97 protein-coding genes, 3 tRNA genes and 1 other RNA gene (2 of these 101 only partly in view) are annotated in these 114,962 nt (G+C 70.7%); 51 read left to right on the top strand and 50 right to left on the bottom strand.

Annotated elements, in window-relative coordinates:
- The 5 genes from ACYVNR_RS14110 to ACYVNR_RS14130 all read right to left on the bottom strand — a co-directional run.
- Positions 1 to 1,197: the 5' portion of a mannitol dehydrogenase family protein gene (locus tag ACYVNR_RS14110; RefSeq protein ID WP_461048724.1), read on the bottom strand. 321 nt of this gene lie to the left of the window's left edge; only the first 1,197 of its 1,518 coding nucleotides appear in the window; the start codon lies at positions 1,195 to 1,197; its stop codon lies off the left edge, out of view.
- A gap of 88 nt (positions 1,198 to 1,285) precedes the next feature.
- Positions 1,286 to 2,065 carry an SDR family oxidoreductase gene (locus tag ACYVNR_RS14115; protein ID WP_461048726.1) on the bottom strand — a complete coding sequence of 260 codons (780 nt, stop codon included), beginning with the start codon at positions 2,063 to 2,065 and terminating at the stop codon, positions 1,286 to 1,288.
- Positions 2,062 to 2,886: a carbohydrate ABC transporter permease gene (locus ACYVNR_RS14120; protein ID WP_045190754.1), complete on the bottom strand. Its 825-nt coding sequence runs from the start codon at positions 2,884 to 2,886 to the stop codon at positions 2,062 to 2,064. Before ACYVNR_RS14120 ends, ACYVNR_RS14115 begins: the two co-directional genes overlap by 4 nt.
- Positions 2,883 to 3,836, bottom strand: coding sequence for a carbohydrate ABC transporter permease (locus ACYVNR_RS14125; protein ID WP_052677267.1), 954 nt, complete (start codon positions 3,834 to 3,836; stop codon positions 2,883 to 2,885). Before ACYVNR_RS14125 ends, ACYVNR_RS14120 begins: the two co-directional genes overlap by 4 nt.
- Before the next feature lie 99 nt (positions 3,837 to 3,935).
- Positions 3,936 to 5,300: an ABC transporter substrate-binding protein gene (locus tag ACYVNR_RS14130; protein ID WP_045190753.1), complete on the bottom strand. Its 1,365-nt coding sequence runs from the start codon at positions 5,298 to 5,300 to the stop codon at positions 3,936 to 3,938.
- Positions 5,301 to 5,539: 239 nt separating this feature from the next.
- Here ACYVNR_RS14130 and ACYVNR_RS14135 point away from each other — a divergent pair, with 239 nt between their 5' ends.
- The 4 genes from ACYVNR_RS14135 (at position 5,540) to ACYVNR_RS14150 (ending at position 10,336) form a co-directional block, all read left to right on the top strand.
- Positions 5,540 to 6,580, top strand: a complete 1,041-nt coding sequence (locus ACYVNR_RS14135) for a helix-turn-helix transcriptional regulator (protein WP_082080894.1) — start codon at positions 5,540 to 5,542, stop codon at positions 6,578 to 6,580.
- A 144-nt stretch (positions 6,581 to 6,724) separates the two neighbouring features.
- Positions 6,725 to 8,284, top strand: coding sequence for a Re/Si-specific NAD(P)(+) transhydrogenase subunit alpha (locus tag ACYVNR_RS14140; RefSeq protein ID WP_461048730.1), 1,560 nt, complete (start codon positions 6,725 to 6,727; stop codon positions 8,282 to 8,284).
- Between the two features lie 6 nt (positions 8,285 to 8,290).
- Positions 8,291 to 9,679 (top strand): Re/Si-specific NAD(P)(+) transhydrogenase subunit beta, encoded by a 1,389-nt coding sequence (pntB, locus tag ACYVNR_RS14145; protein ID WP_045190751.1) that lies wholly within the window; start codon positions 8,291 to 8,293, stop codon positions 9,677 to 9,679.
- 102 nt (positions 9,680 to 9,781) lie between these two features.
- Positions 9,782 to 10,336: a hypothetical protein gene (locus ACYVNR_RS14150; protein WP_461048732.1), complete on the top strand. Its 555-nt coding sequence runs from the start codon at positions 9,782 to 9,784 to the stop codon at positions 10,334 to 10,336.
- A gap of 61 nt (positions 10,337 to 10,397) precedes the next feature.
- Here the strand turns inward: ACYVNR_RS14150 and ACYVNR_RS14155 are convergent, their stop codons facing one another.
- From ACYVNR_RS14155 to ACYVNR_RS14165, 3 genes are all read right to left on the bottom strand, one after another.
- Positions 10,398 to 11,897 carry an amino acid permease gene (locus ACYVNR_RS14155; RefSeq protein ID WP_045190750.1) on the bottom strand — a complete coding sequence of 500 codons (1,500 nt, stop codon included), beginning with the start codon at positions 11,895 to 11,897 and terminating at the stop codon, positions 10,398 to 10,400.
- Between the two features lie 82 nt (positions 11,898 to 11,979).
- Positions 11,980 to 12,777: a PH domain-containing protein gene (locus tag ACYVNR_RS14160; protein ID WP_461048735.1), complete on the bottom strand. Its 798-nt coding sequence runs from the start codon at positions 12,775 to 12,777 to the stop codon at positions 11,980 to 11,982.
- Positions 12,778 to 12,795: 18 nt separating this feature from the next.
- The gene (locus tag ACYVNR_RS14165) at positions 12,796 to 12,966 is read right to left on the bottom strand and encodes a hypothetical protein (RefSeq protein ID WP_458799420.1); all 171 of its coding nucleotides are present in this window, start codon (positions 12,964 to 12,966) and stop codon (positions 12,796 to 12,798) included.
- A gap of 140 nt (positions 12,967 to 13,106) precedes the next feature.
- Here ACYVNR_RS14165 and ACYVNR_RS14170 point away from each other — a divergent pair, with 140 nt between their 5' ends.
- Positions 13,107 to 14,096, top strand: coding sequence for a small ribosomal subunit Rsm22 family protein (locus ACYVNR_RS14170; RefSeq protein ID WP_461048737.1), 990 nt, complete (start codon positions 13,107 to 13,109; stop codon positions 14,094 to 14,096).
- Positions 14,097 to 14,132: 36 nt separating this feature from the next.
- On the opposite strand, the gene upp is transcribed toward ACYVNR_RS14170, so the two are convergent.
- Complete coding sequence (gene upp / locus ACYVNR_RS14175; protein WP_045190748.1) at positions 14,133 to 14,771, bottom strand: uracil phosphoribosyltransferase; 639 nt, start codon at positions 14,769 to 14,771, stop codon at positions 14,133 to 14,135.
- Positions 14,772 to 14,788: 17 nt separating this feature from the next.
- Here upp and ACYVNR_RS14180 point away from each other — a divergent pair, with 17 nt between their 5' ends.
- The 8 genes from ACYVNR_RS14180 (at position 14,789) to ACYVNR_RS14215 (ending at position 25,679) form a co-directional block, all read left to right on the top strand.
- On the top strand, positions 14,789 to 15,292 hold the full coding sequence (locus ACYVNR_RS14180) for a nucleoside deaminase (protein ID WP_461048739.1): 504 nt from the start codon (positions 14,789 to 14,791) through the stop codon (positions 15,290 to 15,292).
- A gap of 10 nt (positions 15,293 to 15,302) precedes the next feature.
- Positions 15,303 to 15,392 (top strand) — tRNA-Ser (locus tag ACYVNR_RS14185).
- 282 nt (positions 15,393 to 15,674) lie between these two features.
- Positions 15,675 to 16,331, top strand: a complete 657-nt coding sequence (locus ACYVNR_RS14190) for a response regulator (RefSeq protein WP_461048741.1) — start codon at positions 15,675 to 15,677, stop codon at positions 16,329 to 16,331.
- Positions 16,332 to 16,345: 14 nt separating this feature from the next.
- On the top strand, positions 16,346 to 17,680 hold the full coding sequence (locus tag ACYVNR_RS14195; RefSeq protein ID WP_461048743.1) for a sensor histidine kinase: 1,335 nt from the start codon (positions 16,346 to 16,348) through the stop codon (positions 17,678 to 17,680).
- Between the two features lie 380 nt (positions 17,681 to 18,060).
- Entirely contained in the window at positions 18,061 to 19,164 is a 1,104-nt protein-coding gene (locus tag ACYVNR_RS14200) for an AfsR/SARP family transcriptional regulator (protein WP_082080888.1), read from the top strand.
- Positions 19,165 to 19,274: 110 nt separating this feature from the next.
- Positions 19,275 to 24,575 carry a peroxidase family protein gene (locus ACYVNR_RS14205; protein ID WP_461048746.1) on the top strand — a complete coding sequence of 1,767 codons (5,301 nt, stop codon included), beginning with the start codon at positions 19,275 to 19,277 and terminating at the stop codon, positions 24,573 to 24,575.
- Between the two features lie 181 nt (positions 24,576 to 24,756).
- Positions 24,757 to 25,299, top strand: a complete 543-nt coding sequence (locus ACYVNR_RS14210; RefSeq protein ID WP_045190744.1) for a hypothetical protein — start codon at positions 24,757 to 24,759, stop codon at positions 25,297 to 25,299.
- Positions 25,296 to 25,679: a hypothetical protein gene (locus ACYVNR_RS14215; protein WP_461048748.1), complete on the top strand. Its 384-nt coding sequence runs from the start codon at positions 25,296 to 25,298 to the stop codon at positions 25,677 to 25,679. Before ACYVNR_RS14210 ends, ACYVNR_RS14215 begins: the two co-directional genes overlap by 4 nt.
- Before the next feature lie 81 nt (positions 25,680 to 25,760).
- On the opposite strand, the gene ACYVNR_RS14220 is transcribed toward ACYVNR_RS14215, so the two are convergent.
- Complete coding sequence (locus ACYVNR_RS14220; RefSeq protein WP_461048751.1) at positions 25,761 to 26,399, bottom strand: NAD(P)-dependent oxidoreductase; 639 nt, start codon at positions 26,397 to 26,399, stop codon at positions 25,761 to 25,763.
- A gap of 175 nt (positions 26,400 to 26,574) precedes the next feature.
- Between ACYVNR_RS14220 and ACYVNR_RS14225 the strand changes: the two genes are divergently transcribed.
- Together ACYVNR_RS14225 and ACYVNR_RS14230 are read left to right on the top strand one after the other, a co-directional pair.
- Complete coding sequence (locus tag ACYVNR_RS14225; RefSeq protein WP_461048753.1) at positions 26,575 to 27,990, top strand: alkaline phosphatase PhoX; 1,416 nt, start codon at positions 26,575 to 26,577, stop codon at positions 27,988 to 27,990.
- A 172-nt stretch (positions 27,991 to 28,162) separates the two neighbouring features.
- Positions 28,163 to 28,999, top strand: a complete 837-nt coding sequence (locus tag ACYVNR_RS14230) for a helix-turn-helix domain-containing protein (RefSeq protein WP_461048754.1) — start codon at positions 28,163 to 28,165, stop codon at positions 28,997 to 28,999.
- 98 nt (positions 29,000 to 29,097) lie between these two features.
- Here ACYVNR_RS14230 and ACYVNR_RS14235 read toward each other — a convergent pair whose 3' ends face one another.
- Complete coding sequence (locus ACYVNR_RS14235) at positions 29,098 to 30,675, bottom strand: helicase HerA-like domain-containing protein (RefSeq protein WP_461048756.1); 1,578 nt, start codon at positions 30,673 to 30,675, stop codon at positions 29,098 to 29,100.
- A 51-nt stretch (positions 30,676 to 30,726) separates the two neighbouring features.
- Here ACYVNR_RS14235 and ACYVNR_RS14240 point away from each other — a divergent pair, with 51 nt between their 5' ends.
- Together ACYVNR_RS14240 and ACYVNR_RS14245 are read left to right on the top strand one after the other, a co-directional pair.
- A complete protein-coding gene (locus ACYVNR_RS14240) occupies positions 30,727 to 31,023 on the top strand; it encodes a type II toxin-antitoxin system VapB family antitoxin (protein WP_045190738.1) in 297 nt (98 codons plus the stop codon).
- Positions 31,024 to 31,047: 24 nt separating this feature from the next.
- On the top strand, positions 31,048 to 31,614 hold the full coding sequence (locus ACYVNR_RS14245) for a LytR C-terminal domain-containing protein (protein WP_458799430.1): 567 nt from the start codon (positions 31,048 to 31,050) through the stop codon (positions 31,612 to 31,614).
- Between the two features lie 28 nt (positions 31,615 to 31,642).
- Here the strand turns inward: ACYVNR_RS14245 and ACYVNR_RS14250 are convergent, their stop codons facing one another.
- Genes ACYVNR_RS14250 through ACYVNR_RS14260 form a run of 3 tightly spaced genes read right to left on the bottom strand, consistent with a single transcriptional unit; the run spans position 31,643 to position 34,727 of the window.
- Complete coding sequence (locus ACYVNR_RS14250; protein WP_461048759.1) at positions 31,643 to 32,683, bottom strand: hypothetical protein; 1,041 nt, start codon at positions 32,681 to 32,683, stop codon at positions 31,643 to 31,645.
- 60 nt (positions 32,684 to 32,743) lie between these two features.
- Complete coding sequence (gene argF / locus ACYVNR_RS14255; RefSeq protein ID WP_461048761.1) at positions 32,744 to 33,763, bottom strand: ornithine carbamoyltransferase; 1,020 nt, start codon at positions 33,761 to 33,763, stop codon at positions 32,744 to 32,746.
- A 43-nt stretch (positions 33,764 to 33,806) separates the two neighbouring features.
- Positions 33,807 to 34,727 (bottom strand): MBL fold metallo-hydrolase, encoded by a 921-nt coding sequence (locus ACYVNR_RS14260; RefSeq protein WP_461048763.1) that lies wholly within the window; start codon positions 34,725 to 34,727, stop codon positions 33,807 to 33,809.
- A gap of 80 nt (positions 34,728 to 34,807) precedes the next feature.
- Here ACYVNR_RS14260 and ACYVNR_RS14265 point away from each other — a divergent pair.
- Positions 34,808 to 34,895 (top strand) — tRNA-Ser (locus tag ACYVNR_RS14265).
- 77 nt (positions 34,896 to 34,972) lie between these two features.
- Here ACYVNR_RS14265 and ACYVNR_RS14270 read toward each other — a convergent pair.
- Positions 34,973 to 35,518, bottom strand: a complete 546-nt coding sequence (locus ACYVNR_RS14270; RefSeq protein WP_461048765.1) for a hypothetical protein — start codon at positions 35,516 to 35,518, stop codon at positions 34,973 to 34,975.
- A 121-nt stretch (positions 35,519 to 35,639) separates the two neighbouring features.
- Between ACYVNR_RS14270 and ffs the strand changes: the two genes are divergently transcribed.
- An RNA gene (gene ffs, locus ACYVNR_RS14275) (signal recognition particle sRNA small type) lies at positions 35,640 to 35,736 on the top strand.
- 17 nt (positions 35,737 to 35,753) lie between these two features.
- On the opposite strand, the gene ACYVNR_RS14280 is transcribed toward ffs, so the two are convergent.
- Positions 35,754 to 36,827 carry a LacI family DNA-binding transcriptional regulator gene (locus tag ACYVNR_RS14280; protein WP_461048767.1) on the bottom strand — a complete coding sequence of 358 codons (1,074 nt, stop codon included), beginning with the start codon at positions 36,825 to 36,827 and terminating at the stop codon, positions 35,754 to 35,756.
- 75 nt (positions 36,828 to 36,902) lie between these two features.
- Between ACYVNR_RS14280 and ACYVNR_RS14285 the strand changes: the two genes are divergently transcribed.
- Entirely contained in the window at positions 36,903 to 38,141 is a 1,239-nt protein-coding gene (locus ACYVNR_RS14285; protein WP_461048769.1) for an MFS transporter, read from the top strand.
- A gap of 78 nt (positions 38,142 to 38,219) precedes the next feature.
- Here the strand turns inward: ACYVNR_RS14285 and ACYVNR_RS14290 are convergent, their stop codons facing one another.
- The 6 genes from ACYVNR_RS14290 to egtB all read right to left on the bottom strand — a co-directional run bounded on the left by ACYVNR_RS14290 (position 38,220) and on the right by egtB (position 44,435).
- Positions 38,220 to 39,428, bottom strand: coding sequence for a GNAT family N-acetyltransferase (locus ACYVNR_RS14290; RefSeq protein WP_461048771.1), 1,209 nt, complete (start codon positions 39,426 to 39,428; stop codon positions 38,220 to 38,222).
- 48 nt (positions 39,429 to 39,476) lie between these two features.
- On the bottom strand, positions 39,477 to 40,877 hold the full coding sequence (locus tag ACYVNR_RS14295) for a hypothetical protein (RefSeq protein ID WP_461048773.1): 1,401 nt from the start codon (positions 40,875 to 40,877) through the stop codon (positions 39,477 to 39,479).
- The gene (locus ACYVNR_RS14300; RefSeq protein WP_461048775.1) at positions 40,877 to 41,533 is read right to left on the bottom strand and encodes an ABC transporter ATP-binding protein; all 657 of its coding nucleotides are present in this window, start codon (positions 41,531 to 41,533) and stop codon (positions 40,877 to 40,879) included. The genes ACYVNR_RS14295 and ACYVNR_RS14300 overlap by 1 nt, the downstream gene beginning before the upstream one ends.
- Before the next feature lie 76 nt (positions 41,534 to 41,609).
- Positions 41,610 to 42,071, bottom strand: a complete 462-nt coding sequence (locus ACYVNR_RS14305; RefSeq protein ID WP_461048777.1) for a DUF3817 domain-containing protein — start codon at positions 42,069 to 42,071, stop codon at positions 41,610 to 41,612.
- Between the two features lie 76 nt (positions 42,072 to 42,147).
- Entirely contained in the window at positions 42,148 to 43,128 is a 981-nt protein-coding gene (egtD, locus tag ACYVNR_RS14310; protein WP_461048779.1) for an L-histidine N(alpha)-methyltransferase, read from the bottom strand.
- Positions 43,125 to 44,435: an ergothioneine biosynthesis protein EgtB gene (gene egtB / locus ACYVNR_RS14315; protein WP_461048781.1), complete on the bottom strand. Its 1,311-nt coding sequence runs from the start codon at positions 44,433 to 44,435 to the stop codon at positions 43,125 to 43,127. Before egtB ends, egtD begins: the two co-directional genes overlap by 4 nt.
- 184 nt (positions 44,436 to 44,619) lie before the next feature.
- Between egtB and ACYVNR_RS14320 the strand changes: the two genes are divergently transcribed.
- The 4 genes from ACYVNR_RS14320 (at position 44,620) to nicT (ending at position 50,205) form a co-directional block, all read left to right on the top strand.
- Positions 44,620 to 47,370 (top strand): DNA polymerase III subunit gamma and tau, encoded by a 2,751-nt coding sequence (locus tag ACYVNR_RS14320; RefSeq protein ID WP_461048783.1) that lies wholly within the window; start codon positions 44,620 to 44,622, stop codon positions 47,368 to 47,370.
- 158 nt (positions 47,371 to 47,528) lie between these two features.
- On the top strand, positions 47,529 to 48,287 hold the full coding sequence (locus tag ACYVNR_RS14325; protein WP_045190725.1) for a class I SAM-dependent methyltransferase: 759 nt from the start codon (positions 47,529 to 47,531) through the stop codon (positions 48,285 to 48,287).
- Positions 48,288 to 48,346: 59 nt separating this feature from the next.
- Positions 48,347 to 49,021, top strand: a complete 675-nt coding sequence (locus tag ACYVNR_RS14330) for a lysophospholipid acyltransferase family protein (protein WP_045190801.1) — start codon at positions 48,347 to 48,349, stop codon at positions 49,019 to 49,021.
- Between the two features lie 59 nt (positions 49,022 to 49,080).
- Positions 49,081 to 50,205, top strand: coding sequence for a Nickel transporter NicT (gene nicT / locus ACYVNR_RS14335; protein WP_461048786.1), 1,125 nt, complete (start codon positions 49,081 to 49,083; stop codon positions 50,203 to 50,205).
- A 27-nt stretch (positions 50,206 to 50,232) separates the two neighbouring features.
- Here the strand turns inward: nicT and ACYVNR_RS14340 are convergent, their stop codons facing one another.
- Positions 50,233 to 51,486 carry an aminotransferase class I/II-fold pyridoxal phosphate-dependent enzyme gene (locus ACYVNR_RS14340; RefSeq protein WP_461048788.1) on the bottom strand — a complete coding sequence of 418 codons (1,254 nt, stop codon included), beginning with the start codon at positions 51,484 to 51,486 and terminating at the stop codon, positions 50,233 to 50,235.
- A gap of 74 nt (positions 51,487 to 51,560) precedes the next feature.
- On the opposite strand from ACYVNR_RS14340, the gene recR reads away from it, so the two are divergent.
- From recR to ACYVNR_RS14360, 4 genes are all read left to right on the top strand, one after another.
- A complete protein-coding gene (recR, locus tag ACYVNR_RS14345) occupies positions 51,561 to 52,160 on the top strand; it encodes a recombination mediator RecR (RefSeq protein WP_458799462.1) in 600 nt (199 codons plus the stop codon).
- Between the two features lie 116 nt (positions 52,161 to 52,276).
- The gene (locus tag ACYVNR_RS14350; RefSeq protein ID WP_045190798.1) at positions 52,277 to 52,885 is read left to right on the top strand and encodes a DUF5063 domain-containing protein; all 609 of its coding nucleotides are present in this window, start codon (positions 52,277 to 52,279) and stop codon (positions 52,883 to 52,885) included.
- Between the two features lie 157 nt (positions 52,886 to 53,042).
- Complete coding sequence (locus ACYVNR_RS14355) at positions 53,043 to 54,314, top strand: aspartate kinase (protein ID WP_045190723.1); 1,272 nt, start codon at positions 53,043 to 53,045, stop codon at positions 54,312 to 54,314.
- Between the two features lie 67 nt (positions 54,315 to 54,381).
- Complete coding sequence (locus ACYVNR_RS14360; RefSeq protein WP_461048791.1) at positions 54,382 to 55,494, top strand: WD40/YVTN/BNR-like repeat-containing protein; 1,113 nt, start codon at positions 54,382 to 54,384, stop codon at positions 55,492 to 55,494.
- 49 nt (positions 55,495 to 55,543) lie between these two features.
- Here ACYVNR_RS14360 and ACYVNR_RS14365 read toward each other — a convergent pair whose 3' ends face one another.
- Positions 55,544 to 55,840 carry a hypothetical protein gene (locus ACYVNR_RS14365; protein WP_461048793.1) on the bottom strand — a complete coding sequence of 99 codons (297 nt, stop codon included), beginning with the start codon at positions 55,838 to 55,840 and terminating at the stop codon, positions 55,544 to 55,546.
- A 161-nt stretch (positions 55,841 to 56,001) separates the two neighbouring features.
- Here ACYVNR_RS14365 and ACYVNR_RS14370 point away from each other — a divergent pair, with 161 nt between their 5' ends.
- Entirely contained in the window at positions 56,002 to 56,205 is a 204-nt protein-coding gene (locus ACYVNR_RS14370; protein ID WP_045190721.1) for a hypothetical protein, read from the top strand.
- 49 nt (positions 56,206 to 56,254) lie between these two features.
- Entirely contained in the window at positions 56,255 to 57,289 is a 1,035-nt protein-coding gene (locus ACYVNR_RS14375; protein WP_461048795.1) for a DNA topoisomerase IB, read from the top strand.
- A gap of 113 nt (positions 57,290 to 57,402) precedes the next feature.
- Here ACYVNR_RS14375 and ACYVNR_RS14380 read toward each other — a convergent pair whose 3' ends face one another.
- Positions 57,403 to 58,860: an MDR family MFS transporter gene (locus ACYVNR_RS14380; protein WP_461048797.1), complete on the bottom strand. Its 1,458-nt coding sequence runs from the start codon at positions 58,858 to 58,860 to the stop codon at positions 57,403 to 57,405.
- A 144-nt stretch (positions 58,861 to 59,004) separates the two neighbouring features.
- On the opposite strand from ACYVNR_RS14380, the gene ACYVNR_RS14385 reads away from it, so the two are divergent.
- The 5 genes from ACYVNR_RS14385 to ACYVNR_RS14405 all read left to right on the top strand — a co-directional run bounded on the left by ACYVNR_RS14385 (position 59,005) and on the right by ACYVNR_RS14405 (position 69,736).
- Positions 59,005 to 60,150 carry a carboxylate-amine ligase gene (locus ACYVNR_RS14385; protein ID WP_461048799.1) on the top strand — a complete coding sequence of 382 codons (1,146 nt, stop codon included), beginning with the start codon at positions 59,005 to 59,007 and terminating at the stop codon, positions 60,148 to 60,150.
- A gap of 184 nt (positions 60,151 to 60,334) precedes the next feature.
- Positions 60,335 to 62,086 (top strand): copper resistance CopC/CopD family protein, encoded by a 1,752-nt coding sequence (locus ACYVNR_RS14390; RefSeq protein WP_461048801.1) that lies wholly within the window; start codon positions 60,335 to 60,337, stop codon positions 62,084 to 62,086.
- 193 nt (positions 62,087 to 62,279) lie between these two features.
- Positions 62,280 to 62,768: a hypothetical protein gene (locus ACYVNR_RS14395; RefSeq protein ID WP_461048803.1), complete on the top strand. Its 489-nt coding sequence runs from the start codon at positions 62,280 to 62,282 to the stop codon at positions 62,766 to 62,768.
- Entirely contained in the window at positions 62,765 to 67,558 is a 4,794-nt protein-coding gene (locus ACYVNR_RS14400; protein ID WP_461048805.1) for a multicopper oxidase domain-containing protein, read from the top strand. The genes ACYVNR_RS14395 and ACYVNR_RS14400 overlap by 4 nt, the downstream gene beginning before the upstream one ends.
- 30 nt (positions 67,559 to 67,588) lie before the next feature.
- Positions 67,589 to 69,736, top strand: coding sequence for a PKD domain-containing protein (locus ACYVNR_RS14405; RefSeq protein ID WP_045190712.1), 2,148 nt, complete (start codon positions 67,589 to 67,591; stop codon positions 69,734 to 69,736).
- Between the two features lie 33 nt (positions 69,737 to 69,769).
- Here ACYVNR_RS14405 and ACYVNR_RS14410 read toward each other — a convergent pair whose 3' ends face one another.
- From ACYVNR_RS14410 to ACYVNR_RS14420, 3 genes are all read right to left on the bottom strand, one after another.
- Complete coding sequence (locus ACYVNR_RS14410) at positions 69,770 to 70,453, bottom strand: hypothetical protein (RefSeq protein WP_045190711.1); 684 nt, start codon at positions 70,451 to 70,453, stop codon at positions 69,770 to 69,772.
- Positions 70,454 to 70,593: 140 nt separating this feature from the next.
- Positions 70,594 to 70,670, bottom strand: a tRNA-Pro gene (locus ACYVNR_RS14415).
- A gap of 126 nt (positions 70,671 to 70,796) precedes the next feature.
- On the bottom strand, positions 70,797 to 71,735 hold the full coding sequence (locus tag ACYVNR_RS14420; RefSeq protein ID WP_045190710.1) for a metallophosphoesterase: 939 nt from the start codon (positions 71,733 to 71,735) through the stop codon (positions 70,797 to 70,799).
- 80 nt (positions 71,736 to 71,815) lie between these two features.
- On the opposite strand from ACYVNR_RS14420, the gene ACYVNR_RS14425 reads away from it, so the two are divergent.
- Positions 71,816 to 72,271 carry a GatB/YqeY domain-containing protein gene (locus tag ACYVNR_RS14425; RefSeq protein WP_045190709.1) on the top strand — a complete coding sequence of 152 codons (456 nt, stop codon included), beginning with the start codon at positions 71,816 to 71,818 and terminating at the stop codon, positions 72,269 to 72,271.
- A 116-nt stretch (positions 72,272 to 72,387) separates the two neighbouring features.
- Here the strand turns inward: ACYVNR_RS14425 and ACYVNR_RS14430 are convergent, their stop codons facing one another.
- Positions 72,388 to 74,820 (bottom strand): transglycosylase domain-containing protein, encoded by a 2,433-nt coding sequence (locus ACYVNR_RS14430; RefSeq protein ID WP_045190707.1) that lies wholly within the window; start codon positions 74,818 to 74,820, stop codon positions 72,388 to 72,390.
- 283 nt (positions 74,821 to 75,103) lie between these two features.
- Between ACYVNR_RS14430 and ACYVNR_RS14435 the strand changes: the two genes are divergently transcribed.
- A complete protein-coding gene (locus ACYVNR_RS14435; RefSeq protein ID WP_045190706.1) occupies positions 75,104 to 75,409 on the top strand; it encodes a WhiB family transcriptional regulator in 306 nt (101 codons plus the stop codon).
- 86 nt (positions 75,410 to 75,495) lie between these two features.
- Here the strand turns inward: ACYVNR_RS14435 and ACYVNR_RS14440 are convergent, their stop codons facing one another.
- The 3 genes from ACYVNR_RS14440 to ACYVNR_RS14450 form a co-directional block, all read right to left on the bottom strand.
- Entirely contained in the window at positions 75,496 to 76,671 is a 1,176-nt protein-coding gene (locus ACYVNR_RS14440; RefSeq protein ID WP_461048810.1) for an ArsA family ATPase, read from the bottom strand.
- Positions 76,668 to 77,714 carry an ArsA-related P-loop ATPase gene (locus ACYVNR_RS14445; protein WP_458799493.1) on the bottom strand — a complete coding sequence of 349 codons (1,047 nt, stop codon included), beginning with the start codon at positions 77,712 to 77,714 and terminating at the stop codon, positions 76,668 to 76,670. Before ACYVNR_RS14445 ends, ACYVNR_RS14440 begins: the two co-directional genes overlap by 4 nt.
- A 110-nt stretch (positions 77,715 to 77,824) precedes the next feature.
- Positions 77,825 to 78,706: an alpha/beta hydrolase gene (locus tag ACYVNR_RS14450; RefSeq protein WP_461048812.1), complete on the bottom strand. Its 882-nt coding sequence runs from the start codon at positions 78,704 to 78,706 to the stop codon at positions 77,825 to 77,827.
- Here ACYVNR_RS14450 and ACYVNR_RS14455 point away from each other — a divergent pair.
- The 5 genes from ACYVNR_RS14455 to ACYVNR_RS14475 are packed head-to-tail and all read left to right on the top strand — an operon-like array spanning position 78,705 to position 81,676.
- Complete coding sequence (locus tag ACYVNR_RS14455; RefSeq protein ID WP_142179199.1) at positions 78,705 to 78,860, top strand: DUF4177 domain-containing protein; 156 nt, start codon at positions 78,705 to 78,707, stop codon at positions 78,858 to 78,860. The genes ACYVNR_RS14450 and ACYVNR_RS14455 overlap by 2 nt on opposite strands.
- Positions 78,861 to 78,872: 12 nt before the next feature.
- On the top strand, positions 78,873 to 79,337 hold the full coding sequence (locus tag ACYVNR_RS14460; RefSeq protein WP_458799495.1) for a RidA family protein: 465 nt from the start codon (positions 78,873 to 78,875) through the stop codon (positions 79,335 to 79,337).
- A gap of 14 nt (positions 79,338 to 79,351) precedes the next feature.
- On the top strand, positions 79,352 to 80,188 hold the full coding sequence (locus ACYVNR_RS14465; RefSeq protein WP_045190796.1) for an NUDIX hydrolase: 837 nt from the start codon (positions 79,352 to 79,354) through the stop codon (positions 80,186 to 80,188).
- A 40-nt stretch (positions 80,189 to 80,228) separates the two neighbouring features.
- Positions 80,229 to 81,026, top strand: coding sequence for an MBL fold metallo-hydrolase (locus tag ACYVNR_RS14470; RefSeq protein ID WP_045190700.1), 798 nt, complete (start codon positions 80,229 to 80,231; stop codon positions 81,024 to 81,026).
- Positions 81,023 to 81,676, top strand: a complete 654-nt coding sequence (locus tag ACYVNR_RS14475; RefSeq protein WP_461048815.1) for a nucleoside/nucleotide kinase family protein — start codon at positions 81,023 to 81,025, stop codon at positions 81,674 to 81,676. Before ACYVNR_RS14470 ends, ACYVNR_RS14475 begins: the two co-directional genes overlap by 4 nt.
- Positions 81,677 to 81,727: 51 nt before the next feature.
- On the opposite strand, the gene ACYVNR_RS14480 is transcribed toward ACYVNR_RS14475, so the two are convergent.
- From ACYVNR_RS14480 to gntA, 3 genes are all read right to left on the bottom strand, one after another.
- Positions 81,728 to 82,405, bottom strand: a complete 678-nt coding sequence (locus tag ACYVNR_RS14480; RefSeq protein ID WP_045190795.1) for a Crp/Fnr family transcriptional regulator — start codon at positions 82,403 to 82,405, stop codon at positions 81,728 to 81,730.
- A gap of 78 nt (positions 82,406 to 82,483) precedes the next feature.
- Entirely contained in the window at positions 82,484 to 83,212 is a 729-nt protein-coding gene (locus ACYVNR_RS14485; RefSeq protein WP_461048818.1) for a DUF1989 domain-containing protein, read from the bottom strand.
- Complete coding sequence (gene gntA / locus ACYVNR_RS14490) at positions 83,209 to 84,042, bottom strand: guanitoxin biosynthesis heme-dependent pre-guanitoxin N-hydroxylase GntA (RefSeq protein ID WP_461048820.1); 834 nt, start codon at positions 84,040 to 84,042, stop codon at positions 83,209 to 83,211. The genes ACYVNR_RS14485 and gntA overlap by 4 nt, the downstream gene beginning before the upstream one ends.
- Positions 84,043 to 84,288: 246 nt before the next feature.
- Here gntA and nth point away from each other — a divergent pair, with 246 nt between their 5' ends.
- From nth to ACYVNR_RS14515, 5 genes are all read left to right on the top strand, one after another.
- A complete protein-coding gene (nth, locus tag ACYVNR_RS14495) occupies positions 84,289 to 84,948 on the top strand; it encodes an endonuclease III (protein ID WP_458799572.1) in 660 nt (219 codons plus the stop codon).
- Entirely contained in the window at positions 84,945 to 85,685 is a 741-nt protein-coding gene (locus tag ACYVNR_RS14500; RefSeq protein ID WP_461048822.1) for an NUDIX hydrolase, read from the top strand. The genes nth and ACYVNR_RS14500 overlap by 4 nt, the downstream gene beginning before the upstream one ends.
- Entirely contained in the window at positions 85,685 to 86,887 is a 1,203-nt protein-coding gene (locus tag ACYVNR_RS14505; protein WP_461048824.1) for a MarP family serine protease, read from the top strand. The genes ACYVNR_RS14500 and ACYVNR_RS14505 overlap by 1 nt, the downstream gene beginning before the upstream one ends.
- Positions 86,888 to 86,957: 70 nt before the next feature.
- On the top strand, positions 86,958 to 87,941 hold the full coding sequence (locus ACYVNR_RS14510; protein WP_458799509.1) for a magnesium transporter CorA family protein: 984 nt from the start codon (positions 86,958 to 86,960) through the stop codon (positions 87,939 to 87,941).
- A gap of 20 nt (positions 87,942 to 87,961) precedes the next feature.
- A complete protein-coding gene (locus ACYVNR_RS14515) occupies positions 87,962 to 88,741 on the top strand; it encodes a GNAT family N-acetyltransferase (protein ID WP_461048826.1) in 780 nt (259 codons plus the stop codon).
- A 74-nt stretch (positions 88,742 to 88,815) separates the two neighbouring features.
- Here ACYVNR_RS14515 and ACYVNR_RS14520 read toward each other — a convergent pair whose 3' ends face one another.
- Genes ACYVNR_RS14520 through ACYVNR_RS14535 form a run of 4 tightly spaced genes read right to left on the bottom strand, consistent with a single transcriptional unit; the run spans position 88,816 to position 92,348 of the window.
- The gene (locus ACYVNR_RS14520) at positions 88,816 to 89,208 is read right to left on the bottom strand and encodes a universal stress protein (protein WP_461048828.1); all 393 of its coding nucleotides are present in this window, start codon (positions 89,206 to 89,208) and stop codon (positions 88,816 to 88,818) included.
- Positions 89,205 to 90,758, bottom strand: coding sequence for a tripartite tricarboxylate transporter permease (locus ACYVNR_RS14525; RefSeq protein WP_461048830.1), 1,554 nt, complete (start codon positions 90,756 to 90,758; stop codon positions 89,205 to 89,207). The genes ACYVNR_RS14520 and ACYVNR_RS14525 overlap by 4 nt, the downstream gene beginning before the upstream one ends.
- Positions 90,758 to 91,303 carry a tripartite tricarboxylate transporter TctB family protein gene (locus tag ACYVNR_RS14530; RefSeq protein ID WP_082080882.1) on the bottom strand — a complete coding sequence of 182 codons (546 nt, stop codon included), beginning with the start codon at positions 91,301 to 91,303 and terminating at the stop codon, positions 90,758 to 90,760. Before ACYVNR_RS14530 ends, ACYVNR_RS14525 begins: the two co-directional genes overlap by 1 nt.
- A 1-nt stretch (position 91,304) precedes the next feature.
- Positions 91,305 to 92,348: a Bug family tripartite tricarboxylate transporter substrate binding protein gene (locus ACYVNR_RS14535; RefSeq protein WP_045190790.1), complete on the bottom strand. Its 1,044-nt coding sequence runs from the start codon at positions 92,346 to 92,348 to the stop codon at positions 91,305 to 91,307.
- A 101-nt stretch (positions 92,349 to 92,449) separates the two neighbouring features.
- Between ACYVNR_RS14535 and ACYVNR_RS14540 the strand changes: the two genes are divergently transcribed.
- Entirely contained in the window at positions 92,450 to 94,156 is a 1,707-nt protein-coding gene (locus tag ACYVNR_RS14540) for a sensor histidine kinase (protein WP_461048833.1), read from the top strand.
- Entirely contained in the window at positions 94,153 to 94,830 is a 678-nt protein-coding gene (locus ACYVNR_RS14545) for a response regulator (RefSeq protein WP_461048835.1), read from the top strand. The genes ACYVNR_RS14540 and ACYVNR_RS14545 overlap by 4 nt, the downstream gene beginning before the upstream one ends.
- Before the next feature lie 95 nt (positions 94,831 to 94,925).
- Here ACYVNR_RS14545 and ACYVNR_RS14550 read toward each other — a convergent pair whose 3' ends face one another.
- A complete protein-coding gene (locus ACYVNR_RS14550) occupies positions 94,926 to 96,167 on the bottom strand; it encodes an Ig-like domain-containing protein (RefSeq protein WP_461048837.1) in 1,242 nt (413 codons plus the stop codon).
- Positions 96,168 to 96,815: 648 nt separating this feature from the next.
- Between ACYVNR_RS14550 and ACYVNR_RS14555 the strand changes: the two genes are divergently transcribed.
- Together ACYVNR_RS14555 and ACYVNR_RS14560 are read left to right on the top strand one after the other, a co-directional pair.
- Positions 96,816 to 101,312, top strand: coding sequence for an OmpL47-type beta-barrel domain-containing protein (locus tag ACYVNR_RS14555; protein ID WP_461048839.1), 4,497 nt, complete (start codon positions 96,816 to 96,818; stop codon positions 101,310 to 101,312).
- A gap of 109 nt (positions 101,313 to 101,421) precedes the next feature.
- Entirely contained in the window at positions 101,422 to 101,721 is a 300-nt protein-coding gene (locus tag ACYVNR_RS14560; RefSeq protein WP_461048841.1) for a DUF6907 domain-containing protein, read from the top strand.
- Here the strand turns inward: ACYVNR_RS14560 and ACYVNR_RS14565 are convergent.
- The 10 genes from ACYVNR_RS14565 to ACYVNR_RS14610 all read right to left on the bottom strand — a co-directional run.
- Positions 101,699 to 102,334: a response regulator gene (locus ACYVNR_RS14565; RefSeq protein ID WP_461048843.1), complete on the bottom strand. Its 636-nt coding sequence runs from the start codon at positions 102,332 to 102,334 to the stop codon at positions 101,699 to 101,701. The two genes, ACYVNR_RS14560 and ACYVNR_RS14565, sit on opposite strands and share 23 nt — an antisense overlap.
- On the bottom strand, positions 102,331 to 103,767 hold the full coding sequence (locus ACYVNR_RS14570) for a sensor histidine kinase (protein ID WP_461048845.1): 1,437 nt from the start codon (positions 103,765 to 103,767) through the stop codon (positions 102,331 to 102,333). The genes ACYVNR_RS14565 and ACYVNR_RS14570 overlap by 4 nt, the downstream gene beginning before the upstream one ends.
- A gap of 140 nt (positions 103,768 to 103,907) precedes the next feature.
- Positions 103,908 to 105,623 (bottom strand): PxKF domain-containing protein, encoded by a 1,716-nt coding sequence (locus ACYVNR_RS14575; RefSeq protein ID WP_461048847.1) that lies wholly within the window; start codon positions 105,621 to 105,623, stop codon positions 103,908 to 103,910.
- Between the two features lie 416 nt (positions 105,624 to 106,039).
- Positions 106,040 to 107,977 carry a hypothetical protein gene (locus ACYVNR_RS14580; protein ID WP_461048849.1) on the bottom strand — a complete coding sequence of 646 codons (1,938 nt, stop codon included), beginning with the start codon at positions 107,975 to 107,977 and terminating at the stop codon, positions 106,040 to 106,042.
- 175 nt (positions 107,978 to 108,152) lie between these two features.
- Positions 108,153 to 108,980 carry a serine hydrolase gene (locus ACYVNR_RS14585; RefSeq protein WP_461048851.1) on the bottom strand — a complete coding sequence of 276 codons (828 nt, stop codon included), beginning with the start codon at positions 108,978 to 108,980 and terminating at the stop codon, positions 108,153 to 108,155.
- A gap of 1 nt (position 108,981) precedes the next feature.
- A complete protein-coding gene (locus tag ACYVNR_RS14590) occupies positions 108,982 to 109,893 on the bottom strand; it encodes an alpha/beta fold hydrolase (RefSeq protein ID WP_461048853.1) in 912 nt (303 codons plus the stop codon).
- A 19-nt stretch (positions 109,894 to 109,912) separates the two neighbouring features.
- On the bottom strand, positions 109,913 to 110,416 hold the full coding sequence (locus tag ACYVNR_RS14595; protein WP_461048855.1) for a phage holin family protein: 504 nt from the start codon (positions 110,414 to 110,416) through the stop codon (positions 109,913 to 109,915).
- 148 nt (positions 110,417 to 110,564) lie between these two features.
- Complete coding sequence (locus tag ACYVNR_RS14600; protein WP_461048857.1) at positions 110,565 to 111,839, bottom strand: hypothetical protein; 1,275 nt, start codon at positions 111,837 to 111,839, stop codon at positions 110,565 to 110,567.
- A gap of 85 nt (positions 111,840 to 111,924) precedes the next feature.
- The gene (gene nhaA, locus ACYVNR_RS14605) at positions 111,925 to 113,289 is read right to left on the bottom strand and encodes a Na+/H+ antiporter NhaA (protein ID WP_461048859.1); all 1,365 of its coding nucleotides are present in this window, start codon (positions 113,287 to 113,289) and stop codon (positions 111,925 to 111,927) included.
- Between the two features lie 565 nt (positions 113,290 to 113,854).
- On the bottom strand, positions 113,855 to 114,962 hold the 3' portion of the coding sequence (locus ACYVNR_RS14610; RefSeq protein WP_461048861.1) for a hypothetical protein. 227 nt of this gene lie beyond the right edge of the window; 1,108 of the gene's 1,335 nt are visible here — the last part of the coding sequence; its start codon lies off the right edge, out of view; it ends in the stop codon at positions 113,855 to 113,857.

Raw genomic sequence — 114,962 nt, forward strand, 5'->3', positions numbered from 1 at the left:
GACGAGCCACTTGGGGATGCGGTCGGACGACTCGGCGCAGAGGCGGGCGAGCGTGTCACGCACCTCCGGGTTGGCGAAGCGCTCGATGAGCTGGTGCCGGTACGCTTCGAGGTCGACGCCGGGCACGTCGGGGAGCGTCGGGCTGCCCTCCCGCTCCATGTAGCCGAGCAGGAAGTCGACGAAGAGCGGGTCCTGGCAGACCTCGTGCGCGTAGCGGTAGCCCGAGAGGTAGCCGAGGTAGCAGAGCGCCTGGTGGCTCGCGTTGAGCAGCCGCAGCTTCATCAGCTCGTACGGCACGACGTCGTCGACGAGCTGCACGCCGGCGTCCTCGAAGGGCGGGCGCCCGTCGGTGAAGTGGTCCTCGAGCACCCACTGCGTGAACGGCTCGCAGACGACGGGCCACCCGTCCTGCACGCCGAACTCGTCGGCGAGCCGGTCGATGTCCTCGGGCGCCGTGACCGGGGTGATGCGGTCGACCATGCCGTTGGGGAACTGCACGTGCTCGTCCATCCAGTCGGCCAGCCCGGGGTCCTTGAGCCGCGCGAACGCCGTCATCGTCCTGCGCGCGACGTCGCCGTTGCCGGGGAGGTTGTCGCACGACATGACGGTGAACGGCGTCTGGCCGGCGGCTCGCCTCGCCGCGAGCCCGGCGACGACGTAGCCGAAGACGGTGCGAGGGACCGCGCCCTCCTCGAGGTCGGCCCGGATCGCGGGGTCGTCGGCGTCGAACTCCCCGGTCACCTGGTTGACGAGGTAGCCGCCCTCGGTGATCGTCAGGGACACGATGCGCGTGCGTGGGTCGGCGAGCCGGTCGACGACGGCCTGCGGGTCGTCCGGTGCGAACAGCATCTCGACGATGCTGCCGATGACGCGCGGTTCCCGGTGCCCGTCAGGGTGCTTGACGACCAGCGTGTAGAGCCCGTCCTGCGCGGTGAGCGTGTCGACGATCCGGCGGTCGTGGGGGAGGGCGCCGACACCGCAGATGCCCCATTCGAGGGCCTCGCCCCTCTCCATGAGCCGGTCGAGGTACATGGCCTGGTGCGCGCGGTGGAAGCCACCGACGCCGAAGTGCACGATGCCGGGGGTGACCGTGCTGCGGTCGTATGCCGGCCTGCCCACCTCCGGCGGGAGGGCGGCATACGTGCTCGCCGACAGCCGCGCGGGTGGCGACGGCAACGGTGCAGGCGTGGTGGTCATGGGTCCTCTTCGTGATCTCGAAGGCTGAGGTGGGGTGGGAGACCTCGTGGCAGGAGGCGAGTCCGTCGCCACGGGGTCGACGCGGGCGTCAATGGACCTCGGACATGCTCCACATGGTCCACAGCTCGGTCCGCATCCTCCGCGGCTGGCGCAGGGTGTACGTCACCGCCTGCGCGATGTCGGACGGCTCCATGAAGTCACCCTCGGACGGGTCACGGTCGCCGAAGCGTCCGTCGGCCGCCGCAAAGGCCGTGTTGACGCCGGCCGGGGCGATGGTCGTCGTACGGATGCCCTCGCTGCGCAGCTCACGGTCGAGGGCGTAGCCGAGGTTGATCTGCGCGCCCTTGGTGGCGGCGTACACCGCCTCCTTGCCCCCGCCGATCAGGAGTCCGGCCACCGAGCCGATGATGACGATGTCTCCGCCGTCGCCCTGGGCCCGGAACTGGCGCACGGCGGCCCGGGCCAGCCAGACGGTGCCCTTGACGTTGACGTCCACCATGAGCGACACCTCGTCCGCGGTGTAGTCGAGCAGCCCGCCGTAGAAGCCCACGGCCGCGTTGGCGACCACGGAGTCGATGCGGCCGAAGGCTGCGACGCCGGCGTTGACGAGCGCGTCTGCCGTGGCCTCGCCCCTGACGTCGCCGACGTGGGTGGCCAGACGTTCCTCGTCCCACTGGTCGCGCAGCGGGGCGAGCGCGTCGGGCCGCAGGTCCCCGGCGACGACGCGGCCGCCGGCTTCGAGCACCAGGCGGGCGATGGCGCCGCCGATGCCGCCGCCGGCGCCGGTGACGACGACGACCGTGTCCTCGAGACTGCGCGCCTCGTCCCTGGCGGTCCTGCCGTCGGGTCGCACTGCTGTTCCGGTCACTTGATCGCTCCCATCGAGAGGCCACGGACGAGCTGCTTCTGCGCCACCCAGCCGGCGATGATGACCGGCAGCGCGGCAATCGTCGCGGCGGCCGAGAGGACGGCGAGGAACTGGCCTCGACCGTCGACGAAGCTGCCGAGGAACGGCGGGGTGGTGCGGGCGGCCGAGCTGGTCAGCAGCAGCGCGAGGAAGTACTCGTTCCACGCGAAGATGAAGCTGATGAGAGCCGCGGCCGCGACGCCGGGGAGCACGAGCGGCAGGACGATCCGCACGATCTCGCGGAACATGCCGGCACCGTCGACGCGGGCCGCCTCGATGATCTCGAACGGGACCTCGAGGAGGAACGACCGCATCATCCACACCGTCACGGGCAGGTTCATGGCGCCGTAGACGATCGCGAGGACGTAGATGTTGTCGAGCAGCCCGACGGTCTTGAAGATCATGAAGAGTGGCAGCACGATCGCCGCGAGGGGCATGAACCGGGTCGAGATGAAGAACGAGAGCGAGTTCTGCACGTTCTTCACCCGTCGGATCGAGAGCGCGTACGCCGCCGGGATCGCCAGCAGGACGGAGATGATCGTCGAGGTCACCGCCGCGGTCAGCGAGTTCTGCAGGTAGCCGGCCATCCCGCGGTCCATGGCGAGCTGGTAGCCCTCCGTCACGGGCTTGAAGATGAACGACGGGTTGATGGACGACGCCAACGACTCCGGCTTGAACCCGTTGAGGAACATCCACAGCACGGGGAAGAAGAAGATGAGGACGAGGATCCAGGTGACGAGGGTGACGAGGGCCCCGCGAGCCGAGCGGGTCGAGCTGTTCATCGGCTTCCTCCTGCCATGAAGACCTTGAAGACGCTCTTGAGCGCGATGGTCGCGACGATGATCGTGAGGATGACGGTCACGACGCCGTATGCCGCCGCCTGCCCGACGTCGAGGCCGATGAAGGCCCGCTCGTAGAGGAGGTAGGCGAGGGTCTTCGTGCCGCCCGTGCCCTTGGTGAGGATCGCGATCGGGTCGAAGACCTGGAGGATGATGACCGAGCCGAGGAGCACCCCGATCTCGATGTACATCCGCAGGTGCGGCAGCGTGATCCAGGTGAAGGTGCGCCAGGTCCCCGCCCCGTCGACCTGGGCGGCCTCGAGGATGCCCTTGTCCTGGCCCTGGAGCCCGGCCAGGAGGATGAGCATCATGAACGGCGTGAACTGCCACGTCAGCACGATGACGACCGTCATCATCGGGTGCTCGGTGCTCCACGACACCACCGGAAGGTGCAGCGCCCGGAAGAGCCAGTTCAGCATCCCGATGTTGGTGTCGAACATCGAGTACTTCCAGATGAGCGCGGCGGCCGCCGGCATGATGAGGAACGGCGTGATCATCAGCGTGCGGGCCACGGCCCGACCGTGGAACTGGCGGTCGAGCAGGACCGCGAAGAGCAGGCCGAAGAGGACTGCGAGGGTCACCGAGAAGGCGGTGATGAGCACCGTGGCGACGATCGAGGGCCACAGGTCACCCGAGGTCAGGGCGCTCGTGTAGTTGTCGAACCCCGCGAAGGCTCGCTCGTTGGGGTAGAGCAGGTTCCACTTCGTCAGCGAGAAGCCGATGGTGGTGAGGAACGGGATCTGCGTGAGCAGGATGAGGAAGATGACCGCCGGCAGCACCAGGCTCCGGTTCCTCCAGAGCTCCTTGCGCTGCAGCCGGCGCTTGTCCGTGGCGGTCACGGCTCGGACGTCGTCCAGCTCGGTCGGTTGCGTGGTGGTCGTGGTTGTCGTCATGTCGGCACTCCCTTGTGCGGCTCGTGCGACTGCGGGTCGGGGAAGGTGGGTGGGGCCGGGTCCGGGGCGTGCCGGACCCGGCACCACGTCACGGGGACGTCACTTCTTGTGCTTGTCGCCGGCCTGCTGGGCGATGCTCTGGCACTTGCCGAGGGCGTCGTCGATCGTGCCGCGGTTGGCAAGGTAGTCAGCGACGAGCTGGGCGCACTGGTTGCCGACGTCCTGGAACTCGGGGATCGAGACGTACTGGATGCCGACCCAGGGCTGCGGGTTGACGCCCGGCTGCTTCGGGTTGACCGAGCTCATCACGTCGAGGGTGATGGGCGCGTACGCCTTGGCTGCGTCCTTGTACTCGGGCAGCTCGTAGGTCGAGGTGCGCGAGCCCGGCGGGACGTTGGACCAGCCGATCTTCGTGCCGACGAGCTTGATGTAGTCCTTGCTCGTGGCCCACTTGACGAACTTGACCGCCGCGTCCTTCTGCTTCGTCGACGCGGGGATGGCGAGGTTCCAGCTCCAGAGCCAGCCGGACTCCTTCGTCTTGTTGACCGGCATGTGGGCGTAGCCCATCTTGCCCTTCACCGGTGAGTCGGCTGCCTCGAGCATCGAGGCGGCGACGGAGGCGTCGGCCCACATCGCGGCCTTGCCCTCCTTGAGTGCGGTGAGGCACTCGTTGAAGCTGTACGAGACCGGGTCCTTCTCGCCCGAGTCGTCGAGCATCTTCTTGTAGAAGCTGACGGCTTCCTTCCACTCCGGGGTGTTCACCGTGGCCTTCCAGCTGCTGTCGTACCAGCTGCCACCGAACGTCTGCACGACGGTGGTGAGGGGGGCGAAGAGGTCTCCCCAGCCGGGCTTGCCGCGCATGCAGATGCCCGCCCTGTCAGGGGTGTTGACCTTCTTGGCCGCGTCGGCGACCTCTTGCCACGTCGGGTTCTGGGACAGCTTGACGCCGGCCTTGTCGAGAACCTCCTTGTTGTACATGAGGATCGAGGACTCGCCGTAGAACGGCACCGCGAAGAGCTTGCCGTCGAAGGTGTTGACGTCGCGCACCGGCGGGAGCAGGTCGTTCACGTCGTAGGACGCGTCCGACTGCAGCTCGGGGGTGAGGTCGACGAGCCACCCGTTGGATCCCCACTGGGGCGTCTCGTAGGCACCGATGGTCACGATGTCGTACTGGCCGGCGCCGCTCGCGACGTCCGCCGTCACGGCGGCGCGGAGGTCTCCCTCCTCCATGACCTGGAAGTTGACCTTCGTGCCGGGGTTGGCCTTCTCGTACTCGGTCTTGAGCTTCTCCATGTCCTTCATCTGGCCGTTGTTCACGGTGGCCACGTTGAGGGTGACGGATCCGCCGCCGGCCCCGGTGGACCCGCCACCGGACTGCACCGCCCCGGACGAACAGGCCGCCACCGTCATGGCCACTGCCACGGCGCCCGTCCCCAGCGCGAGCATGCGCTTGTTCGCAAGCATTCCCAACTCCTTTGGTAGGCATTTCTCGTTCCGTCAGCCCGGTCTGCGAGTCCGGTGGGGCAGGCGCGCCCCGAGCGGATGTGAGATCCGCTGGCGTTCTTGACGAGAACTTGCCGGAACGGTAATGAGGCGGACTCGTGCTCAACAACGCCGTCAGCCCTCAGTCATTGATACGATTTTTCGCGAGGGTGGTGGCAGCATGGGACACATCGGTCACGGCCCCGCATGAGATGGTGACGATGAAGTCCCACGCGGCGCAGGAGGCGAAGATTTCGTATCGATCGGACCGGGAATCCCACGCTGCTGATGCCGGTCGGCGCGACGCGGAGGCCGCGCGCTCCCTGACGTCGGAGGCGATCCTGGGCCAGGCGGTGCGGCGCGAGTACATCCCGCACCACCCCCAGGCCTCGATCCGGGTGCTGACCCACGACTTCCCGAGCGAGATCTGCGGCTGGGGCGCGCACCCCGAGTACGAGATCCACCTCATCACCAAGACCCGGGGCAGCTTCATCGCCGGCGACCACATCGGCACCTTCGCACCCGGCCACGTGAGCCTGATCGGGCCCAACCTGCCCCACGACTGGGTCAGCGACCTCGACGAGGGCCAGGTCGCCGTCGACCGGGACGCCGTGATCCAGTTCAGCGACGAGTGGATCCGCGGGGTCATGGGGCTCATCCCCGAGCTGGCCGAGGTCTCGGAGATGCTGCAGCGGTCCACGCGGGGGCTGGTCTTCTCGGGCGCCACCGCCTGGCGTGGCGCCGAGACGATCCTTGCGTGCGTGCACAGCCACGGCACCGAGCAGATCGGTCACCTGCTCAAGCTGCTGGCCCTCTTCGCGCACGCGCCCACGGACGAGTACGAGCTCGTCGCGAGCGAGTGGATGGGCCGTCCGACCGACGCCGCCTCGCGCGACGCGGGCGAGGCTGGGCTCAGCTACATCTTCGACAACCTCACCGGTGACATCCGCCTGTCGACGGCCGCTCGACTGGCCTACATGTCCGAGCCGACGTTCTCCAAGTACTTCAAGACCGCGACCGGCATGACCTTCTCGAGCATGGTCAAGAAGCTGCGCATCGCCTATGCGCGAAGGCTGCTCGACACCACCGAGGACTCCGTCGCCCAAGTGGCCGCTCTGAGCGGCTACAACAACATGGCGAACTTCAACCGGCAGTTCCTCGCCGAGGTCGGCACGACGCCGACGGCCTACCGGAGGCTCGAGTCCGACCAGAAGCCGCCGCCAGAAGTGTTCAGCCTCAACCGGCGCGCGCCGTCGCCCTGACGGCGCGCCCCCTCACTGTCGGAGACGTCCCCGCTCGCCGGGCGTCGCTCTGGTGTGATGTGGCTGGCAGAGCAGCCGCCACCCGTGCGTCGTGCCGTAGGTTCGTGAACCAGTGCCCTCTGACCGAGTGCGAAGGAGCCCAGCGTGCAGATCGGTGTCCCCCGCGAGACGCGTGCCCGCGAGACGCGGGTTGCCGCGACGCCCAAGACCGTCGAGGCGCTCGTCGGTCTCGGCTACGACGTCGCCGTCGAGACGGGGGCGGGTGACAGGGCGAGCTTCTCGGACGAGGCGTATGCCGCCGCGGGGGCTCGCGTGGTCGACCGCGCCGAGGCGTGGGGCTCGGACATCGTGCACAAGGTCAACGCCCCGTCCGACGACGAGATCCCGTTCCTGCGCCCGGGCACGGTCCTCGTGTCGCTCATGGCGCCGGCGATCAGCCCCGACCTCGTCGAGAAGCTGCGCGCCTCCGGGGTGACGGCCATGGCGATGGACGCGGTGCCCCGCATCAGCCGCGCCCAGTCGCTCGACGTGCTGTCGTCGATGGCCAACATCGCCGGCTACCGCGCCGTGGTCGAGGCCGCGCACGAGTTCGGCTCGTTCTTCACCGGCCAGGTGACGGCGGCCGGGAAGGTGCCTCCCGCCAAGGTGCTCGTCGCCGGGGCCGGCGTCGCCGGGCTCGCCGCCATCGGCACGGCCCGCTCGCTCGGCGCCATCGTGCGCGCGACCGACGCGCGAGCCGAGGTCGCCGAGCAGGTCGAGTCGATGGGCGCCGACTTCCTCCCGGTCGTGATGCCCGAGGTCGACGAGGCCGCCGCGTCCAGCGACGGCTACGCCAAGGAGATGGGCGAGGAGTACAACCGCCGGGCCGCCGAGCTGTATGCCGCGCAGGCCCCCGACGTCGACATCATCGTCACGACCGCTCTGATCCCGGGCCGACCGGCGCCGCGGCTCATCACCGCCGACATGGTGGCGACCATGAAGCCCGGCTCGGTCGTCGTCGACATGGCAGCGAGCAACGGCGGCAACGTCGAGGGCTCCGTCGCCGACGAGCTCGTCGTCACGGCGAACGGCGTCAAGATCATCGGCTACACCGACCTCGCGGCGCGGCTGCCCACGCAGGCCTCGCAGCTCTACGGAACCAACCTCGTCAACCTCATGAAGCTGCTGACGCCGGGCAAGGACGGGCAGCTCGTGCTCGACTTCGACGACGTGGTCCAGCGCAACATGACCGTCGCCCGCGACGGGGAGCTGCTGTGGCCGCCACCGGCGATCCAGGTCAGCGCGGCCCCGGTCGCGGCCTCGCCCGCCTCGACCAAGAAGGTCGCGAAAGAGCCTGAGCCACCGAAGGACCCGCGACGAAGGTACGTCGGGATGGCGATCGGCGCCGTGGTGTTCGCACTCGTCGCCGCGTTCTCGCCGGCCAGCTTCCTCGGGCACTTCACCGTCTTCGCCCTGGCGGTCGTCGTCGGCTACTACGTCATCGGCCACGTGCACCACGCCCTGCACACGCCGCTCATGTCGGTGACGAACGCGATCAGCGGCATCATCGTGGTCGGTGCGCTGATCCAGCTCGGCCAGTGGGCCGGCGGGATGTCCGGGGCGATCCTCGTGCTCGCCTTCCTCGCGACGCTCATCGCCAGCATCAACATCTTCGGTGGCTTCCTCGTCACGCGCCGCATGCTCACGATGTTCCGGAAGGGCTGACCGCACATGGACATCGCACTCATCAGCGCGGCATACATCGTCGCAGCCCTTCTCTTCATCCTTTCTCTCGCGGGCCTGTCGAAGCACGAGACGGCCCGCGACGGCAACGTCCTCGGCATGATCGGCATGGGGCTGGCGCTCGTCGCCACGCTGTGGCTGGCGCTGCGCGGGTCGAGCGCCCTCAACTGGCTGCTCATCGCCGTCGCCATGGCGATCGGTGCTGCGATCGGCATCTGGCGCGCACGCATCGTCGAGATGACCGGGATGCCCGAGCTCATCGCGATGCTGCACAGCTTCGTCGGTGCGGCCGCGGTGCTCGTCGGCTTCAACACCTATCTGGCCACCGGCTCGGACGGCTCAGGGGGCTCCGACGGGGTGCACCTCGTCGAGATCTTCCTCGGGGTGTTCATCGGTGCCGTCACCTTCACCGGGTCGATCGTCGCGTTCCTCAAGCTGTCAGCGCGGATCTCGAGCAAGCCGCTGATGCTGCCGGCCCGTCACTGGCTCAACCTGGCCGCCCTCGTCGTGTCCGCCGCCCTGCTCGTGTGGTTCGTCGCGTCGCACTCGATCGTGCCGCTCGCCGTCATGACCGCGATCGCGCTGGCGTTCGGCTGGCACCTCGTCGCCTCGATCGGCGGGGGCGACATGCCGGTCGTCGTGTCGATGCTCAACAGCTACTCCGGGTGGGCTGCGGCCGCCGCCGGCTTCATGCTCGGGAACGACCTGCTCATCGTCACCGGCGCCCTGGTCGGCTCCTCCGGTGCGTACCTGTCGTACATCATGTGCAAGGCGATGAACCGGTCGTTCGTGTCGGTCATCGCCGGCGGCTTCGGCTCCGACGGCGCCGTGAGCAACACCGACGTCGACTACGGCGACCACCGCGAGACGAACGCCGACGAGGTCGCTGACCTGCTGACCCACGCGTCGTCAGTCGTCATCACGCCCGGCTACGGGATGGCGGTGGCCCAGGCGCAGTACCCCGTCGCCGACCTCACCGCCAAGCTGCGCGAGCGTGGCGTCGACGTCCGCTTCGGCATCCACCCGGTCGCCGGGCGCCTCCCGGGGCACATGAACGTGCTCCTCGCCGAGGCCAAGGTGCCCTACGACATCGTGCTCGAGATGGACGAGATCAACGACGACTTCCCCGAGACCGACGTCGTGCTCGTCATCGGCGCCAACGACACGGTCAACCCGGCTGCGGCGGAGGACCCGACCTCGCCGATCGCGGGCATGCCCGTGCTCGAGGTCTGGAACGCCAAGGAGGTCGTCGTCTTCAAGCGCTCGATGAACGCCGGCTACGCGGGCGTGCAGAACCCGCTCTTCTTCCGCGACAACTCGGCCATGCTCTTCGGCGACGCCAAGGAGCGGGTCGAGGACATCATCAAGGCCCTCTGACCTACCGGTCCCGCCCCACCTCCTCGGCTCTTGCTCCCCTCGGAGGAGCAGGTTCTGAGTCGGCCTATCGGTTCTTGCTCCCCTCAGAGGAGCAGGTCCCGAGTGCACGGGCCGGACCGTCAGCTGATTCCGCTGTCGGCGGGGGCTGCGACGATCGGCCGCATCGAGTCCGGGGCGATGCGCGTCGACACCGCGACGCTCGCAGCGATCCTGTCAACGGCAGGGCTCCGGCTCGCCGTGCTCGACGTCAACGGGACGGAGGTGCCGCCGATCCCGCGCGACGTCCTGCGAGACCACGCCGGCAGGCGCCTGCCGAGCCACCTCGACGCCCGACCGCCCGTCGACGAGCCCGCCGACCGGGGCATCGACCCCCGCCGGGGCGGACCGCCAGCGCTGGCATGGTTCGAGCACCGCGACCGGCGACGTAGGCGCCGGGCGCGCGCCGGAACCCCGACGGACCACCCGACCGTGAGCGGCATGCGCGAGGACAAGGCGGCGGTGCGCCGTCGCGCGCTCGCGGCAGCGGCGGCACGGGCAGTGACTCACCCGATACCGGAGTGCGTCTGCCTCGACGGCTGCTTCGAACGCGCCTGCCTTCCCCGGTGCCCGTGCCAGTGCGAGCCCGAGCGGCCGGTCTGGGAGCGGATCACGCAGTGAGCCCGTCCGCGGTGGCGGACGGGCTCACGTGGTCGCCGCCGGTTCGGCGGCGGAGGTGCGGTCAGCGTTCGCTGAGCATCTCGGGCCTGCCCTCCAGGCCTGCCTCGGGCTCGCCCTTGGCGAGTTTGCTGTTGTGGCGGGAGTAGGCGAAGTAGATGAGGAATCCGATGGCCATCCACACGATGAAGCGGATCCACGTCTCGATCGACAGGTTGAGGATCAGGTAGAAGCACAGCAGGGCCGACAGCCACGGGACGACCGGGCTGCCGGGCACCTTGAAGGCGCGCTTGAGGTCGGGGCGACGCTTGCGCAGGATCGGGATGGCGATCGAGACGAGCATGAAGGCGGTCAACGTGCCGATGTTGACCATCTCCTCGAGCTTGCCGATCGGCGTCAGCGCGGCGATGAGCGCGACGACCGAACCGATGATGATCGTCAGCTTGACCGGGGTGCCGGTGCGCTCGTTGGTGCGGCCGAGACCGCTCGGGATGAGGTGGTCGCGGCTCATCGCGAACGTCACGCGGGTCGCGCCGATGAGCAGCGTCATGACGACCGTCGTCAGACCTGCGACGGCGCCCGCCGAGATCAGCGTTGCGTAGCCGTCCTTGCCCACGGACGTGAAAGCCGAGGCCAGCGCTGCGTCCGGGTCGATCTTGTTGTACTTGACCATGCCGGTGATGACGAGCGAGACCGCCATGTAGAGCACGGTGCAGATGACGAGCGAGCCGATGATGCCGATGGGCAGGTCGCGCTGCGGGTTCTTCGCCTCCTCGGCGGTGGTCGCGACGACGTCGAAGCCGATGTAGGCGAAGAACACGACCGCGGCGCCGCTCATGATGCCGAGCACGCCGAAGGTGACCGGTTCCACCCCGGTGATCGCCTGGAACAGCGGGGTCGTCAGGCCGGACGCCGCCTCGCCGGCCTGCGACGGCGGGATGAACGGCGTCCAGTTGTCGCGGTTGATGAAGCCGATGCCGGCGAAGATCACGAACAGGACGATGAAGAGCTTGATGGCGACGAGCACGAGGTTGACGCGCAGCGACTCCTTGATGCCGATGGCGACGAGGGTGGTCAGCAGGGCGATGAGGATGAACGCCGGCAGGTCGAAGTGCGAGCCGGGCGCCAGACTCTCGGGCCAGGTGAGGCCGAGCTGGTCGAGCAGCTTCACGAGGTACGTCGACCAGCCCTGGGCCACGACGCTCGCGCCCAGCATCAGCTCGAGCAGCAGGTCCCAGCCGATGATCCAGGCGATGAGCTCGCCGAGGGTCGCGTACGAGAACGTGTAGGCGGAGCCCGAGATGGGCACCGTGGACGCGAACTCCGCGTAGCAGAGGGCGGCGAGACCACAGACCACGGCACCGACGACGAACGACAGGGCGATGGCGGGACCTGCGTAGTCCTTGGCCGCCCGGCCGGTCAGCGTGAAGATGCCGGCGCCGATGATGACGCCGACACCGAAGACGGTGAGGTCGAGGGCTGACAGACGCCGTTTGAGGTGGTGGTCGGATTCGTCGGCCGAGGCCATCGAGGCCTCGATCGACTTGGTGCGAAAGACACTCATGAGTACCTCCGGGCGGGTCGTCGCTGACTGACGGATCAACCCAAACTAGCGGTGTGCGGCGGCTGCCTGCGAGCCCCGACCGTCACGTGTCCGACTGGGGCCAGATGGGGCCGGTGTCGGCCCCCCGCCGGCGGCGCCTGAGGTCGTCGCTCTCGTAGACGGTCTCGGGGCGGGTCGTCGGACGCTGGATGGGCACCGCCCGCGAGTAGGAGTCGAGGCGGTCCTGGATCGGGTTGTGGGTGCGGTGGACGTCGGGGTAGCTCGTGCTGCCGGGGGTGATCGGGCTCGACGGTGGCGTGGGGCTGCCCGGGCCGGTCGTGTCGTCGGGGAACTCGTCGTCGAGCTCCTGGAAGTCCTCGTCGCCGGGGGGCGGGACGATGTGGAAGATCTCGGCGCAGATGTCGCGGTAGGTCTGGTCGGGGTCGGGCACCCACTTGACCTCGCGCAGGGCCTGGTCCTGGCCGGCGCTCTCGAGGACGAACTTGCCGTAGCCGAGGAACTGGCCTGGGATGGAGCGCACGTAGCTCATGTCGGTGACCTTGAGCAGCGGCATCATCGCGACCTTGTGCGTGATGAGCCCGAAGCGCAGCAGCAGCCGCTTGTCGGTCGCGACGAACCAGTTGTGGTGCCAGTCGAGGATGCACCACAGCAGCCGCGCGAAGAGGACGAAGAAGAGCCACCAGAAGATCGTGCCGAGGGCCTGGGTCGACTTCGTGACGTTGGAGTCGACCCACACCGCGGCGACGAAGCCGAGCAGGGTGGTGACGGCAGGCTCGGCGAGCTTGGCCCAGTGCGCACGAACGGCGGTGACCAGGTTCTCGCCCGGGAGCAGGATCGGCGCGAGCCCCGCCGGGATCTCGGTGCTGCGTCGCGCTGACATGGCCTCAGTCTGCTCGCATCACCGGTTCAGCAGTGAGCTGAAGAACCGCAGGATGGCGTTGAAGCCGTCGACCAGCACGCCCCAGATGTTGCTGACGATGTCGGCAGCCTTGTCAGGGGAGGTGAAGACGGCATACACGAAGAACGCCAGGATGATGATCAGGATGACCTTCTTGGCCTTGGGGCCCATGGTGTGTCGCTCCTTGGAGGGAAGGTGGCGCAGGCTGCCCTGACAGCCCCACGGCACAGGGGTGGGACCAGTGTGCCGCACGTGGCAGGTGGGGTGCCGGATGGGCTGTGACCCCGCGTGTCCGCGGCTATCCTCCTCGGGTGTCGCGAACGCCAGCGTATGCCGCCCAGCTGCGAGACGCGCTGACGCGCGCCGTCCGCGGGGTGAGCGAGCGCGACCTGGCCCGTGCGACCGAGGCTCTGGTCTCGCGCTACCGATCGGTGGCCCCGGCCACCGCCCCGATCCTCGCCTCGGACGTGCACGTCGCCGCGTATGCCGCCTACCGGATGCCGGCCACGCACGCGGCGCTCTCACGCGTGCTGCGTGACCTGGCGGCACGTGGCCTCGAGCCTCGGTCGCTGCTCGACCTCGGCGGAGGCACCGGCGCGGCGGCCTGGGCTGCCGCCGGCGCCTTCGACAGTCTCGAGGCGGTGACGGTGCTCGACCAGGTCGAGGCCGCGCTCGCCCTCGGTCGCGATCTCGTGCGGGAGGCGCCGTCGGAGGTGCTGGCCCGTGCGACCTTCGCACGCGCCGTCGCCGGTGACTGGCCGCAGCTCGAGGCCGACCTCGTCACCGTCTCCTACGTGCTCAGCGAGCTCGAGGAGCGCGCGCAGGAGACTCTCGTGGCGGACGCCATGCAGCGAGGGCGGGTTGTCGTCGTCGCCGAGCCGGGCACTCCCGACGGCTACGCGCGCGTGCTCCGCGTGCGGGCCGCGATGATCGCCGAGGGGTGGACGGTCCTCGGACCGTGCCCGCACGAGGACGGGTGCCCGCTCGTGGGCACCGACTGGTGCCACTTCGCCGCCCGCGTCAACCGGTCGGCAGAGCATCGGCGGCTCAAGGGCGCCGACCTGTCCTACGAGGACGAGAAGTTCTCGTGGGTCGCTGCGGCGCGCCCCGGCGTACTGGAAACCGAAGCGGGAGAGGCGAACTCCGGCCGCATCCTGCGACACCCGTTGAAGCGCAAGGGTTTCGTCGAGTTCCAGGTCTACAGACCCGACGGCACGGCCGGGCGTGAGGTCGTGTCGAAGAAAGCGGGAGAGCGCTACCGCGCCGCTCGCGCCGCCGAGTGGGGCGACACGCTTCCCTGACCGCTGACCCGGCCCGGCGGCATACGCAATGAGCCGTCAGACGACGCCGTAGAGACGGTCACCCGCGTCGCCGAGCCCGGGCACGATGTAGCCCTTCTCGTTCAGCCGCTCGTCGACCGTGCCGAGCACGACCTTGACCGGGACGTTGAGCTTCTCGGTCTCGGTGCGGAGGTGCTCGACGCCCTCGGGGGCCGCGAGCAGGCAGACGGCGGTGATGTCGTCGGCGCCGCGGTCGACGAGGAACTTGATCGCGTCGGCCATCGAGCCGCCCGTGGCGAGCATCGGGTCGAGCACGAAGACCTGCCGGCCGGTGAGGTCGTCGGGCAGGCGGTTCGCGTAGGTCACCGGCTCGAGGGTCTCCTCGTTGCGCTGCATCCCGAGGAATCCCACCTCGGCGCTGGGCAGCAGGTTGACCATGCCCTCGAGCATGCCGAGACCGGCGCGCAGGATCGGCACGATGAGCGGCTTCGGGTTGCTCAGCTTGATGCCCGTCGTCGGCGCGACCGGCGTCTCGATCTCGAAGGGCTCGACCCGGACGTCACGCGTCGCCTCGTAGGCCAGGAGCGTCATGAGCTCCTCGGCGAGCCGGCGGAAGGTGGGGCTGTCGGTCCGCTTGTCGCGCAGATACGTGAGCTTGTGGGCGATGAGCGGGTGGTCTGCGACGTGGACGTCCATGGGTGGAAACTTAGCGCGTGGCCAAGCGATCCGAGACCCCCGGCAAGAGCCCCGTCCCCTCGCCCGAGACGTATGCCGCCTGGATGGGCCAGGCGCTCGAGCTCGCCGCGGCTGCGGCCGGGTCCGAGGACGTGCCCGTCGGAGCCCTCGTGGTCGACGCCGCCGGCAAGGTGGTCGGCCGCGGACGGAACGTGCGCGAGGAGCGCGGCGACCCGACGGGGCACGCGGAGATGGTGGCGCTGCGCGAGGCGGCCCGGTCCGTGGACGGCTGGCGGCTCGACGGCTGCACGCTCGTCGTGACGCTGGAGCCGTGCGTCATGTGCGCCGGCGGGGCCATGGCGGCCCGGTTGGACCGGGTCGTCTTCGGGGCCTGGGACCCCAAGGCAGGGGCGTGCGGCTCGGTCTGGGACCTGACCCGCGACCCGCTCGCCACGCACGTCGTCGACGTCGTCGGAGGCGTGAGGGCCGAGGAGTCGGCCGCCCTCCTGGTCGATTTCTTCGAGGGGCGCAGGCTCGGGTAAGGTCTCTCCCGGTGGCGTGTCCGAGCGGCCTAAGGAGCACGCCTCGAAAGCGTGTGTGGGGGTGACTCCACCGTGGGTTCAAATCCCACCGCCACCGCCAGTCAAATGCAGAAGCGCCGGTCCGAGCCTCAGGGCTCGGACCGGCGTTTCTCGTCCTAGTCTCATGCTGGAAATGCCGGTCAACCCTTCAGGGTCCGCGCACTGGCTCTGCAGTCTGTCCGTCTGTGCCACAGGAAATTTCGCCCCAAAGGGGACCCTGACCAGACAATCCTGAGACGTGCCTCGGAGCCGTCGACATACTGGGGCTGGATGGCCGCAGGCGCGCAGGAGCGCGTGGCGGAGGCGTGGGGGAAGTTGGCACGAAATGAGTCTGCTCGCGAGCTTGGAACCCCGACCGGTGGCGCTCGACGCGTCGGTCCGAGTGCTGGTGGTCGACGACCATGAAGCCGTCGCCTGGGCCATCGGGGTGGCCATCGGCCTGGAGGAGGGCGTGACATACGTCGGGTCGTCCTCGAGCGCTGCGCACGCTCGAAGGGCAGTCGCCGACCTCCAGCCGGATGTCGTGGTCATGGACGTCAACCTGGGCGACGAGGACGGCATCGAGCTGGCGGCCGAGCTGATCCGCGACAACCCGCAGCTGCACGTCATCGTCCTGACGGGAGACGGTGACGAGGCGAAGCTGCGGCGGGCTGCCGATGCGGGGGTGGGGGCGTTCCTGTTCAAGGACGGTTCGTTCGGTGACGTCCTCGGCGCGATCCGTGCACCGAGCCGGGACGGGCTGGTCGTCCACCCCAAGGTCTTGCGCGAGATGCTCCGGTGCTCGGCACCGGCTCCCGTGCATCCGCCGCTCACGGTCCGAGAGAAGGAAGTGCTCACGCTCCTGTCCCAAGGCCAGAACGTCGCCTCGATCTCCGGGCGCCTCGGGATCACCCGTCTCACCTGTCGTGGGTACGTCAAAAACCTGCTCGCCAAGCTCCAGGTCCACTCCCAGTTGGAGGCGGTGGCGACCGCAAGGAGGTTCGGCCTGATCGGTCCCTGACCGTGCGCACCCGAGTGCCTGATCCGGCTGCCGGCAGCACAGGGGCGGTGCGCCGCCGGGTCGTCAGGCGCGTCGTCTGGTCGACGCTGCTGCTGCTCGTCCTGAGTGCCGCGGGCGTGAGCCTGGCTGTCAATGCCGCCGCGGGCGACATCGCCATCCGGGATGCCAGTCTGCACGGCAGCTCCTTCGCCCGCTACGTCGTGGCTCCCCTCGTCAACTCCGCTGTGCGCCGGGGAGATACAAGGGCGTTGGCTCACCTCGACGCCGTCCTGAAGAGTCCGTTGAGGGACGGCGCGATGGTCCGCATCAAGATCTGGGACCAGGACGGTCATGTGCTCTGGTCCGACGCGGGTGCGCTGGGTCAGGAGACGTTCGAACTCGAGCCGGAGGAGGCCGCACTCTTCGGCACGGACGGGGTCGTCGCGAGCGTCTCGGACCTCACCAAGGAGGAGAACGCCACCGAACGCGGCTTCGGCAACCTCGTCGAGGTCTATGCCGCCGCACGGGACGCCGAGGGTGGGGCGATCGTCGCGGAGTCCTACTGGAACAGTGACCGCATCCGCCAGGACGGGATCGTCATCTCAGAGCACATCCTCCCTCTCGGCCTGTCCGCCCTCGCCCTCGCGCTGCTGGCCGTGATCCCGCTGGCGCTGTCGCTCGCCAGGCGGGTGGACCAGGCCCAGGCGGAACGAGCGTCACTTCTTCGTCACGCCCTGGCCGCCTCGGACATGGAACGACGCAAGATCTCGCGTGAGCTGCATGACGGGCTCATTCAGGACCTGACCAGCCTCGGCTACGCGCTGCCTGCGGTGGCTTCCGGCCTGTCCTCGGGCGGGCCCAACGAGGCAGACGGGATCCTTCGCACTCTCTCCGAGCGGCTGCAGGGCGACATCGCATCCCTGCGCGGCGTCCTGGCCGACATCTACCCGGTCAGCCTGACCCGTGAGGGTCTCGCGGTGGCGACGGAGCAACTGGCCGAGCCGCTTCGCTCCCAGGGCGTCGAGGTGCTCGTGGACGTCGACCCGGCTCTCGACTCGGTGTCCGAGGAAGCCGTCCAGCTGGCGTACCAGGTGATCCGGGAAGGGCTGCGCAACGTCGCGAAGCACGCTCGGGCGACGTCCGTCAGGGTCGTCGCAGGTCCGGTCGGGGAGGGCGTCGTCGTGGTCGTCGAGGATGACGGCAAGGGCGGCCCGTTCCCGCCGCCGGGACGTGGACACCTGGGCCTTCGGCTCCTGGAGGACTGCGCGGCCGATGTCGGGGGATACGTGAAGCTCGGACCCGCCAGCACTGGCGGCGCACGCCTGGCGGCGCACTTCCCGCAGACGTTCGCGTGGTCCTCGGACCGATGACGTACGCCGTCTCGCGCCGAGCGTGCGCCTGACCCCTCAGATTGGGGTGCGTCACACCCCGCCGTCGTAGATGAGCCGCACCCCAGCCGGGTGCTGTTGCGACTCAACGCTGCTCATCACCATGAACCCATGGGGAACGCGTACGGCTGGTGGTGGGGAGCCTCGGTGTGCCCGGCCCTGCCCGCCGGACCGAGAGCCGCAAGTCCCACGGCATCGGAGCCCACAGGCGCAGGCTGCCCAACCCCCCGGGGGCAGCCCGGACTCTCGAGTCACGACGCACGGGATCACGGTGCGTCCCCCACGTGGGCGCCTCGCGGCGGCCGGCCAGGTCGGCGGCAGTGCTGCCGACCTGGCCGTGCTGCGTCTCTGGAACGGCACGCATGAGACCGGAGAGCCGCGAGCCGGCGCACGTGGCCGCAGTGGGCGACGAGGCGCCCCTCGCCGTGCAGATCTCGCTGCTCGGAGGCTTCCGGGTCCAGGTGGCCGGCAGCGTGCTGGGTCCGCGCCAGGTGGGCGGTTCGAAGCCTCGGCGTCTCCTCATCGCCCTGGCGCTGGCGCGCGGAGCGCCGGTGTCCAAGGACCGCCTGGTTTCGATGCTGTGGGACGCGGGGGCGCAGGGGCAGTCGACAGCGAACATCGAGACGTACGTCTCGCTCCTCCGCAAGCATCTGCCCACGGCAGGTCCGGCGCGTGAGGGGCCGATCGCGACAGGCTTCGGAAGCTACTCGCTCGACCTGGGCCGCGTGGACGTCGACGTCGTCGCTCTCGCCGAGGACATGTCCTGGGCCCTGGACGCCTCCATCACCCCCGAGACAGCGCTGCCCGTTCTGCGACGAACGCTCGCGAAGGCCCAGCTGCCACTGCTGCCAGAGGAGTTCGAGGCTCGGTGGCTCGAGGACGCCCGTCGAGAGCACGAGCGTCAGACGGGCGAGTGGCTCGTCGCGGCCGCCGAGAAGGTCCTCGCCATCGCGCCCAGAGAGGGTGCGCAGTGGGCGCGCCGGGCGATCGAGGCCGACCCCTTGGACGAGGGCGCCTGGTACGCGTACCTGCGATGCAAGGAAGTCGCCGGCCAGTACGCGGAGGGTCTTCGGGCGTACGACATCTGCCGCCGGCAGTTCAGCGAGGAGCTGGGCTGCGCCCCAGGTCCTCGCCTGCAGGGGATCTACGCCCGGCTGCTAGGGGACTCGTTCGACGCGGACCAGGACCTCGAGCAGCTCATCGCGGCGGTCATCCGTCTGCACGGCTACGCCGTCGGTGAGCAAGTCGGCGATCCGATCGCCTCCCGGGACGGCAGACCGCGACTGTCCGTCGACCAGGCGCGACGAGCGCTCGTCGCCCTGCTGCGCCGCGCACCCATGGCGCCCGCGACCGGTCTCGCCGCGCCGACAGCCGGAGACGCGGTCCGTTCGCATCACCGGCAGCCACAGCGTCCGCCCACGACCGTGTGGCGGATCCGAACCACTCACGAGGCAGGTGTGCAATGAAGTGTTCCATCTGGCAGACCCTCGGCCGGGCTCCCGGCCGAGCGGTCCATGCTGCTCGGGTCTCCGGGCATCGTCATCTGCGCCCCTCGCTCACCATGCGCTTTAGCCGCGTGGCAGCAGGTGTCGCGTTCGTCATCCCGGTGGCCATGGTCGTGCCCTCGGTCGCCACGCAAGCAGCGGTGGCACCCGTGGGCAACGGGTTCGTGGTGACTGCTGGTGACCTGAGCTTCATCCTCAAGCAGATCAAGATCGCCGAGCGTCACTCGGCGACGTGGACCGCCTCCAACCCGTGCGGCACCCTCGTGGGCCCGGCCTCCGACCAGATCCCCGACCGGCTCACGTCCTACGGCCTGCGCACCACCGACGGGTCGTGCAACAACCTCTTCTCCGGCCGCGAGACGTTCGCCGCCGCCGACCAACCGTTCCCGCACCTTGCATCGCCGATCTTCCGCGACGCCGAGCCGATCACGTCATCCTTCCCCGTGGGGGCGCCAGGACCGACGAGCTACAAGCAGTTCTCGCCCGGCAACGTCGTCGTGGATTCGCAGCCGAGGACGGCGAGCAACCTGATCGTCGACCAGACGTCCACCAACCCGGCCGCCGTCGCAGCCGCTGGGTTCCCGGTGCGCACGCAGGGCAACCCCGGCACGTTCCCTTGCACGACGGACCCGGACCCGACGGCACTCCCGCCGGTCGACGGCATACCGGCAGGGTGCGTGCCGTCGCACCAGACGCTGTTCATCCCGAACGTGACCACCGACGTGGGCCTGTCGCCGCCGTTCAACTCCATGTTCACCTTCTTCGGTCAGTTCTTCGACCACGGCGTCGACCAGACGGTCAAGGACCAGGGCACCGTGTTCGTGCCGCTCAAGACCGACGACCCCTTGCGCACCCTCGGCCCCGACGGCAAGGCCGGCACCGGCGACGAGGTCCCGGCCTCGCAGGCCTTCATGGTGCTCTCCCGTGCCCAGGTGAGGCCCGGACCCGACGGGATCCTCGACGACAACCCGGCCACCCCGGTCGACGAGAGCGCCGACAACATCCCAGCCGACAACACCGACTCCCCGTGGGTCGACCAGAGCCAGACCTACACCTCGCACTCGTCGCACCAGGTCTTCCTGCGCGAGTACTCCCTCGTCGCCGGCAAGCCCGTCTCGACGGGCAAGTTCCTTGACGGCATCCCCACCGACGACCCGTTGCCCTGTGCCGCCGGTACGACCTGCTACAACGACGGAAACGCCACCACGGGCAGCATCTCCACGTGGGCCTCGGTGAAGAAGCAGGCCGCGCAGAAGCTCGGACTGCTCCTCGTCGACCGTGACGTGACGAACGTCCCCATGCTCGCCACCGACCCCTACGGCAACTTCCTCCCCGGCTCGGCGCGCGGGCTGCCCCAGTACGTGACGACCACAGGGCTCATCGAGGGGAACCTCGCCGCCCCCGTCGCAGTGCCCGGCAACGCGGTGCACTTCAACACGCCGTTCCTCACGGACATCGCGCACAACGCCGACCCGTCGCCGCAGGACGCGGACCACGACCCGCTGACGCCGCCCGTGGCCCCGACGCCGGACGCCGACAGCGTGGCGTCGGCCGACTTCGCGGCCCAGCCCGCCGGCACCTACGACGACGAGATGCTCAACGACCACTTCGTGTGTGGCGACGGTCGCTGCAACGAGAACATCGCGTTGACGACGATCCACCAGATCTTCCACTCCGAGCACAACCGTCTGGTCGACGACGTCACCAGCACGCTCAACGACCCGGCCAACGCCGCTCTGCTGGCGGACTTCCAGGCGCCCCACACGGTCAACGGCGTGGATGTCAGCTATGGATTCGGCGGCCGTCTCTTCCAGGCCGCCCGCTTCGTCACCGAGATGGAGTACCAGCACCTGGTCTTCGAGGAGTTCGCGCGCAAGATGGTGCCGGCGATCCGGCCCTTCCACGTCTACTCCCCGGACATGAACCCCGCCACCGAGGCGGAGTTCGCCCACGCCGTCTACCGCTTCGGACACTCGATGCTCGACGACGACGTCGCCCGCATCGACACGAACCCCGACGGCTCGACCCTGGACAACAGCATCCCGCTGCTGACCGCGTTCCTGAACCCCCCGGCATACTTCGACAACTCGGTCGATTCGGCACACGCGGTCTACACCCCCGCCCAGGCGGCGGGCGCGATCGCCATGGGTTCGTCCGACCAGGTCGGCAACGAGATCGACGAGTTCGTCACTGAGACCCTGCGCAACAACCTGCTGGGCCTGCCGCTCGACCTGCCGACCCTCAACATGACGCGCGCGCGTGATGCGGGGGTGCCGCGGCTCAACGAGTTCCGCCGAGCGGTGTTCGCGGACACCAACGACGGCCAGCTCGCGCCGTACACGAGCTGGCAGGACTACGGCCAGCACCTGAAGCACCCCGAGTCGCTGGTCAACTTCGTCGCCGCCTACGGCCTGCACCCCAGCATCACCGGTGCCACGACGCTCCAGGGCAAGCGTGACGCGGCCCGCGCCATCGTCGACCCGCGCCCGGTGCTCGCCGGCCCGGACGGCATCCTGGGCACCGGCGACGACATCCCCGCCGACGTCCAGCCGGCAGACGCCGCTGACTTCATGTTCAGCAGCGGCACGTGGGCCAGCGACGCCAACGGCCGGACGACCACCGGTCTGGACGACGTCGACCTGTGGGTGGGCGGCCTCGCCGAGGTCACCAACCTCTTCGGCGGCCTGCTCGGCACCAGCTTCAACTACGTCTTCCAGACGCAGCTGGAGAAGCTCCAGGACGGCGACCGGCTCTACTACCTGGCGCGCACGCCCGGCATGAACCTGCGCACGCAGCTCGAGGGCAACTCCTTCTCGGAGATGATCCAGCGCAACACCGACGGCACGAACACCTTGAAGGCCGACGCGTTCGCCACCGCCGACTGCAAGTTCCAGCTGTCCGCCATCACGGCATACAGCGGTCTCGCGACGATCACGCCGGCACCGCTGGGACCGATCACCAGTGCCGGTGCCGTCAACGACGACCCGAACACGCCGGACTGTGACGAGAACCAGCTGCTCGTGCGCTCGCCGGACGGCACGGTGTCGTACCGGCAGCGCAACAACATCGACCCGCCCGGCATCAACGGCCAGTCCGTCTACAACGGGACCGCCGCGGTTGACAAGGTCAAGGGCGGCAACGACAACGACACCTTCTGGGGTGGCGACGGTGCCGACGTCATCGACGGCCAGGGCGGCGACGACATCGCGCTGGGCGGCAACGGCGACGACATCCTGACCGACCTCGACGGTGCCGACGTGCCCAAGGGTGGCCCGGGCAACGACGCCATCGACGCCGGCCCCGGGGACGACATCCCCATGGGCAACGAGGGCCAGGACTTCATCAACGGCGGAGCCAACGACAACGAGTCGTTCGCCGGTCCCGGCAACGACTTCGTCATCGCCGGTCAGGGCGCCGACGCCGTCTTCGGAGACGGGGGGGACGACTGGATCGAGGGCGGCTCCGGGCAGGACCTGCTCCAGGGCGACCACGGTGCCCCGTTCTTCGACGACCCCGCCGAGACGGCTCCCGGCAACGACATCTTCGTCGGTCAGGTCGGCGAGAACGACTACGACGCCGAGGGAGGCGACGACGTGATGGCCCAGAACGCTGCCGTCGACCGCAACGCCGGCGCTGGTGGGTTCGACTGGGCGATCGGCCAGTACAACACCGTCGCCCAGACGGACGACATGATGCTCAACAACAACCTGGGCGGCCTGCCGATCCAGCTCGTGGTCAACCGTGACCGCTGGCAGGAGACCGAGGCCGACTCCGGGACGTCGTTCGACGACTCGATCAAGGGCACCGACGGCGTGCTGGCTGTCCCGAGGTTGATCGACGCCACGACCGGAGGCTTCTCCGGCTGCGACGCCATCGACCAGGCAGGCATGGCCCGAATCGGTGGGCTGTCCGACATCCTGCCGCCCGTCGCCCAGTGGCAGGGCACCGCAACCGCGGTCGCCGCACTGTCCGCCTCTGGCAGCTGCCCGCTCACCGGCCCGGTCTGGGGCGAGGGTGACATCCTCCTCGGGGGCGGCGGCAGCGACACCATCGAGGGCCGCGCCGGCGACGAGATCATCGACGGTGACCGCTACCTCTCGGTGCGGATCAGCTATCGCAGCAACCCGGCCGATGCCTCGACCGAGACGGGCACGACCGACCTGATGGAGAACAAGGCGATTCCAGCCACCGCGGTCGACCCGTGGGGTCCGGGCTCGACAGGCATGACGCTCCAGCAGGCAGTGTTCGCGGGGATCGCCCACCCGGGCAACCTCGTGGCCGTGCGAGAGCTCAAGACGGCTTCGGCAGACCCGACCGCCGTGGACACGGCCGTCTTCTCCGCGGCTTCGACCGCGTACACCATCACCGCCAACGCCAACGGCAGCATCACCGTCGACAGCAACGGTGGCGCGGACGGCATCGACACCCTGTGGAACGTCGAGCGGCTGCGGTTCACCGACACGACCATCACGGTGGCCGTGCCGGCAGCACCGACGATCACCAGCCTGGTTCCGGGCAACGGTTCCGTGACCGTCAACTTCACGGGGCCGGCCTCCGCCAGCAGCTTCACGGTGAAGGCGTTCCTCGGGACCGACGTCTCCGTGGCACCGGTGCGGACGGTCACCGTTCCGGGCACCGCGAGCTCGGCCCTGGTCACCGGGCTCACTAACGGCACGCTGTACACCTTCACAGTGGCGGGCGTGAACCAGTTCGGAACCGGCCCTGCCGTCTCCGGCACGGCCACCCCGGTGGCGCCCACCGCTCCTGCCGCTCCGACCATCGGTACGGCAACGCGGGGCAACGCGAGCGCGACCGTCACGTGGACCCCGGTGGGCACGGTGTCGGCTCCGCTGTCCTCGATCACGTCGTTCCGGGTCGAGGTGCGGCTCGCGGCAACCGGTGGACTCGTCCGAACGGTCACCGTTACCCCGGGGACAGCGACGTCCACCGTCGTCACGGCCCTGACCAACGGGACGAGCTACCAGTTCCGGGTCGCCGCCGTGAACGCCGTCGGGACGGGCCCGTTCTCGGCCCTGTCCAACGTGGTGACCCCTGCCACCGTGCCGGGTGCCCCGGTCATCGGGACCGCCCTGCCCGGCACGCCGGGCGGCGCGATCACCGCGACCGCGAGATGGAGTGCGCCCGCGAACAACGGCGGCTCGGCCATCACCGGCTACGTCGTCACCGCTCTCCGGCTCAACGCGGCCGGCGCCGTGCTCGGCACGACGGTGTCGGCCACCCAGCCGGCCGGGGCGACCCAGCTGGTCATGACCCTGCCCGTGGTCGGGAACTACCGGTTCACGGTGCAGGCGATCAACGCAGTAGGAGGCGGCGCCCAGTCGGCCCGCTCGAACCTCGTGGCCGGCAGGTAGCCCTTGCGGCTCACTGGAAAGGGAGCGGAGGGTGGCGGCCGAGCGGTCGCCACCCTCCCGCATTCCTCGTTCACGGGACGATGCGGCACCTCGGCGGTGTCGTGGGGAAGTCAAGCGGGTACGGCACAGTCCTCACCGGAACGCGCCACCCGCGGTGGCGCCAGGAGCCACAGGGACGACCATGACGGCATACAGCACGATCGTGCGTGCGACGCACGTCCTCACGAACGCGGCCTGGTTCGGCGGCTCCCTGGCAGGAGCGGTCGCGCTGAACCCGGCCGCACGCCAGGGCGACGACGCACGCGAACGGGCCGAGATCGCCGACGAGGGGTGGCGACGGTGGGGGCCCGTGCAGGGGGCCGCGATCGCGCTGCACCTGCTGAGCGGCGTGGCGATCCTGGCCGACAACCGGCGACGAGTCCTCGAGCACAAACCCACGACGGCGGCGGTCATCCTCAAGACGGCGCTGACCGGGACCGCGATCCTCGTCAGCGCGGAGGCCTACCGCTCGGGTGCCGAGCTCGGCCAGGCGACGGAGCGCGCGCAGACGGATGCAACCGCCGCGGCCAAGGCGCGCGCCCTGGCGAAGCGGATGAGCTGGTTGCAGTGGGCCACTCCCGCGGCCACCAGCGGCCTGCTCGTGCTCGACGCCCTGCTGGGCGAGCAGCAGCGTGGAGCAGCAGGGTTGCTGGACGCGCCGTCGACCGTGCGGCGACGGTCATGAAGCACGAGTTCGAGTTCTCCTTCGAGGGCCGCTACCGGTTGCCGGCGCTCGCCTTCGGCGTCACGCCTGCGACGGCGCGAGTCGTCGTCGACGAGGACGAGCTCCTCGTGCGTTTCGGGCCATGGCTGCTCCGCACGCAGCGGGCCAACATCGCCGGCACGCAGGTCAGTGGTGGCTACGCCTTCCACCGCACGGCGGGGCCCGCGCACCTGTCGCTGACCGACCGCGGGGTCACGTTCGCGACGAACTCGAGGCGAGGGCTGTGCATCTCGTTCCACGATGCCGTTCCCGCCATCGAGCCCACAGGGGTCCTCCGCCACCCGGGAGCGACGGTGACAGTCACCGACCCGGACGCCCTCGCTGCCGTCCTCGCCGGGTAGCTGCAGAATCCGGGCGGTCCACTGGCACAGGCGAACCCGCTGACTGCGAGCACGCTGCTGGTCGGGGGCCGATGGCTGCGATCAGTAGGCGACGCTCATGTGCGCACGGTGCCGGGTCGGGCGGTCGATCTCGTCGACGATCGCCGCAGCGAAGTCCGCTCCGGAGATGTTCGAGCCGCCGTCCTCGTCGACGAGCGCGACGTCGTCGCCGACCCTGTAGCGGTTGGTCCGCTCACCGGCTGCCCAGGCGCCGTACCCGGCGGCGGGGCTGACGAAGACCCAGTCGAGACCTTCGGGGGCTTCCTCGGCGAGCAGGACGCGGGTCGCCTCCCCTTCGAGTGCCTCGTCGCGGAACTGCTCCGGGATCTCTCCGTCCACGAAGCGCGGCGCCCCCGGCTCGGGGCGCAGAGAGCTGTACCCGCCGACCTGGATGTACCGCGCACCCGCCGCGGCAGACTGCTGGGCCAGTTCGCGGTAGACGTCCACCAGACGCCCGGACATGTCACCGCGCGGCGACAGCGCCGCCACGACCGCGTCGGCTCCGGGGATCACCTGACCCGCGACCTGCTCGACGGGACCGGTCTCGTAGTGGACGCCCTCGACCGGGTCCTTCGGCTCCGACCGGCTCACCGACACGACCCGGTGACCGCGTGCCGATGCCTCGCGGACGACGTTGCCGCCCGTGTAGCCCGTGCCCCCGAAAACGACGACCGTTGCCATCAGGACCTCCATGCTCGACAAAGATGGTTGAGTCATCAACTTACCCCGCGCCCGGCCGGGCGACCAGGTCGTAGGCCGCGAATCGTTCACCGGCCCGCCATCCGGAGTTGGCGCGACGTGAAGCGATCCAGCATGGACTGGGCCTCGACCATCGAACGTCTGAAAGGCGCGCCCCATGACCTCCTCCCTCAACCGCCGCGGCTTCCTGGGCGGTGCCGCCGCCACTGGCCTCGGCATCGCGATCACCGGCAGCATCGACGTCCTCGCCGGTGGCGGCAGCGCCCTCGCGGCGCCGCGCTCGTCGGTCGGCTACGGCCCGCTCGTGCCCGACCCCAAGGGCCTGCTCTCCCTGCCGGCCGGCTTCTCCTACAAGATCGTCACCCAGAGCGGCGTGACGCCCACCGCCGACGGCATCCCGGCCGCGAGCGACCCGGACGGCACCGGCGTCTTCGCACGCGGCACTGGTTCCACGCTCGTCAACAACCACGAGATCGGCGGCAGCGAGCCCTTCCCGGTCCCGGTCCTCGCCGGCCTCACCTACGACGAAGGCGCCCGCGGCGGCACGTCCAACATCGACGTCGACGCCGACGGCAACCGCGTACGCGAGTACACGAGCGTTGCCGGCACCCACAACAACTGCGCCGGCGGCGAGACCCCGTGGGGCACGTGGCTGACGTGCGAGGAGACCGAGCAGCGCGCCGGGGGACGCTACCTCAAGGACCACGGCTACGTCTTCGAGGTCGACCCGAGCAGCCAGGAGGCGAACGTCGGCAAGAGCCCGGTCCCGCTGAAGTTCCTGGGCCGCTTCTCGCACGAGGCCGTCGCCGTCGACCCCGAGACCAATGCGGTCTACGAGACCGAGGACGCAAACGGCCCCCACGGCCTCTACTTCCGCTGGACGCCGCCCGCAGGGTTCGTCGGTGGCAAGAACGCGCTTCGGGAGCTCGCCCTCTCCGAGGGCGGCGACACCGCCGGTCAGCTGGAGGCCATGAGCTGCTACCGCGGTGACCGGCACATCCCCGACCTGTCGCTCGCGACGCAGGCCGGCACGCGCTACAGCGTCGTGTGGAAGCCCGTCCCCGACCGCGACGCGCGCACGACCTCGGTGCGCAAGCAGTTCGCCGACGACGAGATCACCCGCAGCCGCAAGCTCGAGGGTGCCTGGTGGGGCGACGGTGGCGCGTACTTCGTCGCCAGCTTCGCCCGCAACAGCGACGGCAGCACGAACGAGCACGACGGCCAGGTCTGGTTCTACGACCCGAAGACCGAGACCGTCACGCTGAAGACGATCTTCGCGGTGAACCCCGACCCCGACGTCGACACCGACAACTACGACGGCCCCGACAACATGACCCTCTCGCCCTACGGCGGCATCATCCTCGCCGAGGACGGTGAGGGCATCCAGCACCTCGTCGGGGTGACCGACGAGGGCAAGTCGTACCCGCTGGCGCGCAACGAGCTCAACGGCAGCGAGTTCACCGGGCCGGCCTTCAGCGCCGACGGGCGGGTGCTCTTCGCGAACATCCAGTCCCCCGGCTACGTCTTCGCCATCACCGGTCCGTGGGCGCGCCCGAGCAACGCGAGGGCCTGAGTCCCCGGAGGGTCTGACCCGGCGCACCCGAGCGCGGGGGAAGGGCTGTCGGTCCGTCACGGACCGGCAGCCCTGCTCGCGTCCGCCGTCTGCCGTCCGCCGTCCGCAGCCCGCCCGACGCGGCACCGGCGTCCGGTCCCCGATCACCCGCCCCACTGGCAGGATGGCCGCCATGACCACGGACGTCCCCCTGAGCGTGCGCACCCCGTCACCCCTGGGCGAGTTCCTGCGCGCTCGCCGCAAGGAGCTGGCGCCTGAGGACGTCGGTATCAAGCGCGCCAAGGGACGCCGTCGGGTGGGGCTCAGCCGCACCGAGGTGGCCGAGCTCGCGAACATCTCCGTCGCGTACTACGACCTCATCGAGCGCGGCCGCGACCTGCGCCCGAGCAAGAGCGTCATCGACGGTCTCGCCCGCGCGCTCAAGCTCACCACCGACGGACGCTCCCACCTGCACGCCCTCGCCTCCGGCACCCCCTCGCGCCGGCCCCAGGCGCCTGAGGAGCTCACCGAGGAGCTCGAGGAGCTGCTCGACTCGATACACCCCAACCCGGCATACGTCGTCGGCGCCCGCTGGGACGTGCTCGGCGCCAACCACACGGCCTGCCAGCTCTTCACCGACTGGGAGAGCAAGCGGAGCAAGCGTGAGCGCAACCTGCTGTGGTTCTACTGCTGCGACCCGGCGGCGCGCAGCCTCTTCGTCGACTGGGAGCAGGAGGCCGCCGACCAGCTGGCGCTCTTCCGCGAGGCGTACGCCCGTCACCCCGACGACCCCTCGTTCAAGCGTGTGCTCGACGAGGTCTTCAAGGCCAACCCGGCCACCGTCGAGTGGTGGGAGCGCCACGACACCGACCCGACTCGCGGCCGCACCAAGCGGATTCGCCTCGACACCGGTCAGGTCATCCAGCTGCGACAGCTCGTGCTCTCGGTCGCCGACGAGCCCGACATCCGCGTCATCAGCTACTTCGCCGACGTCGACGGCGACCTCGACGACATCGAGCTCGACCTGTAGCCCGCACCGCAGCGTGCGCGACTGCGGTCACCAGCGGCCCGTGCACCGACGTGCACGTGCCGCGACCGCGCACAGCGGCGGCCCCGTGGGGCTCCTGCTCAGCGGCGGCGGGTGCCGAAGATGCTGCGGGTGATCTCGCGGCCGATGACGGTGCCGGCCGAGCGGAGCATCGACTTGAACGCCGAGCTGCCGGTGACCTGCTGGATGAGGCTGGGCTCCTCCTTGGGGGCGCGCTGCCTGGGTGCTGGAGCCGGGCCCGGGGCGGGTGTGGGCGCCGGCGCGGCCTGCTGCTGCGCGGGCTCCGCCTGGAGACGCTTGGCTAGCAGCTCGTACGCGGACTCGCGGTCGACGACGGCGGCGTACTTGGTCTTGAGCTGCGAAGCGTTGATGACGGCGTCCATGGTCGCCTGCGGCGAGGGGTCCATGAGCGAGTTGGGCGCCTTCATCCGCGTCCACGCGACCGGCGTCGGCACACCCTTGTCGGAGAGCACCGTGACGACGGCCTCGCCGATGCCGAGGCTCGTCAGGAGCTTCTCCATGTCGTATGCCGTGTGCGGGTAGGTCGCGATGGCCTGCTTGAGCGCCTTGGCGTCGTCCGGCGTGAAGGCCCGCAGGGCGTGCTGCACGCGGTTGCCGAGCTGCGCGAGCACGCCGGACGGCACGTCCTTGGGCGACTGGGTGACGAAGAAGACGCCGATGCCCTTGGAGCGGATGAGGCGCACGGTCTGCTCGATCGCGTCGAGGAACGCCTTGCTCGCGTCGTTGAAGAGCAGGTGCGCCTCGTCGAAGAAGAAGACGAGCTTCGGCTTGTCGACGTCGCCTTCCTCGGGCAGGTCGTGGAAGAGGTCGGCGAGCAGCCACATGAGGAACGTCGAGAACAGCTGAGGACGGTCCTGCACCTGCGGCAGCTCGAGGCAGGAGATGATCCCCTTGCCGTCGGGGGCGGTGCGCAGCAGGTCGCTCGTCTCGAACTCGGGCTCACCGAAGAAGGCGCCCGCGCCCTGGTCCTCGAAGGTGATGAGGTTGCGCAGGATGACGCCGGCCGTCGCGCTCGAGAGGCCGCCGAGCTCCTTGAGGTCGGCCTTGCCCTCGTCGGAGGTGAGGTGGCTGATGACGGCGCGGAGGTCCTTGAGGTCGAGCAGCGCCAGGCCGTTCTTGTCGGCGTAGTGGAAGATCAGCCCGAGGCTGCTCTCCTGCGTGTCGTTGAGACCGAGCACCTTGCTGAGCAGGGTCGGGCCGAAGCCGGTGATGGTGGCGCGGATGGCGCTCCCGCTGCCCTTGCCGCCGAGCGTGTAGAACTCGGTCGGGTATGCCGTCGCGGCCCACGGCATGCCGACGTCCGTCGCGCGGGCCGTGATCTTGTCGCCTCCCTCACCGGGCGTGGCGAGGCCCGACAGGTCGCCCTTCATGTCCGCGAGGAAGACCGGGACACCCTGGTCGGCGAGCTGCTCGGCCATCAGCTGGAGCGTCTTCGTCTTGCCCGTGCCTGTGGCGCCGGCGACGAGCCCGTGCCGGTTGAGCACGCTGAGCGGGATCTGCACCGGCGCGTCGGCGTGGGCCTGCCCGTCGACGACCGCGGCCCCCAGCTTGAGCACCCCGCCCTCGAACGCGTACCCCGCGCGGATCTCGTCGAGCTGGCTGCTGTCGGCGGACTCCGAGGCCGGTGTCTGGGTCACCTGTCGAACTCTAGCCGTCACCCTGACATCTTCGATGTCTATGCTGACCCGGTGATTTTCAAGGCCGTCGGCGACTCCCGACCGTACCCCGACCACGGATTCGAGACGACCAAGGACTGGTCGAACGTCCCACCCCGGGTGGTGCAGCTCGGCGAGCTCATCACCACGAAGAGCACGCTCGACCTGCGCAACCTCCTCGCCGACGACTCGACGTTCTACGGCGACCTGTTCCCGCACTGCGTCGAGTGGGAGGGCCAGCTCTACCTCGAGGACGGCCTCCATCGAGCCTTGCGCGCCGCGCTGCAGCAGAGACCTGTCCTCCACGCCCGAGTCCTCGTACTCTCCTGACACGGCCGCTCGACGGGGGCGCCGATGAGCGAAGGAGGGCGGATGCCGGACGCGGCCAGGGACGCCGGCCAGGACGCTGACCGCACGTACCACGTGCGCCGGCAGCGCCGGTCGGCGATCGTCATCGCGCTCGTCCTGCTCAGCATGGCGGGGGCGTTCTACTACGCCTCCACCTACTTCCGCGACACCACGCCCAAACCCGGCCCGTGCACGACGGTGCCGCCGCAGCAGCCGCTCAGGCCGCTCGACGTCAGTCTCAACGTCTACAACTCGACGAACCGTGCCGGACTGGCGCGGACCGTGGCCAATGCCGCCGCCGACCGTGGCTTCAAGGTCAAGGCCGTGGCCAACGACCCGAAGAAGGCCACGGTCAAGCAGGTCGCCCAGATCCGCTACGGCCCCGAGGGGGCGGCGTCGGCGCGACTGGTCAGGGCCCACGTGCCCGGCGGTGTCTTCGTCAACGACAAGCGCAAGGGTGACACCGTCGACCTGGTCGTGGGTCAGGCGTGGAAGTCCTTCGGCAAGGTGCCGGTCGAGGCCGAACCGACGCAGACGCTGCGCCAGTGCCCGACCGTCACCGTCGAGCCCTGACGGTTGGGCGGAGGAGGGGATGGGGACTTCAGGGGGCGTAGGGGATTCGCTTCCAGGAGAGGGTCCGCTCGGCCCCGGGCCTGTTCACGGTGACCTCGAGGAAGTTCGTCGCGTTGGCCTCGCCGTCGACGGTGACCCGCGTCAGGTTGTCGGCCGAGCCACGCACGCCGTAGAAGGTGAGCCACGGCGAGCCTGAGGCGAGGGGCTGGTCGACGTTGTAGCGGTGGCTGTCGCCATCAAAGAGGTAGACCTCGCCGTCGAACCGCCCGGACTCGTCGACGATCGCCTGCACGAGCGGGTTGAACGCGGAGCTGCCCTCGGGAGTCGGAGTGAAGGTCGGGTCGAACATGTCGGCCTGCTGGAAGAGCACGACCGCCCGGTCGTGCTTCTGCCGGGCAGCCGCGAAGGTCGAGCGCACGAGGTCGATCGACGCGTCCATGCGGGAGCGTTCCTCGGCGAGCTGCTCGGGTGTCGGTCTGGTCTCGCCGATGCCGGACCACGGCACGAGGTCGTTGTTGCTGCCCACGACGTGCAGTGCCGCGATCGACAGGCCTTGGCGCCGGAAGGACACGTTCTCCGGAAAGCCTTGAGCTGCTTGAGATTCCACCTTCATCGGCCTCGAGCCGAGGGTCTGCCCGGGAGTGGCGAAGAACGTGCTGCGCACGGCTTGGAGCCGCTCGAGCGGGTGGTAGCGGCCGGCGGCCGGACGATGGCAGTCGGTCCACTCGTTGTCACCGGGCGCGTAGACCAGGGGCGCGACGAACCGGTCGAACTGGGCCCGGATCATCGCGTTGTACTCGTCGGTGCACGGCGACGAGCCGTTCTTGATGTCGCCGACGTGGACCGCGAAGCCCAACTCGGGCTCGGCGTTGATCCGGTCGACCTTCGACGGGAACGCTGCCACCTCGGCTGCGCCGTAGGGCACGTCGCCGATGACGGCGAACGCGAAGTGCCCCTCCCTGGCCTGACCGGGCGCCTCGGCCGCGGCCGCGGTGCCCGCGGCCAGCGCCGGCAGTGTGAGAAGAGCGGCAGCCGTGGCCGCGAGGGCAGAGGTGCGAAGGATGCGCATGCACCCAGTTCTGCCGCACGCGGGTGAACGGGGAGGGGGTGGCCGGGTGAACGCCTTCCGTCAGAGCAGGGTCATGGTCGCCACCATGAGGGCCTTGATGGTGTGCATGCGGTTCTCGGCCTGGTCGAAGACGACCGAGGCGTCGGACTCGAACACGTCGTCGGTCACCTCGAGCTCCTTGAGGCCGAACTGCTCGTGCACGTCCCGCCCGACCTTCGTCTCGAGGTCGTGGAAGGCGGGCAGGCAGTGCATGAACTTCACCCGCGGGTTCCCTGTCGCCGCAAGCATTTCCGCGTTCACCTGGTATGGGGTGAGCGTCTCGATGCGCTCGGCCCAGACCTCCTTGGCCTCGCCCATCGACACCCACACGTCGGTGTGCACGAAGTCGACGCCGCGTACGCCCTCGGCCACGTCCTCGGTGAGGGTGACCCGCGCACCCGACTCGGCGGCATACCTCCTCGCGATGGCGACCACGGCGTCGGACGGCCACAGCGACCGGGGCGCGACGATGCGCACGTCCATGCCGAGGATCGCGCCCGTGACGAGGAGGGAGTTGCCCATGTTGAAGCGCGCGTCGCCGACGTACGCGTAGGCGATCTGGTCGTCGGGCTTGCCCGCGTGCTCGCGCATCGTCAGGGCGTCGCAGAGCGACTGCGTGGGGTGCCAGTCGTCGGTGAGGCCGTTCCAGACGGGGACGCCGGCGAAGGCGCCGAGCGTCTCGACGACGTCGTGGCCCGCGCCGCGGTACTGGATGCCGTCGTAGAAGCGCCCCAGCACGCGGGCGGTGTCCTTGGCGGACTCCTTGTGGCCGATCTGCGAGCCGCTCGGGTCGAGGTAGGTGGTGCTGGCGCCCTGGTCGGCGGCGGCCACCTCGAAGGCGCAGCGGGTGCGCGTCGAGGTCTTCTCGAAGACGAGCGCGATGTTCTTGCCGGCCAGTCGTCGCTGCTCGCGACCCGCGCGCTTGGCTGCCTTCAGTTCGGCGGCGAGGTCGAGCAGTGCCCGGAACTCGTCGGCGGTGAGGTCGATCTCCTTTAGCAGGTTGCGGCGGTGCAGCCCCGAGAGGGCGGTGACGGCGGTCATCGGCCGATGCTTTCAGCCGCGGGGCGCGCGGGGCAATCCGGTCTCAACGGGACCGGCCCAGCAGCCAGCGCGCCCGCTCGAGCAGGGCGCGCGCCTGGAGCGGCACGACCACCCGAGGACCGTCCCCGATGCAGAACACGACGTCGTCGAACCGGTGGATGCCCGGGCGGTGGGCGACGGTCCGGAAGGCGTCGCGGACGGCCGCCAGCTGGGCGACGGTCATCAAGGGCGGCGGTTCGTCGGGCTGGTAGCGGGAGCCGAGGGCGTAGTCACGCCCCGGCCGGCCGGTCATCTCGACGTGGCAGCCGAGCACGTGCGTGACCTCCCGATCACGGGCGAAGGCGACGAGGCGGTCGAGGGTGTCGAGGAGGGCGTCGGAGTCCTCGACGTAGATGCGCCCCGGGTAGACGGTGTCGCCGGTGTGCAGCAGGCCGGTCGTCGGGTCGAGGACGGCGATCGAGGCCGCGTGGTGGCCGGGGATGCCGAACACCTCGAGCACCCGGTCGCCCAGGTCGAACGTGACCACCTCCGCCGGCCAGTCGGTGAAGCCGAAGTGCGCGCGCACGGCTGCGACGTCGTGCCCGACGACGGTCGTGCGGGGCCGGTCGGCGAACGCCGCGTCGCCCGCGACGTGGTCGCCGTGCCCGTGGGTGTGGGCGACGACGAGGCCGTATGCCGTGTCGCGGGCTCCGGCGGGCGCGTGGCCCTCGATGAGCCGGTCGACCGTGCGCCGCAGCTCGGTGCCGTCGACGGCACCGGTGTCGAGCAGCAGCGCCCGCTCGGTCCCGAGGAGCAGGAGGATGAACGGTGCCTCGAAGGTGAGGTCCTTGCTCTGGCGGATGAGGCACGTGCCGGGTGAGAGCGCGTGGACCTGCAGCGGCGGGTCGTGGCGGCGCCGCGGGGACGGGGCGCCGTGGATCCATTGGACGGCGGTGTCGACGGGGACCCGTTCGCGAGGGGGCATGGCCGTGATTCTGCTCCTGCCCGACGTCGTCGGCGACGCCGATTTCTTGTGCGGGGTCAGCCTCCGGTAACCTGCGCGACGGAGGATTCGCATAGTGGCCTAGTGCGCACGATTGGAAATCGTGTTGGGATAAAACCCTCGGGGGTTCAAATCCCCCATCCTCCGCCAACGCAACAGCCCCGCCGCGCCCCGCGCGGCGGGGCTGTTGCGTTGGTGAAGGCTCCCGGTCCGGGGAGGGGCCTCGGTCACTCGTGGCCGAGGAGCAGCTCGCCCAGCAGGAACGCCAGCACGAAGCTGCCGGCGAACAGCGGGAGCATGATGACCGGCAGCGCGCGCTCACGGCGCACCGTGACGGCCCCGACTCCGAGGGCCGCGGCCGCCACACCGAGCAGGAGGCTGACCTCGCCGACGGGCGTGAGGATCAGCGCGACGCCGACGACGACGCAGGCCAACGCTGCCCAGCCGGCAACGCTGCTGGGCAGCACGCTGAGCCGTTCTCCCCGGGCGTGGACGACGCGGACGACCACCATGACCAGGGCCAGGAAGAGGAGCGCGAAGCCGGCCGTCCAGCACACCTCGGCCGCGGTGGAGTCCGGCACCAGGAGGGCGACGGCCGCCACGACGAGGCCGGGGACCGCCAGCCCGATCGCGGCTCGGCGCTCCCGACGCTGTCGGGGAGGCGAGGGCGGTTCCGGGCTGAGTGGCTTGTTGCGGGGCTCGTTGCGGGGCTCGTTGCGGGGCTCGTTGCGGGGCTCGTTGCGGGGCTCGGGGCGGTGCTCGACGGTCGACATGACGACCTCCTTCGGTGCCTCCACGCTCGCCGGCCTCTTCGGGACGGCGCCAGAGGCCAAGGTCCTCGGCCCGAGCAGGGGCCGGATTTCCGGCTGACGAAGGCGGCGGCATACACTCGCTGTCGGCACCCCGCGTGGTGGTACCTCTCCGAACTCCCCCAGGGCAGGAATGCAGCAAGGGTAGGAGAGCTCTTCCAGGTACGCGGGGTGTCCCTTTTCCCGGGGGTCACCCTCGTCAGGGGGGAGGGCCCGTCGTCGTGCCTTCACGCAGCGAGACGGGAGCGGTGGCGCTGCGCGGTCGCGCGCCGTCGAGGCGGCGGCGCACGAGCCGGCCGATCATCCGGCCCCGCTCGCGGCCCCGCTGGTCCACCGTGGTGATGCGGTGCGGCAGCCACGGCAGGTCGACGCCGTCGAAGCCGGTCACGCTGAGGTCGTCGGGGACGCGAAGACCCAGCTCCTCCGCGGCGATGATGACTCCCGCCGCGATGACGTCGGACTGGGCGACGATCGCCGTGGGCCGGCGCGACTCGGGCACGTCGAGCAGGGCCCGGCCGGCGACGATGCCGCCTTCGACCGACGAGCCGTCGCTCGTCTGGACGACGGTGGCGTCCGGCCCGAACACGTCCCTGAAGCCGAGCAGGCGTCCGATCGACGGGATGCCGGCGTCCTTCTCGACCGCGAGCTCCTCGCGGACCGGGCCGGGCTCGCCGGTGCCGGCCAGCGGCATGGCCACCGACGCGACCCGCCGGTGCCCCAGCGCCTGGACGTGTCGCGACACCTCGGCGAACGAGCCGCGCTCGTCGATGCGCACCTGGGTGATGCGGCGGTCGGCGGGCACACCGGTGCTGAACATCGGTATGCCTCGTGCTGCGAGGTGCTCGACGGCGGGCTGCTCGCCGGGACCGCAGAGCGAGAACACGAGGGCGTCGAGGGCCAGTCCGGCGAGCTGGGGGACGACGGATGCCGGGTCGCCGCTCGGCTGGGCGAGCAGCAGCATGCCGGTCGGCACCCGCTCGAGCTCCTCGGCGAGGCCGTCGAGCACGGCGACCGCGAACGGGTCGCGGAACGCCTGCTGGAGGCGGCCTTCGACGAGCACGGCGACGGCGCCGGCCCGGCCCTGTCGCAGCGAGGAGCCGAGGGGGTTCGGACCGGTGAAGCCGAGCTCGGCCGCGGCGGTCCGGACGCGCTCGGCGGTGGCCGCGGCGACGGGCCCCTTGCCGCTGAACACGAGCGAGGCCGTCGACACCGAGACGCCGGACCGCTCGGCGACGTCGCGGAGCGTGGGGCGGGCTTGACCTGCGGCGACCATGGGGGCATGCTATCGAAACGATTCGAGTCGAAACGATTCGAGAGTCGTGCAGACCGTACCTGAGAGGCTTGTCGCATGTCCGCCGCCAGCGCCCCGCCGGCCACCACCGTCCGCACCGCCCGGACCGCCCGGACTGCCGTCTTCACGGCGTTCGCCATCAACGGCGCCGCCTTCGCGGCCTTCGCGTCCCGCGTGCCCGACCTCAAGCACGAGCTGGCGCTGTCTGCCGGAGAGCTCGGTGTCACCCTGCTCGCGGCATCGCTCGGCTCGGTGCTCGGACTGCCTCTCTCCGGCTGGATCGTGCACCACCTCGGCGCGGCTCGCACGCTGCTCGGGGCGGCCCTGACCCAGGGCGCCGGCCTCGTCGCCGTGGGCATCGGCGTCACCGAGCTGCAGAACCGCGGCGTCGTCATGGCCGGGCTCTTCCTCGTCGGCATCGGCACGGGTGTGTTCGACGTCGGCATGAACCTCGAGGGTGCCTCCGTCGAGCGGCTCTTCGGTCGCGCGATCATGCCGCACTTCCACGCGGCTTTCAGCGGCGGCACCGTCGTCAGCGCCCTCGTCGGAGCCGGGCTGTCGGCGCTGCAGGTGTCGATCGCTGCTCATCTGGTCGGGGTCGTCGTGATGCTCCTGCTCGTCACGCCGTGGTTCTTCAAGGCGTTCCTGCCCCGCTCGGTCGAGGTCGACGAGGAGGGCAGCGAGGTCAAGCAGAAGGCCGGCATCGGCGCCGCCTGGCGCGAGCCGCGCACGCTGCTCATCGGCGTCGTCGTGCTCGCGGCGGCCTTCACCGAGGGCACCGCCAACGACTGGGTGGCCGTCGCGCTGTCCGACGGCTACGGCCTCGAGCGCTGGCTCGGCGTCGTCGGCTTCGCGGTGTTCCTCACCGCCATGACCGCCGGTCGCCTGCTCGGCACCCGGCTGCTCGACCAACGCGGCCGCGTCCCGGTGCTGCGGGTCCTCTTCGTCTCGGCCGTCGTCGGCTGCGTGCTCGTCGTCTTCGGCGGCCCGGTGCTGGCCTTCGTCGGTGCGGCCGTCTGGGGCGTCGGCGCGAGCCTCGGCTTCCCGGTCGGCATGAGCGCGGCCGCGGACGACCCGGCACGCGCCGCCGCTCGCATGAGCGTCGTCTCGACGATCGGCTACACCGCGTTCCTCGCCGGACCACCCCTGCTCGGCTTCCTCGGCGACCACGTCGGGGTGCTGCACTCGCTGCTCGTCGTGGGGGCCATGGCCGTCATCGCCCTGCTGGCCCTGCCGGCCGTCCGCGAGCCCGAGCCGGCCGCGGCCACGCCCGAGAAGACGACCCGCCCCGCCTGACCCGCCCACCCAGCCCGGTCGAGAGAACGCCTCGTCGCCGACCGAGGCCCTGATCGCCTTCTCGACGGTGGGGTGGGTTCAGAAGTACTCGGTGATGTAGGGCGTCGAGGCGAAGACGGCGTCGAGGGCGGCGTCACCGTCCGGGGAGCCGCCCGAGGCGAGGCCGGCCTGGCGCAGGCGCGACACCGACCACCCGCACCACAGTGCCGAGAGTCCCCGGGCGCCGACCCGCAGCGCGGAGGCATCGGCCGCCTCGTCGCACGTGGCCGTGCCGCGGCCGGCAGCCACCGACAGCGTCCACGCGCCGGAGTTGACCGGAGCCTCGGTGTCGTCGACGACGAGCGCGGCCTCGACCGCGGCGTGGGCCGCGAAGCCCCGGGCCGCGAAGCCCCGGGCCCCGAACGCTGCGGTCAGGTCGACGACCCGGCCCATCCACGGCGTCTGGCGCACCTCGCTCGCCGCCATCCCGCCGACGGCGAGCGTCACCGGGTCACGCGGGTCGAGGTAGGTGTGCACCGTCGGGGCCGCGGACGACCCCGATCCCACGATGCCCCAGAGCGCCGCTGCGGACTCGACCGAGCCGGCCACGAGGTGCTCGACGGTGACGGCGCCGTCGGACAGCTCGTAGACGACGAAGCCGTCGTCGGCGACATAGCTGATGAGCTCGTCGCGCTCGAGCATGCCGCGGAACGTCTCCGCGGACGGGACCATCGGGCCGCTGGCGCCGTGCCGCACCTGGGCCTCGCGCGTGAGGCCCTCCATCAGCTCGGCATCGTCGGGCTTCGCCGGGCGCACCGCGGATGCGCCTGTGCCGGTGGACCGCCCGGCACCTGCCGAGCCGAGGTCGCGGAGGAGGTGGCCGGCATACGTGGTCCTCGTCTGGGTGCCGCCGATCTCGTAGCCCGAGCGGCGGTAGAGCGTCGCGGTCGTCGGGAAGAGGCACGACACCACGTCGCCGAGCTCGCCCATGCGCGTGACCAGGGCCCGGGTGAGGGTGGTCGCCACGCCGGCGCCGCGGGCGCTCGGCTCGACGTAGACCCCGGCGACGCCGCCCATGCGCAGGTGGCGGCCGCCCCAGGCCTGCTCGAAGGGCCGGATGCGACCGGCGCCGAGCACCCGGTCGGACTCGTCGACCACCGCGAGCATGCGGCCGCCCAGCGTCTCGGCCGAGACGCGCCGCCACCAGTCCTCGCCGCCGATGCCGAGCGGACCGAACGACCGGTTGCGGATCGAGAGGATGGCAGGCAGGTCCGACTCGACGACGTCACGGGTGCGCAGCGGGCTCATGGGCCCGAACCCAACCACACACGAGGGACGGCCGCGAGCCGTTGCCGCTCAGGCCCGGTGCAGGTAGGTGAGGCGCCGCACCCTGGAGAACGCCCACGCCAGCAGCCCGTAGGCGACCCAGCTGATGACGGCCAGCCAGGAGTAGCGGCCGGCCTTGGTGAGCACCGCCACGAGCGAGCCCATGACGACCACGACGAGGGCCGGCATGGCGTACCAGGCGACGACCATCTGCGGCTGCAGGGAGAACGTCGGCGACCCTCGGAACGCGGCCATGACGTTGCCGGCCACGACCAGCACGAGGACGAGCAGCAGGGAGAGCCCGGCGCTCGCCGGCACCGGTCCGAGGAACGCCGCCACACCCGCCCAGACCCCGAGCACGACCGCGGTCAGCGCGGTCGGCGTGACCGCGTGCGCCGCCGCCTCGGTGACCTCGTTGGCGCCGAGCAGGGAGGGGACACCGACGTTGTCGGCCTGCAGCCGCAGCCCCTCGGCCCACGCGCCGAAGCCGAGGTAGAGCGGCAGGAGACCGATCGTCGCGGCGATGCTCGGCGCGGCCGGCTGGACGAAGGCCCAGGTGACGATGGCGCCGCCGAGGGCGGTGAGCCCGAGCCCCGAGAGGAAGGTGCCGGGGGTGCGGCGCAGCCCGAGCACGTCCCGACGCACCAGCACCCCGAAGGGTCGGCCGGCGCGCAGCCTCGCCGTACGCCCGTGGTGCACCGGCCGGGTGAGGGCCAGTCGTGCGGTGCGCAGGTTGCCGGTGAGCGCCGACCCCGCGAGGGTCGACGTGTTCGCCGAGTGGGCGCGCAGCGACTCGGCGTGCAGCTCGCGCAGCGCGTCGGGAACCCGCCAGAGCAGGCTGAGGCTGCGGTCCGGCCCGGGCCAGGAACGCACCTGCGACCACAGCCACAGGCGGCTCGCGAGCACCCCGAGGGCCGTGCCGGCCACGGTCGTCGCCGCCATCGTCACGAGCCCGGCGACGCCGGCGAACGCGAGCCCGGCCCCGATGGTCAGCCCGCTCAGGGCTCCGACGAAGAGCCCGCCGGCGGCGGCGTAGCGCCACCACCGTCGCAGTGCCAGGGCGCGGTCGAGGGGCGCACCCAGCACGAGGTCGATCCACGGCATCGGCGGCACCACCGGGCCGCGGAACCGCCCCGCGAAGACGACCGCCCCGAGGAGCGCGAGCACCGACGCGACGAGCAGGGCCACCGCGACGGGGGAGCGCAGCTGCTGCCCCAGCCGGGCGGCATCTGACGTGCGGAACACCGTCTGCGCGATGGGGAACCCGTAGACGAGGGCGCCGAGGAAGAGGACGTAGCCGGCATACAGGCCCTGCCGTCGGGCCTTGCGCGCGGCCTCGCCGCCGATCACCCAGTCGGCCTGCCCCAGCAGCTCGTGGTCGTCGTAGTCGACGTCGAGGTGCTCGGCCCCGTCGCGTGCGTCCGCCGGCATCAGCGCGCGGGGACGACGTCGACGACGTGGTCGGCGAGGCTCGCCGTGAGGTCCGGGTCGTGGCAGGCCATGACGACCGTCGTGCCGCCCGACGTGCGCTCGCGGATGAGCTCGGCGACGACCTGGCGCTTCGTCGTGTCGAGCCGCTGCTCCGGCTCGTCGAGCAGCACGACGGACGAGGGCCGCGCGAAGGTCAGGGCGAGGCGGAAGAGCTGCTCCTGGCCCGACGAGAGCTCGTGCGGGAAGCGGTCGTCGAGGTGGGCGATGCCGAGCCGGTCGAGCAGCGCGAGTCCGCGGTCGTCGGACGTCGCCGGCTCGCCGCCCCACGTCGAGTCGATGAGGACGAGGTGGTCGATGAGGGTGAGGTCGCGGTAGGTCGTCGGGGCGCCCAGCAGGGCGGCCACGGCGCCGCGCACCGCCCGGTCGCGCTCGTCGGCCTCGCGGCCACCGATCGTCGCGGTCCCCGTGGTGGGCACGAGCAGGCCGCCGATGATGCGCAGCAGCGTCGTCTTGCCCGACCCGTTGGGGCCGCGCAGCACGACGCACTCGCCGGGGTCGGCGCGCACGTCGGTGGGCAGCAGCAGGGCGGTCTCGTCGATCGTCTTGCCGACGCCCTCCGCGCGGACCTCGCCACTCAGCACCGCGACCGCGGCCATCTCGTCTCCTCGCCGTCCAGCCGTGGCTCGGTGCCAGGCTCACGACACCGTATGCCGTCTGGCTGGGTGAGGAGTGTCAGCCCTGCGTGCCGACGGGCGGCCCCACGACCAGGGCCACGCCGGTGAGGGCGAGGACGGCGACCACACCGACACCCACCGCCACGAGCGGCCGGGCGAGCAGGGCCGCGACCGCGCGCTCCGCCGGGTTGGACGGCGTCTCGCCGTCGCGGCCGAGGCGCCAGCCGCCCTCGAGCCGGCCTCGCCGCTCGAGGCGGCGCTCCCACCAGACGGTGAGGAACGGGGGCACGGCGCTGAGCAGGCCGAGCACGCCCTCGCGAGCGGTCCAGCGCTGGTTGACCCAGAGCAGGAGCGTGACCAGGCAGTAGGCGATGAAGACGACGCCGTGGGCCAGGCCGAAGACCTTGACGCCGAGCTCGGTCGTCTTCGTGACGTACTTGAGGACCATGCCGAGCAGCAGCAACGCCCAGGTGACCACCTCCGCGGCGGCGAGGCGGCGGTACAGGGTGCGAGGGGTCATGCGGGGTGTCTCCTACGTCGTGTCGTACTCGAGGCCCCAGTCTCACCCACGCCCCGCCGGATCGCCCAATCGACCCTCAGCCGTCGCGGCGGGCGAGGGTGAGGGCGAAGTCGCCGTCGGGGTCGGTCCACCCGCGCTCGACCGTGAAGCCCGCGGCGCCGAGCTCGTCGCGCAGGCTCTCGGGCCGGAACTTCGTCGAGATCTCGACCCGGATCTCCTCGCCGTGCGCGAGGTCGAAGACCAGGTCGGCGCCCGGGATCGTGACGCGCTGCGGCATGTCGGCGCGCAGCCGGAGGTCCATGCGCTCCTGCCGGGGGTCCCAGAACGGCACGTAGGAGAAGGCGTCGACGTCGAAGTCGGCGCCCAGCTCGCGGTTGAGCACCCGCAGGCAGTTGGTCACGAACTGCGCGGTGACACCGCGGCTGTCGTCGTAGGCGGCGATGAGCCGGTCGGCGCTCTTGACGAGGTCGGTGCCGAGCAGGAACCAGTCGCCCGGCTCGAGGCTGTCGTGCAGGGCCCCGAGGAAGGCCGCCCGCTCCTCGACGTAGAAGTTGCCGATGGTGCCGCCGAGGAACGCCACGAGGCGCCGGTCGCCCCGCGGCAGGTGGCCGAGGTGCAGCGTGAAGTCGCCGACGAGGGCCTCGACCCGCAACGACGGGTAGCGCTCGGAGAGCATGGCCGCGGCGTCACGCAGGGTCTGCTCGGAGACGTCGACCGGGACGAACCGCTCCAGGCGACCCGTCGAGGTGAACGCGTCGAGCAGGGTGCGCGTCTTGTCGCTCGTGCCGCTGCCGAGCTCGACGAAGGTCGTCGCGTCGCACGCCGCCACGATGTCGTCGGCATGCGCTCGCAGGATGGCCCGCTCGCGCTCGGTCGGGTAGTACTCGGGCAGGCGGGTGATCTCGTCGAAGAGGTCGGAGCCCGCGTCGTCGTAGAGCCACTTCGGCGGCAGGGTGCGCGGCTGCGACCCGAGCCCGCGGCGTACGTCGGAAACCAGTGAGCCTTCAGCCCAGTCGGGGTCGAGCGCCACCGTCACGACCGGCTCGCGGCGCGTCACGACCGCACCCCGCCGTCGGCGAGACGCACCCCGGACAGCGCCCATCGCGAGCCCGGTGGGAAGAAGTTGCGGTAGCTGGCCCGGGCGTGGCCGGCAGGCGTCAGCGCGCAGCCGCCGCGCAGCACCATCTGGCCGGACATGAACTTGCCGTTGTACTCGCCGATGGCGCCCGCCGGTGGGTGGTAGCCGGGGTAGGCGAGGTACGCCGAGGACGTCCACTCCCAGCAGTCGCCGTAGACCTGGCGCAGGTGCCCGGTCGCGGGACCGGCCGGGCGCGGGTGGAAGCTCTGCAGGTCGGCGAGGTTGGCGCCGCTCGAGGGCGGCTCGGCCTGCCCGTCGGCGATCACCCCGTGCTCCCACTCGCCCTCGGTGGGCAGCCGCTTGCCGGCCCACGTGGCGTACGCGTCGGCCTCGTAGTGGCTGACGTGGCTCACCGGCAGCCCGGGGTCGACCGGGCGCGTGCCGCTCAAGGTGTGCTCGAACCAGACGCCGTCGTGCTCGCGCCAGTAGAACGGCGCGCGCCAGCCCTCGGCGCCGACGCGGGCCCAGCCGTCGGAGAGCCACAGCTCGTGCCGCTCGTAGCCGCGGTCGGCCATGAACTCGAGCCACTCGCCGTTGGTGACGAGACGGTCGGCGAGCCGGTAGGGCTCGAGCCACTGCTGGTGCAGCGGCAGCTCGTTGTCGAAGGAGAACCCGCCGCCGCGGTGCCCGACCTCGACGAGGCCACCCTCGACGTCGACCCAACCGAGCGAGTCGGGCTCGGACGGCGTGAGGGGGGTGCCGGCATACGCGGGCTGGAGCGGGTTGACCGAGAGCACGTGCTTGATGTCCATGAGAAGCAGCTCCTGGTGCTGCTGCTCGTGGTGGAAGCCGAGCTCGATCGTGGAGACGAGCTTCTCCAGGGCGCCGCCGTCGAGGCGGGTGACGAGGTCGCGCATGCGGGAGTCGACGTTGTCGCGGTAGAGGCCGACGTCGTGGGCGCCGGGACGCGTGATGTGGCCACGCTCGGCGCGGGAGTAGCGGGGTCCGACGCCTTCGTAGTAGCTGTTGAAGAGGAACCAGTACCGGTCCTGGTAGGGCGTGAACGACGGCTCGTTGTCGGCGAGCACGAACGTCTCGAAGAACCACGTCACGTGCGCGCGGTGCCACTTCGTCGGCGACACGTCGGGCATCGACTGGACGGTCTGGTCCTCGGGAGACAGCGGGGCTGCGAGGCGTTCGGTGTGGGTGCGCACCTCGTCGTAGCGAGCCACCAGGGTGTCGGCGTCCCAGCTCGAGGGTCTGGCGGGGAACAGCGGATCGGGCATCGGGACCTCCTCCAGGCGGTCGCTGACGGTGCGCGTCGCACCCGGGCCGCAGTGTTTCCGACCCTAGGTCGGCCCGCCGACAGTCACCACCCGATTCGCGGCTCGACCACGAACCGTCGGGTCGTGTTCACCGGCCGGATTCACCGGGCAGACCGGCGTCGGCCCGGACGGTTAGGGTTTCGGCATGGCCACCGCCCTGTACCGCCGCTACCGGCCCGAGAGCTTCGCCGACGTCATCGGGCAGGAGCACGTGACCGAGCCGCTGATGCAGGCGCTGCGCACGGGACGGGTCAACCACGCCTACCTCTTCAGCGGTCCGCGTGGCTGTGGCAAGACGACGAGCGCCCGCATCCTCGCTCGCTGCCTCAACTGCGAGCAGGGGCCCACGCCCGAGCCGTGCGGCACGTGCCAGTCGTGCACGGCGCTGGCGCGCGGCGGCCCCGGCTCGGTCGACGTGATCGAGATCGACGCGGCCAGCCACGGCGGCGTCGACGACGCCCGTGACCTGCGCGAACGCGCCTCCTACGGCCCCGCGCAGAGCCGCTTCAAGATCTACATCATCGACGAGGCGCACATGGTGACGCCGCAGGGCTTCAACGCCCTGCTCAAGATCGTCGAGGAGCCGCCCGAGCACGTGAAGTTCGTCTTCGCGACGACCGAGCCCGAGAAGGTCATCGGCACCATCCGCTCGCGCACGCACCACTACCCGTTCCGCCTCGTGCCGCCGGCCAAGCTCTCCGCGTACATGGAGCGGCTGCTCGAGTCCGAGCACGTCGCCGTCCAGCCGGGGGTGCTCAGCTTCGTCACACGCGCGGGCGGCGGTTCGGTGCGTGACTCGTTGTCGGTGCTCGACCAGCTCATCGCGGGTTCGGGCGCCGAGGGCCTGACCTACGACGGGGCGGTGTCGCTGCTGGGCTTCACCGACGGCGAGCTGCTCGACAGCACCGTCGACGCGCTCGCGGCAGGCGACGGCGCAGCCACGTTCCGCCAGATCGACAAGGTCATCGAGTCGGGCCACGACCCGCGCCGCTTCATCGAGGACCTCCTCGAGCGCCTGCGGGACCTCATCATCGTCGCGGCCATCCCCGACGGCGTCTCCCAGGTTCTCCGCGGCGTGCCCGAGGACCAGCTCGAGCGCATGCGCGTCCAGCAGGCGGCCTTCGGCCCGGGTGCCCTGTCACGCGCGGCCGACATCGTCAACACGGGGCTCACCGAGATGACCGGCGCCACCGCGCCGCGCCTTCAGCTCGAGCTCATCTGCGCCCGCATCCTGCTGCCCGGCTCCTCGGGCGAGCAGGGGTATGCCGCCCGCCTCGACCGGCTCGAGCGCCGCCTCGACGTCGGTGGCGTCCCGAGCGCCTCCGGCGGCTTCGGTATGCCGTCCGGCCCGGCGCCTGCGTCGCAGCCGGTTCCTGCGTCCTCGGGTCCGGCGCCGGCCGGGGTGAGCGCTCCTGCTCGCACCGTCTCCGACTACACGCCGCCCTCGAGCGGCGCCACCGGTGGCCCGTCCCACGCGGCCGGCGGCATGGGCGGTGGCGGGCGGTCGAACGTCGAGGCTGTGGTCGGGCGTGCGTCCACGGGCGCCGGCGCCGCTGCATCGGCGGGGTCCGGGCCCGGTGACGCCGGACGGGTCGACGCGGCACGCGCAGAGGCCGGGGCCCCGCCCGTCGTGGCGCCGCAGGAGTCCGTGGGCGGTCCGTCCGCCGCCGACTCCGGCGCGTCCGGTTCCCAGCACCTGTCCGGTGCGAGCGGAGACGCCGGAGGGGGAGCGGCCTCGGCAGGCGCTCCGGCGCCCGGCGCCGGGGTGGCTGCGCCCACCGAGGGCGGGTCCGGGGCCGCAGCAGGCTCTCCCGGTGCGTCCGGTGCGTCCGGTGCGTCCGGCGCGCCCGGGTCAGCCGCGGCGCCGGCGGGTTCCGGCGGCGGCATGGACACCGACGCGATCCGCCGGGCCTGGCCCAACGTGCTGGGCCGCATCTTCACGATGCGCCGACTCACCTGGACGTTCGTCTCGCAGAACGCCCAGGTCACCTCGTTCGACGGCCGCACCCTGACGCTCGGCATCGCGACCGCGGGCCTGACCCAGACCTTCCGGGCCGGCAACCACGCCGACATCGTGCGACAGGCGCTCATCGACGAGCTCGGCGTCGATGCCGTCGTCGACGGCGTCCACGTCGAGGCCGCCCAGCAGGCCCCCGTCGCGCCGCCTCCGGGGTCCGTCCCGGCCGGGCCACCCGATCCCGATCCGTCGGCCGAGCCTGCCGCACCCACCGCGGCCGATCCGGCCGGCAGCGACGCCTCGCGCGGGTCGTGGGGTGAAGCCGGCGCGGGTCATGAGTCCGCCCGCGCAGCGGGCGAGCAGCAAGGCGGCGGCTCGGCACCCGGCAGCGCCGGACGCAGCGCCTCGGCACTCGCCGACTCGGGGCTGAGCCCCACCTCGGGCCGCTCTCACGAGGAGAACGCCGGCTGGGGCGCCACCACGGGGCCGGCACCCGACTGGGCGACCGGACCTTCGACGCCGGAGCCGGCAACCGACACCCAGCCGGGTCCCGGTGCCCCGGGCCCGTCCTCGTCCGGGGGCCCCGGACCCGCATCGTCGGCGTCCGGCGCGGGCGCGGTCCGGCCGCCGGCCTCTCGAGCCTCGGGATCTGCGGCGCCGCCAGCTCCGGCACCTGCGGGCGCCGCGAGCGGGTCGGTCGACGGGGCTCCCACCGACTCGGCGCTGCGCGGAGCGAGCGCCGTGCGGGAGTCGTTCGCCCAGGCTCGTTCGCGTTCGGCGTCGTCACGTTCGTCGGACGACGACGAGCCACGTCAGCCGGTCACCGACGACTCGGCCGTGAGCGACGACGACGAGGACATCGAGCAGTCCAACGACATCGGGCGAGCCGTCATCGAGAAGGTGCTCGGAGGCCGCGTCGTGCAGGAGCTCGAGGACTGACCCTCCGCCGTCAGCGAGCCGGCCCGTGCCGCGAGTCGGTCGCGGCACCACCGCAGCAGGCGTCGCGTCCCGGGCGCGACCGCGGCGAGCGGCGACTGCCGTTGTGAGCGTTGCGGATTCGGGGCTCGCACCGACCCTGCCGGCGGTACGTTCACAGGGTGACCTTCGAGGTGGCAGCGGGCTCGTACAACCGCTTCATGGGGCGGTACTCGCACCTGCTGGCCGAGCAGTTCGCCGACTGGGCCGGAGTGTCCGCGCCCAGCCGCGCGCTCGACGTCGGCTGTGGTCCCGGAGCCCTGACGCGGGTGCTGGTCGAGCGGCTCGGTGTCGACGGCGTCTCGGCGATCGACCCGTCCCAGCACTTCCTGGCGGCCCTGCGCCAGGCGTTCCCCACTCTCGACGTGCAGACGGGCACGGCGGAGCGGCTGCCCTATCCCGACGACCTCTTCGACCAGACGCTCGCCCAGCTCGTCGTCCACTTCCTCACCGACCCGGTCGGCGGCTTGCACGAGATGGGCCGGGTCACCCGGCCCGGTGGCACGGTCGCCGCCTGTGTCTGGGACCTGGGCGGCGGCAGCGGGCCGCTCACGACGTTCTGGCAAGCGGCCCGTGATCTCGACCCGGACGTCGTCGACGAGTCGCGGCTGCCCGGCGTCAACGAGGGCGAGCTGGCCCGGCTCTGCGACGAGGCCGGTCTCACCAAGATCGAGCAGACGACGCTCACGGTCAGCGTCGAGCATGCGAGCTTCGAGGACTGGTGGGAGCCGTACACGCTCGGTGTGGGTCCGGCCGGCGCGCACGTGCAGGCGCTCGACGACGCCGGCCGGGCCGCGCTGCGCGACCGGTGCCGCGCGCTGCTGCCCGCGGCGCCGTTCACCGTGACCGCGAGCGCGTGGACGGTGCGGGCGCGGGCCTGAGCTGCTGCGATCTCGGACGCCTCACCCGCGCACCGGAGCTCGCCCCTAGGCTGTGGGCCATGTTCTACAGCCTCGGGCGGAACCTCCTGTATCCCCTGTCCCATGCGCTGTACCGCCCGACGATCGAGGGCAAGGAGAACATCCCCCGCGAAGGGGGAGTCATCGTCGCGAGCAACCACCTGTCGTTCATCGACTCGTTCGCCATCCCGCTCGCCTCGCCGCGGCAGGTGCGCTTCCTCGCCAAGGAGGAGTACTGGACCGGCCCCGGTGTCGGCGGCCTGCTGCGCAAGGGCTTCTTCAGCGCGGTGGGCATGGTGCCCGTCAACCGTCACTCGGCGACGGCGGCGCAGGAGAGCCTCGACACCGCGCTCGAGGTGCTCAAGGCCGGTGACGCCTTCGGCATCTACCCCGAGGGCACGCGCTCGCGCGACGGTCGGCTCTACCGCGGCCGCACGGGCGTGGCGTGGCTCGCGCTCACCGCGCAGGTGCCGGTCGTGCCCGTGGGGCTCATCGGCACGGAGAACATCCAGCCGGTCGGGGCGCGCTTCCCGAAGCTGGCGAAGGTGACCGTGCGGTTCGGTGAGCCGATCGGGGTCGAGGAGTACGCCGGTATGCCGGCCGGCAAGGCGCGTCGCCTGCTGACCGACCGCGTCATGGACGCCATCGCCGCGCTGAGCGGCCAGGAGCGTGCCGACACCTACAACGAGGTGCCCGCGGGCGAGCCGTCCGCCTGACGTCCTGAGCGCGCACCCGCGTCTTGCAGATGCGACTGGGTCGCATCTAGCGTGGGGTGGTGACCGCTCCCCTCGCGACCGACGCGCGACCCGCGAAGGGGTCGCGCCTCGCGCGGCTGACCCGCGAGGAGCGTCGCAGCCTCGGCGGCATGGCCGCCGTCGTCGCGCTGCTGCACGTCTTCGGCTGGGGCCTGCTCGTCCTCGTCGTCGCCCCTGCGGAGTACCGCGTCGCCGGCCAGCTCTTCGGCGTGGGACTCGGCGTGACGGCATACACCCTCGGGATGCGGCACGCGTTCGACGCCGACCACATCGCCGCCATCGACAACACGACCCGCAAGCTGATGGGCGAGGGCCAGAAGCCGATGAGCGTCGGCTTCTGGTTCAGCCTCGGCCACAGCTCGGTCGTCTTCGTCATGGTGATGCTGCTCGCCCTCGGCATCCGGGCGCTCGCCGGCGCGATCGAGGACGACGGGTCGACGCTGCAGCAGGTCACCGGGGTCTGGGGCACCACCGTCTCGGGCGTCTTCCTCGTGCTCATCGGTCTGATCAACCTCGCCGCCCTCGTCGGCATCCTCAAGGTCTTCCGCCGGATGCGCGCGGGCCACTTCGACGAGGCCGAGCTCGAGCGGCAGCTCGACAAGCGCGGCTTCCTCAACCGCATCCTCGGCCGGGTCACGCGGACGGTGCGCAAGCCGTGGCACATGTACCCGGTCGGGCTGCTCTTCGGCCTCGGCTTCGACACCGTCACCGAGGTGGGCCTGCTCGTCATCGCCGGTGGCGCGGCCGCCGCCGACCTGCCCTGGTATGCCGTGCTCGTGCTGCCCGTGCTCTTCGCCGCGGGCATGTCGCTCCTCGACAGCCTCGACGGCTCGTTCATGAACGTCGCCTACGGCTGGGCGTTCAGCCGGCCGGTGCGCAAGATCTACTACAACATCACCGTCACGTCGCTGTCGGTCGCGGTCGCCCTCGTCGTCGGCGTCATCGAGCTCGTCGGGCTGCTCGGTGACAAGCTCGGGGTGACCAGCGGACCCGTCGCCTGGATCGGGTCGGTCGACCTCGCCGACGTCGGCTTCTGGATCGTCGGGCTCTTCGTCGCCACCTGGCTCGTCGCGGTCGCCGTCTGGAGGCTCGGCCGGGTCGAGCAGCGGTGGGAGAGCGCCCTCGCCGACGGCCCCGCGCGCTGACCGCGCAGGAGCTCCGCCGGGGCGGAGTCAGTGGGTGATCCGGCCCGCCTCCGCCTCGACAACTCCGCCGGGGCGTCGTCGGCGTGCGGCCTCGAAGGCGTCGCGCAGGTGCGGGACCGTGGCCTCGATCGTCTCCGCCGTCGCCGTGAGGCAGATGCGGAACCAGCCGGGCGTCTCGAACAGTGCACCCGGCATGACGAGCACGCCCCGCTGCGCCAGGTCGGCGACGAACGCCTCGTCGTCGGGCAGCGGGGAGCGGGGCCACAGGTAGAACGTGCCCTGAGGGGCCGCGACCTCGTAGCCGATCTCGCGCATCGCCCCGACGAGCCGGTCGCGCTTGGCCTCGAGGGCGCCGACGTCGAGGCTGAGCTGCTCGAGCCGGGGCGTGGCGTGCTGCATGACGGCGTTGGGGAAGAGCCAGCCGGCGGCGATCTGCATCATGTCGATCGCCTCGAGCAGCTCGTCGCGTCCCTCGAGGCCTGGCGGCACGGCGATGTAGCCCAGGCGCTGGCCCGGCGCGAGCAACGTCTTGCCGTAGGAGTAGCAGATCAGCGTGTGCGGGTAGAACTCCGCAGGGCTGTGGAACTCGTTGCCGGAGAACACGATCCGGTTGTACGGCTCGTCCGAGACGATCCAGATGCGGTGCCCGAAGCGCGCCGACGCCTCGGCGAGCAGGCCGGCGAGCCCGAGCAGGAGGTCCGGTGGGTAGATGCGGCCCGTCGGGTTGTTGGGCGAGTTCACCACGACGATGCGGGTGCGCTCGGTGAGGGCCGCCGCGATCGCCTCGAGGTCGAGGTCGAAGCTCGGTTCGGCCGCTCTCACCTTGACGGGCACGAGCCCCGCCTCGAGCGCGAGCGGCTCGTAGAGGAACCACGGTGGCAGCGTGTAGACGACCTCGTCACCGGGGTCGGCGAGCACCTTCATCGCGACGGTGATCGCGCCGAAGCCACCGGTCGTCATCCGCACGTCGTCGCCGCTCCAGCCGAGGGGCACGACACGTTCGAGCGAGGCGGCCGCGGCGTCCTGGGCGGGCCCCTCGCTCTGCTTGTAGGCGAACCACAGCTCGTCCTGCGGCAGGGCTGCCGAGCGGAGTGCCTCGACGTACTCCGGCATCGCCACCTCGTGCGGGTCGCCGAAGGTGAGGTCGAGCACGCCCGGCCGGAGCCGGGCCTCCGCGTAGCCGGAGTGCATGCGGAAGCCGAACATCATCCGGAACGGCACGGCGTCCTGGATCCGCTCGCTCCGCCGTGACACGACCCGTCCAGCCTGCTGCTCGGCCACAGTGCCTCCTTCCTCGTCACGCTAGACCGGTGCGGCGGTCCGCAGCAGGGGTTTTCCAGGCTTAGGGTTGCGGTGTGTACGAAGGCGCGGTGCAGGACCTGATCGACGAGCTCGGACGACTCCCCGGGATCGGTCCCAAGAGCGCGCAGCGCATCGCCTTCCACCTGCTCCAGACCGACTCCGACGACGTGACCCGGCTCGTCACGGCGCTCACCGAGGTCAAGGCGAAGGTGCGGTTCTGCGAGCAGTGCGGCAACGTCGCCGAGGCCGAGCGGTGCCGCATCTGCGCCGACGCGCGCCGCGACCAGACCTCCATCTGCGTCGTCGAGGAGCCCAAGGACGTCGTGGCGATCGAGCGCACCCGTGAGTTCCGCGGCACCTACCACGTCCTCGGCGGCGCGATCAGCCCCATCGACGGCATCGGCCCCGACGACCTTCGCGTGCGCGAGCTGATGACCCGCCTGGCCTCCGGCGAGGTGCAGGAGGTCATCATCGCGACCGACCCCAACCTCGAGGGCGAGGCGACCGCCACCTACCTCAGCCGTCTGCTGCGCGACGTCGGTCTGACCGTGACGCGCCTCGCCTCCGGGCTGCCGGTGGGCGGCGATCTCGAGTACGCCGACGAGGTCACCCTCGGGCGCGCCTTCGAGGGCCGCCGCCGCGTCGACGCCTGACCCGACGGGCACCCGTCAGGCACCCGCCAGGCACCCGAGCACGTATGCCGTCCGGCCGGGTCGAGAGGGCCACGCCCCGGCGACCCGGCCCGACGGCATACGGCATGCTGGGACCCATGACTGACGAGCAGGGGCCCGGCGACCACGCGACCGAGCTCGACGAGCATGCAAGCGAGGTCGACGACCTGTCGGGACTCGCCGACCTGACCGCGGCGGAGGCGAGCGCCTTCCTCACGTCGGTGACGGAGGTGGCGTCGGGCAGCGCGCCCGACACCGCCCTGCCGATCCTCACGCTCGCGCTCTCGCAGGTGCTCGTCGCCGGCGCGCGGCTCGGCGCGATCCAGGACGTCGTGCCGGTGCAGCGTTTCGAGCCCGACGCCGCCGACGACGACGCCGACCCGCTGCGTGCAGGCCTGGCGAACGTCTTCGCGGGCATCGACGACTACGTCTACGTCATCGACCCGATCACCTCGTCCGACCGGGCCGACGGCTCGATCACCAACGACCTCGTCGACGTCGCGGTCGCCCTGACCCACGGCCTCAAGCACTACGCCGCGGGCGACAAGACCGAGGCGCTCTGGTGGTGGCAGTTCAGCTACCTCTCCGACTGGGGCGACCGTGCGCTCATGGCGCTGCGCGCGCTGCTGTCGATCCTCAGCCACCTGCGGCTCGACGCCGACGAGGAGGCCGTCGGCGAGGCGGAGTTCGACGCGCTGCACCCGTAGCCGGCGCAAGAACGTGCGGCGCCGGGGACGAATCCGCGCACATCTCACCATCGCGACGCCCCAGTGGGGCCCACGAGGGCGAGCCTAGACTCGGGGGCACCGCAGCCCGAGCGGTCACACCCGACCGTCCCGAACCCCGAGCAGATCCGGAGCCACTGTGAGCATCGTCGTCCAGAAGTACGGCGGGTCGTCCGTGTCCGACGCCGAGGCCATCAAGCGCGTGGCCCGGCGCATCGTCGAGACGCAGCGCGCCGGCCACTCGGTGTGCGTCGTCGTCTCCGCCATGGGCGACACGACCGACGAGCTGATGGACCTCGCCGAGCAGGTGACGCCCGCGCCGCCGGCTCGTGAGCTCGACATGCTGCTCACCTCGGGCGAGCGCATCTCGATGGCCCTCGTCGCGATGGCGATCGCCCAGCTCGGCGCCGAGGCGCGCTCCTTCACGGGCAGCCAGGCCGGCGTCATCACCGACGACGCGCACGGCGCGGCCCGCATCATCGACGTCACGCCGGGCCGCATCCAGAGCGCTCTCGACGCCGGCCACATCGCCATCGTCGCCGGCTTCCAGGGCGTCAGCCAGACGACGAAGGACATCACGACCCTCGGCCGCGGTGGTTCCGACACTACGGCCGTCGCGCTCGCCGCGGCGCTCGAGGCCGACGTCTGCGAGATCTACACCGACGTCGACGGCGTCTTCACCGCCGACCCGCGCGTGCTGCCGAGCGCGCGCAAGCTCGACGTGCTGTCGATGGAGGAGATGCTGGACCTCGCCGCCAACGGCAGCAAGATCCTGCACCTGCGCTGCGTCGAGTACGCCCGCCGCTACGGCATCCCGATCCACGTGCGCTCGTCGTGGTCGCAGAAGCCCGGCACCTGGATCAAGGACAACCCCTACGAAGGAGAAGGTGCTGTGGAAGCTCCGATCATCGCCGGCATCGCCCACGACCGCAGCGAGGCCAAGATCACCATCGTCGGGGTGCCCGACCGCGTCGGCATCGCCGCGAAGATCTTCGGCGCCATCGCCGAGGCCGGCATCAACATCGACATGATCGTGCAGAACGTGTCGGCCGCCGAGACCGCCAAGACCGACATCTCCTTCACGCTGCCGCAGGCCGACGGCGCCCGCGGCATGCAGGTGCTCCAGTCGATCAAGCACGAGGTCGAGTACCAGGACCTCCGCCTCGACGACAAGATCGGCAAGATCGCCCTGGTCGGAGCCGGCATGAAGAGCCACCCCGGCGTCTCGGCGAAGTTCTTCGGGGCCCTCGCCGAGGCCGGCATCAACATCGAGATGATCTCGACCTCCGAGATCCGTGTCTCGGCGGTGACGCGGGCCGAGCAGCTCGACGACGCCGTCCGCGCCGTCCACACGGCGTTCGGGCTCGACTCGGCCGATGAGGCCATCGTCTACGGCGGCACCGGCCGCTGAGGCCCCGCCCCCGGCCGCGCAGCTCTGGGCGCGCCGGATCGCGCCCGCGGCGCTAGTTTCGCGGGGTATGAGAGCTCGCACCCGATCCGTCCTCGTCCCTGTCCTGGTCGTCGCGGCCACCGCCGCCCTCGTCACCTCCTCGAGCACGTATGCCGGCTCGTCGCCCCGCGGCGGCACCGACCGTCCCAGCGGGGCGCACGCGACGGCATACGGCTGGACGCTCACACCCACCGGCTCGACCGAGCGGTTCCGCGGCCTCGCGCCCGTCTCGCGTGACGTCGCCTGGGTCAGTGGCAGCGGCGGCACCGTCCTGCGCACGACCGACGGCGGCGCCTCGTGGAGCAACGTCAGCCCGCACGGGCTGGGCACCGCCACCCTCCAGTTCCGCGACATCGAGGCCTTCGACGCCCGGCACGCGGTGATCCTCTCGATCGGCAGCGGCGGGGACTCGCGCATCCTCGTCACCGACGACGGCGGCGCGAGCTGGACGGAGACGTTCCGCAATGCCGACCCGTCCGCGTTCTACGACTGTCTGGCGTTCAGCTCGCCGCGCCGCGGCCTCGCGATGAGCGACCCCGTGGGTGGGACGTTCCGGCTCGTCGAGACCTCCGACGGTGGGCGGTCCTGGTCGCCCGTCGACCCCGCGGGGATGCCTGCCGCGAAGGACGGCGAGTTCGCCTTCGCCGCGTCGGGCACGTGCCTCACGACGGGCGTCGGCGGACGCACCTACCTGGCGAGTGGCGGCGTCGACCCGGCGCGGGTCTTCACGTCGACCGACCACGGCCGCACGTGGACGGTGGAGGACAGCCCGGTGGCGGGCGGGGAGTCGGCCGGCATCTTCTCGGTCACCTTCCGCGACGCGCGTCGCGGCGTCGTCGTCGGTGGTGACTTCGCGGCCCCGACCGGCGCGGTCGACAACGCCGCCTGGACCGACGACGGCGGCGCCACGTGGACCGCGTCGACCGTGAACCCGGCCGGCTACCGGTCCGGGTCGGCGTGGGTGCCCCGCACGTCGAGGACCGTTCTCGCCGTCGGGCCGTCTGGCTCGGACCTCTCGACCGACGGCGGCCGAACGTGGGCGACGTTCGACACCGGCAGCTTCGACTCGGTCGAGTGCACCAGCGACGGGGCGTGCTGGGCGTCCGGCGAGCAGGGACGCGTCGGCGTGCTCGACCGCTGAGCCCCGCTGGCCCTGCCGTCACCTAAGGTCGGTTCGATGTGTCCGGCGGTCACCTGTGGTCGTCGGATGCATCGAACGCGGGGAGGACACGGCCGAGCGCCTTCCGCAGCCGCCGCCACGGACCGTCGCGACCGGCGTCGCCGTGCGGCCTCTTCCGGCGGCTCAGGGACGGCATCGGGTGGCCGTAGACGGGCGGAAGTGGAGCCTCCGGCGCCGGCGCGCCGCCGGACGGCACCGCGTACGTGTGGGGCGTCGTGTCGTCGGGCACCCAGCCCCGCCGCGGCTCGTCCGGCCCGCTGCCGTCGCCGGTCTCGCCGGTCTCGCCGGGCCCGGGTGTTTCGTGCATGTTCGTTCACCTCTGTGTCGGTGCGTGACCGCCTTGTCTCTCAGAGCGTCTCGCGCGCAGTCTGATTCGCGTCGGACAACAAGGGGTTCGGTCCGGGAGGGCGCGGGTATGGTCGAAAGAGCCAGACACAACCGCTACTCGGGGCGATAGGTAACAACGACGTGACCCCTCACGAATCCCACCTGCAGAGCGACGGATCGGTCTTCCCGCCGGTCACTCCCGATCCGCCGCAACCTCCCGGCCTCCCGGAGATCGACGTGCCCGACATCGTGCCCGTCTCCACTCCGGACGGCCCTGACCGGGCAGTCTCCTCGCGCGAGACCACCGACGCGACGTCGGAGGTGGCCGGGGTGAAGCCGGAGTAGCCCCCCGCCGGCTGATTGCGTCGCAGTGGCCAGCGGGTAGTACCCCCGTGTGCGACTGCGACGGAGCGACATCGACAAGCCGGGTGTCCGGCGCGTGCGGCGCGGCGAGGGCTTCGGCTACGTCGACCCGGACGGGCGCGCGGTCGACCTCGACACGCGAGAGCGCGCCAAGGCCCTCGTGATCCCGCCTGCCTGGCAGGACGTCTGGATCAGCCCCTACCCCAACGGGCACATCCAGGCGGTCGGCACCGACGACGCCGGGCGGCGGCAGTACCTCTACCACGAGAAGTGGCACGAGGCCCGCGACCGCGAGAAGCACGACCGCGTGCTCACGCTCGCGCGCAAGCTGCCGGCAGCGCGCAAGCAGGTCGCCGCCGACCTGCGCACCAGCGGCCTGACGAAGCGGCGCGTGACCGCGGCGGGGCTGCGGATGCTCGACGCGGGCCTGTTCCGCAGCGGTGGCGACGAGTACGAGGCCGAGCACGGCTCGCACGGCGTCGCCACGCTGCTGCGCTCGCACGTGACCGTGAGCGGTGAGGACGTCACCTTCGAGTTCCCCGCCAAGTCGGGCGTCACCCGTGAGGCCGTGATGACCGATCAGCTGCTGGCGCGGATCGTCCTGTCGCTCAAGCGGAGCGGCTACCAGGGCGAGCGGCTGCTCGTGCACCGCAACTCGACGGGGTGGCACGAGCTCAGCTCGAGCGACCTCAACGTCGCGTTCAAGGAGCTCGTCGGCGACGAGTACACCGTCAAGGACCTCCGCACGTGGGCCGCGACCGTGACGGCGGCCGTCGCCTTGGCTCGCAACGGTCCCGCGGAGAGCGAGCGGGACCTCAAGCGCGCCGAGAAGGACGCCATGAAGGTCGTCTCCGAGCACCTCGGGAACACCCCTGCCGTGGCGCGCCGCTCGTACGTCGACCCGCGCGTGCTCGACGAGTTCGCGGTGGGCCGCACCATCGCCCCGAGCCTGTCGCGGCTCACCAAGGCCGACCGCGGCCGCCTCGAGCTCGGCGAGCTCGTCCGCGTGCGCGACCGCGACGCCCTCGAGCGCGCCGTGATGCGCCTCGTCAAGGGAGCCTCCTGAGCCGAGCCGGGCGACCGCTCACACGGACCGCCACGAGAGGGCGTATGTCGCCGGGCTGAGCGTCGACGGCGCGTTCGTGGCGGTCCGTCGGTGCGGCATACGGCGGTGGGCGCTCAGGCGGGGGAGGGCTCGGTCTCGGGCACGTCGGGTTCGGTGGCGGTCTGCTCGACGTCCTCGGCCCGTGTCGCGGGCATGAGCAGACCCGCGACGATGCTGACCGCAGCGGCGACCAGCACCGCGAGGAAGACCGCGCGCGACCCGTCCTGGATGGCCGGGGCCGACGCGTCGCCACCCCGCGTCGCGATGACCGCGTTGGCGATGGCGCCGAAGATCGCGACGCCGACGGCGCTGCCCACCGACCGCATGAACATGTTGGTCCCGGTGACGACGGCCCGCTCGTGCCAGGGCACCGAGGCCTGGGCCGCGACGAGGGTCGGGGTCGCCACGAAACCGAGCCCCAGCCCGACGACGAAGCTCGCCGCTGCGGCCGTCCACGCGTTGGGGGTCGCCGACGCCAGCCACAGCCCGAGCGAGCCGAGGGCGGCGAGCGAGAGGCCGATGAGCGCGGTGGGCCGGAAGCCGATGCGCAGGTAGAGCCGGCCCGACTGCGAGGCCGAGATCGGCCAGCCGACCGTGAGCGCGGCGACGGCGAGGCCGGCGACGATCGGGGTGGCTCCGGTGGTGCGCTCGAGGAAGGTGGGCACGTACGACGTCAGCCCGACGAGCACGGCGCCGATGCCGATCGAGACGAGGCTGGTGGCGACGATGAGCCGCCGCGAGAAGATCTCGAAGGGGATCACCGGCTCGGCGGCCCGGCGCTCGATGGCGACGAAGATCGCGAGCAGCGCCGCGCCCACCGCGAACGACGTGATGCTCTGCCACGAGCCCCAGGCCCACGCCTGGCCGCCTTCGAGGACGGCGAGGATGAGCAGGGTCAGCGCCACCGTCAGCACGGCCGCGCCGGCGTAGTCGATGCGGTGCTCGCGTCGTTCGAGCGACTCCGAGTAGCTGCGCCACAGCATCGCCGCGGCGAGCAGGCAGAGCGGGATGTTGACGAAGAAGATCCAGCGCCACGAGACGAACTGGGAGAAGACCCCGCCGAGGGTCGGGCCGACGACCGAGGAGGTCGCCCAGACGCTCGCGAGGTAGCCCTGGGCCTTGGCCCGCTCGGCCACCGTGTAGATGTCGCCGGCGATGGTGACCGTCACCGGAAGCACTGCGCCGGCGCCGAGCCCTTGGACCGCCCGCATGACGATGAGCGAGGTCATGTCCCAGGCGATGCCGCACATGACCGACCCGACGAGGAAGAGGGCCACGCCGAAGAGGATGACCGGCTTGCGCCCGATGGTGTCGGCGAGCTTCGAGTAGACCGGCACCGACACCGCCTGCGCGAGCAGGTAGACGGAGAACAGCCAGGGGAACTGTCCCAGCCCGCCGAGGTCGTCGACGATCGAGGGGACGGCGGTGGCGAGGATCGTCGAGTCGAGCGCGATGAGCGACGTCGACAGCATGAGGGCGATGAGCACGGGGCCGCGGTCCGAGCGGAACCCGACGGTGGACGAGGTCGACATGCTCCTCCTGCTGGCTTCACTGGGCTTCAGGGCGACATCTTGTGACAACGCGGTCGGCCGCGGATCATTCCCGGTATACGGCGCGACGCACGCGAGGGACTCCGGTTCCGCTCGGGTGCCTGGTCGCGTGGGTAAGGGACGGTCATGGTGCGCACCCTCGGGGTCGAGGAGGAGATGCTCCTGGTCGACGTGCGCAACGGCAGGGCGCGGTCGGTCTCGGGGCAGCTGCTCGTGCGCGCCGCGCACCACCCGCCCGAGGTCGCCGGGGTCGGCGTCCACGGCGCGCTGGAGGGTGAGTTCCAGCAGCAGCAGATCGAGACGCACACGGCGCCGGCAGCGGACCTCGCGAGCTTGCGGGACGAGCTGCGGACGTGGCGCGGCGCGGCGGTCACGGCAGCGCGCGAGACCGGCTCGAGCGTCGCGGCACTGGGCACGTCGCCCCTGCCCGTCACTCCTCTTCCCGCCCGGTCACCCCGGTACGCGTGGTTGGAGGACCGCTACCAGCTCAACGCCCGCGAGCACCTCATCTGCGGCTGCCACGTGCACGTCTGCGTCGACGGTGACGACGAGGGAGTGGGGGTCATCGACCGGGTGCGCGTGTGGATGCCGGTGATCCTCGCCCTCAGCGCCAACTCCCCGTTCTGGCGCGGGGAGGACTCGGGGTACGCGAGCTACCGCTCCCAGGTGCTGTCCCGCTGGCCGTCCTGGGGACCGCCAGACGTGTTCGGCTCGCCTCAGGCGTACCGCCGCAGGGTGCGCCAGATGGCCCTCACGTCGGTGATCCTCGACGAGGGGATGGTCTACTTCGACGCGCGTCTCGCCGCCCACTACCCGACGGTCGAGATCCGGGCCGCCGACGTGTGCTTCACGGTCGAGGAAGCCGTGGTCGTCGCGGCCCTGTGCCGTGGCCTCGTCGAGACCACGGCGCGGGAGTGGGCGGCCGGGTGCCCCGCACCCGACATCCCGACGGCGTTGCTGCGCCTGGCGACCTGGCAGGCCGGGCGCGAGGGGATCGAGGGCAACCTCGTGGACTGGCGCTCGGGGCTGCCGCGCCCCGCCTGGCAGGTCGTCGACGCTCTCGTCGAGTTCGTGGGGCCGGCCCTCGAGGAGGCGGGTGACCTCGGGGTCGTCCAGGACGGGCTCGCCCGGCTGCGCGAGGAGGGGAACGGTGCGATGCGGCAGCGGGCGATGCTGGCCAGGACCGGCAACCTCGTCGACGTCGTCGCCGAGGCCGTGCGCGAGACCTCCCAGTGGGCGGCCGCCACCGACGGAGTTCACGAGAAGGCGTAGGTCACGAAACCCCTGCGCGACTGCGACAGCGACAGCGACATGGACCCGGCCCGGCCCCCGGTCCGACGGAGGCGCGACCCCAATCTGACGGGATCGCCCGCAGGGTCGCACCACGTCGTGCGAATCTCGTCGTGTCGCCTCGGGCGTCGGTCGAGAGCCCGGCGACGCGAAGGGCAGGTCGAAGGTGGGGGCCAGACCGAGGGCGGGACGCGCAGCGGCGACGCTGCTGCTCCTGCTGCTCGTCGTGGTCGGAGTAGCCGGTCGAGCCGCCGCGCACGCCCAGCTGGTGCACAGCGACCCGAGCTCCGGAGAGGTTCGCGCCGTGTCACCGGCGGCGGTGACGCTGACCTTCGGCGAGCCCGTCGACCGGTCCTCCAGCTCGATCGCGGTCTTCGACGACCACCTCCGGAGGCTGTCGGTGGGGGCTGTGAGCGCCGCGGGGAGGGACGGCACCGCCCTGGCGGTTTCGCTGCCGGCGGCCCTCGCACGCGGGACCTACACGGTGAGCTGGAGCGTCAGCTCCGCCGACACCCACCCGGTGTCGGGGACCTTCCGCTTCTCGGTGGGAGCACCTAGCACGGTGACCGCCGAGCTCCCGGACCGGGTGAACGATGCGGCCGGTGTGCTCCTGGGCATCTCGCGCGACCTGGGCTTCGTCGGGCTCGCGCTGGCGCCGGGGCTCCTGCTCGCCGTGCTCGCGCTCTGGCCGGCCGGCGTCCGTGACCGTCGCACCCGCAAGATGCTGTGGGCGGGTCTGGCGCTGCTGCTGGTGAGCACGCTGGGCGGCCGCCTGCTGCAGGGGGTCTGGGCCAGCGGCACGTCCCTGAGCTCGATCTGGTCGTCGCCGACTGCCCTCGACACACACTCCCGCCGCCTCGACCTGCTCATGGGTGTGCGTTTCTACCTCGTCGTCGGGTTTGCCGCGGTGCTGGCATCGGCCCTCGTCTCCACGGGGACGGCAGGTCGTCGCCACCGCACCTCGTCTCCGCTGGTGGCCGCTTCCGCCGTGCTGAGCGTCGGCCTGCTCGCCACGTGGGCCCTGGCCGGCCACGCGGCCATCGGCGACCTCATGCCCTTGGCCGTCTCGGCCACGATCGCCCACCTGCTGGCCATGTGTCTGTGGCTCGGGGGGCTCACCCTGGTCGCAGTATGCCTGACGGCCTCGGGCCGCGCCGCGGATCTCGCGGTCGTCCTGCCGCACTTCTCGCGGCTGGCGTTCGGCTGCGTCTGTCTCCTGGTCGGCACCGGCACCTTCCTCGCGTGGCGCGAGGTCGCCTCCTTGCCCGCCCTGACCGGCACGGACTACGGGCGGACGCTCCTCGTCAAGCTCGTCGGCGTGGTCGCGCTCGTGGCCCTCGGCAACCTCGGGCGGCGCTGGGTGCGCCGCCACGCGCACCCCGCCGCTGTGACGGGGACGGCGCGGTCCGGGGTCGGGGGCGCCGGCCTGGAACCCGTCGCGAGCAGCGCCCAGGTCGAGGACGTCGACGAGAGCGCGGTCCGGCGGCTGCGCCGGGGCGTCGTGGGGGAGCTGGCGGTGGGTCTCGCCGTCCTGGGCCTGACGTCCGCGCTCGTCGTGATCGTCCCTGCCCGCCAGGACTACGTCGCACCCTTCCATGCGACCCTGGCGGCCTCGTCGATGCGCATCGACGTCGAGGTGCCCGACCCACGCGCCGGCGACGTTCTCGTCGAGGTGCGGGTCCGTCGTCCCGATGGCGGTGTGCTGCCCGTCGTGTCGATGCGCGCCACGATGACCGGTTCCGCACCCGGTGGCCCGCGACTTCCGCTCGAGCCGACCAGCCGGAACGGTGGGTCGACCACCGGTGAGACCTCGTTGCGGGGCTCCGTCCCGACCCGTGGGACGTGGACGCTGCAGCTCACGGTGCAGACCGGCGACCCTGTCGCCACGTCGCTCTCGCAGGCCGTTCCCATCTCCTGACCGGACGGCCGTCCGGGGCTGCCACTGGATCAGCCGCTGCGCTCGGCGGGCGATTCCGGACGAACCGGATCGAAGCCCGCAGAACGCGAATCGATTGCGGCACAGGCTAATCCGAGATATCGGGTTCCCCCTCACGTCCTGACTCCCGCGATCTACCATCGGCTCAGACGACTGGGGGGTCAGGAGGGGGACGGTGCGGAGGGACGCCATCGTTCGCGACCGGCTGCGCTTCGGCTGGGCCGCGTTGCTGCCGATGCCACTCGCCGTGGCCGGCGTGCTGCTGGTCGGGCAGCTCATGCCGAGCCCCGACTCCGGAAGCTCTGCGCGACTGTCCTTCGGCCCCGTCACCGCGCAGGTGGTGGCGCTGCCGATGCCGCCCGCGAGCCAGATGATGATGCCGATGGCCGAGAGCGGCGACCACGGCGACGAGCTCCAGGTCGTGCTCCGGCTCGGCAACGAGACCGACGCCCCCGTCACGGTGCCCTTCTCCAGAGTGCACCTCGAGCGCTCAGACGGGTCCGCGGCCGCGCCGACGCAGGGCCTCCAAGGGGATCTCCTGCTGCGACCGCACGCGACCGCCGAGGAGCGGCTCCACTTCGCCGACCCGTCGTCCCCGACGGTCCGCGTCGTCGTGCCCGACGGGCCCGACGACCGCGTCCTGACCGTGGCGGTGTCCCGATGACCCGCGAGACGCCGGGGACGTCCCGGGCCCCGGGCGCGCGGCTGGTGACGAGCCTGCTCGTCGGGCTGGTCATGACGGGCTGGCTGACGGGCGTCGGTCGGGACGCCACCCCCACCCCGCTCGGCGAGACGTCCACGTTCCTGGCGGTGGCCGCGCTGCTCGGAGCGCTGGGTCTCCACGTCGCCGAGCGGCTGCTCGCTGCCGCGGGAGACCGCGCGGGGGTCGGTCGGTGGGTGCAGCGTTCGACCGCGATGACGCTGGCGGTCGTCGTCGCGTACCTGCTCAACCACCCGTTCGCCCAGGCGCTGTGGGGGTCCGAGGCCCCTGGCTCTGTCGCCGACGCGGTCAGGACCGCATCGAGCCTCGTCCCCGTCGCGCTGGTCGTGTCCGCCGCCGCGACCCTCGTGCTCGACGGTCGTTCCGCGGCGCGACGACGTCCGGCACGGCCGCGCGGCCCCGTGACCGCGGCCGTCGTCGCCCTCGTGTGCGTCCCGGCGGTCCTCGCCACGACCTCACCCGCGCTGGCCGCGACAGCGCAGACGCGCACGCCGGCCGCGGCTCCACTGGCGGGTGGGACGGCCATCTGTCCCACGGGTGCGCGCACGATCACCTACGACATCGGCGCGATGGCGCTGGACATCCCGCTCAACGGGTGGGGCGACCACCTGCCCGAGGGGATGCTCTACGCGCTGCGCGGCCCGGATGCCCGGGTCGGTGAGGCCCAGCTGCGCGCCAACCCGCAGCTCGCCGAGCCCGTCGTCATCCGTGCCGCCGTCGGTGACTGCATCAAGGTCGTCCTGCACAACGACCTGCCCACGGCCTTCCCGCCCGAGCCCGAGCCGACCGTCCCCAAGCCCGGGGACGCGGGCGCGGCAGGCGCGCACGGGGCGCCGGCCGTGCCCCCGGCCCGCGTCGGCATCCACCCGGACGGGCTCGTCCAGTTCGACCCCGCGACGTCCGACGGCGCGCGCATCGGTCGCAACCCGGACACGACCGTCGGACGTGGCGAGGAGCGCACGTACACGTGGTACGCCGACCACGAGGGTCAGGCGCCGCTCGTCGACGTCGCGAACATCGACAGCACCGGCAACGACGGGAACACCGTGCAGCACGGGCTCTTCGGCGCCCTCATCGTGCACCCGGCCGGGTCGAGCTGGCACAACCAGGTGACCGGCAGGGACATGCTCGACCCGGCGACCGGCCGCGCGCTCGAGACCCACGTCAACGCCGACGTGCACGTCCCCGGCGGCACGAGCTTCCGCAGCTTCGCCGCGATCATCATGGACGAGATCGAGGGCGTGAAGGACAGCACGCACAACAACCCGACGGCGCCCGACTCGGGTCTGGCCGACTCGACGTTCGGCATCAACTACCGGTCCGAGCCGCTGCGCAACCGTCTCCGCGCCGTCCTCGAGCACCGCGGCACGAAGACCGTCGAGAACCCGAAGGGCGTCGCGAGCTCGATCACCCTTCCCAACGGCACGACGTACGCGCCGGGCGACCACTTCTGCGACGGCTGGGTGCCGGAGCTGGCGAAGGTCGTGGCCGACCCGGGCGCGAAGTGCATGAGCGAGGAGTCGCACCTGCAGTCGTGGGTCTTCGGCGACGAGGGCAAGCTGGTTCACCGTGACGCGAGCGGCGCGCTCGTGACCGACACCGACGTCATGATCGCCAAGGCGTACCGGGGCGACCCCATCCACTTCCACCTCGTGCACCCCGGTGCCAAGGAGACTCACCCCTGGCACCAGCACACCCAGCGGTGGTTCGCCGACCCGCGCAATCCGACGTCACCGCGCAAGGACGTCCAGAGCATCGGCCCGGGGGAGGCGTACGAGTTCGACATCGAGGGTGGCGCCGGAGGGTTGCAGGGCGCCATCGGCGACTCGATCTTCCACTGCCACCTGTACCCGCACTTCGCGCAGGGCTTCTGGGGCCACGAGCGCATCTTCGACCGGCTGCGCGACGGCACCCAGCGCTATCCGGACGGCACCCGCCTGGAGGCGCTGCAGGAGCTGCCCGACCGCCTCGGCATGACCCCGGCTGCGGACGCGGCACACCCGGGCTTCCCGCTCTTCGTCAGGGGTGCCGTGGGCCAGCGCGCCTACCGGATCCCGTATGCCGTCGTGCGCGACCCGTTCTCGGCGATCCGCCGACCCGGGGACACGGTGCGCGAGCCGACCGCGCTGGAGGCGGCCAACCTGCCGGCGCTCGCCAAGGACAAGCCGGGCGCCGGTGCCATCGACCCGTGCCCCACCGACGCGCCGATACGGGTGTACCGCCCGCACGCCACCGACCTGCCCATCACCTACAACTCGGCCGGCTGGACCGACCGGCAGGGGCGCATCTACATCGAGGAGTCGCACCAGAAGGACGTGCTCGCCGGGCGAGAACCGCCGCAGCCGTACACGATCCGCTCGCGGCAGGGTGACTGCGTCCAGCTCTACCTGACGAACGACCTCAACCTCGACGAGGACCCCTCGGTGCCCGTCGACCACCTGAACCGCAACGACGGCGTCTACCAGAGCGAGAGAACGACGAGCGAGGTCTCGGCGCACGTGCACCTCGTCAGGTTCGACGAGCTAGGCTCCGACGGCACGTCGGTCGGCTGGAACTACGTGCAGGCCGCGATGCCCGGGCAGACCTACGGCTACCGGTGGTTCGTCGACCAGCCGCTCCGCACGGTCTTCTTCCACGACCACCAGTACGCCAACCTGCACCAGCAGAAGGGCCTCTTCTCGGCGATGAACGTCGAGCCCGTCGATGCGACGTGGAGCGACCCGGCGACGGGGCAGCCGACCGACGGCACCGGGCCGATGGCCGACATCCGGTCCTCGCTCGGCCCGAGCTTCCGGGAGTTCACGCTCTTCTACTCCGACCGCGTGCCGATGTGGAAGGACGGCGGCTACGGCAACGCCGTCGCGCCCCCGCCTCGGGTCGACGACTACGGGGCCGACCAGGGCGGCTACGCGATCAACTACCGCAACGCGCCCCTCGCGACCCGCGTCGCCCCGGGGGCGGCAGGTCCCGCGGGCGACCCGGCCTACGTGTACTCGTCGGTGGTCCACGGCGACCCCTCGACGCCCGTCCTGCGGGCCTACTCGGGCGACCCCGTCGTGATCCGGCAGGTGACGGGTGCGCACGAGGAGGTGCACAGCTTCACCCTGCACGGTCACCGGTGGCTCAACGAGCCGGACAACCCGCTGAGCACGATGACCGACATCCAGGGCGCCGCCCTCGCCGAGTACTTCAACTTCGAGCTGGTCTCGGGGTCCGGCTCGAGCCGGCCGAAGAAGGGGAAGAAGACGCCCAAGGAGAAGCTCGAGGACGCACGCGTCGGCAGCGACAACGGCGGCCCGTCGCTCGTGAGCGGGGGAGCGGGCCGGCCGGGCGACTACCTCTACGGCTCGACCGCGCTGGACGACCAGTGGCTGGGGATGTGGGGGATCTTCCGCACCGCCGACAAGCTGCTCCCCGACCTCACCCCGCTGCCGGACCGGCCGGCCCCCACCATCGGAAACCCTTGGACCGCAGTGCAGCCCGGTGCGTCGCTTCTGAAAGCGCCTGCTGCGGCGGGATGCCCCAAGGGCGCGGTCGTGAGGTCTTTCGACGTGGTCGCCCTGGACCACCCCATCGTCTACAACGGCACGACCGGCGACAACGACCCGGACGGCCTGCTCTACACGCTCGCCGCCGACGAGGCCGCCGTGCGCGCAGGGACACGGGCGCCGACACCCCTGGTGCTCCGGGCCACGTCGGGGGACTGCATCACCGTGCGGCTGACCAACCACCTGCCGGCCACCGGTCCCCCGCAGCACGGTGGCGACGTGCCCCCGCCTGCTGCCGAGGTGTTCCCGCGGGGGAGCCGGGTCTCGCTGCACGCCGGGCTCGTCGACACCCCGATCATCCAGGGAGACGGCGCCGCGGTCGGCTACAACTACGACTCGACGGTCGGGCCGGGTGAGAGCACGACGATGACCTGGGTGGTGCCGACCGACGTCGAGACGGCCTCGATCCCGCTCGTCGACTTCGGCGACCGGGTCGGCAACCGGCACCACGGCCTCTTCGGCGCCCTCCTCATCGAGCCGGCAGGCGCGACGTGGCTCGACCCGGCGACGGGCGCGCCCGCGACGGGACTGCAGGCCGAGGTGCGGTGGACGGAGAACAAGACCTCGTATGCCGCAAGGGAGTTCGTGGCCATCTGGCAGGACGGGCTCACCCTGCGTGACCGCGCGGGGACGATCGTGCCACCGGCGCTGCCGCCCGGCCACACCGCCCTCGACCTCGACCCGTACGAACGCGGCAACCGCGGCATCAACTACCGCACCGAACGGCTGGCCCCCCGGCTGGCCCAGGGCGGCGACCCGGCATACGCCATGAGCTCGGCGCTGCACGGCGACCCGGCCACCGGGGTGTTCCGGGCCTACCCGGGCGACCCTGTCTGGCTGCGCGTGCTGCAGGGCGCCGACCGTGGGCGCGCCCACACCGTCGTCGTGTCGGGTCACGGCTGGCACTACCAGGCGAAGGACCCGCAGAGCACGATCCGCAGTGCCGCCGGGATGCTGCTGCCGGAGACCGGCTGGACCTTCGACCTCCTCGGCGGCGCCGGCGGCCCCAGCCACACCCCTGGCGACTACCTCGTGCGTGACGGCCTGATGCTCAACCAGGTCAACGCCGGTCTCTGGTTCGTCATGCGCGTCGAGGGCACACCACAGGCCGACCTCCGCCCACTCGGTGCGCCCCTCCCCATTAGCAAGGGCCCGACCTGCGCCACACCCGGCGCGACCTGCTGACGTCCAGCAGCACCGAACCTGGAGAGCACCATGAACCGCAACCCGTGGCCGCACCGACGCCCCGCCGGCGCCGTCCCCACCCCTGTCGTCCCGGCGTGGCCGCTCACGCGACGGTTCCCGCGGCTCGTCACCACGGTGGTCGTGGCGGCTGCTGCGATCGCCTTCTCGGCACTGGTCTCCGGCGCGGTGCCGACAACGGTCCCGCCGTCGTTCCTGTCAGCAGTCGGCCCGGTCGCTCCCGACAACGGCTTCCCGACCTGGTACCGGGACTCGAACGGCCTGGCCGTGGGCCAGTGCCTCGACCCGAAGGACCCGCTCTGCGGGATCGTCGCCAACGCCGGTTTCGACCCGGCGGCGCCGGTCGTCTTCCCCACGAACTTCCCGATGGAGACGTTCTACATGCTGGCCGCCTCGAGGATCCAGCTCGGCGGGGGCGCGAGCGCCGACTACACGGCCGGTCTCGAGTCGTCCTTCGCGACGAAGGCCGGGCCGGCGCCGGGCCAGCAGGTCACCTTCGGTCGGGTCAGGATCAGGATCGACACCCCGAGTGCCGGCCACTACACCGTCACCCACCCCTACGGTGTCGACGAGTTCGACGTCGCGCAGGGCGGTACGCGGTCGATCAACTTCACGGAGGACGTCGGCGTCGCCCCCGGCAGCTTCACGGGCGCGCTCACCTCCCGGGTCAACCCGATCCTCACGTGGGACACCGGTCAGGTCACCGGGCCCAACGGCGACAAGTACGTCGGTGACCCGGCCGTCCTGCACAAGGTCACCGGAAGCACCCTCGGCACCAACGTCTTCCGCGTCGACGGCCCCGACATCGGCGGCCCCGGGGTCAACAGCATCTCCACCGACCTGTTCGCCCTCTCCGGGAAGGTCGCCAAGAACTTCGGCGTCGACGCCGGCCGCCCCACGTACACCCGGACCTCCGCCACCGGCGGCTTCGTCGACGTCTTCGCCACGTCGGTGCCGGGAGAGGTGATCACTGCGACCCTGCCGGGGGGCACCCCGACGACGCTGGGGACGGACGGCAAGGGTCAGTACTTCGCCCGCGTGGCCTTCACCGGAGCCACGCCACCCGCGCGGGTCACGGTGACGAACACGAGCGACAACCCCGCCACCGCGGTGGCAGCCACGGTGACCGACCGGGTCATCGTCACGTCGGCGACGTACGACACGGCCACCCACAACCTCACCGTGCGGGCGACGTCCAGCGACACTTCCGCGACCCCGCCCACGCTCACGGCCCGGGGTTTCGGGGCCCTGGACGCGGCCGGGCAGCAGGTCTTCGCCGGCGTCGTCGCGCCGCCCCAGGACGTCGTGGTCACCTCGAGCGCGGGCGGCACCGACGCGGCCCCGGTCGCGGTCGGTGGCAGCGCCAACCTGCCCAACCCCGTCATCGCCAACGCCGGCCCCGACCAGGCCGTGCGTCAGGGCCAGAAGGTCACCCTCGACGCCTCGGCCTCGCTCAACGCCACCGCGCTGTCGTGGGCCCAGACGGCGGGCTCTCCCGTCGTGCTCAGCGGCACCGCGCCCACCGTCACGTTCACCGCGCCGACCCAGGACGGCGCCCTGACGTTCCGGCTGACGGCGACCGGTCCCGGAGGCCCGACCACGGACGACGTCGTCGTCACCGTCGCCGGCGTCGCGCCGCCCACGGCCGTCGTGGGCGGTGCCCAGACGGCATACCCCGGCGACCTCGTGACGCTCGACGCGTCGACGTCCGCCGGCGTCGACGGCTACAGCTGGACCCAGACCGCCGGCCCGCTGGTCGCGCTCCAAGGAGGCAGCACCGCGCGCGCCACGTTCACCATGCCGGTGTCCGACGTGCCGCTCGTCTTCACGGTGCGCACCACCGGACCCGGCGGCTCGGCCTCGGCCACCGTGACGGTGACCCCGCTCGTCGACCACGTCGCGGTCACCCAGGTGTCCTTCCGCCGGTCCACGCGGGAGTGGCGGGTCGTGGGCACGGCCACGGCCCCCGTCCCCGACCTCGTCACGGTGCGGCTCACCGCCTCGGGGACGCTCGTGGGCTCGGCTGCCGTCGACACGACGGGGGCGTGGGCGGTGCGGGTCAAGGGCTCGCCCGTGGCACCGGACGCCTCGAACGCCGTCACCGTCACCACCAGCCGCGGGACGACGGTCTCGGGCCTGCTGGTCACGGTCACGCCCTGACGGAGGCTCGGGCCGCTCGCGCCGCTCGGGAGCTCACTCCGGAGTCGGGAAGTGCACGTCGAAGGGCTTGTCCCTGAACACGCGCCGCGCGATCTCCAGGTGCGCGAGGACGTAGGCCAGGCCGGCGAGGACCCCGACGACGGCAACCGTCCCCGTGCTCGCGTCGACGGCGCTCGCGACCAAGGCGCCCAGCGCGCCGGCCACGATCGCGTTGACGGTCATGAGGAAGAAGGACGTGCTGCCCATGACGTGCAGGATCGGGTTGCGTCGCTGGCCGACGGAGTACGAGTGCATGAGCCCGCGCGTGTCGTCGTGGATCGAGGCCGTGAGGTAGGGCTCGATCTCGGGCGCCAGGTCGACGTACGCGTGGCGCAGCCGGTTCATCGCCGTGACGAGCCCCGCATCCTCCTGGCTCGCCATGTTCACCCGGATCGCCGTGAGCGTGCCCATGACGAGCGCCGCCGACGCGAAGCCGATCGCCATGACCCGGAAGGGGGTGCCGAAGCCGGTCCTCTGCGCGGTCAGGACCAGCACGACCAGAAAGGCCGAGACCACGGTCAGGTGGATCGTGATGCGGCTCATCACCTCGGCCCACGTCAGGGACCGGGTGCCGAGCAGGCTCCAGTGCTCGGTGGACAGGAAGACCGGCAGCGCCGGGGAGACGCCGCCCTCTGATGGGGTCGGGGCGGGCTCGTTCGTCCTGGGGTCCGGGCTCACGGTGGCCTCCCTCCGGGGCGGGCCGCGCCGCGGTTCGGCCGACGACCCTCGCCATCCAGTGTCGTGCCGGCACGGTCGGAGCACAGGCAAAAGCGAGGACCCCCTGCCGTGGGCAGGGGGTCCTGAGCTGCAGTTCCGCATGGTCGGGGTGACAGGATTTGAACCTGCGACCTCTTCGTCCCGAACGAAGCGCGCTACCAAGCTGCGCCACACCCCGGTGCTGCACCTGCCCCTGATCCGTGGTGTCACCCGTGGATCGGAGGCAGCAAGGAGAGACTTTAGCGCAGCCCCCCGCCCATCTCCGAATCGGGCCCGGCCGCCCCTTCCAGGGCCCGTGCAGCCCTCAGCCGCGGGAGCGGGGGACGAGCGTGAGGAGGGTGGCCTCGGGGCGGCAGGCCAGGCGTACGGGAGCGGTGGGAGCCGTGCCGAGACCGGCCGAGACCTCCAGCCAGGCGGCGTCGGCCGGCGCCTGCGACGAGGGCGTCGAGCCGGCCCCCGGCCACCAGCGGGAGAGCCCCTTGACCCGTGAGGTGTCGAGGTCGCAGTTGGTCACGAGGGCGCCGTAGCCGGGCACGCACACCTGTCCGCCGTGGGTGTGACCGGCGACGATGAGGTCCGCGCCGTCGGCGGCATACGCGTCGAGCACCCGCTGGTAGGGCGCGTGCGTGACGGCGAGGGTGAGATCGGCGTCCGGTGATGCCGCGCCCCGCACGAGGTCGAGGCGGTCGTAGCCGAGGTGCGGGTCGTCGACGCCGACGAGGTCGATGCGCAGGCCCCGCACACTGATCGAGTCGCGGCGGTTCGTCAGGTCGACCCAGCCGCCCGAGCGGAAACCGCGCACCAGGTCGGCGGTGGGCAGCCGCTGCGTCGTGCCGACACCCTTGGCGTGGTCCTTGGTGAGGTAGCCCAGGGGGTTCTTGATCTTGGGTGCGAAGTAGTCGTTGGAGCCCAGCACGAAGACGCCCGGGAGCGGCAGCAGCAGCTCGTACGCGTCGAGCAGCGACGGCACCGCGTCGTCGGCCGCGATGTTGTCGCCCGTCGTGATGACGAGATCGGGGTCGAGCGACGCGAGGCTGTGCACCCAGCTCCGCTTCGCGCGCTGTCGGGGGAGCAGGTGCAGGTCCGAGAGATGCAGCACGCGGAGGGGTTCGGCTCCCTCGGGCAGCACCGGCACCTCGAAGCGGCGCAGCACGAAGGCATTCCGCTCGACGAGGGAAGCCCAGCCGAGCACCCCGGCGCCGGCGAGGCCCAGGCCGAGCACTGTCTTGGTCACGGCACGCATGGGCCCCATCCTCGCACTGGTGCGCCAGACCCCTCACCAGCACGTCGGGGGCCGTGTCGCCGACCTGACAGACTGGGCCCATGAGCACCCTGAAGGAGCAGCTGAAGGCCGACCTGACGTCCGCGATGCGCGAGCGCGACCAGGTGCGTGCCGGCTCGATCCGCATGGCCCTGACGGCAGTCACGAACGAGGAGGTCGCCGGCAAGCAGCACCGCGAGCTCAGCGACGACGACGTGCTCAAGGTGCTCACCAAGGAGGCCAAGAAGCGCCGCGAGGCCGCAGAGGCCTACACCGGCGCGGGGCGCGCCGAGCTCGCAGCCAAGGAGGAGGCCGAGCTCGCCGTCCTCGAGACCTACCTGCCGAAGCAGCTCGGCGACGACGAGCTCGAGGCGATCGTCCGTGAGGCCGTCACCTCCTCGGGCGCCACCGGTATGCCGCAGATGGGCCTCGCGATGAAGGCGGCCAACGCTGCCGTGGCCGGTCGCGCCGAGGGCGGCCGGGTCGCGGCCGTCGTGCGCCGCGTGCTCGCCGGCTGACGCCGACACGGTCCGTCGACACGGCTGGAGACGACCGAAGGCCCGACGCGAATCGCGCGTCGGGCCTTCGTCGTGCCGGGGTCCGGCCGTGCGGCCGGGGCCGGTGGGCGGGCGGCTCAGCCGCGACCGCCGCCGCCTCCGCCGCCTCCGCCGCGGCCCCGACCGTTACCGCCGCCACCGCCACCGCCACCGCCGCCAGCCGGGGGCGGCTGCACCACCTGTGGCTGCTGCGGGATCGGCTGGCGGTCGCCGCCGCCGCGCGAGGTGTAGATCGTCACGAAGCTGCCGCTCGCGGCCTGCCCGTAGGGCGAGGTGCCGGCGACCAGGCCCCGGGGGACCGAGGAGCCCATCGTGCCGCCGACGCCGGCGGAGAAGCCCGCGCCCTGCAGCCGCGCAATGGCCTCGGACACCGACAGGCCCGTCACGCTGGGCACGTCGACCTTGTCGCCCTGCATCAGCTTCGCCGAGGGCTCACCGAACCTCATCTGGGGCTCGCCCTCGAGGGCGCCGTTCATGATGCCCTTCCAGATCGGGGCGGCGACCGAGGCGCCGTGCATGACGGGGACGAAGCGGTCACCGATGCGCACGTTGGACATGACGCGCTTGTTGCCGTCGTCGGGCGTGCCCACCCACACGGCGGTCGTCAGCTGCGGCGTGTAGCCGACGAACCACGACTCGTTGTTGCGGTTGGCCGTGCCGGTCTTGCCGGCCGACTGGCGGCCGCCCTCGAGCTGGTTGCGGCGGCCGGACCCGTTCGTCATGTTGTACTCGAGGAACTTGTCCGTGGCGCGCACGACGTCGGGCTCGACGACCTGCGAGCACTGGGTCGGGGGGAGGGCGATGTTCTTGCCGCCGCGCGTGATCTTCGTGATGGCCACGAGGGGGCACTTCTTGCCGTCGGCCGCGAGCACGCCGTACGCCTGCGCCACGCCCTGCGGCGACACCTCGGAGGCGCCGAGGATGTACTGGGGGGCGTACTTGCCGACCGGCTGCCCGTCGGCCTGGTGCAGCCCGAGGCGAAGCATCGTGTCGCGCACCTTGCAGCCGCCGAGCTGCTCGGCGAGCGCGATGAACGCGGTGTTGGTCGACAGCGCCGTCGCCTCCATGAGCGAGATGCGACCACCCTTGAACGGGCTGTCGTTGAAGACCTTCCACTCGCCGCCGGGTCCGCAGTTCGCGACGCCGCCCGGCCACTCCTTCGGGGTGTAGGTGGCCTGGGAGTTGCCGCCGGCGGCCTTGGCGTTGACGCTCGACTTCGTGTTCATGCCGGACTCCATGGCGGTCACGAGCGCGAACGCCTTGGCCGTCGAGCCGAACTGGAAGCCGCCGGAGCCGCCGTACTTCTTGTCGAGCGCCCAGTTGATGCCGGTCTTGCCGAGGGTCTGCTTGCCGACGGTGTACTGGGTGTTCTGCGCGAAGGCCTTGACCTGCCCGGTGCGCGGGTCGGTCACGTAGGCCGCGGCGCCGACCGCGGACCTGTCGCCGATCGGCACGTTCTTGGTGACCTCACGCTGCGCGATGCGCTGGATGCGCGGGTCGAGGGTCGTCGTGATGGTCACGCCGCCGCGGTAGAGGGTGCGCTTGCGCTCCTCGAGCGTCTTGCCGAGCTGGGGCATGGCCAGCGCGTAGTTGATGACGAAGTCGCACCAGTACGGGTACTCGGACGCGAGGCACGTGCTCTTCGGGTTCGTGACCTTCATGTCCTGCTTGAGCGTGCGCTTCTTCGCGGCCGTCCACTGCTTGGTGGTGATGCGGTTCAGGGAGTGCATGCGGTCGAGCACGACGTTGCGGCGGGCGATGGCCTTCTTCGGGAAGTTGACCGGGTCGGTGGTGCCCGGGTTCTGCGTCAGGCCGGCGAGCAGGGCCGCCTGCGACAGGCTCAGCTTGCTGGCCGGGACGCTGAAGTAGTGCTGGGCCGCGGCCTCGACGCCGTATGCACGGTCGCCGTAGTAGACGAGGTTGAGGTAGCCCTCGAGGATCTGGTCCTTCGTGAGCTTCTTCTCCAGCGTGATCGCGTACTTCAGCTCCTTCAGCTTGCGCATGTAGTCCTTCTTGACGGCCGCCTGGGCCGCCTCCTCGTTGCCTGCGCTGAGGGCGGAGTACTGGAGCGAGATCTTCACGTACTGCTGGGTGAGCGACGAGGCGCCGACCGACGAGCCGCTACGCAGGTTGGAGATGACCGCGCGCATGGTGCCCTGGATGTCGATGCCGCCGTGCTCGTAGAACCGGTGGTCCTCGATCGCGATCTGCGCCTCGCGCATGATCGGTGCGATCGACTTGAGCGGCACGATGGTGCGGTTCTGCTCCTGCGGGGTCGCGATGACGGAGCCGTCGGCCGCGAGGATGCGCGACGTCTGGGCCAGCGGGTCGGTCGTGAACTCGCTCGGGAGCTCGTTGAACACGTCGACGCCGCTGCGGGCGAGGGCGCCTGTGGCGCCCACCGCGGGCATCACCAGGCCGGCGGCGAGCAGTCCGAGCACCAGCGCGGACGCGAGGAACGCGCCGAGCAGGCTGATGACGCCGCCGATCGAGGTAGTGCGTGAAGACATGCGGCAAGGGTAACTGCTCACCCTATGGCCACCCGTCCTACGCACGATCAACGGTACGAGGGTGTCTCAAACGGACGATTCACGACTCTGGATGACCATGGGGACGGCGTGAGGGTGACTAGTCACCGGGCCAACGAAATGGTCCATAGGGCCTATGTCCGACGGCGCTCACCACTCGTAATGTCTCGTTTGGGCCTTAGGGGGGTCCGCTTGATCAGGACCGGTGGGACGGTCCGGGTCTGCTCGGTGTCATGGGAGGTGCCGGGCGGGGAGGGGAAACATCATGAGTGCAGTCGCAATCGTGGATCCGTGGGTCGACGAGTGGGCCACGCAGGCCAACTGTTCGGGCCAGGACCCCGACGCGCTGTTCGTCCGGGGCAAGGCCCAGCACGACGCGAAGGCCGTCTGCAAGACGTGCCCGGTTCTCGCGCAGTGCCTGGCCGAGGCCCTCGACAACAGGACCGAGTTCGGTGTCTGGGGAGGCATGACCGAGCGTGAGCGCCGGGCCCTGCTGCGCAAGCGGCCCGACATCACCTCGTGGAAGTCGGCGCTCCGCGCGGGCATGGCCGCTCAGGCCAAGTCCGTCTGAGCCTCCGAGCCGTCCGGATGTGGGGTCCGGCGGCTCGAGTCCGACACAACGTCACACGTGAGCGGGGCCGTGGCCACTCGGTGGTGTCACGACCCCGCTAACGCGTGCCCGACCTGGCGCAGGCTGTCGAGGTCGTGGACGTCGCGCCCCAGCGCGGGCACCTGGACCACGGGTATGCCGGGGTGTGACCGCGAGAAGCGCTGCGCGAGCTCACGCTGTCGCTCGGCCGTGCGGACGAGGGTGGCGTGGAGCCGGAGCAGGGCGGCCGCATTGGTCGCCGACTTCGGCCCACCGCCGTCCTCGAGCGCCTCGGCGACGGACAGCGCCCGCGACGGCGTGAGGCCCGTCGCCTCGACGCGGCCGATGCGGTTGACGACGAGCCCGGCGAGCGGCATCCGGTCCGCCTCGAGGCGATCGACGAAGTAGGACGCCTCACGCAGCGCGTCCCGTTCGGGGGCCGCGACCACGAGGAAGGCGGTGCCGTGCTCCGAGAGGAGCCGGTAGGTCTCGTCGGCACGTTCGCGGAAGCCGCCGAACATCGTGTCGAGCGCGTTGACGAAGGTCTGCACGTCAGTGAGCAGCTGCCCGCCGAGGATCTTCGTCATGGTCGAGGTGACCAGCTGCACGCCGACGCCGAAGACCTTGAGCCCGGCACGCCCGCCGGCCTTGGCCGGCGCGGTGAGCAGCCGGATGAAGCGGCCGTCGAGGAAGCTTCCGAGGCGGTTCGGGGCGTCGAGGAAGTCGAGGGCCGAGCGGGACGGCGGCGTGTCGACGACGATGAGGTCCCAGGGCGCGTCCGCGGTGCCGGCCGCTGCCTTGAGCTGCCCGAGCTTCTCCATCGCCATGTACTCCTGCGTGCCGGCGAACGAGCTGCTGACCGCGAGGTAGAACGGGTTCGCGAGGATCTGCTCCGCCTTGTCGGGGTCGGCGTGGGCGAGCACGACCTCGTCGAAGGTCCGCTTCATGTCGAGCATCATCGCGTGGAGGCTGCCGCCCGCCGAGCCGTCGATGTCGGTCACGGGGCGTGGCGTGTTGTCGAGCTCGGTCAGGCCGAGCGACTGCGCGAGTCGGCGGGCCGGGTCGATGGTGAGCACGACCACGCGCCGGCCTGCCTCGGCGGCGCGCAGCCCGAGGGCGGCCGCGGTGGTCGTCTTGCCGACGCCGCCCGCGCCGCAGCACACGATGATCGAGGTCTCGGGGTCGGCGAGCAGGGCGTCGACGTCGAGCGCTGGCGCCTCCTTCGCGACGGGGTCCGGGCTCACGGCTCGACTCCTTCGAGGGGCGTCACGAGGGGCGTCACGAAGGCCGGCACCAGCAGGTCGGCGAGCTCGCGCACCGAGCCCGAGTCGACCCCGCCCGGTAGCGCCGGCAGCTGGACGATCGGTAGACCGGTCGCCTCGAGCATCCCCATCTGCTCGCGTTCGAGGTCGATCCGCTGCGCGTGGTCGCGCGCCTCCTCGAGGAGGCCGTCGACGAGCTCGGTGGTGGCCTGGAGCCCGGCGTCGGCGAGCTGCGTGCGGATCGAGGCCTTGTGCAGTCGTCCGGCCCGCGCCTGGTCGAGGGCGATGTCGTCGAGGAGGGGGTCGCGCACCATGTTGACGACGATGGCGCCGGGGCGCAGCCCCTTGGACCGCAGCTCGTCCACCGCCTCGAGGGTCTCCTGGACCGGCATCTCCTCGAGCAGCGTGACGAGGTGGACGACGGTCTGCTCGGACTGCAGCAGGCGGGTGATCGCGCCCGCCTGCGAGTGGATGGGGCCGACGCGGGCCAGGTCGGCGACCTCGGAGTTGACCGAGAGGAACCGGCCGATCCGCCCGGTCGGCGGGGCGTCCAGCACGAGCGCGTCGTAGACCGGTGCGGCGTCGCCCTTGTGCCGGCCGTCGCGGCGTCGGCGGTTGGCCTCGTAGATCTTGCCGATGAGCAGGACGTCCCGCACACCGGGCGCGATCGTCGTGGCGAAGTCGATCGCGCCGAACTTCTCGAGCAGCCGCCCGGCACGGCCCAGCTTGTAGAAGAGCTGGAGGTACTCGAGCAGGGCCGCCTTCGGCTCGACCGAGAGACCGACGACCTCTCCGCCGCCGGACAGGCGCACGACGCGGGTCTCGTCGGTGCCGAGCGGGGGCACGTCGAAGGTCTGGCTGATGCCCTGGCGCCCCTCGACCTCGCTCAGCAGCACGCGTCCGGGCTTCGAGGCGAGGGCGAGCGCGAGGGCCGACGCGACGGTCGTCTTGCCGGTGCCGCCCTTGCCCGTGACGACGTGCAGCCGCGCGTTCGCCCAGGGTGGGTCGGTATGGCGGGTCGTCACGCTCCCACCCTATGGCGCCGCGCGCGGGAGCCCCCGGCGGCCGCCCCGTCCCGGGCCGTTGGCTGCGTCACTGTTCCACCGGGCGCAACAGTGACGAACGCCGGGGCGTGTCAGGGCGTCGACCGCTCGGCCAGTGAGCGCACCGCGGCGAGCACGTGGGCGAAGGCCGGGGCGGCCGGGTCGATGACGGCGAAGTGGTCGGCGCCCTCGACGACGTCCTCGGTGACGTCGCCGCCTGCAGCCGTCGCCTCCTTCACGTACGCGTCGGCGACCCCGAGCGGCACCGTGTCGTCGTCCGAGCCGTCGACGAGGCGTACGGGCACGGTGGGCGGGAGCGTGCTCATCGGGTCCGCCGACGCCCACGCCGCGGTGCCCGGGCCGGAGCCGACGAAGGCGCGCGCGGCGTCGTCGCCGAGGTGCAGCCGGTCGGCCGCGCCGAGGTCGACGACGCCGGCGAGCGACACGACGCCGGCGATGCCGCGCTCGCGGGCCCACGGCTGTCCGGCCACCCACGTGACGAGGTGGCCGCCGGCCGAGTGGCCGACGAGCACGAGCGGCTTGGGCAGGTCCGGCTGCGCCGCGATGGACGCGAGGACGTCGCGCATGTCGTCGAGGGTGCCGGGGACGCCGCCACCCGGCATACCTGCTCGGCGGTACTCGACGAGAGCGACGTGGTAGCCGGCTGCCGCAAAGGCCGTCGCCTCGGGGACGGCGTGCTCGCGGTCGTACTGCGCGCGCCAGAACCCGCCATGGACGACGACCACCGTCGCCTTCGCTGCGGCGCCGGCGGGCGGGTAGACGTCGTAGACCTGTGCGGGGTCGGCGCCGTAGGAACGGGTGGCGCTCGCGTCACCGACCGGGCCCGTCGGGGTGCTGGTGGGAGGTCTCGTCATGGTGGTCGACATCGTGCTCGCCGGGGCGTGGTCGGCGCCACCCGAGCACGCGGAGAGGGTCGCGAGGGCCGAGGTGACACTGAGTAGGGTGATGGCCATGACCCAGTGGGAATACCTCACCGCACCACTCCTGATCCACAACACCAAGCAGATCCTCGACAACTTCGGGGCAGACGGTTGGGAGCTCGTCCAGATCGTCAACGGTCCCGATGGTACGAGCCTCGTCGCCTACTTCAAGCGCCCGAAGTCCTGAGGAGCGAAGCCGATGTCTGCTGTCGAAGACCGCCTGTCCGAGCTCGGCCTCACCGTTCCCGAGGTCGTGCCGCCCGTCGCCGCCTACGTCCCCGTCGTCCGTGAGGGCGACCTCGTCTTCACCTCCGGTCAGCTGCCCATGGTCGACGGCTCCCTCGCCGCGACCGGCAAGGTCGGCGCCGAGGTCGACGCCGAGACCGCGAAGTCCCTCGCCGAGACGTGCGCCCTCAACGCGATCGCGGCGATCAAGAGCGAGGTCGGCGACCTCGACACGGTGAGCCGTGTCGTCAAGGTCGTCGGTTTCGTCGCCTCCGACCCGGGCTTCACCGGCCAGCCCGGGGTCATCAACGGCGCGAGCGAGCTGCTCGTGAAGGCGTTCGGTGACAAGGGGATCCACGCCCGTTCGGCCGTCGGTGTCAGTGCGCTCCCGCTGGACGCACCCGTCGAGGTCGAGGTCATCGTCTCCGTCGCCCGATGAGCGTCGGCGAACCCATGACCGCGGGACGACAGTTCCCGCTGACCACCACCCCGAGCATCTCCGACGCCGCCACCCGGTGGCTCGCCGGCGAGCGCTGGGACGAGGCCGAGCCGCGACCCGCGAGCACCGTCATGCTCCTGCGCGACGGCGACTCCGGCCCCGAGGTCTTCATGCTGCGGCGCGTCTCCGAGATGGAGTTCGCGCCCAGCACGATGGTCTTCCCCGGTGGCGGCGTCGACGACCGCGACGGCGAGGTGGGCCTGCCCTGGGCGGGACCCTCGCCGTCGGAGTGGGCCGAGCGCCTGGGCTGCTCGCCGGCCGAGGCGCAGATGTACGTCGCGGCCGCGATCCGTGAGGTGTTCGAGGAGTGCGGCGTGCTGCTGGCCGGCCCGTCAGCCAGCGGACCGCTCGCCCGGGTCGACGACCCCGAGTGGCTCGAGGTGCGCCGCCAGCTGGTGAGCCGGCAGGTGGCGCTCGCCGACGTGCTGCGCGACAAGGGCCTCGTGCTGAGGTCGGACCTCATCGTGGCGAAGGCCCACTGGGTGACGCCCGTCTTCGAGCCGCGGCGCTACGACACGTGGTTCTTCGCCGCGCTGATGCCGCCGTTCCAGGTGGCCGACGGCGAGACCACCGAGGCCGACCAGGCGGGCTGGGTGGTGCCCGAGGAGCTGCTGCGCGAGTATGCCGCAGGCTCCGCGCTCATGCTGCCGCCCACCGTCATCTGGGTGGAGCAGGTGCGTGAGGCGTCGTCGGCCGCGGACTTCGTGGTGCACAGCGAGTCGCTGCCGCTCGTCATGCCCGAGGTCGTCGCCGGCCCGTCCGGCGCCGCCATGGAGATCGTCGAGCGGTGACCGTCGTGGCGTCGCCGGTCCGTGGCCGGGAGGTGCGGCCGTGAACGGCACCGCAGCAGACCCGGCCTGGACCGGCGGCGTCACGAGCGAGCGTGCCGAGTGCGTGCTCTGCCCCAACCCGGGGCCGATGACCCTCGACGGCACGAACACCTGGCTGCTCGCCGAGCCCGGCTCCGACGAGGTCGTCGTCGTCGACCCGGGGCCCCTCGACGAGCGGCACCTCCAGCACGTGCTCGACCGGGTGGCCTCGACCGGGCGGCGGGTCGCGCTGACCCTGCTCACCCACGGGCACGACGACCATGCCGAGAGCGCGGACCGCTTCCACGAGCTGACCGGCTCTCCGGTCCGCGCCTTCGGTCGGGGCCACGACGACCTGTGGGCCGGCGAGACCATCCGGGTCGGTGGCCTCGAGATCCTCGCCGTCGAGACGCCCGGCCACACGAGCGACTCCTTCTCCTTCGTGCTGCCCGCCGACAACACGCTGGTCACGGGCGACACCGTCCTCGGTCGCGGCACCACCGTCGTCGCCTGGCCCGACGGCAGCCTTGAGGCCTACCTCGCGTCGCTCGAGCGCATCGAGTCACTGACGCGTGCCGGAACGGTGACGAGCCTGCTGCCGGGGCACGGGCCGTTCGTCGCCGACGCCGCGGCGACGGTCACCTTCTACCTCGAGCACCGCGCGGAGCGCCTCGACCAGGTGCGTCAGGCGGTCGCCCAGGGCGCGCAGACGGCATACGAGGTCGTCGAGCGCGTGTATGCCGACGTGCCGCGCAGCGTCTGGCCCGCCGCTGAGCTGTCGGTGCAGGCCCAGCTCGAGTACCTTCGCGAGCACGGTTGAGCGTCGCGACGCTCGCGAGGGCGGCTCTCGACCTCGTCGGTGACCATCGCCGGGTCGTGCTCGGCATCGCCGGGGTGCCGGGTGCCGGCAAGTCGACGCTCGCCGACGCCCTCGTCGCCGCGGTGGCCGCGGCTCGGGGCGAGGACTGGGTGGCGCACGTGCCGATGGACGGCTACCACCTCGCCGACGTGCAGCTCGAGCGTCTGGGAGCGTTGTCCCGCAAGGGTGCTCCTGACACGTTCGACGCCGAGGGCTACGCGCACCTGCTGCGCCGCCTCGTCGACGAGCCCGATTCGTGGGCCTACGCGCCCGGCTTCGAGCGCACCCTCGAGCAGCCGATCGCCGCTGCCGTGGTGGTGCCCCCGAGCGCGCGCCTCGTCGTCACCGAGGGCAACTACCTGCTGCTGCCCGAACCGCGCTGGCAGGCAGCACGATCCGCCATCGCCGAGGTCTGGTACGTCACGGGTGACGACGACCTCAGGCGCTCGAGGCTCGTCGAGCGGCACGTGACGTTCGGCAAGTCGCCGGACGCCGCGGCCGCCTGGGTCGAGCAGACCGACGAGGTCAACGCCGCACGCATCGCCGCGGCCGCAGGCGCCGCCGACCGCGTGGTCGTCAACGGGCCGGACGGCTGGTCGTTCGCGAGCTGAGCTGGTGGGCAGACGGATTCGCCGGCCGCCGCATCCGGCGGCGTGGCCGGGTCAGCGCGCGCGGCGCTTGAGGCGCTCGACGTCCTGGAGCAGGACGGCTCGTGCCTCCAGGCGCAGCCAGCCGCGCGTCGCGAAGTCGGCGAGCGCCTTGTTGACCGTCTCGCGCGAGGCGCCGACGAGCTGGGCGAGCTCCTCCTGCGTGAGGTCGTGCGAGACCATGATTCCGCCCTCGACCGGACGGCCGAAGCGCTCGGACAGGTCGAGCAGCGCCTTCGCGACGCGACCCGGCACGTCGGTGAAGACGAGGTCGGCGAGGTGGGCGTTGGTGCGGCGCAGACGCTGGGCCAGGGCCGCGAGCAGCGCCTTGGACACCTCGGGGCGGCCGGACAGCAGGCCCGTCAGCGACTCGTTGCCGACCCCGAGCAGCTGCGTCTCGGCGACCGCCGTGGCCGTCATCGTGCGCGGGCCCGGGTCGAAGAGGCTGAGCTCGCCGAACATCTCGCCCGGGCCGAGGATGGCGACGAGGTTCTCGCGCCCGTCGGGGCTCGTGCGGCCGAGCTTGATCTTGCCCTCGGCGATGACGTAGAGCGTGTCGCCGCGGTCGCCTTCGTGGAAGAGCACGTCGCCGCGCTCCATGTGCGAGCGGCTCATCTCCGACAGCAGCGCCGAGGCCGCCTCGTCGTCGAGAGCCTTGAACAGGGGGGCGCGCCGCACCACGTCGAGATCCACGGGGTCAGTGTGCCACGTCGCCTCCGTGCCCGCGCCGCCATCCGTCGCGAGCACCGTCACGTCGTCGACGGCGCCCGCTCACGCCTCGATGCGGTAGTCGATCGGCTTGCAGACGCCGTTGTTCGACTTCTCGGCGGAGCACGCGGTGAGACCGACGACGAGGTCTGCCTCTGCGCGCACGACGAACCGGTCGCCGACACGCGACGTCGGCGGGTCGATGTGGAGCTCGCCGTTCCGCTCGGCCCACACGTTCATGAAGATGTTGAGCGTCGTGCCGATGCGGTCGGGCGCGACGCCGAAGCGGCCCATGTTCGAGGCGAGGTTCTCGAAGCAGCTCGGGTGGTAGGCGCCCCCGAGCTCGGGGTAGAGCAGGTCGAACGTCTGCTGGCTGCACGGCGTGAGCAGCAGGTCGTGGCGGCCGCACGTGTCCTCGACGACAGTGGCCATCGGCGTGCTGCGGTTGCTGTAGAGCACCGTTCCCGTCGTGACGATCGTCGAGTTCGCGTAGTCGATGGTGCGTCCGGAGCTGAGCCACTCGTCGAGGTCGTCGGCCATCACGGCGAAGAAGTCGCTGACCTGCTCACCCGTCGGGTCCACGACGACGAGGCGCTCGCCGGCGCGCAGGAGGAAGGCGGCGCCGGTCTGGGGGGCGAGTCGGGTGAGCTCCACGTCGCCACCGTACGCCGGGACGAAGACCGGGCCTCCCGCCCCGAAGTGCCGGCCCTGGCCCGGGATCGGCGCCGGTGCCGTCGATGGCTGCGTGGGCGGAGCGCTCGTCGTGGTCGGGGCGTCCTTGGCGATGGTCATCGGCGGTCCTCCTCGTCGGCGGGGGTGGATGGGGTCGGGTGCACCTCGAGCGGCGGTTCCCAGCCGGGGTCGTGCGCGCGACCGGAGTACTGGAGCGCCTCGCTGCTCTCGCCGTGGTCGGCCACCATCGGGTTGACCGAGCCCTGCAGGTCGACGTCGCGGCGCCGGATCGTCGAGCGCATGCCGTCGAACCGTCCGTCGGCGCGCAGCTGCTCGAACTGGTCGTGGGGGTTGAAGACCAGGGTCGCGAGCGGGGCCCGACGCGCGACGCGGGACGCCGCCGGGTGCAGGCCGACGATGAAGTACGCCGTGCCTGCGACGCTGAAGGCGAAGTGCGGGTCGGTGGGGTCGGCCCCGACGCCCCGCGCCCACGTCTCGTCGTCGGCGTCGTGGAGGCGCTGGAGCAGCCTGAACAGCGAGGACTCGAACGCGGCCTCGTCGTCGTGCGCGGGTCGGCGGAAGGTGACGATGAAGGAGTGGAAGCCGTCCTCGCCGACGATGCCGTCGGCGAACCGCGTGAGCCGCTCCAGCAGCAGCTGCGGGGTGTCCGGGCCGTCCATGTCGTCGAGGACGGCGTGCTCGACGTTGCCCCGGCGGAACACCGACTTCGCCCCGAGGCACGGGAACTCGGCGTGCGTCACCATGAGCTCCATGGCCCGGACGACGTCCTGGTCGGGGGCGTGGTGCAGGTGCATGGCGTGGAGCGCGTCGAGCGTCGTCTCGAGTCCGCGCTCGTCGGTCGCCGCCTCCGGCGTCGTCGACGTCTCGGACGCGCCAGCCCGCGCGGCAGGCGCGGGCGCCGAAGCGCTGTCGTTCGCTTCCCGGTACATGTCTGCCTCCCTCCGGCAGGCAGTTCGTACCCATCTGCACCCTCCGAACGCACGCGGGACCGCGAGGAACGTTCGGGCGCAGCGGTCCTCGCCGCGGCCCCGGGGAGGTTGGCCGGCCCGTCGCCGACGCCGGCCGAGCGCACCGGGCGTGACCCAGCGCGGCGGCATACAGTGTCGTCCGTGTCCCCCCGCGCCATCGTGACTGCCGACGAGACCTCGATCTCGCGGACGCGTCGCGCCCGCAAGATGTACCGGTCGCTCCACGAGCGCTACCCGTACGCGCACTGCGAGCTCGACTTCACCACCCCGCTCGAGCTGCTCGTGGCGACCATCCTGTCGGCGCAGACCACCGACGTCGGGGTCAACAAGGTGACGCCCATCGTCTTCGCGAAGTACCGGACGGCCGCCGACTACGCCGGCGCCGACCGCACCGAGCTGGAGACGATCATCCAGCCGACCGGCTTCTACCGGAACAAGGCCGACGCCCTCATCAAGCTCGGCATCGCCCTCGTCGAGAACTTCGACGGCGAGGTGCCGCCGCGGCTCAAGGACCTCGTGACGCTCCCGGGGGTCGGGCGCAAGACGGCCAACGTCGTGCTCGGCAACGCGTTCGACATCCCGGGGATCACCGTCGACACCCACTTCGGTCGGCTCGTGCGCCGCTTCGGCTGGACCGAGGAGGAGGACCCCGTCAAGGTCGAGCACGAGATCGGCCGCCTCTTCATGCGCAAGGACTGGACGATGCTCAGCCACGTCGTCATCTTCCACGGGCGTCGCACGTGCCACGCGAAGAAGCCCGCCTGCGGCGCGTGCCCGGTGGCGCGCTGGTGCCCCAGCTACGGCATCGGCGAGACCGACCCCGACAAGGCCGCGAAGCTGCTGAAGTACGAGCTGGCGCCGAAGTGACGAAGGTGGTCAGCGGCATCGCGTATGCCGGCAGCTCGGGTTCCATCGACCCTGCACCCGTCCAGGGGCGGGGTCGCCTGCCCCGTCCGGCCTGGATGGACGCGGCCGTGCAGCGGCTCGAGAGCTTCCAGCCGGAGTGGTTCGCGCGGTTCGCACCGCCCGACGACGACGCCCGCGAGTCCGCGGTCCTCATCCTCTTCGGTCCGCCGCCCGCCGGTGCCGACGACCCCGGTGAGCACGTCGTGCTCATCGAGCGCTCGCACACGATGCGCACCCAGCCGGCGCAGATCGCCTTCCCCGGCGGCTCGCGCGACCCCGAGGACGCCGACCTCGTCGCCACGGCGCTGCGCGAGGCCCACGAGGAGACGGGGGTCGAACCCGAGGGCGTCGACGTCGTCGTGCAGCTGCCGCCGATCTTCCTCGCCCCGGCCCAGTTCGTCGTCACCCCGGTGCTCGCGTGGTGGGCACAGCCCTCGCCCATCGGCGTGCGTGACCCCGCCGAGGTGCACGACGTGCTCTCGGTGCCGGTGTCGCACCTCGTCGAGCCGGCCACGCGCTTCTCCGTGACCCACCCGTCGGGCTACGTCGGCCCGGGCTTCGACCTCGACGACCTGTTCCTCTGGGGCTTCACGGCAGGGCTCGTCAGCAGCGTGCTCGAGCTGGGCGGGCTCTCCGTGCCGTGGGACACCGACGTCAGGCGTGCTCTGCCCGAGCGCTTCCTGGGAGGGAGGCGCTGATGAGCGGAGGCACGGTGCTCGACATCGCCCTGGGACTGCTGCTGCTGGCGTACGCCTTCTCCGGCTACCGGCAGGGCCTGATCCAGAGCGTCTCGTCGCTGCTCGGCTTCTTCGCCTTCGCGATGCTGGCGGTCTGGCAGCTGCCGGGGATGCTGGCCCGCTGGGACGCCGTGGCCGAGAACGACCGCACGCGCGTCGTCGTGCTCATCGTCGGGGTGGTGGCCTTCGGGTGGCTCGGCCAGTACCTGGGCAGCCTGCTCGGGGCGCAGATCCGCAAGCGGGTGGGGCAGACGTCGCTGCGGCGGCTCGACTCGGTGCTCGGCGCGGTCGTCGTCATGCTGGCGGCGAGCCTCATCGTCTGGTTCATCGGTGGCGCGCTGCGCACGGCGGGCAACCCGGCGCTGTCGAAGGCCATGGCCGAGTCACGGGTGATGCGCGTGGTCAACTCGGTCGTCCCCGAGCAGACCGGCGACGTCTTCGCCAGCTTCCGTGGGTTCTTGTCGAGCCAGGGCTTCCCGCAGGTCTTCGGCGGACTGGCCCCGGAGCCGATCACCCCGGTGCAGGACCCCGACCCCGCTGTCGCGCGGTCGCAGGCGATCCGCGCTGCCGGGCGCTCCGTCGTCAAGGTGACCACCCAGTCCGAGTCGTGCCAGCGCGGGCAGGAGGGCACCGGCTGGGTGCTCTCGCCCGGGCACATCGTCACGAACGCCCACGTCGTCGCGGGCGCCGACCAGGTGCGCATCGAGGCCGGCGACCAGACCCTCCGGGCGCGGGTCATCGTCTTCGACCCGCGGCGCGACCTCGCCGTGCTCAGCGCGCCGGGCCTGTCCGCGCCGGCGCTGCCACTGGGCGGCGAGGTGACGCGGGGCGACTCGGCCGCCGTCCCCGGCTTCCCGCTCGACGGGCCCTACCGCGTCGTCTCGGCCCGGGTGCGCGCCCAGCTCGACGCCCGCGGACTCGACATCTACGGGCGCGAGCGCGTCGTGCGCGAGATCTACTCGCTCGCCGCGACCGTGCAGCCGGGCAACTCCGGTGGGCCGCTCCTCGACACGCAGGGCCGCGTCGTCGGCGTCATCTTCGCGAAGTCGCTCGAGGACGACACGACGGGCTATGCGCTGACCCTCGCGGAGGCCAAACCCGTCCTCGACGCGTCCGCCAACGCCCAGCTGGAGGTCGACACCGGCGCCTGCGTCGCCGGCTGAGCCGACGGACCCCCCGTCGCTGTCGCTGCGCCCACTGCCGCGCAGGTGTCGCCGGTGCCAGAGTGGTGCCATGCAGGTGTCGTTCGTCAGCGCTGACGGGATCACCGACCACGGGGTGGCCGACCTCGAGACGCTGCTCACGCGCAGCGACGGCTTCGCCTGGGTCGACGTGCCGGACTGGGACGCCGAGGCCGAGGCGGTGCTCGCGGGACCGATCAAGGCGCACCCGTTGGTCCGGCAGGCGTGTGCCGAGCGCAACTTCGTGCCGACCGTCCACGCGTACGAGCACCAGCTCTTCGTCATCCTCCACACCGCGCTGGCGGGGGAGAGCGGGCACGTGCACGTGCTCGAGCTCGACATGGTCGTCGGGGAGCACTGTCTCGTCACGGTGCACGGGCCGCGCAACCCGGTGGTGTCGGCCGAGGCAGCGAGCGAGGAGACCCGCGGGGTGCGCGCGCGTCTCGAGGCCGGGCGGCTGCGTCCGCAGTCGACGCACGACCTCGCGTACGCCATCGGCTCGGCCATCGCGCGCCGCCAGAGTGCCGCCGTGCGCCAGGTCGCGACGCGCCTGCCGCCGATGGAGGAACAGGTGATGGCCACCGACTTCCACCGGCCCGAGGCCCTGCTCGAGCAGCTCTTCCTCGTCCGCCACGAGCTGATGACGTCGCGCACGATGGCGGCACAGGCGTACGACATCCAGGCCCGCATCCACTCCCTCGAGCGGTTCGTGCCCGAGGAGGCCAAGCGGCACGCCCGCGACCTCGCCGAGCAGTTCGAACGCGTGCGCAACCTCGCGGACGGCGAGATGCAGTTCCTCGTCGGAGTCATCGACCTCTACCAGACGCGGGTCACGACGAAGATGACCGTCGCCATGGAGCGGCTGGCCGTCATCGCGGCGATCACGCTCCCGATCACGGCCATCGCGTCGGTCTACGGGATGAACCTCATCGTCAACGACGAGACGCACGTGCCGCAGCTGGTGGTCGTGCTCGGCGTCATGGCCGTGATCAGCCTCGGCCTGCTGCGCTGGGCCCACCGCCAGGGCTGGTGGTGAGAGTGGGTGAGGATCGACGCGTGGAGGTGACGTCCCCCGGTCTGGTGACCGACCTGGCGCTGCTCGAGCTGCAGGGCTCGACCGTCACCGACCGCGGCGACCACCTCGTCGTGCGCACCGACGCCAACCCGACCTTCTGGTGGGGCAACTTCGTGCTCGTCTCGGGTCCGGCTCGTGCCGCCGACCTCGACCACTGGGTCGCGACCTTCGAGCGGGAGCACCCTGACGCGGCGCACCGCGCGATCGCCTTCAGCGAGGTGGGCGGCGACACCGCGGCCTGGGTCGAGCAGGGGTGGGACGTGGAGGTCGACGTGGACCTCGCCACGACGACAGTGCCGTCGGGCGGGGCCGCGCCCGACGGAATACGGCTGCGGGAGCTCGTGGGTGACGACGACTGGGAGCAGTCGGCCGAGGTCGGCGGCAGCGACACCCCCACGGACCGCCGGGACGGGCGCCTCGAGTTCGAGCGCCGACGTGCTGCCGCCCAGCGCGGCCTCGCCGAGTCGGGTCGGGCGCGTTGGTTCGGGGCGTTCGAGGGCGACCGTCTCGTGAGCAACCTCGGCATCGTCAGGCTCGACGGACTGGCCCGCTATCAGGACGTCGTCACCCTGGCGACCCATCGAGGGCGTGGCATCGCGGGGGCGCTGGTGCGTGCTGCTGGCGCGTGGGCCCTCGAGGACCTCTCTGTCACAAGGCTGGTCATCGTCGCCGACCTCGACGGGCCTGCTCGTGGTCTCTACGAGCGGGCCGACTTCGTCGAGGTCGCGCGCCACGTCGCAGTGTCCCGTTCGATCCGGTAGACGCCGAGATGGCCGGTGCCCGGGGCGGGCACCGGCCACTCGTGGCGTGACGACGGTTGTGGAGGTGGCTGGGTTCAGCCGGTCTTGACGGCGAGCACCGGGCAGGCGGCGTCGAGCAGGAGGCGCTGGGCCGTCGAGCCGAGCAGCAGCTTGCCGACGGGCGAGCGGTGCCGGATCCCGATCACGAGCATCCGCGGAGCCTCCGCGTCGATGATCCCCAAGATCGCATCGGCGGGATCGGTGCCGTGCTCGACCCGACGCACCTCGTGCTCCACACCGGACTCGGCGAGGTCGGCGTCGAGGCGGTCGAGGTCGGAGCCCGCGGCCCGGTGCGCGTCGACGAGCTTGTCGTCGCGGGACATGTTGACGACGAGCACGCGGTCGCCGTGTGCCCGGGCCTCGGCCGTGGCTGCTGCCAGCGCTGCCTCGCCCTGTGGGGTAGGGATGTAGCCGACGAGGATGGTCATGCCCGTGCCTCCTGGTTGACCTCGGACGCCAGGGGCGAGCCGGGGCCGCCCTTGTCGCCCTTGTTGGCACGAGTGGTTCGGATGAGCTTCGCGATGAGGGGCCACAGGATCGTCAGCACGATGATGCCGTAGCAGGCCCAGGCCACCGGGCCGCCGACGAGGCCGCTGACCTCGCCGTGCGAGAGCTGCAGCGAACGGCGCAGGTGCAGCTCCGCGATGGGCGCCAGGATGACGCCGATGATGAGCGGCAGCACCGGGAAGCCGAACCGGCGGATCGCGAAGCCGATGAGACCGATGGCGAGCAGCAGGTAGAGGTCGAACGGCTGGCCGTTGACCGCCCACGCACCCATGGTCGCGAAGAAGAGGATCCCGGCATACAGGTAGGGGCGCGGGATCTGGAGCAGCTTGGCCCAGAGGGGAGCGAGAGGCAGGTTCAGCGCGAGCAGCAGGGTGTTGCCGACGAAGAGGCTCGCGACCAGCGTCCACACGAGCGCAGGCTGCTTCTCGATGAGCAGCGGGCCCGGCTCGAGCCCTCGCCCCTGGAGGAAGGTGAGGATGATCGCCGCGGTCGCGTTGGTCGGCAGGCCGATGGCGAGCAGCGGCACGAGCGTGCCTGCGGCGGACGCGTTGTTGGCGGCCTCCGGTCCGGCGACGCCCTCGATGGCGCCGTGACCGAACTCCTCCGGGTGCTTGGTCAGCTTGCGCTCGGTGACGTAGGACAGGAAGGTCGGCACCTCGGCACCGCCGGCGGGGATGGCGCCGAAGGGGAAACCGAGCGCGGTGCCGCGCAGCCACGGCTTCCACGAGCGCTTCCAGTCCTGCCGGCCCATCCACGGCTGGCCGACCGGGATGACGCCGGCAGCCTTGCGCCGCAAGTGTGCTGCGACCCAGAGGGCCTCACCGACGGCGAAGAGCCCGACGGCGACGACGACGATGTCGATGCCGTCCGCGAGCTGCGGGAGGTCGAACGTCATGCGCTGCTGACCGGTCACCTTGTCGATGCCGACGATGCCGATCGAGAGGCCGATGAGCAGGGCCGCGAAGCCGCGCAGTCGCGAGGAGCCGAGGACCATGCTGGCGCCGACGAAGGCGAGCATGATGATGGCGAAGTACTCGGGGGAGCCGAGGTCGATGGCGAACGAGACCACCTGCGGCATGACGAGCACGAGCAGCACCGTGGCGATGGTGCCGGCGACGAACGAACCGATGGCAGCGGTGGCGAGCGCCTGGGCGGCGCGTCCCGCCTTGGCCATCTTGTTGCCCTCGAGCGCCGTGACGACCGAGGACGACTCGCCGGGTGTGTTGAGCAGGATCGAGGTCGTCGACCCGCCGTACATGCCGCCGTAGAAGATGCCGGCGAACATGATGAGCGCCTGGGTGGTGTCGAGCGTGAACGTGATCGGCAGCAGGAGGGCGACCGTCATCGCCGGTCCGATGCCGGGCAGCACGCCGACGGCCGTGCCGACGACGACGCCGACGAAGGCGAAGAGCAGGTTCAGCGGCGTCATGACGTGCCCGAACCCCTCGATGAGGTGGTTGAAGTTGTCCATCACAGAATCCCTTGCAGGACGCCGGCGGGCAGGTTGACGCCGAGCCCGATGGCGAACACGTAGAAGGTGAGGAGCGAGATCGCGAGCCCGGCGAGGACGCCACGCACGTAGTGGCGGTTGCCGAGCGCGAACGCGCAGCCCGCGAAGAGGAGCGTGCCCGCGATGACCCATCCGAGCGTCTCCATGAGGGCGGCGCTCACGCCGAAGACGACCACGAGCAGGCCGACGGTCTTCCAGTCCGCCTTGCTCGTGAGGTCGATGTCCTCGCCCTCGTCGGCCGCGCCGACGCCACCGCGCCGGATGTCGATGGCGTAGAGGACGGAGACGATGAGCAGCAGGATCCCGAGGATGGTCGGGATGACCTTGGGGCCGAGCGAGTCGTTGCTGCTGGCCACGGGGGCGAGCGAGGCGGCGTTGACGAGCAGGAGGATGCCGAGGCCGGCGAGGGCCGCGCACATTCCGTACTGTGCGCGGTCCCCGCCCTGGGTCTCGACGTCCTGGGCCGCGGTGCTGTGGTCAGTGCGGTCAGGAGTCACGTCGGACATGTCAGCTCGTCAGTCCCAGGCCCTGGAGGATGTCGGCGACGGCCTTGTCCTGGTCCTTGAGGAAGGTGCCGAACTGGTCGCCCGTCTCGAACGCGTCGGTCCAGCCACGCTTCTCGAGCTCGGCCTTCCACGCGTCGGTGCCGTGCATCTTGGTGAGGGCGTCGATCCAGACCTGCTTGTCGGCGGCCGAGATCTCCGGCGGGGCGACGATCCCGCGCCAGTTGGTGAAGGTGAAGTCGATGCCCGACTCCTTCATCGTCGGCACGTCGGGCAGGGCGTCGACACGCTTGTCGCTCGTGACGGCGAGGACGCGGATGGAGCCGGACTTCACCTGCTCGAGGAACTCGCCGAAGCCGCTGGCGCCGAAGGCGATCTTGTTGCCGAGGACCGCGGGGAGCAGCTCGCCGCCGCCGTCGTAGGAGATGTAGGAGACCTTGGTCGGGTCGATGCCCACGGCCTTGGCCAGCTGCATCGGCAGCAGGTGGTCGGGGCCGCCCGGGCTGGAGCCGCCGCCGACGTTGACCTTGCTCGGGTCCTTCTTCCACGCGTCGACGAGGCTCTTGACGTCCTTGTACGGCGAGTCCTTCGGCACGACGATGGCGCCGGCCTCCTCGATCAGCTTGGCGATCGGGGTGGTGTCGTTGAGCGTCGCCTTCGACTTCTGCGTGTAGGCCGCGCCGACGACGCCGAGGCCCATCTGCATGGCGAGCTTGCCGTTGCCCTTCTCGTTGACGACGCGCTGGAGGCCGACGGTGCCCCCGGCGCCCGGCAGGTTGAAGACCTGGATCGAGCCCGTGACCTTCTGGTTCTCGAGGACCTGTGCGACGGTGCGTGCGGTCGTGTCGTAGCCACCGCCGGGGCTGTTGGGAACCATGATCTGCAGGTTCGAGGCGGGGCCGGCTGCGGCGCCGGTGGACGCGCTGTCCTTCTTGGCAGTCGCGCCGCAGGCCGACAGGGCGAGGGCCCCTGCCGCGGCGATCGCGAGGACGGCGCTGATGCGGACGGGGCGGGCGTGGCCGCCGGAGGAGGTGCTGCGAGTGCTCATCGGTGAGATCTCTTTCGCGTTCATGGGCTGGAACGGCATGATCGTGCCCGCACCCGATGCAGGGTGTCCCCCTTGTGTCACCAATGAAGGTTGAGTTCGTTGTGGTCAGGCAGAGCAGCGGCCGGTGGTTCGGTCGGCTGACGCTCACCGGGCAGCTGTTCGCCGTCCAGGTGCTCATACTCGTGGGCATCCTCGTCGCGGTCGGCTTCGTCTCGCTGGCGCAGTCGGAGGCGACGTTCACGCGCACCGAGGGGCGACGCGTGTCGGCAATCGCCGAGCAGATGGCGAGCACCCCGATCGTGCGCACCGAGATGGCGCCCGGCGGGGTCGTCAACGTCCTGCCGTCGCTGATGCAGTCGATCGTGACGCAGTACAGCGTCACGTCGATGACGGTGGCCGATGCCGACGAGATGGTACGCGTGTCGTCCGATCCGACGCTCGAGCGCGCGCCCATCCCGCTCGGGTCGCCGGCGGTGGCCGACGGGGCGAGCTGGACGGGCGTCATGGACGTGCGCGGCGAGCGGATGATCGTCGCGCAGAGCCCGCTGCTCTTCGTGCCCGACCCGTCGCAGACGGGTCCGCAACCTCCCGTCGGCACGCAGCTGGGCACCGTCATGATCGCCGTGCACATGCCCTCGGCGCTCGACCGCCTCCAGGGCGCGTCCGCCTACCTGCCCACCTACCTCGGCATCGCGCTGGTGGTCGGCGGCTTCGGCTCGTGGCTGCTGTCGCGACGCATCAGGCGACAGACGCTTGGCCTCGAGCCGGCCGAGATCACCGGTCTCGCCGAGAGCCGAGAGGCGATGCTCTTCGGGCTGGCCGAGGGCGTCGTCGCGCTGGACACGAACGAGCGGATCACCTTGGTGAACAACGTCGCCCAGCGCCTGCTCGACCTGCCGGAGCACGCCGTCGGCATGCGGCTCGACGACCTGCCGATCGGGCCGCGCCTCCGTGACGTGCTGCGCGGGGTGGACGAGAACGGCGGCTCCGAACAGTCGCCCGAGAGCCGTGCGGACGCGCCGCGGGACCAGGTGGTGCTGCGCCGCGGACGGGTGCTCGTCATGAACCGCATGGAGGTCACCAAGGACGGCCGGCCGCTGGGGTCGGTGACGACCCTGCGCGACCGCACCGAGCTGGCCGACCTCGAACGCGAGCTGGGCTCGTTCCGCAGCACCACCGAGCTGCTGCGGGCGCAGGCGCACGAGTTCGCCAACCAGCTGCACACCATCTCCGGACTCATCCAGCTCGGTGAGTACGACGAGGTCGTTCGCTTCGTCGACTCCGTGAGCCAGCACCGCGCCCAGCTCGACCTCGCGGTGTCGCGCCGCGTCGGCGACACCGCGCTCGCGGCCCTGCTCATGGCCAAGGCCGCGCAGGCCACCGAGCGCCGCGTCGAGCTGCGGGTGTCGGAGGAGACCTCGATCGGCCGCCTGACGCAGCGCGACTCGGCCGACGTGTCGGTCGTCGTCGGCAACCTCGTCGACAACGCCATCGACGCCGTCGCGTCGTCGACGGGCCCGGAGCGCTGGGTCGAGCTGACCATCCGCCAGGACGCGTCGACGGTCGAGGTGAGCGTCGTGGACTCCGGCCCCGGCGTCGCCCCCGACGTCGTCACCGAGGTGTTCACGCACGGCTTCACGACCAAGGCCGCCCAGGCAGGGGAGCGCGGCATCGGACTGGCGCTGACGCGCCTGATCTGCCAGCGTCGGGGCGGCGAGGTGGATGTCGACAACACCCCGGACGGCGCCCGCTTCGTCGCCCGCCTCACCGTCGAGGCCGGTGCACCACACGCCAAGGAGACCGGATGATCCGCGTGCTCGTCGTCGACGACGACTTCATGGTGGCGCGCATCCATCGTGGGTTCGTCGAGCGGGTCGAGGGGTTCGAGGTCGTCGGCACCGCGCGGTCGGGGGCGGAGGCGCTCGAGCTCGTCGACGAGCTGCACCCGGACCTCGTGCTGCTCGACCTCTACCTGCCCGACACCTTCGGGCTCGACCTCGTCACGCAGCTGAGGTCTGCCGGGGCCACGTGCGACGTCCTCGTCATCACCGCGGCGAAGGAGGCCGAGTCGGTGCGGCGGGCGGTCCGTGAGGGGGTCGTCGGCTACGTGCTCAAGCCGTTCGCCTTCCCGGACCTCGAGCAGCGGCTCCAGTCGTATGCCGCCGACCGGGTGCGAGCTCTCGCCGATGACGACCTCACGCAGGAGCGGATCGACGCCGCGTTCGTGTCGGGCCAGGCCGCAGCGGGTCGCGCGTCGGCACCCCTGCCGAAGGGCCTCAGCGCCGAGACGGCGGAGTCCGTGGCGACGGCGCTGCTGAAGGCGGCTGACAGTCTGTCTGCGACGGAATGCGCTGAGGCCGTGGGGATCTCACGCGTCAGCGCGCGTCGCTACCTCGAGTACTTCGTGTCCGGTGGGCAGGCCGTGGTGTCGCTGCGCTACGGCGCGACGGGCCGCCCCGAGCGGCGCTACCGCCGGGCCTGAGCGCGGTCACGTCCGACCACCCGGCCGTATGCCGGAGGGCACCGTCCACGCGGACGGTGCCCTCCGGCATACGTGCTCGGGATCGAGCGTTCAGGTCAGGTGACCTTGACCGCGCGGCTGGGGCTGTACGAGGCGAGGTGGTCGGTGTCGGCCGGCAGGTAGACGCGGTAGGTGAAGGTGCCGCGCGCCGTTGGCTTGACCGAGAAGGCGTACGTGCTCGTCGACGTCAGCGCACGACTCGTCACAGTCGTCCAGACGTTGTTCCCCGCATAGCGCTGGACGTAGACGGCGCGGCCGGCGTGCGTCGGCGCGACCGAACCCGACACGGTGAAGGTGCCGCCGAGTGGGAGCGTCGTGCGGCTGACGGCGCTCGTCACCGCCGCGCGCACGCTCACACGACGCACCGCACTCGCCGACCCGACAAACGTGTTCGACCCGCGGTAGATCCACTGGTAGTCGAGCGAGGTGGTCGGCTTGTGAACGACGGACACCGTGCCGGTGGAACTCGTCGTGCGGGTCGCCAACAGGGCCCACGCAGTGGTTCCGGCCCGCCGCATGTACAGCTGCATCGGGACTCCGGCAACGGCAGCGCCGTTGACGCCACGCGTGATCCGGGTGCTCACCGTGACCGAGCCCCCGTAGGTGACGGAGGTGACGTTGGACGCCATCGTCTCGGTGGTGCCGACGATGGTCACGGCGGATGACGGACCGTAGTTGCCGCCTCGATCCTTGGGCCAGATGCGGAAGCTGTAGGTCGTGCCCTGAGCCAAGGCGAGGCTGACGCTCGTGCCTGCTCCCGAATAGGAGCTCGAGCCCGACGTCACCGAGGCAGGCGCGGTGGATCCCGTTGCCATCCGGACGATGTAGCGGTCGAGGTCGTTGATCGCCGGTGCAGTCCACGTGAGTGTCGCGGCGCGGAAACCACCTGCGACCTTGAAGCCGCCCACTGCCGGGGGCGGGGTGTCGGTGGTGCGATAGGTGGACGTGAAGGCCGTCGTCATCTTTGCACCCGAGGAGTCCTGCACACCCGAGACGAGGAGCCGGTAGGGAGCACCCTCGGGGAGGGCGGTCGAGGGCCTGATGGTGGCCACGCGAGTCGAGGCCTCGTAGGTGACGGTGGCCGGGACGCGGGCCCCGGTCTTGCCGTCGAGGATCCCCACGGTCGACGCGCTCACCGAGGCCGGGGCCACGTCCCGGGCGAAGGTCACAGTAGGGGCGGCGGTCACTGCTGATCCACCGAAGTCCGCCGGGGTCGCGCTGCGGACCCACAACGCGGGCTGGATGGCCGGGGTCTCCGCCGTAGCGTTGTGGAGCACCGCGACGCCGGTCCTCGTCATGAGAGCCGCGTCGACGCGTCCGTCGCCGTCCAGGTCGCCGGTGGACAGCTCTCCCTGCCTGGCCGGCCAGATCGAGGCGCCTAAGAAGTGAAGTGTCGAGCGAATCGTGACAGACCGGACGCCCCGTATGCCGCAAAGCCGACGATGCGGTCACGGCCCGAAGGAGGGCACGTCGTCGTGAAGGTGAACGCGCCGTGGCTCGTTGTCGCAGGGCGAACTGGAGGCTCGGGAAACTGCCTGCACGGGTGTTCAGACATTTGAACGCGGGCCTCGAGCGTGCGCTCGTTGAGCGTTTGCATGGTTGAACGCCAAACCGGTCTGGATGCCTCGAAACCGCTCTTACCTTTCTGTTGTGCCGCGGGGGCGGTCCGCATCAGTCATGTTTCGTTAGGTGAGGGGAAGCCGGGGATGGATATCCAGAGGAGCGCGCCACAGGGGGCGCAGCCACGTCGCAGACGTGGCGCAGGGGGAGTCGCGCGACGGCTTCTGGCGGGGGCCGCGGTCTCCGGTGTGGTGATCGGCGGCGTCAACGTCGCGCCGACCTTCGCGACGCCGATCACGAGTGCCTCGTTCAGCGGGGGCGCGGGGACCGTGTCGACAGGGGACGGCCTTTTTGCGAAGCAAGGCGGCGCTCTGACACTCACTGTGGTGACTGGTACCGACACGAAATGCGTAGCCGTGACGGGTGCAGTGGCGCTCGGCCGGCAGACCTCGACGACGCCCAAGACGACCTGGATCTTCTCGACGACGGCGCCTGCCGGCGACGGGGTCCAGGCCTTCACAGTTTCGGCATCGTCCAACTTCAACGCCAACCAGTGCAATGGTCAGACCGACACGACGCAGGCGTCGTACACGCTGGACAACACGGGACCGGTCGTGACCGCTGCCCTCAACCCTGCGCCGACCGCAGCCGGTTGGAACAATGGCAACGTCACCGTGAGCTGGAGGGCAACCGACACTGGTTCCGGGGTGTCGGCGACGCAACCGTTCAAGACCGACTCGGTGAGCGCCAACGGCATCACGGCTCTGACGGCACCGGCGCAGACAGACCGCCTCGGCAACTCGGGAGTCGCCGGTTCCGCTACGGTCCGCATCGACAAGGCGGCGCCGACCATCACCGCGTCACAGACCAAGAACGCGGACGGCACGACGACCGTCACGTTCATTTGTTCAGACTCCGGGTCCGGTGGCGGCGAGGCTTCTGGGATCACGACGTGCCTGGCGGACGGCACGACGACGAACTCGAAGACGGTGCAGCCGGGCGTCACGGTGACGGGCACGGCCACCGACAAGGCCGGCAACACGGCGACCGCGACCTCCACCGCCCCGGCCGGTGACACCACCGCACCGGTGCTTTCGGGTGCACCCACCACGGCGCCCAACGGCGCTGGCTGGTATCGGGGCGACGTGACCGTCCACTGGACGGCGTCCGACCCGGAGTCGGGGATCCCGACCGCTCCGGCCGACACGATCATCGCCGGAGAGGGCGAAGGGCTGACCAGCTCCCAGACCGCCAGAAACGGCGCCGGTCTCTCGACGACGGCCACGAGCAGCCCTGCCGTGAACATCGACCGCACGGCTCCGACGACCGCCATCAGCGGCTCGTCGAACAGTTGGGTCAACGACAACGTCACCGTCTCTCTGTCCGCGACGGACAGCCTGTCGAAGGTCGCGTCGACGACGTACTCGGTCGACGGTGGCGCGTCGCAGACAGGCACCAGCTTCACGCTGGCGACAGAGGGCGACCACGTCGTCACCTTCTTCTCGACCGACAAGGCCGGCAACGTCGAGTCGGCGCAGACGGCGCACGTCAAGATCGACAAGACGGCCCCGAGCATCAAGCACGCCTTCACGCCGCTCAGCTACAAGGACGGCGTCTGGACCAACCAGGACGTCACGGTGACGTTCGACTGCACCGACCAGGGCGGTTCGGGTGTCGCGAGCTGCACCCCGCCGGTGACCAAGAGCCTCGAGGGCACCTACGACGTCGTGGGGACCGCCGCGGACAATGCGGGCAACAAGGCCACCGACACCGCGCGAATTCTGATCGACAAGACGGCGCCCGAGGTCTTCGCCACCGTGCAGGGGATCAAGAACGACGCTGGCTGGTACCAGGACGACGTCACGGTGACGTACGTCGCCAGCGACAAGGGTGGCTCCGGTCTGACCGGTACGCCGGCGAACAAGCTGCTCGGCGAGGGGGAGAACCAGTCGGCAACCGCCACGGTCAGCGACGGCGCCGGCAACTCCGCCTCGGCGCGCGTCTCGGGGATCAACGTCGACAAGACCGCCCCGGTTCTCTCCGGCTCCTTCGCGAGCGGCTGGCACACGGACAATGTGACTGTCAGCTGGACCTGCACCGACACGCTGTCGGGCCCGGCAGGTCAGCCCGCCGAGGCGATCGTGGAGGGCGAGGGCAGCAACCTCTCGGCCACCGCGTCGTGCAGCGACAAGGCGGGCAACACGGTCACGAAGACCGTCTCCGGCATCCAGATCGACCGGTCGGCTCCGGTGACCACGGGCGACCTCTCCGGCACCTCGCAGAACGGCTGGTACCGCACCGCAGTCCTGGTCACGCTGTCGGCCGAGGACAACCTGAGCAAGGTGGCCAACACCTACTACACGCTCGACGGCGGCGACCCGCAGGGCTACGCCGATCCCTTCTCCGTGAGCGGCGAGGGCAAGCACATCGTGGAGTTCTGGAGCATTGACGGGGCCGGAAACGCGGAGGCCGCGGGAGCTGCCCTGACATTCCAGATCGACAAGACGGCTCCGACCACCACCGTGGTCAACCCGATCTCGCCGGAGAGCGGTTGGTTCGTGACCAGCGGCATCCCGGTGGCCTTCCAGGCCGATGACGCCAACCGCTCGGGGATCGCGGCGACGTACTACTCGATCGACGGCGGGGCGCGCCAGGAGTACGGGGAGCCGTTCACTGCCGACCTCTCCACCGGCACCCACACGATCACGTACTGGAGCGTGGACCTCGCCGGCAACGAGGAGGTCCACGAGACGACGAACACCGTCCAGGTGAAGGTCGACACGATCGCCCCGACGATCACGCCGACGCGCAACCCGGCGGCAAACTCGTTCGGCTGGAACAACACCGACGTCAAGGTGGAGTTCACCTGCACCGACGAGGACTCAGGGATTGCGAGTGACGTCACCGACGGCATTGCGGGCTGCGGCCCGGATCAGACGGTGGCGAGCGAGGGCGGGAACCAGTCCGTCCGGGGCAACACCCAGGACGTCGCGGGCAACAAGAACGCGGTGACGGTTGGCGAGATCAGCATCGACAAGACCGCTCCGTCGCTGACCGGGGCTCCCACGGGTGACTCCAACGGCGGCGAGTGGTACCGCGGCGACGTCTCGATCGCGTGGACCGGTGTCGACGGGCTCTCGGGCATCGACCCCGCCACCCAGCCGGTGAACAGCGTCGTCAAGGGTGAGGGCCGCAGGCTCGGCGCCTCGGCCCAGATCAGCGACAAGGCGGGCAACGAAGGAAAGGGTTCGGTCACGGGCATCAAGATCGACCGCACCCCGCTCGACATCACCGCTCAGCTGCCGGCGGGCAAGAACGCCGCCGGCTGGTACCGCGGTGACGTCACGGTCGGGTTCACCTGCGCCGACCCGGCTCTGGCCGACGGCAGCGCCGGTTCTGGCGTGGGTAGCTGCCCCTCCGAGGCGGTGGTTCCCGGTGACGGCGCCGACCTGAGCGTCACGAGTGGCACGGCAAAGGACGTGGCCGGCAACACCAGCACCACGACGGTGACGGGCATCAACATCGACGGTCACGAGCCGCAGACCAAGGCGGACAACCAGTGCACGGCCACCAACGGCTACTGCACCGGCACCACCGCGACTGTCGTGCTCAACGCCACCGATGTCGGCCCGTCGGGCGTCAAGGAGATCCACTACACCGTCAACAGCGGCGACGAGCAGGTCGCGACCGGGGCAAGCACGTCGGTCAGCGTCCCGCTGAGCGGCACGGGTGCCGCGACCGTGAAGTACTACGCGGTCGACGTGGCCGGCAACGTCGAGCCGACCAACACGGCCACGCTGAAGTACGACAACATCGCTCCGACGGTGACCCACATGGTCAACCCGAAGGCGAACGCGTCGGACTGGAACAACAGCGACGTCACCGTCCACTTCGACGCCAGCGACACCGACCCGGGTTCGGGCGTTGCCGTCGGCAGCGTCACCCCGGACCACGTCGTCAGCAGGGAGACGTCGACGGCGGGTGTGGTTATCACTGGCTCGGCGACGGACACTGCGGGCAACACGGGTAGCGACTCGGTGACCATCAGGCTCGACAAGACCGCGCCGAGCATCGGTGGGGCGATCTCCAACGGCACGCTGGGCAAGAACGGATGGTACGTCAGCCCGGTGAAGGTCCACTTCACCTGCTCCGACGCACTGTCCGGGATGGTGTCCTGCCAGGATGACGTGACGCTGTCCAACAACGGCGCCGGCCAGTCGGCCAACGGTTCCGCCAAGGACGTCGCCGATAACGTCGGTAGCGCCGCGGTCTCCGGCATCAACATCGACAACGAGAACCCGACGATCACCAAGGTCAACGTGAGCAACGGCTTCTACACCCTCGGTGCCACGCCGGCGGCGACCTGCGACGCGACCGACAGCTTCTCCGGCCTGGAGAGCTGCAAGGTGGCCGTCACCGGCGCTCCCAACGGGGTCGGCACGTTCAACTGGACGGCGACGGCCACGGACAAGGCCGGCAACGCGGTGAGCCAGTCGGGCACCTACAAGGTCGTCTACAAGTTCGACGGGTTCCAACAGCCCATCAACGACACGGCGCACCAGACCGGCACCACGACGAGCATCTTCAAGGCGGGCAGCACCATCCCGGTGAAGTTCCAGCTGAGGAACTCGGCCGGCCAGTCGGTCCAGTCTGCCGCGGCACCGGTCTGGCTCACGCCCGTCAAGGGCGGCGCGATGAACCTGCCTGTCGACGAGACGGCCCAGACCGTCACCGCTGACAGCGGGAGCACCTACCGCTACGACGCGACCGCGCAGCAGTACATCTACAACTGGAAGACGCCCAGCACGGGTGGCAGCTACTACCAGATCGGTGTGAAGCTCGACGACGGCCAGACGTACTTCGTCAACATCGGCCTTCGCTGAAACATCGCTCCTGAGCCCTCAAGGGCTGAGGACACCAGGGAGGGCCCCGCGTCATCACGATGCGGGGCCCTTCCTGCAAGAACCACCATCTCCAACAGAGAGGGATGCCATGACCAGCTCTGCGAAAGGCCTCGCGCCGCGCCCGCCGGGGTGCCCGACGTGGTGCGTGCAGCGGCACGGCATACGTCAGGGTGAGGACGACGCCATCCACGTGAGCGGGGAGCTGCTCGTGAGGGGCACGTCGCTGCGGCTGTGCACGACGATCGACCCGACGACCCAGCAGGGTGACGGCCCCTACGTGCTGGTGGGCGGCGAGGAGTTCACGTTGCACGAGGCGGACGCGCTCATCGACGCGCTGACCCAGCTCGTCGACGAGGGCCTGGGGCTCACTCGCCGCGCAGAAGCCTGAACGCGCTGTCGCGGTCCTTGACCCGCAGCTTCTTCAGCACCGACGACACGTGCACGCGTACGGTCGTGGCGGACAGGAAGAGCCGGCGTGCGACCTCATCGGTCGACAGGCCCTCACCGAGGAGCTGCATCACCTCCCACTCGCGGGCGCTCAGTTTGGCGGCGGCGACGCTCCGCCTCGCGAATCGTCGCTTGGCCGGGGCCCTGAACTCGTCCATGATGCGCGAGACGAGGCGGGGCGGCATGGCTGCCTCTCCCGCGAGGACGCCCGTGAGCAGGTCTGCGAGGCGCGCCGGGTCGGTGTCCTTGAGGAGGTAGCCGGATGCACCGGCCCGCAGCGAGTCGAAGAGGTCGTCGTCCTCGGCTGACTGGGTGAGCATGACGACGACGACCTCCGGCGCGGCGCGGACGATGTCGCGCGCAGCCTGTATGCCGCTGCCGGGCATGTGGATGTCGAGAAGTGCCACGTCGGGCCGCTGCTCCACCGCGAGTCTCACGGCGTCCTCCGCCGTGGCGCCCTCGCCGCACACCTCGCAGCCGCTGGCTTCCAGCGCGGCGCGCACCCGCCCGCGGATGCGGGCATGGTCGTCAGCGATGACGATGCGCAACGTCACCAGGTCACAGCCACGGTGGTGCCTCGCCCGGGCGCGGAGTCGATGCTGACAGAACCGCGCAGGGCCCCGGCCCGCTCCTGCATGCTGGTCAGGCCGTATCCGGTCGTGTGGCTCCTGACCGCTCCGGGGTCGAATCCGCGGCCCTCGTCCTCGACGAGGAGCCGCCGCGTCTGCTCGTTCCGCTCGAGCCGCAGTCTGACCCGGCCGGAGCGCCCGTGCCTGATGGCGTTAGACACCGCCTCCCGGGTGATGCGGATGAGGGCGTGTCGCTGGTCGTCGTCGGCGTGCACCGAGTCGTCGAGTTCCACCTCCAGATCTGCGTCGTAGCGCTCGGCGACCTGCCGTGCGGCCCTGTGCAGGGCAAACCCGAGCGGCTCGTCGCTGCTGCGACCAAGGGCGTCGACCGCGGCGCGCGCCTCGTCGAGCGCGCGGTCGCACGCGGCAACCATGCGTTCGCGGTCGTCCGGAACGGCCACTGCCGTATGCGTTTCCGAACGGATGTACGCGAGCTCCTGGATGACGCCGTCGTGCAGCTCTCGAGCGAGTCGGCGACGGTCCTCCAGAACCGCCGCGCGGGCCTGGGCGTTCCAGTACTTGCTGATCTCGCGCGTCGCGCCGACCAGGAGAACGGCATAGGAAGCGGTGCGCAGGAGGTCCCCGGTGTACAGCCAGTCGCTGTACAGGGAGGGGAAGAGCACGTAGTTGAGGCGGGCGAAGGCCGCCAGCGCGCACGTGGGCCCCAGCCACCGGAGCAGCTCGTCCCTGCCGTCGGCGAGGGAGCGCGACGGCACCGTGAAGAACACGGATGCAGCGGCGAAGCACGCGGCCGTCAACGCGTGGGCCACCAGCAGGCCGAGGTGCCCGGCGATGACCGGCCGTTGGGCAGATGCCGGCGGCGTCTGGGACAGGGCCACAGGCAATGAGTCGTGGACCGCCCACACGACGCCGAGGCCGACCAGGATGAAGGCCCACGGCAGGGCCTTGAGCACTCGCGCGGTGCCTCCGACCGCACGGCGCCGGCCCGCCATCGAGGCAGAGAGCACGAAAGCGGCGCCGACCACTCGTAGTACCACGGGCAGCCAGATGTCCGCGCGGCCGTCGGCCAGGCCCACGAGATCGAGGACGAGTGTCATCCCGATGCCCGCGACGGCCAGGAGCAGGAGGCCGTCCGCAAGAAGCAGGTCCTGGAGGCGCTCAGTGCGCTTGTAGCGGCCCACGAGGAGGTAGGCGACCAGCAGGGCGATCGCCGTGTCCAGGGAGTCGAGGATCAGGTGCAGGTCGGGATTGTGGTAGGCGAAGAGCAGGTAGGGAGTGCCCAGGATGGCGGCTGTGACGGCGAAGCCGATCCCCCAACCCACAGCGGTCGGGACAAGGCGCGCGCTGCCCTCGTCGCCATCCGGTCGCCTGCGGCCGGACCACCCCATCTGGCCCATGCCGGAAGTTTAAAGTCGCGGTTCGGCGCACATCGGACAATTGGACAGATCAATTAAAGAAACCGTAAAGAGACTGAGGGCGTGCAGGGACGGGCGCACCACCAGTGGTGGTGCGCCCGTCTGAGGGGTGGGGTCTGCGCCTACTTCAGCTTGAAGATCGCAGGCTTGCTCGTGCTCCCGTCGTCGGTCGTCACGGTGACCGAGTAGCAGGCGCCGGGCGCCTTGGGCGTCTGCCAGTTCTGGATGAACTGGCCGGCTGTCGGGTCGTACCTCAGGTTGGTGGCGCCCGTGGTCACCAGCTCGACAGCGTCCTCCGAAGCGGTCGTGGTCGAGCAGGAGACCTTGTTGACGACGAACTTGTCCACGACCGCCGGGTCGGTGAGCTCCCTGGAGCCGGCGAAGACCTCGAACTTCAGCGGAACGGTGGACCCGCCCTTGACGGTGTTCCAGACGCCGCCCATGTCGGCGGGCTGGTAGAACGCCGAGATCGCCCAGGCCTTCACGGTGTAGGTGGCCAACTCGGTGGTGCCGCTGCGGCCGGCATTGTCGGTCGCGGTCGCCACGAGCGTGTGCCTGCCGACGGTGGTCGAGTAGCCGCTGATCTCACACCCCGCTGCTCCCGCGACCGCGTCGTGCGCGGTGCAGGTCGGCGTCCCAGGCACTTCTCCGTAGTAGTAGGAGGCGGCGAAGGGGGCGTCCAACGTCGCGGTTGGGGCGGTGAGGTCGATCTTGAAGGCGTGCGAGGCCGTGCCGGCCAGCGTGATGTTGCCGGCCAGGTCGGAGACGGCCGGGCTGGGGACGACGACGGCGGCGCCCTCCTCACCGGTGTCGGAGGAGGCCGTGGCGGTGCTGCTCGGCACTCCGGAGGTCGCGTCGCTCACGGCGAAGGTCGCCGTGACAGGGCTTACGTACCAACCGTTCTGCCCGTCAGGCTCCGGCGCCGACGCGTAGGAGACGGTCGGTGCCGTCGCGTCGCGCTTGATCGTGACGGACTGCCCGGCGGCCGGCCCACCCGCGCTCGTTGCCGAGCAGGCGTATGCCGTCGCGACCTGGTCGGTCGTGATGTTCTGGTCGACGCAGCCCGCCTTGGAGAGCGAGTTCGGTGACTCAGGCTCGGTCACGTGCCAGGTCAGGGCGACGTCGGAGCGGTACCAGCCGTTGTCGCCGTCCGGCGCTGCCGGGTTCAGGTCGTAGGAGATGACCGGGGCGGACCCGTCGACGATCGAGTAGGTCACCGAGCTGGACGCCTCAAGGCCACCCCGGTCCGTGTAGGAGCAGCTTGCCGTCTGCTCACCGATGCCATCGGTCGCGTACGGACCGCTGACGTCCGACAGCGTGGCCGGGAAGCTGGAGGGCCCGTCTTCGGCGTCCGTCACGTCACAGGTCGCCTCTGGCACCGAGCCCTTGGGGTACTTCGCCGCCAGGTCGACACCCGAAACAGAAACCTTGGGAGCGGTGTTGGCAGGCGCCGGAGCGCTGACGTTGACCGTGAAGCTTGCGGGCGCCAGGTCGAAGGTCCCATCCGTGTCGTTCGAGATCTCGCTCAGCGTGATGCGGGCCGATCCCGCGGCCAGCGGAGAGACGGAGAGCTTCTGCGCGAAGCCGCAGCTCGTGAACGTGACGGTGCTCGGACTGACGACGGCCACCAACGGGTTGTCCGTGTTCACCGCGAGCTTGAGCTCGGTCTGCCCAGTCAGGTTGCAGCCCTGCTTGCCATCGTCGTTGGCCGCGGCCAGAGCGACGGTCGTCGCCCCAGCCGGACCGCCGACGTTGAGCGCCATGATCTCTGCGACCGCATCGACCGTTCCGTCGATGTTGTTGAAGATGACGTCGGCGTTGGCTGCGCCAACACCCATCGCCAAGAAGGTGAATGCAGCCGCAGAAGCGGCCAGTGCTGAGCGAGCGCGCATGCTCGTATGTCCCCTCATGCATGTGATTGCCGGATATGACCCCCGAGTCCGGTCCCTCACCGTATTGCTCGCGAAAGGTCTGTGTCCGACGAATCGGCCATTGCTGAGCTGTATCTTCAACAAAGAATCCGTATTGCCCGAATTGTGTGGATTGGCCAAGGATTCTGAATCTGACAGACTCTCCGGGGTCCGCAGCCACGACTGCAGAACGTCGCATCCGTTCCGCTACCGCCTCACTCGTACCGACGCCGTCTCGAGCCTCCGGCGGTTCTACACGGATCCTGGGCCGTCATCGGTTCCAAACGGCGTCCGCCTCGGCGGCCTGACACGTTCGCCGCTTTGCCTCGTCCGCTGGCAGGGCATCACCAGGTCAAGAGGCGAGCCACTTGGGTGGGCGGGAGGTTGCTCGCGAGGCCGCTCCATGAAGCTGGCGCCACGATCAGGCACCTCTGGTCGTCTTCGAGCCAGCTCGCTGCCAGCTTTAGTCGGTCGTGGCGGTCGATGGCGTCGGAGGTGAAATGGGGCGGGAATCTGTCGTTCTTAACCGTCCATGCATTTCGAAGCGCCAAGAACCACTCGTGACCATGCATGATATTCATGCTGTTATCCGTCGCCATGAATGCCGAGTTCTTACAGGTGTCTGGAAGCGTTGCAGCGCGTAACAGATTTGTCCCGGCGCCCGTTACCCGTTGCACTGCCTCGAAGTGAGTAGCTGACTGCGTCGATGGGCTCCCGTTTGGAGTAGCAGTAGCGACAAATGCAGCGGTGGCCGAAAGGACCGCAAGGCATGCTCGAGCGTTTCGTCCCCTGACGACTCTCGTCGGGCCGTTCGACTGGCTCGATCCTAGAGAAGTGGCTATCAGGGTGAACATGAAGAGCTGGTACCCGGTCAGATACTTCCAGAAGTAGTAGCCCGGAAAAGCTCCGTTTGCGCGCTGCACGATCGCAATCAGTATCGCCGCGAGAAGACCGGATGCAAGCGCTATGCGCATAGCGTTGACGTTTGATCGCGCATCACCCGCCACCGCCTCTCTGGCCTGCCTCCGAAACGCGACGTACAGTGCCGTCGCGGTCGCAGCGAGTAGGAGCAGGTTGAACTCCAAAGTAGTCGGTGGAATTGCCCCGGGAATGGCAAGCGCTGCAACTCCTACCTGCGACAACAAGCCGAGCGCGCGAATTAGTCCAACGAGGGCAGCGACGGCCGCTACGGCCAACGACACCCGTTGCCACGCGGACTCGGCGTGTCGCTCGCGAAAGAGCCTGGGGGAGACATACAGGAGAATGGGGCCCGCTAGGGTCAGAAGGGGGAGCCAGCCGTGGGCGACACCGACCAGGGCGCCGAATACAGCTACCGCGTGGGCGGTCTGTTGTGGTGTCTCCCAGCGGGCGGCCACCAACGGAACGCATGATGCCAACGCACACGGAAACCAGAACGCGCTGAACCCGTTCAGGTGCAGCATGAGTCCGGGCCCCAGCGAGAGGGCTGCGGTCAGCAGGGCGCCGAGCGGCAGAGCCAGTAGAGGACACCGGCGCACTTTCGACAGGCTGGTGACCCCGGCGATCAAGACTGTGGTGCCAAGAGCGATGAGCGCAGCACAAGAGCGGCCATAGAGAAGCAGCAAACTCGAAGCGTCTACGCTCGAATCGGGCCACCATAGTGTGGCGACTGAAGCGAGAGTGGCATGAAAGGCTTGCGGGTATCCGGCGAATGCGAAGGCATCGTCTACAGGCGGCTGGACCACGTCCATTGTTGCGCCGTTGCGCAAGACCGAAGAGAACATCCAGAAATGCGCGGCGTTGTCCCAACCCGGCAGGAGGTTGGTCAGCACAGAAGAGGCGTCCCGGTGAAGGTATACGGGCGCTGCGCTGACGAAGGCCACCGTGCCTGCGATGAACGGCACGAGATCGACCAGCGAAGCCCGCGGAAGCAAGGCAAGTCGCGAGCTCTTCGCGGATGTCAGATGCCAGAGCCAGATGCCCGCGCAGGCGCTCGACGCCACGGCTACCGCGATCGTGATGCGATCAAGAGATAGCGGTGCCCACCACAAGACGCAGTTCCACCCCAGCACCGAGGTCCCGACCAAGAAGATTCTTTCGGAGATGGTTCGCCCAACCGGCAGCAAGAGCGCGACTGCGGCGACGAACACGGAGGCGCCAATGCCGACGAGCAGCCCGTGGCTCCGTGCAGCGATGACCAGCGCCCCTGAAGCGACAGCTCCACCCGCGGACAAAGCCAGGCGACCACCCGGTCGCTTGGTCCAGCTGTCTTCTACGCTGGCACGCCTCGTGCGAACATTCATCGCCGCTCCCCCCTGTTAGAGCGCCGTCGCTTCGATGCACTCATCGCGGCAGCATCGCGTCTTTCTTGGCCACGGCTCGGCCCAGTGTGCACAGCATCGTCACGGTTTGACGCCCGTTTGCGGAAACGCCGGGTTGGGTCTCGTTTCCGGGCCGCAGGGGAGGCGCCGGTGCCATTCAGAGCTGGGTGAGGACCTGTTCGCCGATGTGGCGCATCCCGCGCAGCACCGCCCATACAGTGAGGTGGTCGAGGGTGGTGCCGGGCGCCGGGTCCCAGTTGGCGATGGCTGCCCACGTCACCGTCTGGTCACCCACGGCTACGGCGCCAACGTCGGCGCGGACGCCGGCGTCGGTCCCGGTCTTGTTCCAGAAGGCTGTAGGGAGGGCTAGGGAGGCGTGGTGGGCGATCGGGTCGAGACCACCCTGCTCGACGAGGGCGGACCCGACCATCGACTGGTCGACGTTGGCCGAAAGCCACTCACGGACCAAGTGGTCAGCGCCGGGGCCGGCAGCGGTGCCGCTGGCGAGTCGGCTCATGAGGCTGCTCAGCTCGGCCGCCGTGCCGGTCGACAGCGTGGCGGGGTGGTCTGCCTCCCGCACGTCGCGCACCCGGTCGTGCAGCGCCGTGGCCCGTAGTCCGAGGGACGTCGCGCGCGCGGCGACCTCGGCCAGCCCGACACGCCGGAGAAGGACGTTCGTCGCGAGGTTGTCGGAGACCGCCCCGACAAGAGCCGCGACGTCGACCAGAGGCAGGGTCTCGACGGAGAGGGTGTGCCACAGGCCGGAGTCGCCGACCCACAGATCGACGGTGCGGGTCAGTGGCTCGTCGGGCGACAGCTCACCCGCGGCGATGGCTCGGGCCGTCTCCACGAGAAGGAGCACCTTCCCGACGGATGCCGTGCGCAACGGTTCGTCCGTGCCTGCCACGCCCAGCGGCATACCTGATCCGTCGCGGACGCACACGGACCACGTCACCCCGCCCGCTTGTGGAAGCTCGAACTCCATGTCAGACAAGGGATCCGAGCCACTTGAGGAGGGCGGCATTGACCTGATCGGGGGCCTCCTCTGTGAGGAAGTGCCCGACGCCCGGGATCTTCACCTGCCGGTAGTCGCCGGGGACGAAGGCTCCGGAGCCGTGGGTGGCGGCGGCAATGACACAGCCGTCGTCGGTGCCCTGCAGCTGCAGCACTGGCACGCGGATCGCGTGGCGGATGCGCCGCATGAACAGAGGCCCGTCGGGGCGGACCGAGGAGCGTCCGAGCCAGCGGTAGTGCTCGGCGGCCGAGTGCGCCACGAAGGGAATCATCATCGCGTCGCCGTAGCGCTCGACGTCCTCGCGCTCCGGGTACGAGCCGAAGGGTGACGCCCACGAGCGCAGCAGGTTCTCGACGTAGGCGTGCGACTTCACCATCTCGCGCTCGGGCACGAACGGCTTCTGCAGGGCGGCGATCCATGAGGACGCCCGGCGCTGCTTGGCGTCCGTCCACGTTGCGTGGCGCATGATGCGCGGATGCGGCATCGACAGCGACGCGACGGCCCGCGTCACGTCGCGGCGGAGGACCGGCATGCACCAGGCCACCCATCCGCCAAGGCCCTGTCCCATGACGACGGCGTCCTGCTCGCCGAGGGCGCGGATGACGCTGGCGGCGTCAAGCGTCGCCATGTAGGTGTCGTAGCCGCGCGGCGGTTTGTCGGAGCCCCCGTAGCCGCGCAGGTCCATGGCGGCGACGCGGTAGCCGGCGTCGGCGAGCACGACCATCTGGTGGCGCCACGTGAACCAGAATTGGGGGAACCCGTGCAGCATGAGCACGAGCGGGCCCTCGCCGAGCTCGGCGACGTGGAACCGAGCGCCGTTCGCGGAGACGTATCGGTGCTCCCAGGGCCCGTCGATGTTGACGAAGGCAGCGTCGACGGACATGGAGGGGGTCGGTCGGGTCTCAGACGTCGCGAGACGGGTCGGGCTGAGCGGTCGGCGCGGTCGCCGAGGCAGGGATGTCCTTGCGGTCCCACTCGGGACGCGCAGCGGGCACGACCGTGCCGGGGTGCTCGGTGGCCGACTTGAGCGCGGCGACCGTGGTCTGGGCCTCGGCGATCGTCTTCTCGGGCGTCGGCTTGACGGTCTTCATCTTGCGGACGCCCAGCATCGCGAGGACTCCGGCAACGACCAGCATGAAGACGGTCACGATGAGGAAGCCGAGCCAACGGGGCAGGCCAAGTGCCTCGATGCCCTCGGCGATGGTGATGAAGATGAAGTAGACGGAGTAGAAGACGATGACGCCCGCTGCCGCGAGCAGTCCGCCGCCGACCCCCGCCTTCTTGACCTGCACCGAGACCTCGGCCTTGGCCAGGGCGATCTCACTACGGACGAGCGTCGAGATGTCCTGTGCTGCAGACGCGACCAGCTGGCCGAGTGTCCGCTCCTGCCGGGGATCCGTGCTCATGGCTCACTTCCTCGGTGCTCGATGTCGGCGCGGGCGCGCCTTCGGTTGCCACCCTACTGTGCAGTCCGGTCGGTCCCGGCCCGTGGTTGGCGGCTCGCGTGCCTCATACCCATCCGCCGGCAAGTGGGAGCTTGGGTATGCCGTGTCGCTAGGGCGCCCACGGAAGCAGGGCTGGTGCCGGATCGAGGATGTAGAGATAACGGATCCAGACCCACTGGCTCCACAGGCCGATCGCGGCTACGACGCCGAATGCGACGAGTCCCGCGAGCCGCTTCCCCCAGGTCAGCAGGACGACATGAAGGCCCACGAGCAGGGGGGCGGCGAGGAGCAGGTAGCGCAGGATTCCGGGCGTCAACGGAGTCACCAGCACCACGAACGCCGTGTAAGCGATTCCCCACACGGTCAGCTCGGGCGGCCAGCGCACGTGCCGGGCTGCTCGCGTGACGAGGAGCAGGACGACTGTCAGCGTGACCGCCAGGGCGATTACGCCTCCGACGCCCAAGGTGCGCGCGAGTCCCCCGAACCAGCCGAACTCGAACGTACTCAGCATCGACGAGGCGCGGGATACCCCGGAAAGTGCCCCGTTGGCGCTCTCGGATCTCCCGCCACTCGACCCGGACAAACGCCCTGCGACCGCGTTCCAGAGGAACGGTGAGGCCAGCGACGCGATCGCGCACACGGCGACCATGACGTGGGTTGTCCAGTTGACAGTGGATCTACGTCGCGACCGCCACAGCATCACCCAGTGGGCGACGAAGACCGCGGCCAGCGGCGCGGCGACCGGCCGCGTGAACGCGAGCAGGATGACAGACGCGAGGGCCACCCAGTAGCGCCGGGCGACCGTCGCCCACAGCGTGGCGAGGAGGATGACCAGAGCTGCGGGCTCGCTGTAGGCCAGCCCGAAGAGCGGCGCCGAGACGAAGACGTTGAGGCTCAAGGCAGCCGCGACCGCCAGGCCGGAGCCTACGCACCGTCGGAGGAGGCCGTAGAGCAGCGCGGTGGCGACGCCCCCGAGAACCAGGTTGAGCAGCAGCGCCGCCGCCGGGAAGCCGAGACCAGTGATGGCCATGACGAGCCGCGCGGCCATAGGGAAGAGCGGCGGGAACGCCCACGTCCAGCGGTCGTTGTCGGAGCGAGCCTCTCGCGCCGTTGGATAGCCATCGGTGGCGATGCGCTCGTACCACTGGCCGTCCCAGTTGGCGAGGACGCCGCTCAGCCCCGGGGAGGCTGCAGACGTGCTGTGGACGAAGTAGGTGTTCGGGCGACCGAGGGGGTTCGCGGCACCGCTTGCGGCCTGTGAGCTCGACGCAAACCACAGCTCCCCCAGGTTGAGGGCGCGGAGTGCCAGGTAGCCGACGACGAGTGCCAGCGCGACGGACGCGCGACTCCAGCTCCATGGCGGCCTCGCCAGCCTGTGGCTCACCTGCGTCTCCCGTCTCGGTGTACGCGGCAGGATAGCTCTGGGGAACAGGCGACACCGGATGGCCCGCCGCAACAGCAGCGTCGGCCTACGGCACGTCCTGCCCCTTGGCTTGGCGGGGGTTTCGTCCGTCAGCCCCCCGATGGGTGTCCGGCACGCCGTTCTGTACCCGACGGGCGCTCTCGTTCAGCTCGAGGAGGCGGTAGTGGCGGTTGCGCATCCGCAGGACGGCCGTTGCCAAGAGGCCCGCGATGACACTCCCGCAAAGGACAGCCAACTTGACGTGCTGGTCGCGCTCGGTGCCGGGGCCGTACGCCAGCTCGCCGATGAGCAGGCTGACCGTGAACCCAACGCCCGCCAGGAGGGATAGACCGAAGATGTCGGTCCAAGCCAGATCCTGGTCGAGCTCGGCCCGCGTGAACCGCGCCACCGCCCAGGTCCCGCCCATTACCCCCGCCGTCTTGCCCGCGACGAGCCCCACGACGACGCCGACGGCAGCTGGGTCACGCAGCGCCGCCGCGAGCTGTCCTCCGCCGACGGTGACTCCCGCCGCGAAGAACGCGAAGACCGGCACGGCGACGCCTGCTGAGAACGGCCTGAGCCGGTGCTCGAGTCTCTCGGCGAGTGATCGGCGGGCTGGATCGTCTTCAGCCTCGCGGTTCACCGGCACCAGGAGGCCGAGAAGGACTCCTGCGACGGTGGCGTGGACCCCGCTCGCATGCACGAACGCCCACGCCAGCAGGGCGGGCACAGTGAGCACCACTGGATGGGTGATCTTGCGTTGCAGGAGCACGCGCCAGACGAGCAGCGGAGGCACGGCCCCGGCGAGCCAGAGTAACCCGAGCTGGTCCGTGTAGAAGACCGCGATGATCGTGATGGCAATCAGATCGTCGACGACGGCCAGCGTCAGCAGGAACGACCGGAGGGCACTCGGCAGGTGGCTTCCGATGACCGCGAGCACGGCCAAAGCGAATGCGATGTCGGTGGCGGTGGGGATTGCCCAGCCGCGAAGGATGCCGTCCGTCTGGGAGCTGTCACCGGCAACGGCAATGGCGGTTACGACGAACATCGCGGCGGGGAGCGCAACGCCGCAGGCCGCCGAGGCGATGGGGAGAAGGGCTCGCCGCCGGTCGGACAGGTCCCCTGCGATGAACTCGCGCTTCAGCTCGATGCCGGCGACGAGGAAGAACACGGCAAGCAGCCCGTCAGCGGCCCAGGCGCCGAGCGTCAGGTCGAGGTGCATCGAGGACGGCCCGACGACCGTGTCGCGCAACTTGGCGTACGCATCTGCCCATGGCGAGTTGGCCCAGGCGATGGCGGCCACGGCGGAGGTGAGAAGGACGGCGCCACCGACCGTCTCGGTGCGCAGCAGCTCGGTGACGTAGCGAACTTCGCGGCGCGACTGGCGCCCGAGCAGGGCTGGTCTTGCGGCCCGGTGCTGTTGGTCTGCCATGTCCGGCCTTTCGGGGTTGCGTCGTCGGACGCCGACCAGACTTCCCGGCACACCATCGGTCGCCAAGGGGAGCGGACCAGTCCCGATTGTATGGGAGAGCCGGCTGCGCGCTAGCGACGTTGAGTCGCGGACGCAGCGCCCTGAGGCCAGACCTCTCGGTGTGCAGAAATGAAAAGTCTTGCCACGCGGTCAAATCGGACTTATCAGACAACCACCTTTTGGGTGTGATTGAGGGTTCTACAGTGAGCTGGGGAGGGGAGCCCCAGATGACATTGTCTTAAACCTTTGGGGGCACGATGAACGAGAAGCCCGCGGGCTGGTACTATGTCGGCAACAGCAATCTGCGCTATCGCGACGACTATGGGTGGACTGAGTTCTACATGGACACCACCGATCCCCGAGCACGGGACTGGCCGCCTCCGGAGCCTAGGGCGATGCTCCAGCAGCTGCGGCAGGACGAGAAGCGGGCAGCCATCGCGACCCCGAGGCGGGTGCTATCTTGGCGCCGCCGTCGGGGCCAACGTCCAGCCGGCTGATCTTGGACAGCCCATCGTTCCTTACGAGGTCAGCGCACGCGTCCGGACGTTCGTCGTACTGCTGCGGACATAGCGGACAACGTAAGGCACGGACCGGCGAGCAGACCTACTGCTGTCATCACCGACAGGTCGCTGTCCGCCGCGATCAGGGCGGTGAGGGCGAGGCTGCCTGCCAGCCAGCAGCACGCGGCGGTGGCTGCCTTCCCACTTGCCATCAACGCCGTTCCCGTCACCGCGGCCGCTGTGGCTACGACAGTTGAACTGGCCAAGGCGATCGTCACGACCGTGGCGAGCTCCGGGCTACGCCCGTAAAACAGGGGCAGCGCTAGTGGCGACAGCGCCGCGGCGAGCATGGTCGCGGCCGAAGCAACCAGTGTCACGCCGATGACGGCCCGCCTCAGGTGTCGGGCGAAGGCCTGTGCGTCTCGGCGAGCCCAAGTCTGGCTCAAGGAGATGAGGGCGGGCGTGGCGAACCCGCCGGCGAGCACTGAGGCCAGGCGGTAGTAACTGTTGGCTATCACGAAGGCGCCGACAGCCTCGAACTCCGGTGTCCCGCCCAACCTTCGCTCGAGGATGATCGGCGCGGCGTTGAGGGAGACCTGATATCCGACGGCTACCAGGACGAAGCCGATGTGCTCGACCCGGTCCGCGGCGCGTGTACCCGCGGCGTTCCTGGTTCTCTTGGGGGTGGCCGCACGTGCAAGCATGTCCGGTCCCTTGCTCGGGGTCCCCCGGAGCCGCGACAGGCCGAGGGCCCCCGCGAGGAGGATGGGCAGACCTATGGCGCCGCCGATTAGCGCAGGTGCCGCCGCGGGCATGAGAAGTGAACCGCCCACGAGCGCCAAACGTCCCATGGCCTCGGCCCCGAACAGCCACGCGTAGCTGCGCAGGTCGCCCTGCCCGGCCACCCTTCCTCGCACGATGCTGGCGACTACCCAGCCCCAGACGCCGAGCAAGGTTGCCGGCAACATGGCCGGGTAAACGTCTGCGGCCGGGGAGCCCGCCGCCCACAAACCGGTGACGACGGACACGAGGACTGCCATCGACAGCAGCCGGCGGCAGGGTGGGCCGATCCGTGGGTCTGTCCCTGAGCTCAACCGTCGGCTCAACAGCTGCTCGGTCGGCATGGCGAGCCCG

This window comes from Terrabacter koreensis (genome assembly GCF_054783315.1).

Excerpts from the sequence above, each read along its gene's own strand:
- ACYVNR_RS14305 (WP_461048777.1), bottom strand. The coding sequence starts at position 42,071 with ATGACCCCTCGCACCCTGTACCGCCGCCTCGCCGCCGCGGAGGTGGTC.
- ACYVNR_RS14380 (WP_461048797.1), bottom strand. The coding sequence starts at position 58,860 with ATGTCGACCTCGTCCACCGTCGGGTTCCGCTCGGACCGCGGCCCCGTG.
- ACYVNR_RS14595 (WP_461048855.1), bottom strand. The coding sequence starts at position 110,416 with ATGAGCACGGATCCCCGGCAGGAGCGGACACTCGGCCAGCTGGTCGCG.
- ACYVNR_RS14580 (WP_461048849.1), bottom strand. The coding sequence starts at position 107,977 with ATGAATGTTCGCACGAGGCGTGCCAGCGTAGAAGACAGCTGGACCAAG.
- ACYVNR_RS14535 (WP_045190790.1), bottom strand. The coding sequence starts at position 92,348 with ATGAGCACTCGCAGCACCTCCTCCGGCGGCCACGCCCGCCCCGTCCGC.
- ACYVNR_RS14450 (WP_461048812.1), bottom strand. The coding sequence starts at position 78,706 with ATGGCCATCACCCTACTCAGTGTCACCTCGGCCCTCGCGACCCTCTCC.
- ACYVNR_RS14575 (WP_461048847.1), bottom strand. The coding sequence starts at position 105,623 with ATGGGTGTTGGCGCAGCCAACGCCGACGTCATCTTCAACAACATCGAC.
- ACYVNR_RS14215 (WP_461048748.1), top strand. The coding sequence starts at position 25,296 with ATGAAGCACGAGTTCGAGTTCTCCTTCGAGGGCCGCTACCGGTTGCCG.
- ACYVNR_RS14225 (WP_461048753.1), top strand. The coding sequence starts at position 26,575 with ATGACCTCCTCCCTCAACCGCCGCGGCTTCCTGGGCGGTGCCGCCGCC.
- ACYVNR_RS14290 (WP_461048771.1), bottom strand. The coding sequence starts at position 39,428 with ATGAGCCCGCTGCGCACCCGTGACGTCGTCGAGTCGGACCTGCCTGCC.
- ACYVNR_RS14210 (WP_045190744.1), top strand. The coding sequence starts at position 24,757 with ATGACGGCATACAGCACGATCGTGCGTGCGACGCACGTCCTCACGAAC.
- ACYVNR_RS14160 (WP_461048735.1), bottom strand. The coding sequence starts at position 12,777 with ATGTCAGCGCGACGCAGCACCGAGATCCCGGCGGGGCTCGCGCCGATC.
- ACYVNR_RS14245 (WP_458799430.1), top strand. The coding sequence starts at position 31,048 with ATGAGCGAAGGAGGGCGGATGCCGGACGCGGCCAGGGACGCCGGCCAG.
- nth (WP_458799572.1), top strand. The coding sequence starts at position 84,289 with ATGTACCGGTCGCTCCACGAGCGCTACCCGTACGCGCACTGCGAGCTC.
- ACYVNR_RS14405 (WP_045190712.1), top strand. The coding sequence starts at position 67,589 with ATGAACCGCAACCCGTGGCCGCACCGACGCCCCGCCGGCGCCGTCCCC.
- ACYVNR_RS14135 (WP_082080894.1), top strand. The coding sequence starts at position 5,540 with ATGAAGTCCCACGCGGCGCAGGAGGCGAAGATTTCGTATCGATCGGAC.
- ACYVNR_RS14460 (WP_458799495.1), top strand. The coding sequence starts at position 78,873 with ATGTCTGCTGTCGAAGACCGCCTGTCCGAGCTCGGCCTCACCGTTCCC.
- ACYVNR_RS14300 (WP_461048775.1), bottom strand. The coding sequence starts at position 41,533 with ATGGCCGCGGTCGCGGTGCTGAGTGGCGAGGTCCGCGCGGAGGGCGTC.
- ACYVNR_RS14360 (WP_461048791.1), top strand. The coding sequence starts at position 54,382 with ATGAGAGCTCGCACCCGATCCGTCCTCGTCCCTGTCCTGGTCGTCGCG.
- ACYVNR_RS14260 (WP_461048763.1), bottom strand. The coding sequence starts at position 34,727 with ATGCCCCCTCGCGAACGGGTCCCCGTCGACACCGCCGTCCAATGGATC.
- ACYVNR_RS14510 (WP_458799509.1), top strand. The coding sequence starts at position 86,958 with ATGCAGGTGTCGTTCGTCAGCGCTGACGGGATCACCGACCACGGGGTG.
- egtB (WP_461048781.1), bottom strand. The coding sequence starts at position 44,435 with ATGCCCGATCCGCTGTTCCCCGCCAGACCCTCGAGCTGGGACGCCGAC.
- ACYVNR_RS14220 (WP_461048751.1), bottom strand. The coding sequence starts at position 26,399 with ATGGCAACGGTCGTCGTTTTCGGGGGCACGGGCTACACGGGCGGCAAC.
- ACYVNR_RS14425 (WP_045190709.1), top strand. The coding sequence starts at position 71,816 with ATGAGCACCCTGAAGGAGCAGCTGAAGGCCGACCTGACGTCCGCGATG.
- ACYVNR_RS14455 (WP_142179199.1), top strand. The coding sequence starts at position 78,705 with ATGACCCAGTGGGAATACCTCACCGCACCACTCCTGATCCACAACACC.
- ACYVNR_RS14385 (WP_461048799.1), top strand. The coding sequence starts at position 59,005 with ATGGTGCGCACCCTCGGGGTCGAGGAGGAGATGCTCCTGGTCGACGTG.
- argF (WP_461048761.1), bottom strand. The coding sequence starts at position 33,763 with ATGACCGCCGTCACCGCCCTCTCGGGGCTGCACCGCCGCAACCTGCTA.
- ACYVNR_RS14270 (WP_461048765.1), bottom strand. The coding sequence starts at position 35,518 with ATGTCGACCGTCGAGCACCGCCCCGAGCCCCGCAACGAGCCCCGCAAC.
- nhaA (WP_461048859.1), bottom strand. The coding sequence starts at position 113,289 with ATGGCAGACCAACAGCACCGGGCCGCAAGACCAGCCCTGCTCGGGCGC.
- ACYVNR_RS14250 (WP_461048759.1), bottom strand. The coding sequence starts at position 32,683 with ATGCGCATCCTTCGCACCTCTGCCCTCGCGGCCACGGCTGCCGCTCTT.
- ACYVNR_RS14155 (WP_045190750.1), bottom strand. The coding sequence starts at position 11,897 with ATGAGTGTCTTTCGCACCAAGTCGATCGAGGCCTCGATGGCCTCGGCC.
- ACYVNR_RS14200 (WP_082080888.1), top strand. The coding sequence starts at position 18,061 with ATGAGACCGGAGAGCCGCGAGCCGGCGCACGTGGCCGCAGTGGGCGAC.
- ACYVNR_RS14485 (WP_461048818.1), bottom strand. The coding sequence starts at position 83,212 with ATGACCATCGCCAAGGACGCCCCGACCACGACGAGCGCTCCGCCCACG.
- ACYVNR_RS14530 (WP_082080882.1), bottom strand. The coding sequence starts at position 91,303 with ATGTCCGACGTGACTCCTGACCGCACTGACCACAGCACCGCGGCCCAG.
- ACYVNR_RS14430 (WP_045190707.1), bottom strand. The coding sequence starts at position 74,820 with ATGTCTTCACGCACTACCTCGATCGGCGGCGTCATCAGCCTGCTCGGC.
- ACYVNR_RS14295 (WP_461048773.1), bottom strand. The coding sequence starts at position 40,877 with ATGCCGGCGGACGCACGCGACGGGGCCGAGCACCTCGACGTCGACTAC.
- ACYVNR_RS14520 (WP_461048828.1), bottom strand. The coding sequence starts at position 89,208 with ATGACCATCCTCGTCGGCTACATCCCTACCCCACAGGGCGAGGCAGCG.
- ACYVNR_RS14420 (WP_045190710.1), bottom strand. The coding sequence starts at position 71,735 with ATGCGTGCCGTGACCAAGACAGTGCTCGGCCTGGGCCTCGCCGGCGCC.
- ACYVNR_RS14525 (WP_461048830.1), bottom strand. The coding sequence starts at position 90,758 with ATGGACAACTTCAACCACCTCATCGAGGGGTTCGGGCACGTCATGACG.
- ACYVNR_RS14590 (WP_461048853.1), bottom strand. The coding sequence starts at position 109,893 with ATGTCCGTCGACGCTGCCTTCGTCAACATCGACGGGCCCTGGGAGCAC.
- pntB (WP_045190751.1), top strand. The coding sequence starts at position 8,291 with ATGGACATCGCACTCATCAGCGCGGCATACATCGTCGCAGCCCTTCTC.
- ACYVNR_RS14280 (WP_461048767.1), bottom strand. The coding sequence starts at position 36,827 with ATGGTCGCCGCAGGTCAAGCCCGCCCCACGCTCCGCGACGTCGCCGAG.
- ACYVNR_RS14165 (WP_458799420.1), bottom strand. The coding sequence starts at position 12,966 with ATGGGCCCCAAGGCCAAGAAGGTCATCCTGATCATCATCCTGGCGTTC.
- ACYVNR_RS14120 (WP_045190754.1), bottom strand. The coding sequence starts at position 2,886 with ATGAACAGCTCGACCCGCTCGGCTCGCGGGGCCCTCGTCACCCTCGTC.
- ACYVNR_RS14130 (WP_045190753.1), bottom strand. The coding sequence starts at position 5,300 with ATGCTTGCGAACAAGCGCATGCTCGCGCTGGGGACGGGCGCCGTGGCA.
- ACYVNR_RS14330 (WP_045190801.1), top strand. The coding sequence starts at position 48,347 with ATGTTCTACAGCCTCGGGCGGAACCTCCTGTATCCCCTGTCCCATGCG.
- ACYVNR_RS14550 (WP_461048837.1), bottom strand. The coding sequence starts at position 96,167 with ATGACGAGGACCGGCGTCGCGGTGCTCCACAACGCTACGGCGGAGACC.
- ACYVNR_RS14435 (WP_045190706.1), top strand. The coding sequence starts at position 75,104 with ATGAGTGCAGTCGCAATCGTGGATCCGTGGGTCGACGAGTGGGCCACG.
- upp (WP_045190748.1), bottom strand. The coding sequence starts at position 14,771 with ATGGACGTCCACGTCGCAGACCACCCGCTCATCGCCCACAAGCTCACG.
- ACYVNR_RS14320 (WP_461048783.1), top strand. The coding sequence starts at position 44,620 with ATGGCCACCGCCCTGTACCGCCGCTACCGGCCCGAGAGCTTCGCCGAC.
- ACYVNR_RS14230 (WP_461048754.1), top strand. The coding sequence starts at position 28,163 with ATGACCACGGACGTCCCCCTGAGCGTGCGCACCCCGTCACCCCTGGGC.
- gntA (WP_461048820.1), bottom strand. The coding sequence starts at position 84,042 with ATGTACCGGGAAGCGAACGACAGCGCTTCGGCGCCCGCGCCTGCCGCG.
- ACYVNR_RS14400 (WP_461048805.1), top strand. The coding sequence starts at position 62,765 with ATGACCCGCGAGACGCCGGGGACGTCCCGGGCCCCGGGCGCGCGGCTG.
- ACYVNR_RS14570 (WP_461048845.1), bottom strand. The coding sequence starts at position 103,767 with ATGGGCCAGATGGGGTGGTCCGGCCGCAGGCGACCGGATGGCGACGAG.
- ACYVNR_RS14125 (WP_052677267.1), bottom strand. The coding sequence starts at position 3,836 with ATGACGACAACCACGACCACCACGCAACCGACCGAGCTGGACGACGTC.
- ACYVNR_RS14545 (WP_461048835.1), top strand. The coding sequence starts at position 94,153 with ATGATCCGCGTGCTCGTCGTCGACGACGACTTCATGGTGGCGCGCATC.
- ACYVNR_RS14365 (WP_461048793.1), bottom strand. The coding sequence starts at position 55,840 with ATGCACGAAACACCCGGGCCCGGCGAGACCGGCGAGACCGGCGACGGC.
- ACYVNR_RS14560 (WP_461048841.1), top strand. The coding sequence starts at position 101,422 with ATGACCAGCTCTGCGAAAGGCCTCGCGCCGCGCCCGCCGGGGTGCCCG.
- ACYVNR_RS14585 (WP_461048851.1), bottom strand. The coding sequence starts at position 108,980 with ATGGAGTTCGAGCTTCCACAAGCGGGCGGGGTGACGTGGTCCGTGTGC.
- ACYVNR_RS14285 (WP_461048769.1), top strand. The coding sequence starts at position 36,903 with ATGTCCGCCGCCAGCGCCCCGCCGGCCACCACCGTCCGCACCGCCCGG.
- ACYVNR_RS14350 (WP_045190798.1), top strand. The coding sequence starts at position 52,277 with ATGACTGACGAGCAGGGGCCCGGCGACCACGCGACCGAGCTCGACGAG.
- ACYVNR_RS14465 (WP_045190796.1), top strand. The coding sequence starts at position 79,352 with ATGACCGCGGGACGACAGTTCCCGCTGACCACCACCCCGAGCATCTCC.
- ACYVNR_RS14505 (WP_461048824.1), top strand. The coding sequence starts at position 85,685 with ATGAGCGGAGGCACGGTGCTCGACATCGCCCTGGGACTGCTGCTGCTG.